This window comes from Mycobacterium sp. 5-140-3-2 (genome assembly GCF_035666375.1).
Classification (GTDB): domain Bacteria; phylum Actinomycetota; class Actinomycetes; order Mycobacteriales; family Mycobacteriaceae; genus Mycobacterium; species Mycobacterium intracellulare.
In genome coordinates this window covers 5,477,514-5,565,963 of record NZ_CP142025.1, presented here as the reverse complement: position 1 = coordinate 5,565,963, position 88,450 = coordinate 5,477,514, and the positions used below count along the sequence as shown (strand labels likewise).

74 protein-coding genes and 1 pseudogene (1 of these 75 running past the window's edge) are annotated in these 88,450 nt (G+C 67.8%); 37 read left to right on the top strand and 38 right to left on the bottom strand.

All coding sequences use genetic code 11. The annotated features are described in order from the left end of the window. Positions 1-602 precede the first annotated feature (602 nt). The 9 genes from rpmH (at position 603) to P6281_RS26060 (ending at position 6,998) form a co-directional block, all read left to right on the top strand. Positions 603-746 (top strand): 50S ribosomal protein L34, encoded by a 144-nt coding sequence (gene rpmH / locus P6281_RS26100; protein WP_003874369.1) that lies wholly within the window; start codon positions 603-605, stop codon positions 744-746. Between the two features lie 22 nt (positions 747-768). Further along, entirely contained in the window at positions 769-1,128 is a 360-nt protein-coding gene (gene rnpA, locus P6281_RS26095) for a ribonuclease P protein component (RefSeq protein ID WP_201359370.1), read from the top strand. Continuing rightward, positions 1,125-1,475, top strand: a complete 351-nt coding sequence (gene yidD / locus P6281_RS26090) for a membrane protein insertion efficiency factor YidD (protein ID WP_238964087.1) — start codon at positions 1,125-1,127, stop codon at positions 1,473-1,475. Before rnpA ends, yidD begins: the two co-directional genes overlap by 4 nt. Further along, entirely contained in the window at positions 1,456-2,553 is a 1,098-nt protein-coding gene (gene yidC / locus P6281_RS26085) for a membrane protein insertase YidC (protein ID WP_014381554.1), read from the top strand. Before yidD ends, yidC begins: the two co-directional genes overlap by 20 nt. A gap of 81 nt (positions 2,554-2,634) precedes the next feature. Further along, positions 2,635-3,201 carry a Jag family protein gene (locus P6281_RS26080; protein ID WP_009952226.1) on the top strand — a complete coding sequence of 189 codons (567 nt, stop codon included), beginning with the start codon at positions 2,635-2,637 and terminating at the stop codon, positions 3,199-3,201. A 77-nt stretch (positions 3,202-3,278) separates the two neighbouring features. Further along, positions 3,279-3,974, top strand: coding sequence for a 16S rRNA (guanine(527)-N(7))-methyltransferase RsmG (gene rsmG / locus P6281_RS26075; protein ID WP_324738559.1), 696 nt, complete (start codon positions 3,279-3,281; stop codon positions 3,972-3,974). Further along, positions 3,971-4,963, top strand: a complete 993-nt coding sequence (locus P6281_RS26070; RefSeq protein WP_263645948.1) for a ParA family protein — start codon at positions 3,971-3,973, stop codon at positions 4,961-4,963. The genes rsmG and P6281_RS26070 overlap by 4 nt, the downstream gene beginning before the upstream one ends. A gap of 23 nt (positions 4,964-4,986) precedes the next feature. Then, positions 4,987-5,982 carry a ParB/RepB/Spo0J family partition protein gene (locus P6281_RS26065; protein WP_041785343.1) on the top strand — a complete coding sequence of 332 codons (996 nt, stop codon included), beginning with the start codon at positions 4,987-4,989 and terminating at the stop codon, positions 5,980-5,982. A 263-nt stretch (positions 5,983-6,245) separates the two neighbouring features. After that, positions 6,246-6,998, top strand: a complete 753-nt coding sequence (locus P6281_RS26060) for a hypothetical protein (RefSeq protein ID WP_014381551.1) — start codon at positions 6,246-6,248, stop codon at positions 6,996-6,998. A gap of 4 nt (positions 6,999-7,002) precedes the next feature. Here the strand turns inward: P6281_RS26060 and P6281_RS26055 are convergent, their stop codons facing one another. The 9 genes from P6281_RS26055 to P6281_RS26015 all read right to left on the bottom strand — a co-directional run bounded on the left by P6281_RS26055 (position 7,003) and on the right by P6281_RS26015 (position 18,720). After that, on the bottom strand, positions 7,003-8,226 hold the full coding sequence (locus P6281_RS26055) for an N-acetylmuramoyl-L-alanine amidase (protein ID WP_008262474.1): 1,224 nt from the start codon (positions 8,224-8,226) through the stop codon (positions 7,003-7,005). Positions 8,227-8,356: 130 nt separating this feature from the next. After that, entirely contained in the window at positions 8,357-8,710 is a 354-nt protein-coding gene (gene trxA, locus P6281_RS26050) for a thioredoxin (RefSeq protein WP_008262471.1), read from the bottom strand. Beyond that, positions 8,707-9,717: a thioredoxin-disulfide reductase gene (gene trxB, locus P6281_RS26045; RefSeq protein ID WP_238964085.1), complete on the bottom strand. Its 1,011-nt coding sequence runs from the start codon at positions 9,715-9,717 to the stop codon at positions 8,707-8,709. The genes trxA and trxB overlap by 4 nt, the downstream gene beginning before the upstream one ends. Positions 9,718-9,820: 103 nt before the next feature. Further along, the gene (locus tag P6281_RS26040; RefSeq protein ID WP_014386141.1) at positions 9,821-10,591 is read right to left on the bottom strand and encodes a hypothetical protein; all 771 of its coding nucleotides are present in this window, start codon (positions 10,589-10,591) and stop codon (positions 9,821-9,823) included. A gap of 59 nt (positions 10,592-10,650) precedes the next feature. Beyond that, positions 10,651-11,238 (bottom strand): RNA polymerase sigma factor SigM, encoded by a 588-nt coding sequence (gene sigM / locus P6281_RS26035; RefSeq protein ID WP_009957433.1) that lies wholly within the window; start codon positions 11,236-11,238, stop codon positions 10,651-10,653. A 79-nt stretch (positions 11,239-11,317) separates the two neighbouring features. Beyond that, entirely contained in the window at positions 11,318-14,887 is a 3,570-nt protein-coding gene (locus P6281_RS26030) for a murein biosynthesis integral membrane protein MurJ (RefSeq protein ID WP_324738992.1), read from the bottom strand. A 65-nt stretch (positions 14,888-14,952) separates the two neighbouring features. Then, positions 14,953-17,355, bottom strand: a complete 2,403-nt coding sequence (locus P6281_RS26025; RefSeq protein WP_324738558.1) for a hypothetical protein — start codon at positions 17,353-17,355, stop codon at positions 14,953-14,955. Continuing rightward, positions 17,352-18,086: an NUDIX hydrolase gene (locus P6281_RS26020; RefSeq protein ID WP_014386139.1), complete on the bottom strand. Its 735-nt coding sequence runs from the start codon at positions 18,084-18,086 to the stop codon at positions 17,352-17,354. Before P6281_RS26020 ends, P6281_RS26025 begins: the two co-directional genes overlap by 4 nt. 391 nt (positions 18,087-18,477) lie before the next feature. Next, positions 18,478-18,720: a hypothetical protein gene (locus P6281_RS26015; RefSeq protein WP_041785853.1), complete on the bottom strand. Its 243-nt coding sequence runs from the start codon at positions 18,718-18,720 to the stop codon at positions 18,478-18,480. A gap of 220 nt (positions 18,721-18,940) precedes the next feature. Between P6281_RS26015 and P6281_RS26010 the strand changes: the two genes are divergently transcribed. The 11 genes and pseudogenes from P6281_RS26010 to P6281_RS25960 all read left to right on the top strand — a co-directional run bounded on the left by P6281_RS26010 (position 18,941) and on the right by P6281_RS25960 (position 35,729). Then, entirely contained in the window at positions 18,941-20,383 is a 1,443-nt protein-coding gene (locus tag P6281_RS26010; protein ID WP_014386136.1) for a CCA tRNA nucleotidyltransferase, read from the top strand. 24 nt (positions 20,384-20,407) lie between these two features. After that, positions 20,408-20,917 (top strand): hypothetical protein, encoded by a 510-nt coding sequence (locus P6281_RS26005; protein WP_014386135.1) that lies wholly within the window; start codon positions 20,408-20,410, stop codon positions 20,915-20,917. A gap of 39 nt (positions 20,918-20,956) precedes the next feature. Continuing rightward, positions 20,957-22,936 carry a putative alpha/beta hydrolase gene (locus P6281_RS26000; RefSeq protein WP_324738557.1) on the top strand — a complete coding sequence of 660 codons (1,980 nt, stop codon included), beginning with the start codon at positions 20,957-20,959 and terminating at the stop codon, positions 22,934-22,936. 129 nt (positions 22,937-23,065) lie between these two features. Further along, complete coding sequence (locus P6281_RS25995) at positions 23,066-23,395, top strand: DUF2563 family protein (protein ID WP_036454275.1); 330 nt, start codon at positions 23,066-23,068, stop codon at positions 23,393-23,395. A 583-nt stretch (positions 23,396-23,978) separates the two neighbouring features. Next, positions 23,979-24,631: pseudogene (locus P6281_RS26205) on the top strand (hypothetical protein). A 341-nt stretch (positions 24,632-24,972) separates the two neighbouring features. Further along, positions 24,973-25,524 (top strand): hypothetical protein, encoded by a 552-nt coding sequence (locus P6281_RS25985; RefSeq protein ID WP_202284567.1) that lies wholly within the window; start codon positions 24,973-24,975, stop codon positions 25,522-25,524. Between the two features lie 1,507 nt (positions 25,525-27,031). Further along, positions 27,032-27,883 carry a DUF5631 domain-containing protein gene (locus tag P6281_RS25980; RefSeq protein WP_237394145.1) on the top strand — a complete coding sequence of 284 codons (852 nt, stop codon included), beginning with the start codon at positions 27,032-27,034 and terminating at the stop codon, positions 27,881-27,883. 242 nt (positions 27,884-28,125) lie between these two features. After that, positions 28,126-28,911 (top strand): hypothetical protein, encoded by a 786-nt coding sequence (locus P6281_RS25975; RefSeq protein WP_036454271.1) that lies wholly within the window; start codon positions 28,126-28,128, stop codon positions 28,909-28,911. 273 nt (positions 28,912-29,184) lie between these two features. Then, positions 29,185-30,021 (top strand): transglycosylase SLT domain-containing protein, encoded by an 837-nt coding sequence (locus tag P6281_RS25970; protein WP_014943197.1) that lies wholly within the window; start codon positions 29,185-29,187, stop codon positions 30,019-30,021. Positions 30,022-30,023: 2 nt separating this feature from the next. Next, complete coding sequence (eccB, locus tag P6281_RS25965) at positions 30,024-31,511, top strand: type VII secretion protein EccB (RefSeq protein WP_014381539.1); 1,488 nt, start codon at positions 30,024-30,026, stop codon at positions 31,509-31,511. Positions 31,512-31,514: 3 nt separating this feature from the next. Further along, positions 31,515-35,729: a type VII secretion protein EccC gene (locus P6281_RS25960; RefSeq protein ID WP_009953125.1), complete on the top strand. Its 4,215-nt coding sequence runs from the start codon at positions 31,515-31,517 to the stop codon at positions 35,727-35,729. Here P6281_RS25960 and P6281_RS25955 read toward each other — a convergent pair. Together P6281_RS25955 and P6281_RS25950 are read right to left on the bottom strand one after the other, a co-directional pair. Further along, positions 35,710-38,565, bottom strand: coding sequence for an MMPL/RND family transporter (locus P6281_RS25955; protein ID WP_324738556.1), 2,856 nt, complete (start codon positions 38,563-38,565; stop codon positions 35,710-35,712). The two genes, P6281_RS25960 and P6281_RS25955, sit on opposite strands and share 20 nt — an antisense overlap. Continuing rightward, the gene (locus P6281_RS25950; protein WP_324738555.1) at positions 38,558-38,938 is read right to left on the bottom strand and encodes a hypothetical protein; all 381 of its coding nucleotides are present in this window, start codon (positions 38,936-38,938) and stop codon (positions 38,558-38,560) included. Before P6281_RS25950 ends, P6281_RS25955 begins: the two co-directional genes overlap by 8 nt. Before the next feature lie 133 nt (positions 38,939-39,071). On the opposite strand from P6281_RS25950, the gene P6281_RS25945 reads away from it, so the two are divergent. Both P6281_RS25945 and P6281_RS25940 read left to right on the top strand, forming a co-directional pair. Next, on the top strand, positions 39,072-40,289 hold the full coding sequence (locus P6281_RS25945; protein ID WP_324738554.1) for a sensor histidine kinase: 1,218 nt from the start codon (positions 39,072-39,074) through the stop codon (positions 40,287-40,289). Next, entirely contained in the window at positions 40,286-40,942 is a 657-nt protein-coding gene (locus P6281_RS25940; protein WP_008262428.1) for a response regulator, read from the top strand. Before P6281_RS25945 ends, P6281_RS25940 begins: the two co-directional genes overlap by 4 nt. Before the next feature lie 4 nt (positions 40,943-40,946). Here P6281_RS25940 and P6281_RS25935 read toward each other — a convergent pair whose 3' ends face one another. From P6281_RS25935 to P6281_RS25915, 5 genes are all read right to left on the bottom strand, one after another. Continuing rightward, positions 40,947-41,207, bottom strand: a complete 261-nt coding sequence (locus P6281_RS25935) for a hypothetical protein (RefSeq protein ID WP_014381536.1) — start codon at positions 41,205-41,207, stop codon at positions 40,947-40,949. A gap of 184 nt (positions 41,208-41,391) precedes the next feature. Then, positions 41,392-42,735, bottom strand: a complete 1,344-nt coding sequence (locus tag P6281_RS25930) for an aromatic ring-hydroxylating oxygenase subunit alpha (RefSeq protein WP_008262426.1) — start codon at positions 42,733-42,735, stop codon at positions 41,392-41,394. A gap of 12 nt (positions 42,736-42,747) precedes the next feature. Continuing rightward, entirely contained in the window at positions 42,748-44,508 is a 1,761-nt protein-coding gene (locus P6281_RS25925) for an N-acyl-D-amino-acid deacylase family protein (protein WP_014386128.1), read from the bottom strand. 126 nt (positions 44,509-44,634) lie between these two features. After that, on the bottom strand, positions 44,635-45,771 hold the full coding sequence (locus P6281_RS25920) for a phosphotransferase (protein ID WP_179960094.1): 1,137 nt from the start codon (positions 45,769-45,771) through the stop codon (positions 44,635-44,637). Positions 45,772-45,873: 102 nt separating this feature from the next. Then, complete coding sequence (locus P6281_RS25915; RefSeq protein ID WP_014386126.1) at positions 45,874-46,494, bottom strand: TetR/AcrR family transcriptional regulator; 621 nt, start codon at positions 46,492-46,494, stop codon at positions 45,874-45,876. Positions 46,495-46,615: 121 nt separating this feature from the next. Here P6281_RS25915 and P6281_RS25910 point away from each other — a divergent pair, with 121 nt between their 5' ends. Together P6281_RS25910 and P6281_RS25905 are read left to right on the top strand one after the other, a co-directional pair. Beyond that, a complete protein-coding gene (locus P6281_RS25910) occupies positions 46,616-47,752 on the top strand; it encodes a DUF7064 domain-containing protein (RefSeq protein ID WP_324738991.1) in 1,137 nt (378 codons plus the stop codon). After that, entirely contained in the window at positions 47,749-48,828 is a 1,080-nt protein-coding gene (locus P6281_RS25905) for a phosphotransferase family protein (protein ID WP_014712594.1), read from the top strand. The genes P6281_RS25910 and P6281_RS25905 overlap by 4 nt, the downstream gene beginning before the upstream one ends. Before the next feature lie 4 nt (positions 48,829-48,832). On the opposite strand, the gene P6281_RS25900 is transcribed toward P6281_RS25905, so the two are convergent. Continuing rightward, complete coding sequence (locus tag P6281_RS25900) at positions 48,833-49,276, bottom strand: ATP-binding protein (RefSeq protein ID WP_041298298.1); 444 nt, start codon at positions 49,274-49,276, stop codon at positions 48,833-48,835. Between the two features lie 60 nt (positions 49,277-49,336). Continuing rightward, positions 49,337-49,714, bottom strand: a complete 378-nt coding sequence (locus P6281_RS25895) for an STAS domain-containing protein (RefSeq protein WP_014712592.1) — start codon at positions 49,712-49,714, stop codon at positions 49,337-49,339. A gap of 350 nt (positions 49,715-50,064) precedes the next feature. On the opposite strand from P6281_RS25895, the gene P6281_RS25890 reads away from it, so the two are divergent. Beyond that, positions 50,065-50,958 carry a fructose bisphosphate aldolase gene (locus P6281_RS25890; RefSeq protein WP_014712591.1) on the top strand — a complete coding sequence of 298 codons (894 nt, stop codon included), beginning with the start codon at positions 50,065-50,067 and terminating at the stop codon, positions 50,956-50,958. A gap of 27 nt (positions 50,959-50,985) precedes the next feature. On the opposite strand, the gene P6281_RS25885 is transcribed toward P6281_RS25890, so the two are convergent. The 3 genes from P6281_RS25885 to P6281_RS25875 form a co-directional block, all read right to left on the bottom strand. Then, positions 50,986-52,065 carry a DUF190 domain-containing protein gene (locus P6281_RS25885; protein WP_192579428.1) on the bottom strand — a complete coding sequence of 360 codons (1,080 nt, stop codon included), beginning with the start codon at positions 52,063-52,065 and terminating at the stop codon, positions 50,986-50,988. 81 nt (positions 52,066-52,146) lie between these two features. Further along, positions 52,147-53,319, bottom strand: coding sequence for a sulfotransferase family protein (locus tag P6281_RS25880; RefSeq protein ID WP_014712589.1), 1,173 nt, complete (start codon positions 53,317-53,319; stop codon positions 52,147-52,149). Then, a complete protein-coding gene (locus tag P6281_RS25875) occupies positions 53,319-54,413 on the bottom strand; it encodes a DUF1214 domain-containing protein (RefSeq protein ID WP_014712588.1) in 1,095 nt (364 codons plus the stop codon). Before P6281_RS25875 ends, P6281_RS25880 begins: the two co-directional genes overlap by 1 nt. A 147-nt stretch (positions 54,414-54,560) precedes the next feature. Here P6281_RS25875 and P6281_RS25870 point away from each other — a divergent pair, with 147 nt between their 5' ends. Next, positions 54,561-55,958 (top strand): IS1380 family transposase, encoded by a 1,398-nt coding sequence (locus P6281_RS25870; RefSeq protein WP_041320958.1) that lies wholly within the window; start codon positions 54,561-54,563, stop codon positions 55,956-55,958. Between the two features lie 179 nt (positions 55,959-56,137). Then, on the top strand, positions 56,138-56,776 hold the full coding sequence (locus tag P6281_RS25865) for a TetR family transcriptional regulator (protein ID WP_050989404.1): 639 nt from the start codon (positions 56,138-56,140) through the stop codon (positions 56,774-56,776). Here the strand turns inward: P6281_RS25865 and P6281_RS25860 are convergent. Beyond that, entirely contained in the window at positions 56,763-57,359 is a 597-nt protein-coding gene (locus tag P6281_RS25860) for a TetR/AcrR family transcriptional regulator (RefSeq protein ID WP_014712586.1), read from the bottom strand. The two genes, P6281_RS25865 and P6281_RS25860, sit on opposite strands and share 14 nt — an antisense overlap. 157 nt (positions 57,360-57,516) lie before the next feature. Between P6281_RS25860 and P6281_RS25855 the strand changes: the two genes are divergently transcribed. The 3 genes from P6281_RS25855 to P6281_RS25845 are packed head-to-tail and all read left to right on the top strand — an operon-like array spanning position 57,517 to position 61,391. After that, complete coding sequence (locus tag P6281_RS25855; RefSeq protein ID WP_014712585.1) at positions 57,517-59,742, top strand: acyl-CoA dehydrogenase; 2,226 nt, start codon at positions 57,517-57,519, stop codon at positions 59,740-59,742. 8 nt (positions 59,743-59,750) lie between these two features. Then, the gene (locus P6281_RS25850; RefSeq protein WP_014712584.1) at positions 59,751-60,959 is read left to right on the top strand and encodes a thiolase family protein; all 1,209 of its coding nucleotides are present in this window, start codon (positions 59,751-59,753) and stop codon (positions 60,957-60,959) included. A gap of 6 nt (positions 60,960-60,965) precedes the next feature. Beyond that, positions 60,966-61,391 (top strand): Zn-ribbon domain-containing OB-fold protein, encoded by a 426-nt coding sequence (locus tag P6281_RS25845; RefSeq protein WP_014712583.1) that lies wholly within the window; start codon positions 60,966-60,968, stop codon positions 61,389-61,391. Positions 61,392-61,898: 507 nt separating this feature from the next. On the opposite strand, the gene P6281_RS25840 is transcribed toward P6281_RS25845, so the two are convergent. The 3 genes from P6281_RS25840 to P6281_RS25830 all read right to left on the bottom strand — a co-directional run bounded on the left by P6281_RS25840 (position 61,899) and on the right by P6281_RS25830 (position 66,737). After that, positions 61,899-64,451, bottom strand: a complete 2,553-nt coding sequence (locus P6281_RS25840) for a S8 family peptidase (protein WP_081490143.1) — start codon at positions 64,449-64,451, stop codon at positions 61,899-61,901. Between the two features lie 5 nt (positions 64,452-64,456). After that, positions 64,457-65,455 (bottom strand): AAA family ATPase, encoded by a 999-nt coding sequence (locus tag P6281_RS25835; protein ID WP_014712581.1) that lies wholly within the window; start codon positions 65,453-65,455, stop codon positions 64,457-64,459. A 304-nt stretch (positions 65,456-65,759) separates the two neighbouring features. Then, on the bottom strand, positions 65,760-66,737 hold the full coding sequence (locus tag P6281_RS25830) for a LacI family DNA-binding transcriptional regulator (protein ID WP_008262393.1): 978 nt from the start codon (positions 66,735-66,737) through the stop codon (positions 65,760-65,762). Positions 66,738-67,028: 291 nt separating this feature from the next. Between P6281_RS25830 and P6281_RS25825 the strand changes: the two genes are divergently transcribed. Genes P6281_RS25825 through P6281_RS25800 form a run of 6 tightly spaced genes read left to right on the top strand, consistent with a single transcriptional unit; the run spans position 67,029 to position 73,313 of the window. Beyond that, positions 67,029-68,378 (top strand): amidohydrolase family protein, encoded by a 1,350-nt coding sequence (locus P6281_RS25825; RefSeq protein ID WP_009953152.1) that lies wholly within the window; start codon positions 67,029-67,031, stop codon positions 68,376-68,378. Positions 68,379-68,380: 2 nt separating this feature from the next. After that, entirely contained in the window at positions 68,381-70,717 is a 2,337-nt protein-coding gene (locus tag P6281_RS25820) for a CaiB/BaiF CoA-transferase family protein (RefSeq protein WP_014712580.1), read from the top strand. Position 70,718: 1 nt separating this feature from the next. Beyond that, on the top strand, positions 70,719-71,051 hold the full coding sequence (locus P6281_RS25815) for a hypothetical protein (protein WP_014386116.1): 333 nt from the start codon (positions 70,719-70,721) through the stop codon (positions 71,049-71,051). A 26-nt stretch (positions 71,052-71,077) separates the two neighbouring features. Further along, a complete protein-coding gene (locus P6281_RS25810) occupies positions 71,078-72,238 on the top strand; it encodes a thiolase family protein (protein WP_008262386.1) in 1,161 nt (386 codons plus the stop codon). Beyond that, positions 72,235-72,669, top strand: coding sequence for a Zn-ribbon domain-containing OB-fold protein (locus P6281_RS25805; RefSeq protein WP_014712579.1), 435 nt, complete (start codon positions 72,235-72,237; stop codon positions 72,667-72,669). The genes P6281_RS25810 and P6281_RS25805 overlap by 4 nt, the downstream gene beginning before the upstream one ends. Continuing rightward, positions 72,666-73,313 carry a MarR family transcriptional regulator gene (locus tag P6281_RS25800; protein WP_008262381.1) on the top strand — a complete coding sequence of 216 codons (648 nt, stop codon included), beginning with the start codon at positions 72,666-72,668 and terminating at the stop codon, positions 73,311-73,313. Before P6281_RS25805 ends, P6281_RS25800 begins: the two co-directional genes overlap by 4 nt. Here P6281_RS25800 and fadD1 read toward each other — a convergent pair. From fadD1 to P6281_RS25785, 3 genes are all read right to left on the bottom strand, one after another. Further along, on the bottom strand, positions 73,255-74,886 hold the full coding sequence (gene fadD1 / locus P6281_RS25795; protein WP_014386114.1) for a fatty-acid--CoA ligase FadD1: 1,632 nt from the start codon (positions 74,884-74,886) through the stop codon (positions 73,255-73,257). The two genes, P6281_RS25800 and fadD1, sit on opposite strands and share 59 nt — an antisense overlap. Before the next feature lie 85 nt (positions 74,887-74,971). Then, the gene (locus tag P6281_RS25790) at positions 74,972-75,733 is read right to left on the bottom strand and encodes an SDR family NAD(P)-dependent oxidoreductase (protein ID WP_014386113.1); all 762 of its coding nucleotides are present in this window, start codon (positions 75,731-75,733) and stop codon (positions 74,972-74,974) included. A 75-nt stretch (positions 75,734-75,808) separates the two neighbouring features. Beyond that, positions 75,809-76,639: an alpha/beta fold hydrolase gene (locus P6281_RS25785; protein ID WP_014712577.1), complete on the bottom strand. Its 831-nt coding sequence runs from the start codon at positions 76,637-76,639 to the stop codon at positions 75,809-75,811. A gap of 68 nt (positions 76,640-76,707) precedes the next feature. On the opposite strand from P6281_RS25785, the gene P6281_RS25780 reads away from it, so the two are divergent. After that, positions 76,708-77,316: a TetR/AcrR family transcriptional regulator gene (locus P6281_RS25780; protein ID WP_014383532.1), complete on the top strand. Its 609-nt coding sequence runs from the start codon at positions 76,708-76,710 to the stop codon at positions 77,314-77,316. An 8-nt stretch (positions 77,317-77,324) separates the two neighbouring features. Here the strand turns inward: P6281_RS25780 and P6281_RS25775 are convergent, their stop codons facing one another. The 10 genes from P6281_RS25775 to P6281_RS25730 all read right to left on the bottom strand — a co-directional run. Continuing rightward, positions 77,325-77,960, bottom strand: a complete 636-nt coding sequence (locus P6281_RS25775; protein ID WP_255348952.1) for a TetR/AcrR family transcriptional regulator — start codon at positions 77,958-77,960, stop codon at positions 77,325-77,327. A gap of 27 nt (positions 77,961-77,987) precedes the next feature. Then, positions 77,988-79,277 carry a lipase family protein gene (locus P6281_RS25770; RefSeq protein ID WP_026071104.1) on the bottom strand — a complete coding sequence of 430 codons (1,290 nt, stop codon included), beginning with the start codon at positions 79,275-79,277 and terminating at the stop codon, positions 77,988-77,990. A gap of 215 nt (positions 79,278-79,492) precedes the next feature. After that, positions 79,493-80,302 (bottom strand): polysaccharide deacetylase family protein, encoded by an 810-nt coding sequence (locus P6281_RS25765; RefSeq protein WP_008262367.1) that lies wholly within the window; start codon positions 80,300-80,302, stop codon positions 79,493-79,495. A 257-nt stretch (positions 80,303-80,559) separates the two neighbouring features. Next, a complete protein-coding gene (locus tag P6281_RS25760) occupies positions 80,560-81,948 on the bottom strand; it encodes an alpha/beta hydrolase (protein ID WP_009953167.1) in 1,389 nt (462 codons plus the stop codon). Between the two features lie 145 nt (positions 81,949-82,093). Beyond that, the gene (locus tag P6281_RS25755) at positions 82,094-84,364 is read right to left on the bottom strand and encodes a heavy metal translocating P-type ATPase (protein WP_008262364.1); all 2,271 of its coding nucleotides are present in this window, start codon (positions 84,362-84,364) and stop codon (positions 82,094-82,096) included. Continuing rightward, positions 84,361-84,573, bottom strand: coding sequence for a heavy-metal-associated domain-containing protein (locus P6281_RS25750; RefSeq protein ID WP_008262354.1), 213 nt, complete (start codon positions 84,571-84,573; stop codon positions 84,361-84,363). The genes P6281_RS25755 and P6281_RS25750 overlap by 4 nt, the downstream gene beginning before the upstream one ends. Before the next feature lie 63 nt (positions 84,574-84,636). Continuing rightward, a complete protein-coding gene (locus P6281_RS25745) occupies positions 84,637-85,407 on the bottom strand; it encodes an SDR family NAD(P)-dependent oxidoreductase (RefSeq protein ID WP_008262352.1) in 771 nt (256 codons plus the stop codon). Beyond that, positions 85,407-86,228, bottom strand: a complete 822-nt coding sequence (locus P6281_RS25740; RefSeq protein ID WP_008262349.1) for a mycofactocin-coupled SDR family oxidoreductase — start codon at positions 86,226-86,228, stop codon at positions 85,407-85,409. Before P6281_RS25740 ends, P6281_RS25745 begins: the two co-directional genes overlap by 1 nt. Positions 86,229-86,246: 18 nt before the next feature. Then, a complete protein-coding gene (locus tag P6281_RS25735) occupies positions 86,247-87,311 on the bottom strand; it encodes a hypothetical protein (RefSeq protein ID WP_014386111.1) in 1,065 nt (354 codons plus the stop codon). Continuing rightward, positions 87,301-88,450, bottom strand: the 3' portion of a protein-coding gene (locus tag P6281_RS25730; protein ID WP_009954484.1) for a sulfotransferase family protein. It continues 11 nt past the right edge of the window; 1,150 of the gene's 1,161 nt are visible here — the last part of the coding sequence; its start codon lies beyond the right edge, outside the window — the gene reads right to left on this strand; its stop codon occupies positions 87,301-87,303. Before P6281_RS25730 ends, P6281_RS25735 begins: the two co-directional genes overlap by 11 nt.

Genomic DNA, 88,450 nt, shown 5'->3' with positions numbered 1-88,450 from the left:
CGACGCATCTCCCTGGTTCTCGAACGTCCCGGGTCGAAGTACAACTCACGCTTGGCGACGAAACGGCTGTCCACATAGTTATACACAGGTGTGGACAGGGTGGTCGTCTGCAAGCCACAACCTACCGGCGACGGCTCGCGATCTCCGCGCTGGAAGAAAACCCACAAAGGTTGTCTAGGCAGCTAGTCGATCCACCATCCTCGCTTCGTTGTCGAGCGCTGCTTCAGTCTAAAACGACTTTGGCAGAAGCTAACAGTTTTCCGTGCGGCTGCCAACCGTTCCGCTGCATTCCAATCGGGTCGTTTAGGGTGAGTGGGGCCTTGGTTCGGGTCGTTATCGTAGTCACCCCGGAGCCGAGTGTGACCGGAACGGAAAATCTTTCGCCGGGTCCGCGCGGCGGCGTTGCGGCAGGCCAGGTTTGACCAGGCGAGGGCTCGTCAGTACCCTCAAACAGTCGCCCGAAAGTCGGCGATACGGCTGCGACCCGGAACCACCCGGGGACCGCGCCGGCCAGCAGCAGCAAGACCACCTCCGGTCGGACCGCAGACGAGCCCGAAGCGAACCGTCTGATCGGCCGGATGGCAAACAACGAGGAGAACGTCGTGGCCAAGGGCAAGCGGACCTTCCAGCCGAATAACCGGCGCCGAGCCCGCGTGCATGGCTTCCGCTTGCGGATGCGCACTCGTGCCGGACGCGCGATCGTGTCCGGTCGGCGTCGCAAGGGCCGCCGCGCGCTATCTGCCTGATCGCGGGTCAGGTCTTTCGGCGGTGCTTCCCGCACGCAACCGCATGACGCGGTCAATTGAGTTTGACGCGACGGTGAAGCACGGGATCCGCATGGCACAGCCCGACATTGTCGTGCACTTCCGGCGCGAAACCGACGGCGGCGACGCGACGGCGCCCCACGTCGGACTCGTTGTCGGCAAGCCCGTCGGGTCGGCGGTGGAACGTCACCGGGTCGCCCGCCGGCTGCGACATGTGGCCCGCACGATTCTCGGTGACCTTCAGGATTCCGACCGGCTGGTGATCCGGGCGCTGCCCAGTAGCCGGACCGCGTCGTCGGCCCGGTTGGAACAGGAGCTGCGGCGGTGTTTGCGACGGATGCCGGCGACGGTGATCGCACCGTGACCGGACGCTCTGCGGTGGGTGCGTTGACCCACACCGTTGGACGGTCCGTGGCGCGGGGATTGATTTTCCTCATCCAGCTCTATCGGCATATGGTGTCGCCGCTGCGCCCGGCGACCTGTCGCTTCGTTCCGACCTGCAGCCAGTACGCGGTCGATGCGCTGAACGAGTACGGGTTGATCCGGGGGAGCTGGTTGGCTGCGGTCAGGCTCGCCAAGTGCGGACCATGGCACGAGGGCGGATGGGATCCGATACCGGATCGCCCCGGCTGCCAAGGGGATTGCCAAGACGCCAGCGACGCTTGGGTGGTCCGAGCGACGCGAGGGGAGAGTGAGTCTTTTGTCGTTTGACGTTTTCAGCCTCGACTTCGTCTACTACCCGGTGTCGTGGATCATGTGGGTTTGGTACAAGTTGTTCGCCTCCATGCTGGGGCCGTCGAACTTCTTCGCCTGGGCGCTGTCGGTGATGTTCTTGGTCTTCAGCCTGCGCGCGTTGCTCTACAAGCCCTTCGTGCGACAGATCCGGACCACGCGCCAGATGCAGGAGTTGCAACCGCAGATCAAGGCGCTGCAGAAGAAGTACGGCAAGGACCGGCAGCGCATGGCGCTCGAGATGCAGAAGCTGCAGCGCGAACACGGCTTCAACCCGATTCTCGGCTGCCTGCCGATGCTGGCGCAGATCCCGGTGTTCATCGGTCTGTATCACGTGTTGCGCTCGTTCAACCGAACCACCGGTGGGTTCGGGCAGCCGCACCTGTCGGTGGCCGAGAACCGGCTCACCGGAAACTACGTCTTCACCCCGACGGACGTCGCGCATTTCCTGGACGCCAACTTGTTCGGCGCACCGATCGGCGCGTTCATGACGCAGCGCACGGGCCTGGACGCGTTCACCGTTTTCAGCCGGCCGGCCGTGATCGCCGTGGGGCTGCCGGTGATGATCCTGGCCGGGGTGGCGACGTACTTCAACAGTCGGGCGTCGGTGGCGAGGCAGAGCCCGGAGGCGGCGGCCAACCCGCAGACCGCGATGATGAACAAGCTTGCGCTGTATGTGTTTCCGCTCGGCGTGGTGGTCGGTGGGCCGTTCCTTCCGCTGGCGATCATCCTGTACTGGTTCGCCAACAACATCTGGACCTTCGGGCAGCAGCACTACGTCTTCGGGATGATCGAAAAAGAAGACGAAGCCAAGAAGCAGGAAGCGATCGCGCGCCGGGCGGCCAACGCGCCGGCTCCCGGAGCGAAGCCGAAGCGCACACCGAAGGCGGCAGCGCCGGGCGGGAACGGTTCGGCGAAGGCCGGTGGGGATACCGAGGGGTCCGGTTCGGCGGAGGCGGAGTCCGATGACGCCGACGGGCAGGCGCCCGAAGCCACCGACACTCCGAGCAATCGCACCCCGCGGCCGGGCGCGCGACCGAAGAAACGCAAACGCTGATACGGCGGACAAGCTACCGGGGCGACCCTGGGCAGGGCGGCCCCAACCGGGCTCAGACCCATGGATGAGGGAGAGAAAGACATGACAGACGCCGACACCACCGAGCGCGACGTGGACACGGACCTCGAGACCCAAGCGGCGGCCGAGGACACCGTCCAGGGTGACGCCGAGGAGGGCGACGACCTGGAGGAGCGGTTGGTCGCCGAGGGCGAGATCGCCGGCGACTACCTCGAGGAGTTGTTGGACCTCTTGGACTTCGACGGCGACATCGACCTGGACGTCGAGGGGAGCCGCGCCGTGGTGAGCATCGATGGCGGCGACGACTTGAACAAGTTGGTCGGCCGCGGCGGCGAGGTGCTCGACGCGCTTCAGGAGCTCACCCGGTTGGCGGTGCACCAGAAGACCGGCGTGCGGAGTCGATTGATGCTCGACATCGCGAGTTGGCGCCGGCGCCGGCGCGAAGAGTTGGCGGCGCTGGGCGACAAGGTGGCGCGGCGGGTGCTCGAGTCGGGGGAGCGCGAAGAGCTGGCACCGATGACACCTTTCGAACGGAAGATCGTGCACGACGCCGTCGCGGCGGTTCCCGGAGTCCACAGCGAGAGCGAGGGCGTCGAGCCGTCGCGCCGCGTGGTCGTGCTGCACGACTGACGCCCAGAGTTACAGCGGTGTAGTTCGTCTGGTGCGGAGGGCGGCCGAAGGTTGAAAGTGCACGCGCCAACTCGAGGATGTTTCACGTGAAACATGGCAGCGGCGCCGCTCCGGATTCCGCGGTCGACGCCTTCGGCGACCGCGTCGGAATCGCGCAACGGTACGCCACACTCCTCGCGGGTGCGGGCGTGGAGCGCGGGCTGCTGGGGCCGCGGGAAGTCGAACGGATCTGGGACCGCCACATATTGAACAGCGCCGCGGTCGCCGAACTCCTCGGCGCGGGCGAGCGCGTCATCGACATCGGCAGCGGGGCGGGCTTGCCCGGGATACCGCTGGCGATCGCACGGCCCGATCTCGAGGTCGTGTTGCTCGAACCGCTCCTGCGACGCAGCGAATTTCTCAACGAGGTTGTCGACGAACTAGGGTTAGCCGTCGAGGTGGTCCGCGGCCGCGCGGAAGAGCCGGGGGTGCGTGACCGGTTCGGGTCGAGGGATGCGCCGGTATCACGAGCGGTTGCGGCGTTGGACAAACTGACGAAGTGGAGCATGCCGTTGCTACGCCCAGGCGGTCGGATGCTGGCCATCAAGGGGGAGCGGGCGTCCGAGGAAGTTGAACAATTCCGGCGTGTGATGGCAGCATCGGGCGCCGCTGATGTCAGGGTGGTGACATGTGGCGCGAACTATTTGCGTCCCCCCGCAACCGTAGTTTCAGCGCGACGCGGGCAGCCGCCGCACCGCAAGTCGGCACGGACCGGGAAGGCCCGAACGCGATGACTTTTCCAGAAGACAGGCCGGTGACGGCACAGCCAGCCGAGGCCGCCCCGCAGGCGGCTCCTACGCCGGCGCCCCCAGCCGAGCCGGCGGCCGCACCGGCCGCACAGCCGAATGTTTCACGTGAAACAAGCGCCGAATACGACACCCCGATCGGCGCGGCCGCCGAACGGGCGATGCGGGTCCTGCACACGACGTATCCGCCGCTGCGCCGGCCGGCCCGCCGCCGCGTCTTCACCGTCGCGAACCAGAAGGGCGGCGTGGGCAAGACGACCACGGCGGTCAACCTCGCCGCCGCCCTCGCGCTCCAAGGCCTCAAGACCCTCGTCATCGACCTCGACCCCCAGGGCAACGCGAGCACGGCGCTGGGCATCACCGACCGGAAGTCGGGGACGCCGTCGTCGTACGAGGTGTTGTTGGGTGAGGTCTCCGTCCACGATGCCCTGCGGCAGAGCCCGCACAACGACCGGCTGTTCTGCATCCCCGCGACAATCGACCTGGCGGGCGCCGAGATCGAACTGGTGAGCATGGTTGCGCGCGAGAATCGGTTGCGTACCGCTTTGGCCGACCTCGACAGCCTCGACTTCGATTGCGTCTTCATCGATTGCCCGCCGTCGCTCGGCCTGCTGACCATCAACGCGCTCGTCGCGGCACCGGAAGTCATGATCCCGATCCAGTGCGAGTACTACGCCCTCGAGGGCGTCTCGCAGCTGATGCGCAACATCGAGATGGTCAAGGCCCACCTCAACCCGAAGCTCGAGGTGAGCACCGTGGTGCTGACCATGTACGACGGCCGCACCAAGCTGGCGGACCAGGTCGCCGAGGAGGTGCGCCGCTACTTCGGGGCCAAGGTGCTGCGGACGGTGATTCCGCGCAGCGTGAAGGTTTCCGAGGCGCCGGGCTACAGCATGACCATCATCGATTACGACCCCGGTTCCCGCGGGGCGATGAGCTACCTCGACGCGAGCCGCGAACTCGCCGAGCGCGATTGACCACCATCCGTGAAGGGACGACCATGACGCAGCCGTTACGCAAAAAGGGTGGCCTCGGCCGGGGCCTGGCTTCGCTAATTCCGACCGGTCCCGCGGAAGGTGATTCCGGTCCGGCGACCCTCGGCCCCCGGATGGGGGACGCGGCCGCCGACGTCTTGATCGGCGGACCGCCGCCGCAGGACGCGTCGGCCACCGCTTCCATGGGGGCGGTCTACCGCGAGATCGCGCCGGCCGATATCGAGCGCAACCCCCGTCAGCCCCGTCAGGTCTTCGACGAGGAAGCGCTGGCGGAGCTGGTGCACTCCATCCGCGAGTTCGGGCTCTTGCAGCCGATCGTGGTGCGGGCCGTCAAGGATTCGGCCAGCGGTGCGCACTACCAGATCGTGATGGGGGAGCGGCGCTGGCGGGCGGCCCAGGAGGCCGGGCTGGCGACCATCCCCGCGATCGTGCGCGAGACCGGCGACGACGATCTGCTGCGCGACGCCCTGTTGGAAAACATCCACCGCGTGCAGCTGAACCCCTTGGAAGAGGCGGCCGCCTACCAGCAGCTGCTCGACGAGTTCGGGGTCACCCACGATGAACTGGCGGCCCGCATCGGGCGGTCGCGGCCGTTGATCACCAACATGATCCGGTTGCTCAAGCTGCCGATCGCGGTGCAGCGGCGCGTGGCCGCCGGGGTCCTGTCCGCCGGTCATGCCCGCGCACTGCTGTCCCTGGAGGCCGGTCCCGAGGCCCAAGAGGAACTGGCCACCCGCATCGTCGCGGAGGGATTGTCGGTGCGGGCCACGGAGGAGGCGGTCACGCTGGCCAACCGGTCCGGCGCGACCGCGCCGACGCCCCCGCGGCGCAAGCCGATCCAGATGCCCGGCCTGCAAGATGTCGCCGACCGGCTCTCGACCGCCTTCGATACCCGAGTGACGGTCAGCCTGGGCAAACGCAAGGGCAAGATCGTCGTCGAGTTCGGGTCGGTGGACGACCTACAGCGAATCATCGAGGTCATGTCCCCGCCGAAGGCCTGAGCTAGGACACGGTGTAATTACGTCACTGTGACACTGGGGCCGACGCGGCGAGAAATTTCCGCGCCCCGATGCCGCGGTTTGGCGAAACAGCATGGGTAGCAACGACTTTCGATGACCGACCGCCCGCGACCGCGTTATTGCGGCGGTTCGGGCGCCCCGACGCATGTGGCCGGGCTAAAGCTGGCCCGATCACGACCACCTCTCCTATCCTGGAGGGGTTGTCGGTGCAGATGGCTGCCGTACCGCACAGGAGCAGGAGGCTAGTGTCCGCTCGAATCATGCCGCTGCGGCTCGAGGCCTTCGAGCAGCTTCCCAAGCACGCGCGCCGGTGCGTGTTCTGGGAAGTCGATCCGGCGACCCTCGGCAACCAGGATCACCTCACCGACCCCGAATTCGAAAAAGAAGCGTGGCTGTCCATGGTCATGCTGGAGTGGGGCTCGTGCGGTCAGGTGGCGACCGCGATCCCCGACGAGCGAAGCCAGGCCGAGCCGCCGTGCCTGGGCTATGTGTTCTACGCGCCGCCGCGGGCGGTGCCGCGGGCGCAACGATTTCCGACCGGCCCGGTGTCCGCGGACGCGGTGATGCTGACGTCGATGGGCATCGAACCCGGCCCCGCCGCCGACGACCTGCCGCACGGCTTGATCGCCCGGGTCATCGATGAGTTGGTGCGACGCGGCGTACGGGCGCTCGAGGCGTTCGGCCGCACCCCGGCGGCGTCGGAATTACAGGATCCGCGACTGGTGGGTCCCGATGTGCGGGCGGTGTTGGAGGCCGTCGGCGATTGCTCGGTAGAGCGCTGTGTGATGGACGCGGAATTCTTGAAAGACGCGGGATTCGTTGTGGTGGCGCCACATACGTATTTCCCGCGACTGCGGCTCGAGCTCGACAAGGGCCTGGGATGGAAGGCCGAAGTCGAGGCGGCCCTCGAACGTCTGCTGGAAAGCGCGCATCTGGAGCAGCCGGTCGGGGCCGGCTCCACGGCGGGGAATGCGTTGGGAACCACCCTGGGTGGTTGAGGGGCTACGAACCGCCCAGCTGGCTGGTGCGCTCCACCGACAATTCGTGGGCCAGTAGCTCGGCGAAAGTGAATGTGCCCGTGGGCCGGTCGTTCTTGCCCAGCAGGTAGAGCCGCTTGACCGCGGCGAGGATTCCCTCGGCGATGGCATCGCGGGTCTGGGTAGAGACCAGCATGGCGCGGTCGCGCGGGTTGGTGATGTATCCGATGTCGACCTGGACCGTCGGCATGCGGGTCAGACGCAGCAGATCCCACGTCCGGCCGTGCGTGCGGCAATCCCGTAAACCCGTGCGTGCCACCACTTCTCGCTGAATGAAGTCGGCCAGGTTGCGGCCGATGGTGGACACCGAGCCATGGGAGTTGCCGAAGTGAAAGGACGCCACCCCGTTGGCCGCGGCGCTGAGCTGACTTTCGCAGCGCAGGCTGATCATCAGGTCGGCGCCGACATTGTTGGCGGTGGCCGCACGCTCGGCGTCCGAGGGGCTGCTGTTGACCGGACGGGACAGAAAGGTCTCCATCCCGATGGCGGTCATTCGGCCCTCAAGTCGACTCGCCAAGTCCCACAACACATCCGCTTCGCTGACCGGACCGGACGCACCGTGCACGATCAGGCCGTGATCCGCACCGCCGCGGCCCGGATCGATGATGATGCGCTTGCCCGACAGCTTGGGACCCGAACGGCGCACCAGTTCTTCTTCGCGAAGCGCGTGGGGCGACCCGCCGGTGACCCGTGAACTCAGAAAGTACAAGGAGCGCAACGTTTCCGGGCCGCAGATACCGTCGGCCGACAGCCCGTACTCGCGCTGATACGACATCAAAGCGTTGTGTGTCTGCAACCCGAAATAGCCGTCGACCAGGCCGGTGTAAAAACCGAGATCCTGCAGCCGTGCCTGCAGCGTGGCGACGTCGTCACCGAAGAGGGGGGCGCCGAATTGGTGATACAACGTGCGCGCGCCCAGTCGGTAGGACGCCTCCTTGAGCGCGCGGTAGGTGGCCTCGCCGACAATGCCGTCCACGAGCAGGCCGCGATGCTGTTGGAAAGCGCGAACTGCCTGGTCAAGTTCGGCGTCGAAGAGTTCCAGGGCCACGTGCCGGCCGGTAGTGAGATCCTCGTCGTCGGAGCCGTCCAGCATCCCCAATGAGGCGAGGGTGGCCCGGATCTCGGTCACAGCGGCGCTGCGGTCACCACAGCGCAGCGCGTCGCCGTATTCGCGGCGCGGACTCGACATACCAAGGGCCCTCCGGGACAAACTGACACGCTCATAGATGGGCAACAGCTAACCGTATTGTCGCAGACGGTTCGCGAATTCCAGAAAACCCCAGGCTATGCGCCGGGGCGTGGTGCGACGATCGAAACGATCAGCTGAGGCCGGGGACCGCGTCAGAAAGCTCGCGCAGCAGCGCGGCCTTGCCCTTGGCGCCGACGATCCGCTTCACCGGTTGGCCGTCCTTGAACAAGATCATGGTGGGGATGGAGACGACCTGGAAGTTCTGGGCGGTTTCGGGGTTGGCGTCCACGTCGAGCTTGGCGACGGTGAGGTGATCGCTGCGCTCGCCGGCGATCTCCTCGAGGACCGGCGCCACCATTTTGCAGGGTCCGCACCATGTGGCCCAAAAGTCCACTAGCACAGGCTTATTGCTGGACAGCACCTCGGTTGAAAATGATGCGTCCGAGACTTCTATTGTGGCCCCGGCCTTTTCGGCATCGGTCATTGTGGTGCTCCAATCAATGTGTCGGTACTGCCCGGAAATTCGGTTGCGTCGCCCTGGGCGGCGGCGCTGGACTCTTCGTGGTCGGCGAGCCAGCGTTCGGCGTCGATGGCGGCCGAACAGCCGCTGCCGGCGGCGGTGACGGCTTGGCGGTAGGTGCGATCCACCAGATCACCGGCGGCGAACACCCCCTCGATCGAGGTACTGGTGGTGCGGCCACGCACCAACACATACCCATCCGCGTCGGTCTCGAGCACCTCGCGCACCAACTCCGAACGCGGGTCATGCCCGATCGCCACGAACACCCCGCTCACCGCCAACGTCGACTCCGCACCGCTCACCGTGTCACGCAACCGCAACCCCGTCACCGTCTCGGCACCCTCGACCGCCTCGACCGCCTTATTCGTCACAAACGTGATCTTGTCGTTGGCCCGGGCCCGCTCCAGCATGATCCGCGAGGCCCGGAACTCCTCACGGCGATGCACCAACGTCACACTGCGGGCAAAGCGGGTCAAAAACGTGGCCTCTTCCATCGCCGAATCCCCACCACCGATCACCGCGATGTCTTGATCCTTGAAAAAGAACCCATCACAGGTCGCACACGAGCTCACCCCACGCCCCAGCAACTCCTGCTCACCGGGCACCCCCAAATAGCGGGCCGCCGCGCCCATCGCCAAAATCACCGCCCGCCCCCGAACGGTGTCCCCCTCGCTGGTGGTCACCGACTTCACCGCACCCTCCAGCGACACCGATTCGACGTCTTCCATGCGCAGATCAGCACCAAACCGCAACGCCTGCTCACGCATCTGATCCATCAACTCCGGACCCATGATCCCGTCACGAAAACCCGGATAATTCTCCACCTCGGTGGTCGTCATCAACGCCCCACCAAACGACGTCCCCTCAAACACCACCGGCGCCAACTGCGCCCGCGCCGCATACAACGCCGCGGTATACCCAGCAGGACCCGAACCAATAATGATCACGTCATGCACAGTGTCGGCGGTCATGAAAACCTTTCGAGCGATCGTCTCTGGACCCGTATAAACGCCAGCGTGGGTACGGCTGTTCCCGGGAGTTCGCAACAGCGGGGGCACCGCCCATGGCACCACATTAGGGGCGCGGCACCTGGGTATTGGCCAACAGCCCGGTATCGGCGGCGCTGCAATTTGGTGAAACGACGTAGACGGCCAGGACGTGCGGGCTGTCGCCGGGTATCACCAGAACGACGCCGGGGCGCGCGTTGACCTCGACCGGGCGCGCGCCCAGCACCTGTGTGGCCGCCGGATAGCCGAGGCCGGTGAGGCAGGAGGCGCGCCGGGCGGGGTCGCTGAGCGTGCCTCCGGAGGAGCCGAAGTCGGGTGCGCGGTCGAGCAGGCCGACGATTTCGTCCGCGGAGAGCGGGACCTCCATCGGCGGCGTCGACACCGTGATGTGCTGGACGTCGCCCGGGGTGCTCGGGGCGGGTTCGGGAGCGTGCAGGAGCGCGACTGTGCCGAAGCCGATCGCGGCCAGCGCGGCGCACAGACCGGCGACCGTCGCGATGAGGCGCGCCGGCCGTAGACGCGGGCGTGCGGAGTGGGCGGCCCGTCCGGGCGGGGGCTCCGCGGATCGCAGGGCCGCCGAGATCCGGGCGGCGACACCCGGGGGCGGGTCCGGTGCGCAGGCCGGGTCGGCGCCCACGGCGGCGAGATCGCGACGAACCCGGTTCAGCGCGGCGAGCACGCCCGCGGCCTGCGGATCGGCGCGGACCTGCCGGCGGACCCGGGCGGCGGCCTCGTCGTCGAGCGCGCCGGCCTGCAGATCGGCGAGCAGTTCGACGGTCAGCGGCGGGTCCGATTCCGCGCTGCGGTGATCCGCCCCGTCGTTGTCCGCCGCATCCATCGGACCCAGTGTCCGTCATGCGCCGGCGGATGGCCACGGATGGGCCCGCGCGGCGACGGTCAGGCCTGGCCGGTAGCGCCCTCCGGTGTGGCGTGGGCGCCGGCGTTGAGGTAGCCGAGTAGTTCGGCGAGGCGGCCGCGGCCGCGAGCACACCGGCTCTTGATCGTGCCCTCGGCGACGCCGAGCAGCCTGGCGGTGTCGGCCACCGAGTAGCCCTGCATGTCGACGGCCACCACCGCGGCCCGTTGCTCGAGGGGAAGGCGCATCAAGGCGCGCTGCACCGCCATCGTCGTCTCGACCTGGGCGGTCCGATCGGCGACCGGGTAGACGTCCTCCAGCGGAACGGTCGGGTGGGCCTTGGTGCGGCGCAGCCGGTCCAGGCAGGCGTTGACCACGATGCGGTGCAGCCAGCTGCCGACGGCGGCGTCGTGCCGGAACGCGCCGGCGCCGCGGTGCGCGGAGAGCATGGCGTCTTGCAGCGCGTCTTCGGCGTCCTCGGGGGTGCGAGTGGTGAGCCGGGCAAGCCGGTGCAGGTGGCGCTGGTGACGCAGGAACAGCTCGCTGAAGGCGTAGCGGTCACCCGCCACATGGGCTGCCAGCAGCTCGGCGTCACTGCGGTCCCGCTTGACGTCTCCCCCGAAGCCCACGGGGCGGACATTAACTAATCCCGTATCGGGCGGCACTTCACTCGGGAGCGGTGGTGTGAGTGTGTGGAACGCGCGCGGATCAGGACGCGGCCTGGACCGTGATCTCGAAAAAGCCGGCCTGGCTCTTGCCGTTCGTGGTTCCCAGCGTGGAGATCCAGACCAGCAGATTCGACGTCGGCGAACCGGCTCTGACCGGGATGACGTTGTGGCCGGGCTTGAGCGTGAAGGCCTGAGCCAGCAGCTTGGTGTCGTTGAGGGAGGCCGGGGCCGACGAGGAGGCCGCCCGGATCTCGACCTTGGTCCCCGAGCTGGGCGTGTCGATGGTGACCTGGCCGACGACGGTGGGACTGGGCAGCTGCAGGATCAGGCCCTCGCCCTGCTTGAAACTGGGGAAGGGCACGGCGTCGGTGTACACCTCGGTGGCCCAGGCGGTGGAGGGGTCGCCGTCGATCGCCTGTCCGGCCGTGCCCGGGTTGTCGACCTCGCCGTCGGGGGAGTAGACGCTCGCCCGGGTGGGTTTCACGACGCTGCCGGCGGCCGCGGACGGGGTGGTCGACGATGACGCCGACGCGGACGACGAGGGGCCGTTCAGCCCGAGTTCGTCCTTGTTGAGGCCACCGCCGACGTTGCCGAAGATCTTGCTCACCACCGATGCCAGCACCAGCAGGGCCACCACGATGACGGCCAGGCCGGCGCCCGCGCCGATGAGCAGGTTGCGCCGCCGGCGCGCGAAGGTCGCCTGCTCCTGACCGGGCGAGATGAGCGCCGTCGACGGCGAGGGCGAATCGTCGATCGGGCCGAGCACCTCGGTGCGGTCGGCGACCGCGGTGGCTTGTTGAAGGAGGTTCAAAAGCGTTGAGGCGCTGCGTATTCCGCCGTCCTCCTGGACCGCCCGGACGGCGACCGCGGAGATCTGGAACGGGATGTCGCGGTCGACGGCCATGGGTTCGACGGGATTGCCCGAGGAGTCGCGTTCGGCCGGCGCGAGCCCGCTGCGCACCCCGCTCTCCCGCAAGGGCCACCGATTGACCAGGAGGGCATAGAGCGCGGCGCCGATGCCGCGGATGTCGTCTTGGGGGTTGGCGTCGGGCATGGTCGCCGGGTAGGCCAGCACGACGTCGCCTTCGATGCTGACCCGCACCCGGCTGGGGTGGTCGATCGACAGCGCGACGCCGGCGCGGTGGGCCGCGTCGGCGGCGGCGGCCAGCGATTGCATGGCCCGCACCGCGCCCACCGGTGAGGGCGCGGTGTCGGCGACCTCCTGCAGCGAGCCGCCCCGGATCCACTCGGAGACCACGAGGCCGCCGGAGCCGGTGTGCACCACGTCGAGCACGCGGGCGATGCCGGGTTTGTCGATGCGGCTAAGCCGCAGCGTGCGGGACAGGATCTCCTGCAGCACCTCGTCGGGCAGCGCGCCGTCCGGGTCGACGAACGTCAGCGCCACCTGCCGGTCCAGCGCGGTGTCCAGCGCCTGCCAGAACTGCAGCGGCGGCGCGCCGCCGTGGAACACCAGCAACCGGTACCGGCCGCCGGCGATCCGGGCGCCGGGAACCAGGTGGACGTCGTCGCCCGGCGAGTCCGCGGCGCGCTCGCGGGGCGCGTCGAAAGAGGCCGGGCCGCGCCGGGTTTCGCCACCGATGTCGCCGTTGGCGGGTTCGGGCGGGCGGGACGTCGAGCGTTGCGGCTCGTCGGCGGGGATGTCGGGCTGGAAGTCGTCGGCGACCGGCCGCGAAGTCCCTGACCCTGTGCCGGGGCCGGCGCTGGATGCGGGGCTCTCCATCGGTCGGTCGGTCACCTCCGGTCCTTTCGCTAGCCGGGCTCGGTTTGCCCGCTCCGGAGGCCTGCGCCGGATCGGCTCCTGGACCGCATTGACCCCAGGCGGGGACGAATTCCTCTGCTCAGGGTACGTGACCGGGCGCCGGTGAGACGATCGATCCGCTGGCTTCGGTCTGCGGGGCCGCGGCCCCCGGCCGGTGATGCGGAACCGCAGGGCGTCCAACGCGGCCTGCGCTTCGGGGACCTGCGCGCGGAGCATGACCGTGGCCGTGATCGGCAGCATGATGAGCCCCAGCACGAAGAGGCGGACCAGAGAGCCGGCGCCGCCGTGCTCGGTCAGCCCGTCGAGCCCGAACAGCCGATCCGCGACGTGCGCGGTCAGGCCGGCCAGCATGGATGCGGTGAGGGTCACCAGGATCGTGCGCACCTCGGCGACGCCGATCAGGTGGCCGCCCGCGGGCAACAGCGCGCGTCGCAGCAACAGGTAGCCGACGAGAGCGCCGGCGAGAAAGCCGACACCGTTGGCCATCCCCAGGAAACCGGCTACCAGCTTGGGGTCGTCGGTGAGGTGGGGCGCCAGCACCGAGCCGAGGATCTTGACCGCGGTGATGACGAGGATGATCACGATCGGCGTCCAGGGCTGTTCGCGCGCGTAGAACACCCTCAGCTGCAAGAGCACCAGGCCGTAGGGGATGAGCGTGAACGCCGAGAGCGCGATCGCGGCGCCCAGGTATCCGGCGTCGACGTTGCCGAAATGACCGTAGGCGAACAGCGCGCTGCCCATCGCGGGGCCGCCGACGGTCATGAAGGCCACGATCGGGATCAGCGTGATCAACGTCAGCCGGGTGGCCAGCGACAGGTCGGCGAGCACGGCTTTGGTGTCGTCGGCGGCCGCGTTGCGGCTCAGCCGCGGCATCACCACCGTCAGCACCGTCACCCCGATCATGCCGAACGGCAGCATCAGGACCATCCACGTGTAGTTGTAGATCGCGGGCCCGGATGCCGCTGCGGTGCTGGCGATCTGGTTGCCGACCACCAGGCCGAGCTGGCTGATCAGCACGTAGAGCACCATCGCGGCTGCCATGGTGCCGAATCGTTTGAGGCGTGCGTCGATGCCCCACAGCGGGCGCAGGTCGATGCGTTGCCGGCGCAGCGCGACCAGCAGCATCCCGGTTTGCGCGAAGACGCCGAGCGTGGTGCCGATGGCGAGCACCAGCAGCTTGGCGTTGCCCATCCGCACGGGATCGACCGACAGCTCACCGGGGACGGCCGCATAGATCGCCAGGGTGGCCAGCGCCACGACGTTGTTGACGACGGGCGCCCACGCGGTGGGCCCAAACACGTTGCGGGTGTTGAGGATCGCCATGAACACCGAGGTGAGTCCGTAGGCGAGGACCTGGGGGAGAAGCAGGTAGGCGAAGGCGACGGTCAGCGGCTCGTTGACTTGCGGGTCGCGGCCCAGCATCAGCCGCACCAGCAGCGGGGCGGCCAGCACCGAGACCGCGGTGGCGAAGACCAGCAGCGCGGTCGTCAGCGTGACCAGGCGCCGCACGAACGCAGCCCCGCCGTCGGGGTCGCCCTGCTCGGCGCGCGCGAGCACCGGCACGAAGATCGCGGTGAACGTCGCCTCCAGGACGAGCGCCGCCACCAGGTTGGGCAGCTGATTGGCCACCGAGAACGCGCTGGACAAGGCGGCGCCCAGGATCGCGGCGAGCAGCACCACCCGGGCGAAGCCGGTGAGCCGGCTGATCAATGTCGCGAAGGCCATCGCCCAGGACCGCGACACCAGCGCGGCGTCCGACAGTTCCGGGCGTCGGCGATCGATCCCGGCGGGCACGGGCGGCAGCGGCCCGGTCGGCGGCGAGCCCTGCATCGGGGAACGGCGCGGCGGCTGTGGCGGGCGGTGGTGGTGCGAGGGGGCCTGCCGGTAGGCGGGGGTCATACTCGGTGCTCTTGTTCGACCCGTTGGTCGGCGTCGTCGTGCGTGGCGCCGGATTCGGCCGCGTGCCGGGCGTGGGGTGGGTCGGGGCGATCCAGGTCGGCGGGATCGGGCTGGCCGCGGAAGCGGTGCCACAGCCGCCGGCCCGCCAGCAGCACCAGCACCGCCGCAGCCGACAGCGTGATCGCGAACAGGACCTTGCCGTAGGCGTTGGAATGCACGGACAGCCGCACCGGCTCGCCCAGCCGCAGACCGTCCGACGTCCGCAACGTCACGTCGACGGCGACGCGTTGGGTGAAGTTCACCTCGATCGGAATGCGCAGCGGGAGGTAACCGGGCGGCAGTTCGATCTGCCCGACGTCGGTGACGTTCATCCCCGGCGGGGCGTCCACGTGCACCCGCACCCGGATCGGAACACTCAGGCCGTTGTGCAGCGCCAACGGCAGCGGACTGTGCTCGGTGGCCAGCGTGTACGAGCCACCCGGGTTGACGATCGTGACGGCCCCGAACAGGTCGTTGATCGTCTTACCGACCACGGCCAGGCGCTCTTGCGCCAACCCGTTGCGGGAGTCGGGCGGTTCGGACTGGCTCAGCGCGCGCAGCATGTCCTCGCGCAGCGGCGCCGTGTATTGGACGCCGGTCAGTCCGGTGCGGTCGTCGGTCATCAGTGCGGACGTCAATCCCGACAGCCGGCCGACCTGGCCGGCGATCGCGGCGGTGACGTCGTCGTTGAACTGCCCGCGCGCGGAGGCGTAGGCGCCGGCTTCCTCGGGGGCTTCGGTGCGCGCCGAGGCGTCGGCGATTACCGCCGGCAGGGGGCGCGGCACCGCCAGACCGGAGCGGATTGAGGTGCTCAGCGCGGTGAGCATGACCTGCGCGTCGTCGGCCTGCAGGTTCCACGTGGCCGGCGGGACCAGGATCTGGGCGCGCGGCGCGTCGTCGGGCCGGAGCGCGTGCCAGAAGATCGAGCCCAAGGCGTCCTGGCGGCGTGCCGTCACCGAATCGTGCGCCAGCCGGACCGTCAGGGACGGGTCCAGGTAGGTGGGCACCTCGGGGCTGGATCCCGCGCCCGCCAGCGCGGCCCCGACGGCCGGATCGAACGGCGCGACCGCGACCTGTGGGGACAATCGCCGGGGCGCGGTGTCGACGGCGGTCTCCGAGGAGCCCTGCGCGTCGGCGGCCGACAGGTCGGCGGCGGTGATCGCGACCGTGCTCTCGTTGGCGCCGAGCAGCTTGACCGCGCGGGTGGTCAGCGGGGCGTCGGGCACCAGCGTGGCGCCGCGGGTTGAAGAGACGTCCAGGATTTTGTCGACGATGCTGTTGCCGGTGGTGGTGGCCGTGGCGGTGAGGCCGGGATCGTTGACGCGCTGCAACGCGTCCAGGTCGGTTTGTGCGTAGGGCAGCGGGGCCACGCAGGTCCGGTGCGCGAGCGCGCGCAGGCGGTTCAGCCATTCGGTCGCGGCGGCCTGTCCCGTGCCGGCGTGGGTCGGGGTGCCCGGAATTTGACCCGGGCCGTCGGGCGAATTGGACACGATGTAACCCGCGGTCATCGCGTTGACGGTGACCAGCAGGTCGGGGTCGATCGCCAAACACAGCGCGCGGCCGACGGCGCCGTCGGGGTCGACGTCGTGGCTGGTCGCGACCTCGGCCGCCGACAGCAGGATGTCGAGCCGGCCACCGCTGGCCAGTGAGGTCGCCAGGTCGTCGTCGACCAGCCGGACCGGGATGGTTCCCCCTGGCACGCCGGGGGCCAGCCGTGGCCGATCGGCCAGCGGCCACAGCATGGTGATCCCCACGGGTTTGGAGGTATCGGGCGCGACGGCGGAGCCCACGTCGTCGGCGCGGTCGGGCGGCACCCCGACCACCGGCAGCAGGAAGCGCGCGTTGTCCAGCCGGGCTGGAGCGCCGTAGTCGGGCGTGCCGTTGACGTTGACCAAAACCGGATAGATGCCCGGCTTTTCGGCTCCCAGCGACGGTTTGGTCAGCGCGCGCAGCGGGGCCGACAGGGTGAAGCCGACCTTTTGCCCGCGCTGCAGTTCGGGCGCCACGGTGAGGAAATCGGCGGCCGCCTCGTACCGGTCGGTGTCGCCGTCCAGGGTGGTTCGCAAGCCCGCGGACGTGGTGACCGCGCCGGCGTGCTCAAGGCGGACCATCACGTCGCGAACGGGGCGGTCGCCGATGTTGATCACCATGCCGCTGACCGTCACAACGGGTGGACTGGTCGTGGTGACCACGTCCGGGGTGACCTGGTCGATGCGAACCCGCACGAACGGCGTCACCCCCGGCTCGCCCGCGGCCGCGGGTGGAACCACGGGCCCGGCGAGTACCGCGAGTCCGGCCACGATGCCAAGCACGGCCGCGATGCGCAGCAAGCCGGCCCGACGGAGAAGCGGCGCCGTCACGGCCCCGGTCCGTGGCCGTTCTTCCGGCCCGTGGCCGGTTTGTCAGAATGCCGGGTCCGCGAATGCGTCTGCGGGCGGCGCCGCGGCGCGCTGGGCGGCAGCGGGGGAAGCGCGGACGGGCCGTCGCTTTGCAGCTTGTCGATCAGTTCGTCGGCGACCCGGGCCAGGCGGCGTTCGTCGGCGTAGGCCAGCCGTGACGGCAGTTCTTGCATGGGCACCCAGGCCACTTCGGCGACTTCAAGGTCCTCGTCGGAGAGCTCGCCGCCGGAGAAGCGCATTAAGTAGTGATGCACGGTCTTGTGCACGCGGCGGCCGTCGGTGACGAACCAGTAGTCGATGCGCCCAAGCGCGGCCAGCACGCTGCCCTTGATGCCGGTTTCTTCGGCTACTTCTCTAATGGCTGTCTGTTCGGCCGTCTCACCGAGTTCGATGTGGCCCTTGGGCAGCGACCACAACATCCGTCCGCGCCGGTCGATGCGGCCGATCAGGGCGGCGACCTGCGAGTCGCGCGGTCCGTCGAGCCCGTCGATGACCAGCCCGCCCGCGGATGTCTCGTGGACCGTGCGCAACCGCTCCGGCCCGCGGCGGGACCCGCGCGATCGGCGCGGTTTGGTGGCTGTCGAATCGCCGTTTACTTGACCGTTGGTCTGCTTCTCGGACGAAGCCGCAGCGCCACGACCGCGGCGCCGTCCCCGGCGCCGACGTGGTTTGCCTTGTTCGCCGTCCGACACCCAAGCGATAGTAGCTGGCACGGCATGCTCTCCTGGACATACTCGCCGCTGGGTGGGTGCGCGATGGTCATAACGGAATGCGTCTCGTCAGAGCGGGCCTATCGCATGCGCTATTGCGAAGGCCGCGCCGAAAAGGATCAGAGACAGCGGTCCGGACAGGCTGCCGATAACCATCGCGCGGCCTAGCCGGCCGACCACTCCGGAAGGCCACGCCCACGCGAGAAACGCGGCGATGGCCATGTAGACGAGGACCACCGGAAGCACAAAAACTATCGAATAGGGCATCAAGAGCCACGTGGCGAGCTCGACGACGAAGATGTGGACAAGTACTAATGAAAACGTTCGGGGACCATATCGGTCCGCCGACATGTGCGACGTCGCTTGTCGGTCATCAGCGCAGCACCACGAGCGCGAAGCTCGCTCCGCCAATCAGCACCGCGACTGAACAGCTCGCGAGGCTGAAACCGAGGCCGCGGTTGCGCGGCGACCGCGATCTGAGCAGTGCGGCACTGAACAAGAGCGACGTCAGGGTTGTGATGGCGGTGGCGGTCAGCATCCACGCGCGTTCGCCGGCGTACGCACTATGCGTTTCGAACGGCCACTTGCCCAACAGCCACATAGCGATGAGCAACACTGCCAGCACCGCTTGAACCATGAACGGCGCGGACAGCGTCGCCGTGCGCCAAACGGGGGCATCGAAACCTTTCGACCGGACAGACTACGCCATAGCTTCGTGAGACTACTGACGCGCAGTGGCCGGTCAATTCAGGTTTGATGCGCACTTTGGTGCCACGTCGCGGGTGCGAGGCTCCTCACACGGGCTTTTCGTTTCCAGCCGACTAGGCTGATCGAACGTGCCTGACGCCGCCCAGGATGCCGAACTGCTGACCGCCGCCGCGGTCGCGCTCAATCGGCATGCTCCCGTGTTGGCCGAGCTGGGCTCCGCGTTCGAGGGCGCGGGCCACCAGCTCTACCTCGTCGGCGGTTCGGTGCGGGATGCCTTGCTGGGCAGGTTGAGTCCCGACCTCGACTTCACCACCGACGCGCGCCCCGAGCAGGTGCAAAACATCCTGCGGCGATGGGCCGACAACCTGTGGGACACCGGCATCCAATTCGGCACGGTCGGGGTCGGCAAGGGCGACCATCGCTTGGAGATCACCACGTTCCGCGCCGACACCTACGACCAGGTGTCGCGAAACCCCGACGTGCAGTACGGCGATCGCCTCGAGGACGATCTGGTGCGCCGCGACTTCACGGCCAACGCGATGGCCGTGCGCATCACGCCGGAGGGTCCGGGCGAATTCCTCGATCCGCTAGGCGGTTTGGCGGCGCTGCGCGAGCGGGTGCTGGATACCCCGGCCGCACCCGAGGTGTCCTTCGGCGACGATCCGTTGCGGATGCTGAGGGCGGCGCGGTTCGTCTCCCAGCTCGGCTTCACCGTCGCGCCGCGGGTGCGCGCAGCGATCGAACAGATGGCTTCGCAGCTGGGCCGGATCAGCGCCGAACGGGTAGCCGCCGAGTTGGACAAACTGGTGCTCGGCGACGACCCGACGGCCGGGATCGATCTGCTGGTCCAAACCGGCATGGGTGAGGTGGTACTCCCCGAGATCGGTGGCATGCAGATGGCCATCGACGAACACCACCAGCACAAGGACGTCTACCAGCACTCGCTGACCGTGCTGCGCCAGGCGATCGCACTCGAAGACGACGGGCCGGACCTGGTGCTGCGCTGGGCCGCGCTGCTGCACGACATCGGCAAGCCGGCCACCCGGCGCCACGAAGCCAACGGCGGGGTGAGCTTCCACCACCACGAGGTTGTCGGCGCCAAGATGGTCCGAAAGCGGTTGCGCGCCTTGAAGTATTCCAAGCAGATGGTCGAGGACATCTCGCAGCTGGTGTATCTGCATCTGCGGTTCCACGGCTACGGCGATGGGAAGTGGACCGATTCCGCGGTGCGCCGCTACGTCACCGACGCGGGCCCGTTGCTGCCGCGGCTGCACAAACTGGTCCGCGCCGACTGCACGACCCGCAACAAGCGGCGGGCCGCGCGGCTGCAGTCCAGCTACGACCGGCTCGAGACGCGGATCGCCGAGCTGGCCGCCCAGGAGGATTTGGCGCGGGTGCGTCCCGACCTGGACGGCAACCAGATCATGGAACTGCTCGGCATCCCCGCGGGCCCCCAGGTGGGCGAGGCATGGCGGTTCTTGAAGGAGCTGCGCCTCGAGCGCGGCCCGTTGGACACCGACGAGGCCGCCGCGGAACTGTTGGCGTGGTGGCGATCTCGGGGGAACGCTTAGCGGCGGGGTTGCGTCCGACTAGTCGTGGACTACTGCTTGGCTGGTGATAATGGCGCGGCGGCGATCTGGCACGGCCAACCCGACCTCGACCTCGACGGTGACGGCCGCTTCGAATCGATCGGGATGGACTTCGACCATGACGGGTTGCGCGACGACGCGCTCGCCGATCTCGACGGCGACGGCCTCGTCGATCACGCCGTGCTCGACGTCGACAACGACGGCACGCCTGAGGCCTACTTCACCGACGACGGATCCGGGACGTGGGCGGTGGCCATGGACCGCGGTGGGCAACTGCGCTGGTTCGGCCTCGACGGTGTCGAGCACACCGGCGGCCCGCTGGTCGATCTCGACGGCCACGGGCGTCCCGATGATCGGCTCCTCGATACCGACGGCGACGGGCTGGCCGACCGGGTGCTGCGCTCCGACGACACCGGTGTGACCGGATACGTCGACACCGACGGCGACGGCAAGTGGAACGTCCGGCTGACCGACAGCGACGGCGACGGGCTCGCCGACGGTGCGAGTTCCCTATGAGGTTGCTGGCGTAGCGATTTCGCTGCGACGGCCGCTGCGATGGAACTCCGTTACATCAGCATCCCGTTTCTCGTCGCCGAGGCCGGCGGTGATCCGTGGTCGCTCAATGCCGGCCTGCAGGCCGGCCGCCCTGCACGGATCTCCGATCTAGCGCGGGCCTTCCGTGCCGCTGGGACCAGCACTAGCGAGGCCGCCGCCGCGTTCGAGGCAGCCCGCCGGCGGTTCGACGCGGCGTGGAATCACCGGAACGGCGAGCATCCCATCAATGACTCCGATGAAGTGCAACGCGTGTCCCGGTCGCTCGGTCTGCAAGCCGCGCAATTACCGAAGATCGCAATCGATTTGGAGGTGATTGCCGCAACGCTGGCCGAAGTCCAACGGGCGGCTGCGGGGTACATCGTCGCGCTGGAATACGACCTCGAAGACATCGACGACGAGATTTGCGAAGCCCTTACCGATGGGAACCACTGCGGCGTCGACGGTCTGCGCGGGGAAGCCGTCGCCGAGAGCAGGGCGATCGTGTTCGCGCTCGGCCAGATTCGCGATCGGTATGCGGCGGCACTTCGGGCGGCGCTGGACCGACTGCGAACCGACGGCGCCGACCCTGCCGAGGTCAACGGCGTCGACGAGCTGCTGATCCCGCCGTCGGACACCAGCGCGGATCGGGTCAAACGGTGGTGGGACTCGTTGAGCGCTAACCAGAAGCGGCTTTTGACCGATCAGCATCCGCCCGAGTTGGGCAACCTCAACGGGATTCCGGCCGACGTGCGGAACTCGGTGAACCAGACGGCGATGAACGACGATCTGCGCAGGGTCGAAGATGCCGTCCGTCGGCGCGGGGTGGTCCCGGACGCGCTTCGAGACAACGCGCTCAACAACAGGGATGCCGATGTGTTCGCCAACCCCGCAGAGTATGGCCTATGCGTCACCGACATCACCAGATACCAGAATGCGGTGAAGACCAACGATTTCCTCACGCGCGACGAGGGATCCGCGCCCCAGCACGGGCTCCCGATCATGTTGTGGGCCTATGACCCGCTGGCGTTCGGCGGCAAGGGCAGGGCGGCGATTGCAATCGGCAACCCGGACAAGTCCCGGAACACGGCCGTCATGGTTCCGGGGACCAACAGCAGCGTCAGGGGAGGGTGGATGTCCGACGGCCCCGACGACGCCATCAACCTCTACGAGCAGGCGGCGAAGGCCGACCCCTTCCACACCACTGGGGTGTTGGCGTGGATGGGCTATGACGCACCGGAATTCGACCATCCGCATTGGCAGCGAACCCTCACCGAGCCGGCCGAACTGGAGCAGGTCGGCACTCCGTGGAGGGCACGGCAGGCGGGGGCGCTGCTGGCCGCCGATGTCAACGGCCTGGCAGCAACCCATGAAGGGTCGACACCGAGTCATGTCACCGTCCTCGGGCATTCCTACGGATCCACGACCGTGGCCGATGCCTTTGTCAACAGCGGTATGCGCGCCAATGATGCCGTGCTAACCGGTTGCCCGGGAACCGATTTGGCGCACCGCGCCGCGGACTTTCGTCTCGAGGGCGGCAGCTTGTACGTGGGCGCCGCGTCGACCGATGCGATCAGTTGGATCGGGGAGTCAGGTAATGGGCTGCCGAACGGGCTGAACAAGACGCTCGGGGGACCGCTGGGGCCGTGGGCCGGGCTGGGCGCCGACCCGGCCCACGAAGCTTTCGGAGCGGTGCGCTTCCGTGCCGAAGTCGCCGGCTCGCACAGCCTCACGCCATGGTTCACCGACCACGCGCACTATTACGACGTGGGCAGCGAAGCGCTGCACAACATGACGCAAATCGTCACCGGGCACGGCGATCGGTTGGCGGCCGAAGGCATGCTGGCGGCCGATCGAGCCCAGGCGCGGATTGCGATTCCTCGCCAGGTCCACCTGCCGTGGGGGACGGTCTCGCTGCCCCGCGTCGATATTCAGATGCCCATCGCCGTCGACCCGGAATGGGATCGCCCTGGGCGGGCCGTCACCAACGGGCATGGCTTTTAGGGCGATGGAGGCTGCGGTTCGCCGGACCGACACCCGGTGAATTGACCACTGACCAGCCTGCGTTTAGGCTGGTCAAAAGGCCTTTAGGCCATCAGAGGCCGTACCGGTCGAAGTTCGGAAGGAGTGCCAATGTTCGTCAATACGGAGCAGTTGCACTCGGGAGGCAACCAGTCCCACCGCGCTGGTGGACACGCCCAAGAAGGGGCCGATCACCTCGCCGGCGGAACCCTGGAATCGGGGATGTTCGGCGACTTCGAAGCGGCCAACTCCTTCCACAACGCCGTGACCACCGCGCACGGGCAGCACGTCAAAAACCTGCAGGGCCACAGCGAGACGCTCACCAGTGTCGGGACGAAGGCACACCACGCGGCCAACGGGTTCACCAATATGGATCAGCACAACGCTGAAGAGCTGAAGGCGGTGCGGCCGAGTTCGGGCCCGTCGGCGCTGAACGCCTGAGGAAGGCTCGTGGCGGAAGAGCGCCCCTCTAATGCGGTTGCGGGTCCGCCTTTCGGGCAGTGGACGCCGGGCTATCCGCCTCCGCCATCGCAGCGCTCCCGGTTCTCGCCGGCAATCGTGTGGGGGCGTTTGTTATAGCGGCGGCTGCGACGATAGTGGCTGTCGTCGCACTAATTGTGGCTACGGCCCGGTCGCAGGTTATGTGCCTCCGCGACAAACGCTGCGCCGAGATTCACTGCCGCCGAGGACTTCCGCGGCACAGCGACAACTGCGCGATACGTACAACCTAGCCGCACGCGCCGTGCGGTCCATACGAATGGCAGCAATCCTGCACTGGCGCGTATTGCGCTCGTTAATGCTGTCGCGATGCTTGATAGCACGTACGCCGGTCCAGCCCTTGACAACAAGCATCGAGATAGCAGGCGAACTAGGCACGGCGTATCGCACGCTGACCGCGAATGTAGTAGCGATGCCTGCACCGAGCGCGAATACAGAGCAGCTCTGAATGATGTTGGCGCGAAGGACGCCGCGATGAGATAGGTATGCGGGAGCGGGTGACCTACCTCCTCGCAAGCCAGGGTGATTGATCATTAGTCAGTTAGCTGCTCAACTATTGGAGCAGTCTCCGGGAAACGGTCTCGGAGGGAGTGGGGATGAGGAGGACGTATGGCGGGGGATTTGCCTCCAGCTTCGGGTGGGGGGCCAGCCGCGGGCCCGCCACCGAATCCGATGCACTGGCCACCAGCGTTCCCCACCCAGCCGCCACCACGCCCGCGGGCATGGTCAGCGATCATCCTGGCCGCGATTGCCGCACTGCTGGGCACGGCAGCTCTAGTTGTCGCGCTCACGCGGCCAGTGGGAAACTCTTCGACGACCTCCGCTACCACTTCTACGACACCTTCGTACACTGCGGAGCAAACGGTGGCAGCGCACGAGAAGTTATGTGATGCATACAAGTTGGCGTCGCGTGCAGTGCAAATAGAGACGAATGGCACTAACCAGGCATTCGCGGGAATTGCCACAGTGAATGGCGCAGTGATGTTGCAAGAAGCCGTGAATACCAATCCGGGGCTTGCTCCGAGTGAACGTGCCGCCGCGCTCGCCTTAGCTGAGGCCTACAGCAACGTTGCGGCCACATCTAGCTTGGCGGGGGGCCAAGACCCGGCATGGCAATCAGCGTTAAACGATGCCAACACCAAGGACGCCTCGATGAAGAAGATCTGTGGGAGCGGGTGACCTACGTCTGGGAGTGGTAGGGCGGATGGCAGCGCGTCCGTTGCAAAAGCTGCTGGCCGCTATGTGGCGAGCATACGGCGGGAGCCTGCCCCGACATCCTGGTGAGGGCCATTCGCCGACCGATGCAACGCAATGCAATGAGATCTGGTTTTCCTGCACACTCCTAGACCACGCAAATAGCCGCGCTTCCTGTGGACACCCGAGTGGTTAGCAAGGCACGAGGACACGCCACTTCCATAGTGAATTGCTGTCGTCGTGTCGCCTGCCTCACTATTGAAACGTTAAGGGTGCCGGGCACTCGGAAACGCGACGTACGGCGCTGCCGACGAATAGGGGGACGGATGGAGGGCGATCTGCCTTCGAGCCTGAGCCAGGGGCCGGTCGCACAGCCGCCCGCGGGGAACTCTCCACCGGACCCAGTTGGGCAGACCGCGACGGGCTCATACCCACGGCTGGCGATTGCGGTAGCAGCGACGGCTGCGATAGCTGTCGCTGCGCTTGTCGTGGCGCTAACTCGGTCAGCACATCCGAATTCGTCGCTGACCACCACTACGGCGCCGACACATACCGCCACTGAAACTGCGACGGCGCAGCAGCGGCTTTGCGATACCTACAAGTTGGTCGCCAGGGCCGTCCAAGTTGATACGAATGGCAGCGATAAGGCGTTCGCGCGCATCGCCCTTACCAACTCCGCGGTCCTGCTTTACAGCGCATCCAACGACCCTGCCCTGGACGAGCGGCCCCGCAGCGCAGCCCAGGCACTAGCGACGACGTACCTGACGGACACGGCCAAGAGCAGCGAGGGAGTTGCCAGCGATTCAGAATTTCAGGAGGCTGTCGCCGACGTGAACGCAAAGGACGCGGCAATGAAAAAGGTATGTGGTGTGGGTTGACCTCCCGCCAGGCACATGGACAGCGGCGCTGATCGGACCTTGGTGGCCGGCACCGTCGACGGCTCTGCGAGCCGGTGCCGAATATTGGAGCGAAGCGTGTGCGGAGCAGCAACTCTATTCACAGACTTTGCGCACCCAGTGGACGTTATTCGCGGCTCACAACCAGGGTCATACGGCGGATGACCTTATAGATCGATTCCAGCAGGGCGAGAAGTTTCATCTAGACCTCGCTGAGAAGTACCAGACAAAGGCGTCGGCCTTCAATTCGGCTGCTGACGCCACCGACTATGCACGCAGTCGATTGTCCGACATAGCGAACACCGGTAATAACGAAATCAATCAAATCCTTGCCTCGAAAAAACCGCTTCCAGAGAAATTGGCGGAAGTACAAGCTGTGCAGATGCGTTGCAACACCGATGCAGCAAATGCCAGTCGGGACGCAGTAGACAAAATGATGGGAGCAACGCAGAAGATCCTCGATATTGAGGGTATGGGCGGCGACGCCCGTAGCTGGGCGCGCGCAAATGGTTTTAATGCCGGTGATGCATCCCCGCCCAGCCCGATCAGTGAGCATGACCTGAATTCGGCTACACCGCAATCTGGTGGATCGGGTACGCAAGCGCTTGGGCGCGGCGCAGAGCGGGGCGGGGATGCGCCAGCCGCGGCATCAGCGGGGTCAGGTGTAGGCGGAGGACAAGGTCGTGTTGGTTCTTCGCCGGGAGGCGGCGCGCCGGCTCATACGGCAGCTCTCGGTGGCAGCGGGGGCCACGGTGCTGAGATGCAAGGTGGCGGTGGAGCAACGGGACCATCGCAAGCGGTCAGCGGTCTGCAGGGGCATGGCGTACAGACGCCGGGTGGTGCTGGGCCAACAGGACCATCGCCAGCGGTCAGCGGTCTGCAGGGGCATGGCGTACAGACGCCAGGTGGCGGTGTGACGACTGGACCATCATCAGGGGCGCCAGTGGGTGGCCTTCAGGGACACGGCACGCAGTTCCCGGCTTCGTCAACAGGAGCCTCGACAGCTGTGCCGTTGGCCACCGGCGGTGGCGGCACGGTCTCGCCAGGGATGCCAGGCGTACCTGGCGGCGGTGGTATGTCCATGTCGCCAGCCGGCCTCGGCCAGGGCCTCCAGCCCAACCTGGCTCAGTCGTTCACATCCGGATTCGCCACGGGCCAGGCGACAGGCCCTGGGGGGCAAGCGTTTTCAGCGGGGGCCTTTAACGCGTTCGATGGCGGGGCGCCCCAAACTGCCCAGGGTGTACCGGCAGTTACGCCGACCGTGCCCAGCGCGGGAGCGTTCGTCGCGGCAACGCCTCCCGTCGACGCGCCGCCACCCGCGGCGCCCGCGCCAATGACAACTGGCGGAACCACTTCAGTAGCGCCGGCGGTCATGACCGGTAGTTCGTGGTCGTCCGCAGCGAGCGTCGGTGGCGGCCCGTCCATTCCGTCGGGATCGTTGCCTGCCTACGGATCCGACCTCCGTCCACCCGTTGTGGCGCCACCATCGATGCCGTCCGCACCGGCTGGTCCGATCTCGGGCGCGCCGGTAGCACCGTCGCCGGCGTCGTCCCCGTCGGCGGGCGGACCGCTGGTCTCGCCGGTCGAGCGCACGGCACCCGGCGCGGCCGCCGCGCAGGCCGGCACAGGGTCGTCTGCGATGGCCAGCGCGTCGACAGCGTCCGCGGCCGCGGGCGCGACCGCCGGCGCGACATCCGCAAGGGCCGCCGAACAACAGCGCCTCCAGCGGCTCGTTGATGCGGTCGCCCGCCAGGAGCCGCGCCTGTCATGGGCAGCGGGACTCCGCGACGACGGCACCACCACGCTGCTCGTCACCGACCTCGCTGGCGGCTGGATTCCGCCCCACGTCCGGCTGCCCGCCCACGTATCCCTGCTCGAGCCGTCGGCGCGGCGCCATGACGCCAACGTCGTCGACCTGCTCGGCGCCATCACGGTCGCGGCCGCGCACCACGCCAACACCTATGTCGCAGAACCGGGTTCCGACGAACCAGCACTGAGTGGCGACCGTCCGGCGCGCTCGGCCGCGCCCCAAGTCGACGAACTTGGGCCCACCCTGGTCGAAGCGGTGCGCCGTCGCGACGGACTACCGCGGATTGCGCAGGCCGTTGCCGCGCCCGCGGTGCGAAAGACGGGTGTGCTGGAAAGCGAAATCGAGATGTTGCACGAATGCGTCGCCGACATTCAGCACTCGGTCATGAGTGCATATCCCAATCACGATCCAGCGGCGGTCGGCGATTGGATGCTTTTAGCGGCGATTGAGGCGTTGATCGATGGGCACGAGTACCTCACCAATTACCATCTGGCCTGGTTCGAGGCGATCAGCCACCGCAGCGGTTCGTAGCGGCCCTCAATCTCAGGTGAATACCGTTCCGGGCGTCTTATGCCAAAATGACGGTACGAGTAATCGAAACTGCCTGAATAGGCGCCGACGGTTGCGGGTGCTGTGAACGGGGTGGAGGTGAGATCGTGGGCAACGGAATCAGAAGTGATCCGTTCTCAACCAACGTGCTAGTTGGTGGGCCCCCGGCGTCGATCCCGAGGCCGGGTCCTGCTGCGCCGGGCGATCCGTCGCCCGTGGGCGGCATGCAAGGGGCAATCGGAGCAGCCGGCAACGCCGGCGTCCCGCAAGATGCCGCCGATGCCGAAGCGGCCGACGCGGACCGCCGCGCGCACGCCGCCGATGCCGCGGCCAAATTCCCGGCCAACGAGGCAAACGGGCAGCAAGAGATGCAGATGATCCAGCAAATGCTGTCCAGCGTGACCGGCGCCATGGGCGGCGCAATGGGCGGCGTCATGGGGCCGATGACCCAGCTTCCCCAGCAGGCGATGCAGGCCGGCCAGAGCGCGCTCCAGCCGCTGATGAGCGCCGTTCAAGGCGCGCACGGGGCCGCGTCCCTCGCCGACAGCGCGCACCTGGTCGACAGTGTCGGATCCGGCGGCGCCGGACTCGGCGGCGGTTCCGGCGGCGGCGCCGGCCTCGGCGGTGGCGGCACGGTTCCGGCCAGCTCACTGGGCCCGCCGCCAGTGCCGACATCGTCGCCACCGACGACGCCAGCCGGCGCGAAGGCCCCGATAATGCCGGCAACCGGTGGCATGCCCGCCATGCCCGGACAGACGGGAATGACCGGCATGCCGATGATGCCGCCAGGTGCGATGGGCGCCGGTGGCGAAGGCGGCAACAAGGACAAGCCGGTCGAAAAGCGGGTGACCGCCCCGGGCGTGCCCAACGGCCAGCCGGTCAAGGGCCGCCTGACGGTCCCGCCGAGCGCCCCGGGCAGCAAATCCGGCGAGGCTAAGCCGACGGTGGTCACCAACAGGCCCAACCGCCGGATCGTGATCATGCCGTCCGAGGACGAGCCGAAGGACTAGCCCCAACCGACCGACAGGTGAGTGGTTCGGTAGTCCGTCCGGCAGTAGGGTCGCTACGTAATCGCGGCCGGCCGGCCCCAAGTCATATTGGGTTGCCCGTTATTGACAGCACAACTGTCGATACGTGCATGCTATGAGGTACGTCTGCAGCGACCGCGGAATCCGCGGCCAGGAGGGTGTGGGAGTACTAGCTCGAGTGTCCGGCAAGGATGCGGCGCCGTGGCGGCGCACAGGTGGATTGGGGCGGGGACGTCGATGACCGATCCCCTGAGAATGCAAGCGGTCGCGGCATTGGTCCGCGCCCACAACCTGTTCGCGGGCGCCCCGATCAGCCCGCACATCGGTGATGTGGCGGAGCCGACGCACGCGATGGCGCGCCACGCCGCGGCGCTACCGAAAACGGCGTCCGCCCGCTCGGGCGCCTCGATAAAACTGCTGAACCACTCAAGCCACGCCGACCGGACGGTGGGGGACATCATCGCGGCGGCGCGCGCCGATCACGCGCACGCTCGGGCGGCGACGCGCGCGGTGCTCGAAGCCGCCGAATCGGACGTGACCCCGGCCGCCGATACGCCTATGGGCCGGCGGGAAGCCATGGCGCGCACGGCGACACGGCTGCGCACCCAACACCGCCACGTCACCAAAGCACGACGGCGCGCAAAACTGCTCGCGCGGCGACTACGACGCCTGCACTACCCGCAGAGGCGGTCGATGCACGGAAATCACGCGAGCGGGCGCCAGGCGGTCTTGGCGGCCATCCGTAAAGCGCTGGATATCAAAGGCATTCATGATCCGGCGGCGCGCGCCCGCTGGGAACGCGGGATGGACCTGGTCGCCCGCCGCGAGTCCAATTACAACGCAAACGCGATCAACAACTGGGATTCCAACGCGGCGCGGGGAACCCCCAGCAAGGGTGCCTTTCAATTCATCGCGCCCACGTTCGCGGCCTACCACCAGCCAGGGACCTCGCGCGACATTCACAACCTCGTCGCGCAGGCATGCGCGTTCATCAACTACGCGATGGGCCGCTACGGGGTCGCGGTCGACGCGTCGAATCTCGCCGATCGGATTCAGCAGGCCGATCCTCGCCGATCACCCAAGGGGTACTGAGCATGCCGCTGAGTTTGTCTAATCGCGACCAGAACTCCGGGCACCTGTTCTACAACCGGCGGCTGCGGGCGGCGACCACCCGGTTCTCGGTCCGCATGAAACACGACGACCGCAAGCAGACGGCCGCGCTGATGCTGTCCATACTCCTCGTGGCTATCGCCTCGGGCTGGATGCTTCTGCTGAACGTGCTGAAACCCACTGGCATCGTGGGCGATTCGGCGATCATCGGCGACCGCGACTCCGGGGCGCTCTACGCCAAGATCGACGGTCGGCTCTACCCGGCGTTGAATTTGACCTCCGCGCGGCTGGCGACGGGAACGGCGAACCAGCCGACGTGGGTGAAACCCGCTGAGATAGCGAAGTATCCGACCGGGCCGCTGGTCGGTATTCCCGGCGCGCCGGCAGCGATGCCGGTCCATCGGGGCGCCACCTCGGCCTGGGCGGTGTGCGACACCGCGGGACGCCCGCGCAGCCCGGAAAGGCCCGTGGTGACCTCGATCGCCGGCCAGCTCGACGCCTACGATCGCGCCACTCCGCTGCGCGATGACGCCGGGCTGCTGGTCACGTTCGAGGGCAACACCTTTGTCATCTGGGGCGGCAAACGCTCCCAGATCGATCCGGTCAACCGGGCGGTCACGCTGAGCCTGGGGCTCGACCCGGGAGTGACGCTGCCGGTGGAGATTTCGCGGGCCCTGTATGACGCGTTGCCGGCGACCGAGCCGCTCGGCGTCCCGCAAGTGCCCCTGGCGGGGACCCCGTCGACATGGGTCTCGGGATCACAGGTGGGCGCGGTGCTGCAGGCCCAAACCGCCAGCGGGGGCAAGCAGTTCTACGTCCTGCTGCCCGAGGGCGTGCAAAAGATCACCAGCTTCGTGGCCGACCTGTTGCGCAGCGCCAACTCCTACGGGTCGACGGCGCCGCGCGTGGTGACCCCCGACGTGCTGGTCAACATCCCCGAGGTGACGTCGCTGGCCGTCGACTACTACCCGACCAAGCGCCTGAATTTCATTGACACGGCGGCCGATCCGACCACCTGCGTCGGCTGGGAGAAGGCGTCGACGGATCCGCGGGCGCGCGTCGTGGTCTATAACGGGCGCGGCCTGCCGACACCGTCCTACCTGGACAACCGCATCGTCCATTTGGTGCGTGACGACAACGACCCGGCATCGGTGGTCGCCAACCAGGTGCTGGTGTTGCCGGGCGCGGCGAACTTCGTGACATCGACCAGCGGCGTGGTCACCTCGGACTCCCGCGAATCGTTGTTCTGGGTGTCCGACAACGGGGTTCGGTTCGGGATCGCGAACGACGAGACCACGCTGCGAGCCCTCGGGCTCGATCCGGGCTCGGCGGTCCAGGCGCCCTGGCCGCTGCTGCGGACTTTCGCTGCGGGTCCCGCGCTGTCTCGGGAGGCAGCGCTTTTGGCGCGCGACACCGTGCCGGCGCTGGGCAAGGTGGCTGTGGTGACGACATCGGCGAAGCCGGGAGGCTAGAGAATGTCCAAGAAAGCGTTCCCCATCAACCGCGTCAAGATCGAGCCGCCGAAACCGGTTCGGGTAGCCCCCAGCGCGCCGATCGCGCTGCCGGAACGCGAGCCCCGCAACATCTGGGTGATGATCGGCGTGCCGGCGCTGATCGTCGCGCTCATCGGCACCATCGTCATGCTCTATGTCTCCGGCGTCCGCAGCCTGACCACCGGCTTCTTCCCACTGATGGGCATCGGCGCCTTCAGCATGCTGGCGTTCTCCGGACGCTTCGGCCGAGCCCGCAAGATCACCTGGGGCGAAATGGAAAAGGGCCGCCGACGCTACCTTCGCGACCTCGACAGCAACCGCGACGAAATCCAGACCGCCGTGTGCGCGCAACGCGAGTGGCAGAACTCCGTGCACTCCGACCCGCGCGGCCTGGGCGCCATCATCGGCGGCCCACGCATGTGGGAACGCGGCCGCGCCGACGCGGACTTCCTGGAGGTGCGGCTCGGCACGGGGGTCCAGCACGCGCCCGACTCGGTGCTGTCGGTGACCTGGCCCGACATCGCGTCCGACGAGGAGCTCGAACCCGTCACCGGGCAGGCGCTGCGCGATTTCATTTTGGAGCAGCGCAAGATTCGCGACATCGCCAAGGTGGTGAACCTGCGGTCGGCGCCCGGATTCAGCTTCGTGGGCGAGGACCTGGACCGGCTGCGGTCACTGATGCGCTCCGTGTTGTGCTCGCTGGCGGTTTTTCACAACCCGCGCGACGTCAAGCTGATGGTGGTGACCCGCAACCCCGAGGTGTGGTCGTGGATCGTGTGGCTGCCGCACAACCTGCACGACGAACTGTTCGACGCGTGCGGCTTTCGGCGCCTGGTCTTCGCCACGCCGGAGGAACTCGAAGAGACGCTGGGCGCCGAGCTGCACATGAAGGGCAAGCGCGGCGCCTGGACTCCGCTGGCCGCGGCCAGCCCCACCGCCATGGGCTCGGCCCTGGAAACCGCCACGGACACCGTCGATTTGGGACCGCACCTGGTGATCGTCGACGACAACACCGGCAGTCCCGACGCCTGGGAGAGCGTCGTCGGCCAGGTCGGCAAGGCGGGAATCACCCTGCTGCGCATCGCCTCACGCGTCGGCACCGGCGTGGGCTTCGCCACCGACCAGGTGTTCGAGCTCAGCGAGCGGCACAGCTCACCCAATGGCTCGGTCAACGGCGAAGTGGCCCTGCGCCGGAACGGATCGGACTCCGACGGGGAAGACGGCCGCCCCGCGCCCCTGCTGCGCGTGCGCAACAAGTTCTTCGCGCACGCCGACCAGCTTTCGGTGCACCGCGCCTACCGCTACGCGCGCGCGATGGCACGCTGGTCACCGACCAGCCGCAGCGAGATCGCCGATTCCGTCAGCGGCGCAACCGAATTGCTGCGCGCCCTGGGGATCAGCGACCCGCGCGACCTTGACGTCGACCGGCTATGGGCCGAGCGGCGCGGCCGCGGCGACGAGCGCTGGTGCGAGGTTCCCGTCGGCGCCAAACCCAACGGCGAGCTGCAGAACATCACCATCCGCGCCAAGGACTTCGGCGGCTTCGGTTTCCACTCGGTGGTGATCGGCACCAGCGGGTCGGGCAAGTCGGAGTTCTTCTTGTCGCTGGTTTACGGCATCGCGCTGACCCACTCCCCGGAGACGTTCAACGTCATCTTCGTCGACATGAAGTTCGAGTCGGCGGCCCAGGACATCCTGGGCATCCCCCACGTGGTGGCCGCGCTGTCCAACCTCGGCAAGGACGAGCGCCACCTGGCCGAGCGGATGCGCCGGGTCATCGATGGTGAGATCAAACAGCGCTACGAGCTTTTCACCTCGGTGGGCGCCCGCGACGCGAACGACTACGAGGAGATCCGCCTCGCCGGACGCGACCTGCCCCCGGTACCGGTGCTGCTCGTCATCGTCGACGAGTACCTGGAGCTGTTCGCCAACCACGAGAAGTGGATCAACCTCATCATCCACATCGGTCAGGAAGGCCGCGGCGCCAACGTGTTCTTCATGCTGGGCGGCCAGCGCCTGGACCTGTCCTCGCTGCAAAAGGTCAAGTCCAACATCGCCTTCCGCATCGCGCTGCGCGCCGAGTCCGGCGACGACAGCCGCGAGGTGATCGGCTCGGACGCCGCCTACCACCTGCCGTCGAAGGAGAACGGCTTCGGCCTGCTGAAGGTGGGGCCGCGCGATCTGGAGCCGTTCCGCTGCTTCTACCTCTCCGCCCCGTTCGTGGTGCCGAAGACCAAGGAAGTCGCGGAGACGGTCGACATGACGCTGACCAAGCCCCGCCTGTACAACTGGCAGTTCCAGCCGTTGGACGCCGCGGACGCCACGGCGTTGGAAGCCGCCGCCGCCGTGGACGCCGAGCCCGACGAATTCCTGTACTACGACGACGGTTTCAAGCGGAAGAAGATCGTGGACGTGCTGCGGGAGTCGTTGCACAACGTGCCGCACCGCTCGCCGCGCCGGCCGTGGCTGGAGCCCCTGGAGGATCCGGAGCCGATCGACGTTCTGGTCGCGGGCTACCGGGGCAAGCCCTGGCACGTCGACTACGGGCAAAACCCGGGCCTGATGTTCCCGGTCGGTGTCATGGACATCCCCGAAGAGTCCAAGCAGGTGGTGCACGCGGTCGACGCGCTGCGCAGCAACGTGATCGTGGTCGGCGCCAAGCAGCGCGGCAAGACGACCACCTTGATGACGCTGATGTGTTCGGCTGCAACGATGTACAGCCCCGCCCGCGTCACGTTCTTCTGCATCGGCGGGGCGACCCTCGCGCAGGCCGCGTCGCTGCCGCACGTCACCGACATCGTGTCGCCGAAGGACGCCGAGGGCATCGAACGCATTTTGAGCAGCATGGACGCGCTGATCGATGCCCGCGAAGACTCGTTCCGGCGGCTCAAGATCGACCTCGACGGTTTCCGCGAGCGCCGGTTCGCGCCCGGCAGCGACGGGCTGGGCGGCACCGACGCGAACGACCCGTTCGGCGACGTCTTCGTGGTGGTGGACGACTACGACGACCTGTATTCGAAGGACACCGTTCTGGGTGACCGCATCATCTCGTTGAGCAGCCGCGGTCCCGAGTACGGGGTGCACGTCATGTGCAGCGCCGGCGGCTGGATTCACGGGCAACGGCAAAGCCTGCTGCAAAACGCCACGGCGCGAATCCAATTGCGCTTGGCAGATCCGAGCGAAAGCCAGATGGGGCACTCGTCGCTCGAGTCGCGCGACGCGGCCCGCCGGACACTGAACCGCCCCGGCTTCGGTCTGACCGACAGCCTGCACGAGCTGCGCGTCGGCGTGCCGGCCCTGTCCGACCCTGCCACCGGCGCGATGGTCAGCATCGTGGACGTCGGAGCCCGCATCGCGGACGTCGCCGGCGTCACCAAGCACGCAACCCTGCAGCGGTTGCCGCAGCGGGTGGAACTCAAGGCGATCCTGGAATACGAGGCCGCCCACCCGACCGGCGACCATCTGTCGATCTCTTTTGCTATCGGAGAGCGCCACGAACTCGGGCCGGTGCCGATCAAGCTGCGCGAAAGCCCGGGCGTGATGATCCTGGGCCGGCAGGGCTGCGGAAAGACCCTGTCGCTGGTCTCGATTGGCGAGGCGATCATGAACCGCTTCAGCCCCGAGGAAGCGCAGCTGACCCTGATCGACCCCAAGACCGCCCCGCACGGCCTGCGCGATCTGCACGGGCCGGGCTACGTGCGCGCCTACGCGTACGACCAGGACGAGATCGACGAGGTGATCACCGCCTTGGCGCAGCAGGTGCTGCTGCCCCGGCTGCCTCCCAAGGGTCTGAGCCAGGAGGAGCTGCGCGCGCTCAAGCCGTGGGAAGGGCCGCGGCACTTCGTGCTCATCGACGACATCGGAGACCTGCGCCCGGATCAGAGTTACCCGCCCAAACCGCCGGTGGGAGCCGCATTGTGGAAGCTGATGGAACGTGCCCGCCAGATCGGCCTGCACGTGTTCACCACCCGCAACAGCGCGAACTGGGCGACGCTGCAAATGGATCCATGGATCAGGTTCCAGAACTCGGCGAAAGTCGCCCAGCTCTACATGGACAACGACCCGCAGAACCGGATCAACCGCAACGTGCGCGCCCAGGCGCTCCCACCGGGACGCGGCCTGCTGGTGAGCGCCGACGGCGACGTCGAAGGCGTGCTGGTCGGGCTGCCGTCGACGTTCACACCCCCACCGCAGTAAGCAGCTGCGGCTCAGGCGTTTTCACCGCCTCGGCCATGGCGCGGCGGGGCGGACGGCTCGGCCACCAGAACCACCGGCCCAGCAGCGCCACGATGGACGGCACGACGAACGCCCGCACCACCAGGGTGTCGAGCAACAGCCCGACCGCGATCGTCGTGCCGATCTGGGCGATGCTGAGCACGCTGCTGCTCAGCAAGGCCAGCATGGTCAGACCGAAGACGATGCCCGCGACCGTGACCACTCCGCCGGTGCCGCCGAAAGCGCGAATGATGCCGGTGCGCAGGCCCGCCGCCGCCTCTTGCTTGATGCGCAAGGCGAGCAACAGGTTGTAATCCGCGCCGACGGCGATCAGCGCGATGAACGCGATCGGGGCGACGGACCAATGCAGATCCTGATGAAGCAGGTGCTGCCAAATCAGCACGCTGGCACCGACGGCCGAGGCGTAGGACAACACGACGGTGCCGACGACGACGAGTCCGGCGACCGGGCTGCGCAGCATCGCGGTGACGATCAAGAAGATGAGCACCAGCGCGGCGCCGACCAGCAGGGTGGTGTCACTGGCGACGAAGCGCTGCAGATCGGCGGTCACCGGCCCGACGCCGGCGAGGTCGACCTCCAGCGGCGTCAGGGTTCCCTCCTTGGTGGCCTCCTTGATGGCGGCGCGAACCTGGTCCGCCCGGTTGGCGCCATCGGCCCCCCATTCGGAACCGTCGCCATAGACCAACAGGTATGCGCCGCGACCGTTTTCGGAGATGAGGTGGCGAAGCGCGGTGGTGTACCGAGGGTCGGTCAACGCGCGCTGCGGCATGTAGAAGTCCCCCGCGGCGCTGCCCCGAAATTGCGTGGCGATCTCGTTCAGGTAGTCGGTCAGCTGATGCATTTGAGGTCCGAGCGCGTCGGTCAGGCTCAGCAGGTCGCGTGCGGCCGAACGGGCCTGTCCCAACGCGTCTTTCATCGAGGCCACGCTCTGCGGCAGGCCGGCCATCGCGGCAGCGGCCGCGCTCGATCCACTGGTCAGTTTCGCCGCGCCGGCATCGAGCCGAGAGGAGGTCTGCACCAGGCTGTCGACGGGCTGTAGCACCCGGTCCACCGTCGAGCAGATCGGGCTGGCCGCGCAGTCGGGGGTCCGTACGACGAAGTCGCGCAGTGGGTCGAGGTAGCCTGACACCGTCGTGACGTTGCGCTGCAGCCCGTCCATGCCGGCGCGCATGTCGGTGGCGGCGCCGGACATGTCGGCCAATCCCGCACTGCCGCCGCGCAAGCCGTCGCCGAGGCCGTCGACGGCGGTCTGGGTCTGCGCCAGCGCGCCGTCCAATTCGGAGACCCGCTTCAGACGCTGGGTCAGCGAATCCATCGTGTCGCCGAACTGGCGGCCGAGCACGCCGGCCTGATAGCTCAGCGTCGCCTGTTCGGGAACCTTGCCGTCGGGGCGGCTGGCGGACTGCACCGCACGCACCCCCGGCACGGCCATGATGTGACGCGTGATTCGCTCGATGGCGATCAGGCCGGCGGGGTTGCGCAGGTCGTGGTCGGCCCGGATCCCTACTACGTCGGGCAGCAGCGAGTTCGCCGCGAAATGCCGTCCGGCGCTGGCATAGCCGCGGTTGGAGTCGGTGGACGACGGCGTGGCGGCGGGCTCGTTGAAGCCGACCCGCATGCCGGCCAACGGCAGCGCGACGAGCAGGCACAAGCCCAGTGCGGCGACCAGGATCGGGCCCGGCCAGCGCGCCACCGACGTCCCGACCCGACGCCACCGTCGCGCGGTGGTGGACGGCCGCGGTTCGAGATACCCGTGACGTACCGCCAGGCTCATCAGCGCGGGCGTCAACGTCAGCGCCGCGACCATGGTCGCCAGAATACCGATGGAGCAGGGCAACCCGGCGCTGCGGAACGAACCGACCTTCGCGAACACCAGGCAAGCCAGTGCCACCGACACGGTCAGCGCCGATCCGATCACCACGGGCGCGATGGAACGGTAGGCCTGGGTCAAGGCCTGGGCCGGGGCCACACCGTTGCGGCGGCCTTCGTGATAGCGGCCGACCAGGAAGATCGCGTAGTCGGTACCCGCACCGAGGGTCATGGCGGCCATCAGCGCCACCGAAAACAGCGACACCTCAACAATATTGGCCTGGCCGAGGGCGGCGACGACGGCACGCGCGAGGGCCAGGGCGATTCCGACCGAGATCAGCGGTATCGCGGCGGCCACCGCCGAGCGGTACACCATCAGCAACAACAGCAGGATGAGACCGATGGTGGCGGCGGTGATTCCGAGCATCTGTCGGTCGATCGCGGAGAATTCGTCGACGATCGTCGCGCCGGGGCCTGTGACATGGACTTCCAGGCCCGATGGCGGCGCGAGTTTGTGGATGGTGCCGCGCACGGCGTCCACCGAATCGCGCGCCTGCGCGGTGCCGAGCATTCCGGCGAGCCGCACCATGACGCTGACCGCCTTGCCGTCCGAACTTTGTGCGCCGGCCGCCGTGGCGGGCTGCGACCACAGGTCGGTCACCGCGTATACGTGGCGCTGATCCGAACCCAGCGAGGCCGTCAACGCGTCATAGAACCGGCGGTCGGCCGGCGTCAGCCGCTGATTGTGTTCCAGCACAACGTAAACGAAGTTGTTGCTGGGCGTCTGGTTGAACAACTGGGCGGCCCGCGCGGCCGCCTCGGCGCTCGGCGCGCCGGGCGGCATGAAGGAGCGGGCATGGGAGTCGACGACGCGTTCCAGTTGTGGGACGGCGAGATTGGCCGCGGCGGCGGCCAGGATCCAGAGGCCGATGATGGCGACCGCGTAGCGCGACGTCAGTCGCGCAAGGCTTCCCATTCGGTCATGCAACGGTCTGCCGATCGCCGGTGGGCCCGCCGAAAAGACCCACGGCCACATGTTCGCCCCGCGACAACGCCCGCACCCGCACCGACCGGCGTGACCCGATCCTCACCAACGCGTGCAGGCCCGGCTCGGCGGCCTCAAGATTGGCCCGCACCTGTTCGGCCGACGCGCCCTCGTGGGCCGCCTGGTCCAGCTTGGCCACCAGCATGGTGATCCAGCGCTGGCCGAGCGAAAGCATCAGGCCCTCCGCGTCGCCGAACAGCTCGGGCACCTCGGATGAGTTGTCGATCAACACAAGTGCCGCCTGAGGGTCCGTCTCGGCGGCCTTGATGACTTCGGCCATGAAGGCCATGCGGTCGTGCAGCAGTGTCCATGTCATGACTCGACGTTAGGAAAGCGGCCGCCCGCCGCGCGTCGTGCCGAAGTGCAGTCTTTGTCTCCTACCACGGGCGGAGGCGGGTGCCGTCCGCAGAAGGATGTGACGAAGCACCGGCCTCTTCTAGGATTGGACGATGTTGCGCGCCGCAGCGGGTCACGTGCGGGAACTACTTCGCCGACGAAGCGAGCTGATTCCCGTCGGCATCACCTGGGCGGCGCTGATCTCGGTCGACCTCGCCCTCGTGCTGGGCGGCGTGATCGGGACGCTGCAGCGGCCCGTCTCCGACCTGCCCGTGGCGCTGACCGCGTTCGCCCTGGCGTTGTCACCGTCGTTCGCGTTCTTGATCTTCAACATGAAGATGACCCCGGGCCCGTTGTGGGCCACCTGGTCGGTGTCCAGCGCATTGACGCTGTTTGGAACGTCGACACCCATTCACGCCGATTTCGCCCCGGCGTTGTTGGTCCTGATGGTCTTGGTCGTCGCGACATTGGCGTCGGTCCTCGGCGGCTTGCTGGCCACCGCGTCGGCGGCCGCGATGTTGCTCACCGCGTCCGCGCTGCACCGCCTGGACACGGTCGTGCTGTACCTGGGGTTCATCACGGTGGGCTGGCTGCTCGGCTACCTGATGCGCACCCAGCGGCTGCTGCTGGCCGAACAGATCGCGGCACAAGAGGCACTGGCCGAGCACGCCGCCGCCGACGAACGCCGCCGCATCGCGCGCGAAGTGCACGACGTCATCGCGCATTCGCTCAGCATCACCCTGTTGCACGTGACCGGCGCGCGCCGCGCGCTGCAGCAGGATCGCGACGTCGATGACGCGGTCGATGCGCTGGAGCAGGCCGAGAAGCTCGGCCGGCAGGCGATGGCCGACATCCGCCGCACCGTCGGCCTGCTCGACAACTGGCCGACCAAAACGGCGCAGACCACGCCCGAACCCGGCATCGACGACGTCCCGGCGCTCGTCGCGGGCTTTCAGCAAGCGGGCCTGGCCGTCACGCTGTGCGTCGAAGGGCCCACCGACCACGTCTCGGCCGCGGTGGGCCTCGCGCTCTACCGCATCACCCAGGAGTCGCTGGCCAACATCGCCAAGCACGCGCCGGAGTCGAAAGCCAGTGTGGTGCTCGACATTTCGCCGGTGTCGGCACGGCTCGCGGTCAGCAATCTGCTCCCGGCCGCCGTGGTGGCCGCGAAATCGGCGGAGGGGCGTGGCTTGCGCGGCATGCGCCAGCGCGTCGACCTGCTCGGCGGCGCCCTCGACGTCGGCCCGACCCGGGACGGGTGGTCGGTGCGCGCCGAGATCCCGCTGCACGAAGGCGACACCACCTGGCGCCCGCGATGGTGCAAGCTGTGACCGACCCGGCGCCCGAGATCACCGTCCTCCTCGTGGACGACCAAGACCTGGTGCGTTCGGGTCTGCGCCGAATCCTGCGCCGCAAAGACGGTTTCGTCATCGTCGCGGAGTGCGCCGACGGTGACGAGGTGCCCGCCGCGGTGGCCGAGCATCGACCCGACGTCGTCGTGATGGATCTGCGGATGCGCCGCGTCGACGGCATCGAGGCGACCCGCAGGCTGGGCGGCAGGCCGCCGGTGCTTGCGCTCACCACCTTCAACGAGGACGAGCTGCTGTCGGGGGCGCTGCGCGCCGGGGCGGCCGGTTTCGTGCTCAAAGACTCCTCGGCCGAGGAGTTGATCCGCGCGGTGCGCGCGGTCGCCAGGGGAGACAGTTACCTGGATCCCGCGGTGACCTCGCGGGTGCTCACCACCTACCGCAAGGCGGCTCCCGGCCCGCGCGGCGCGGCGATCGCCGAGCTGACGACCCGCGAGCTCGACGTCCTGACATTGATCGGCCAGGGCCTGTCCAATACCGAAATCGCCGGCAAACTCTGCATTTCCGGCGTCACCGTCAAGAGCCACATCGGGCGGATCTTCGGCAAGCTCGACCTGCGCGATCGCGCGGCCGCGATCGTCTATGCGTACGACAACGGCATCGTCGCCCCGCGCTGAGGAGCTACAGCGGCGCCGTCGGCTCCGCGAGGTTCAGCAGGAGGTAGGCCATGCACACCAGGAAGTTCAGCACCACCATGACCAGGCCCGCGAACATCAGCGATCGGGCGCCGCGTTGCCGGAGCCGCTTGTACCTGGCGGCGCGAGACTCGCGGTCGAGCCGGATCGCGATCAACGCAAAATTCAGGTTGATCATTTCGTGAGCGGCCAGCGGCGCGCCCTCCAGCATTGCCCGCAACCGCTCCGGCGCCGTGCGGACGCCCACCCGCGCGAAACGGTGGCACAGGCGTCGCTCCCGCCTGCGGCGGAGTGTGTGATACGGCAGCCGTAGCTGCCGCGCAAGTTGCCCTCGATCGTCCCCCCAGGGGTAAGACGGGGTCATCACAAGCGGGATTCTAAATCGCTCGAGGGCACTTTCGCCCTGTGTACACGAACTATGTTGCGACAGATCATTTCGCCGCGCCGCCGCTCATTTGCTGGGCGGCCGGCAGGTCGAGGTAGCGCTCCAGGTTGCGGTGCATGTTGATCACGCGGCGTTCCTCGCTGGACAACACCAAGTGAGTGAAGCCGGGTTGGTGCATGCCGCGCTGCAGGCCGGGGAGCACCGCGATGTCCTGGGTGAGCACGACGCCCGGCTCGGCCGCGTCGGCGGCCATGCGCACATCGGCCGGCTTGGCGCGCGGCGCGCCCGGCGGCATCCGGGTCGTCAAGAACATCACCAGCTCGCCCTTATCGGGGTCGGCGCCCGGGCGCGAACACATGACGGTCAGGTGGTCGGCGTTGGCTAACAGGGTCATGTTGGGGAACACGTTGTACTGGTGCAATCGGGTCATTCGGTCGGTGTCGGCCCAGTTGAGATCGACGCCGCGGCCCGCGGCGAAGGCCCGGGTTCGCTCGGCGATCAGTTCGGCCACCGTCTGCCCGGGCCGGCGTTCGTCGGCGGGAAAGGGCGTGCCCTCGGCCGCGCCCATCAGCGCTCCCTGCGTGTAGACGTAGGCGTCCCACACCTCTTCGTCGGTCAGCGCGCCGCCCAGGCGAGGGCTCGGCACGCCGTAGGGCTGATCCGACTTTCCGGTATGGCCCCAAATCCGTTGCGGCGCATGGATGTCGTCGACGCAACGCAGTAGCTCGGGATGCAGGGTCTGGATGTGGTAGGTCTCGCTGTAGCCGTCCGCGATCGTCTTCCAATTGGCGTCGACGTCGACCGTGAGCGTGGCGTAGCAGCGGAAGTCCTCCAGCCGGCACCAGGCGATGTCGTCGGGCACCGCCTCCAGGTATTCGATCAGGGGCATCGCGTCGAGGTCGAGGTTGACGAAGACGAGTCCCGCCCACGTCTCTACCCGGGCCGGTATCAGCGGAAAGTCGGACATGCGCAGCGAGCCGAAGCCCTTGCGGTTCGGCACCCGTTTCAGCGCGCCGGCCAGGTCCCAGGTCCACCCGTGATAGCCGCACTTGAGTTCGCGCAGGCCCGAACCCGAGCCCGTGCACAACGAATTGCCGCGATGCCGGCACACGTTCTGGAACGCGCGGATCTCCCCGTCGTCGTCGCGGACGATCAGCACCCCGTACGGCCCGCAGCGGTACTCGAAATAGTCACCGGGCGCCGCGATGTGGTCGACCATGCACGCGAGCTGCCACACCCTCGGCCACATCCGCTCCACCTCGAGTGCGGCGAAGGCCGGGGAGTAGTACCGCTCGGCCGGCACCAGCGTCGGGTTCTCCGGCGGCGCGCCGATCGCATCCTCCTGGACGTGCGAGCGGGTGCGCGTCGGGTTGCGGGCGGCCGTTGCCATGGTTCGGAGCTCTCAGCGGGCTCCGCGAACCAGGCGTCCGGGGCGGGCCCCGGTGTCGACGTCCTTGCGGCGGGTGACGGTCCCGCTGACGATGGTCGCCGCATAACCGCTGGCGCCCTGCAGGATCCGGTTTCCCCCGGCCGGCAGGTCGAACGCCATCGCCGCCGGGTGCAGCCTCAGCGCGTCCATGTCGATGACGTTGATGTCGGCCTTCTTGCCGGGTTCGATGGTGCCGCGGTCGGTGAGGCCGAACAGATGCGCGGTGTCACGGGACTGTTTGCGGATCACGTATTCCAGCGACAATTTCTCGCCCCGCTTACGGTCCCGCGCCCAGTGCGTCAGCAGGAACGTCGGATAGGAAGCGTCGCAGATCATCCCGCAGTGCGCGCCGCCGTCGGACAGCCCGAGCACGCCGGCGGGGTGCAGCATCATCTCGCGGATCGCGTCGCAGTTTCCGTCGGCGTAGTTGAACAGCGGCAGCATCAGCATGTTGGTCGCGTCGGACTCGAGCATGAGGTCGTACAGCGTGGACAGCGGGTCCTCACCGCGGGCCTGGGCGATCGCGGCGACGGTGCGGTCCGGGGTGGGCTCGTAGTCGGGCGGGTTACCCAGCGAGTAGAGCCGCCCCAGCGAGTGCTGCACCAAAGCGAACATCCCGTCGAACAACAGGGTCGGGTCCACCGGCAGGTCGTCCTCGGACAGGATCGCCGCCTTCACCGCGGGATCGGCGAGCCGCCGTGCGAGCTCCTCGCGGCTGCACTCGGCCTTCAACCGGCGGTACGTGGGCCGGTGGCTGAAGCCGTGGTGGCCCTGGAAACCGATCATCATGCCGAACGGGCGCGCCGCGATCTGCGGATACAGGCGCGCGCCCGCGGCGTGTGCGTCCGCGGACAGGTCCAGCATCTCGCGCCACAGGTTCGGATCGGCGTCCACCTGGATCAGCGCGAACGACACCGGGCGGTCGATCTCGCCGCTCAGCCGTCGCATCCAATCGAGCTCCTTCTTGGGGCCGATGATGTCTTCACCCGCGGCGCCCTGCGGGGCCAGCTCGAACACCGCCTGGCCGCCGGCGGCCATGGCGCGGCCGAGGCCGAACAGTTCTTCCTCGGCGGCGAACGTGCCGGGTACGGGCTCGCCGTCCATCGCGCGGTGCCCCATCGTGCGTGACGTCGAGAAGCCGAGCGCGCCGGCCTCGATCGCCTCGCGGACCAACCGGCCCATCGCCTCGATGTCGTCCGGGGTCGCGGGCTCGTTGCGCGCACCCCGCTCGCCCATCGCGTAGGCGCGGATCGCGCCGTGCGCGACCTGGCTGCCCACGTCGACGGAGAACTTGTGCTTGTCGATCGCGTCGAGGTACTCGGGGTAGGTTTCCCAACCCCACGTGATGCCCTCGGTCAGCGCGGTGCCGGGGATGTCTTCGACGCCCTCCATCAGTTCGATCAGCCACTGCTCGGTGCCGGGCCGCACAGGGGCGAAACCGACGCCGCAGTTGCCGGTCACGATCGTCGTGACGCCGTGGCCGCTGGACGGCTCCAGCAGCCCGTCCCAGGTCACCTGACCGTCGTAGTGGGTGTGGATGTCGACGAAGCCGGGGGCCACCACATGCCCTGAGGCGTCGATGGTTTCGGCCGCCTCCCCGCCCATCTCGGGGCCGTCGGCGGAGCGGCGGACGACGTCGACGATCTTGCCGTCCTTGACGCCGACGTCGGCGCGGTAACGTTCGGCGCCCGTGCCGTCGACGATGGTTCCACCGGTGATCTTCAGGTCGAACATGAGACTCCTCTTCGCCGCCGCGGGCTGTCTCGGAGGGCTGAGCGGAAGGCGCACAGCATTTCGCTACGGTAGGTAGCGTAACTCGTGGCGTGGCGAAGGCAATAGCTTCGGCCGAATTCGCAAGCCCTACAAAGAACTCTTCAGCGCGGCGACGGTTTCCAGATCGTCGAGCGCGGCGACGCCCCGGCGCAGGCCTTCCATGGCGATGTCTTCGACCTGCATGCCGCCCATCCCGGTGGTGATCAGCGGGGCGACATAGGCGTACAGCGCGCCCTGGCGGAACCGCAGCCACAGGTCGTCGCGGTCCAGCTCGGGGCCTCCCGCCGCCACCAGCGCCCGCCGGTAGTCGTCGAGCAGCTCGCGTTGGCTGGCCCGCCGGTCCTCCGGGGTCAGGCTGGTGATCAGGGTGTAGGCGAGCTCGCGGCTGGGGTGCCCGCGTCGCACCGCCTGCCAGTCCAGCAGCCCGGCCTTGCCGCCGTGGAAGTACATGTTGCCGGGATGGGCGTCGCCGTGCATGACGGTGTGCGGGGGAGTGTCGATGAGCGCGGCCACGTCGCGGTAGTTGTCGGCGATGAACGCCGCCTTCTCGACCGGGATCGTGGTCCGCTCGGCAAGGCGCTTGATCGAGGTGTGCATCAGCGAGCCGGTCAACAACGACGTCACGTCGCCGGACGGCGTGTACAGCCAGCCCAGCGGCCCACGCCCGTCGCGCGGCAGCCGGTCCCAGAACGTGGCGTGCAGTTCGGCCAGCAGTTCGACGATGAGGCCGGCCTGGTCGGTCGAGAGCGGGTGCAAGGTGTCGGGGAACTCGCACGACTCTGCCGGGAGATCCTCCAGCACCAGCAGGTACCGGCCCGTCCACGGGTCGAAGGCCGCGCCGTAGCAGTAGGGAACGCCGATGACCTGCGGCGCGAGCTGCCGGTAGAAACGCACCTCGGTGTGCCCGAGCCGGCCGAGCTCACCCATCAGGCGGGTGGCAGCGGTCTGCGCCGCGACCTTGACGAACACCGACTCCGGGACGTTCTTGCCGGTCAGCACCAGCCGCGCGCGCGAGGACGTGCCCGCGTCCCTGCTCAGCACGCGCACCGACCGGACGGTGGTTCCCATGACGCGGGACAGGACCGCGGGATCGATCTCGTCGGCCGACCGAGGCAAGCCGAACCGGCCGCCCACCAGCGCGTCGGTCGCCACCCGGCCCGCGCCCCGGCCCAGGTGCGCGGCCAGGCCGACGAAGGAGAAGGCTTGTCCCACAGGGTTTTTCATGTCCATCCATCCCGGCTCTCAACCCGACGCCGGTGCTGCGCCAGCGACACCGACGCCGTCGGAGAAAACCAATCGAACGTCTGGACATCAGACAATATACCATTATTGTCTGATCTGTGGAACCAGGGCCCTCACCACGAGCTGTTCGACGAATTCGCGTTTGTCGGCCGCGGGGCGGTAGCGCCACGAGGGCGCCAGCAGGAAAAGGGTCGCTGCGTGCAGCCACTGCACGATCGAGCGGAAATCGACGTCCGGGTAGAGCAGCCCGGCCGCCTTCCAACGGTCGAGCAACGGCCCGTAATGCCGCAACAGCAGTTCGACAATCGGTTCGGAACCCTTCTCGAGCGCCGAGGCCACCGCGGTGCTCTCGGCCGCGAACAGCGCTTCGTTCAGCGGGTTGCCGTCCACGGATTCCACCCTTGCCAGCACCATCTCGGGCACCGACCGAACGGGGTCGTCGGGTGCGGGCAGCGAGCGCACCAACTCGCCGAGCGCGGTGTCAATCCGCGCCAGCATCAATCCCAGCAGGACGTCGTCGCGACCGGGAAAGTAGCGGTACACCGTCGAGCGCGACACCCCGGCCTCGTCGGCGACTTCGCCCATGCGGAACTGGGTGTTGCCGCGCCGGACGATGCAGCGCCCGGCGGCAGCCAGGATCCGTCTACGGGCCTCCTCGTCGTCGAGGATCGCGCGGTCGTCGCCCCACCGCCGGCTCGGTTCCATGGCGGCGATGTTACGGGATGCGTTGTGCTGCTTCGGTATCGGATGCCAATTCATCCCGGACGCAGTCCTTCGCCGAAACGCCTTGCGGCGCAACGACGAACCCCGCCAGAAAGGCCGAATGATGGCGTATTCCGCCGCCGACGAGTCGTTCACCCACCAGCTCCCGAGCACGTTCGACCAGGTGCACAACGCCGATCCGACGTGGTCGGATCGCTGCTATTTCTTCGCCGCGTCGCCGGACGGCACCTTGCTGCTGGCCAGCGGCTACGGCAACAACCCGAACACCGGCACCGGGCTGGGCTACGTCAAGGTCAGCCTCGCCGACGGCCGGCACTGGGACCTGCTGTCCGGGCGGCCCGTCACCGGCGACGACCGCGGCGACCTGAGCGCCGGACCGATGCGCTGGACCTGCGTCGAGCCGCTGAAGAAGTGGCGGCTGGACGTCGAGCCCAACAACTCCGGGATCGAGTGGGAGCTCTACTACGAACCCACCGCGCCGATGTGGGAGCTGTTGCCCATGAAGGTGCGTGGCAAAAACGGCGAGTTGCTCGCCGACATGTACCACATGAAAGAACCCGGGCGATGGAGCGGCTGGGTGACGATCGATGGGGAACGCGTCAGCGTCGACGGCTTCCACGGCGGCCGCGACCGCACCTTCGGCGTGCGGGTCTCGGACAAGATCGACTTCTGGTTGTGGCTCGACGCCGGGTTCGACGACCACGCGATCGAAGCGTGGATCATCGAATCGTCCGACGGCACAGTCAATTACGTCGACGGCGGCATCACCTACGCGGATGGGAGGCCGTCGAAACGATTCGTCAAGATCGAGCACGATGTCGAATTCGACGGCGACCGCAAGCGACCCGCCCGCGCGATACTCGTGTTCACCGATGAAGACGGCCAGGCCCATCGCGTGATCGCCGAGGCACCCCACCAGCAAGTCAACGCCTACTACGGCCTGCCGATGGCACACTGCCAATACGAAGACTTGGGTGGGGGCGCCTACTTCATTCATTTCGCTTGGGACAGTAGCCATCCCGACCAGCTGTCCGAGACCGAGAGCAAATCGATGGCGCTCGACCAGCTGATGCGATTCGAGCGGGACGGCGAGACCGGTTGGGGCATCTTCGAATTGCTGCTCGGCGGGCAGGGCTATGCCCGCTACCCCAACTGGACCGCGATGGACATGTCCGCCTTCACCCAGGACAAGACCCCGGTCGATCGCTTGCAGGAGGACAGCGACGGGGTTCGGCGATGACCCTGGACGCCGATCGGGAACGGCGGTTGACCGACTGGGTGCGCACCCAGGTGCCCGACGCCGCCGACGTCCGCCTCGAGGGCATCGACCGGGTGAGCTTCGGGCACTCGGCGGAGATGATGACGCTCAGCGTCGTCACCCGGCGCGCCGGCCGCGACGACCGCCGCGACGTGGTGTTGCGGCTGCGGCCCCGGCCACCCGCGCTGCTGGAGCCCTACGACCTCGCGCGCCAGTTCGCCATCCTGCGCGCCCTGGCCGGCACGCCGGTCCGGGTCCCGCCGGCGCTGTGGCTCGAACCGACCGGCGAGGTCCTCGGCCGGCCGTTCTTCGTGATGGAACACGTCGCCGGCGACGTGTACGAAATGGAGCCACCCGCCGGTGCGGCCGACCACACGGTGGTCCGGATGTGCCAGAGCCTGGTCGAACAACTTGCCGCCATCCACACCGTCGACCTCACCCGGACCGGGCTGGCCACCCTGGACGACGGCGCCGACCACCTGGAGCGCGAACTGGGCCACTGGGCCGCGGAGATGCACCGGGTCAAGCGCGACCGCCTGCCCGCCCTGGAGCGCCTCCATGGGGCCCTGCTCGCCGGCAAGCCGGACCCGTGCCCCACGGTTTCGCTGGTGCACGGCGACGCGAAGCCGGGAAACTTCGCTTTTACCGCCGGCGAGGTGAGCGCCGTCTTCGATTGGGAGATGACGACCGTCGGTGACCCGCTCACCGACATCGGCTGGCTGGAGATGCTGTGGATGCAGCCGGTCGGGATCAACAGCCACCCCGCGGCCCTGTCCATCGACGCCCTGCTGGCGCACTACGAATCGGCCAGCGGGATCAGCGTTGTCAACCGGCCCTGGTACCGGGCGTTCAACGCCTACAAGATGGCCGTCATCTGCCTCATCGGCGCGATGCTCGTCGAGGACGGCCACAGCAACGATCAAAAACTCGTGCTAGCCGCCTACGGCACCTCGCTGCTGACCAGAGCCGGGCTCGCCGACCTCGGAATCGACGAACCCCTCGACGACGGGCCGGTGCTGCCGCGCGACGACCGCATCGCGCAGGTGCTGTCCGGATAGGCGTTCAGGCGGTGCAGGCCGACCGGGTCAGGCCGGTCCAGACCAAGGTGACGCGGGTGCCCCGCGGAGTGCGGGCGATGGCCGCCTCGTCGGCGAGGGCCTCCATCAACGGGATACCGCGGCCACGCATCTGGGCGCTGCGCTGTGCCGGCACCTGCTGCCGCCAACGGCCCCGGTCATCGACGGTCACGGCGAGGGTGTCGGAGTCGGCGTCGTAGGCCGCGCGCACATCCACGGTCCCGCGCTGCGTCGCGTCGACGTACGCGAACTCCGCGGCATTGGCGATCGCTTCGTTCACCGCGAGGAGCAGGTCGCTGAAGCGGTCTGTGCACAGGGAGAAATACCGGTTCAACCAGGCGCCGAACTCGACGCGGGTCCGGGCGGCGCTGCGTGCGTCGGCCGCCACGCCCGTTCGGACGAAAAGAGTGCGGTCATCGAGGTTCGACATGTTATGCGGCCGATCGAACCGACCCATCGCCCCCAGGTGTGTTCGCACTCCCGTCGAGGCTCATTCCCCGGCGATACCGCTCAGCGCGCCGTCCAGGCTGCTGTACAGCGCGAGCACGCTGTCGATCCCCATCAGCTTGATCGGCCTGCTCGTGGCCGAGCCGTTGGCGACGACCGCGAACTTCGTCGGCGGTTCGACCTCGGCCTGCGCGGTCACCAGCACGGTCATCCCGGCCGACGCCAAGAAACCGACGTTCGACAGGTCGACGATCAGCGCCGCGGGCTTGGTGGCCAACGCGGTCTGGATGGCGTCGGCCAGCTGCGGCGAGCTGAGCATGTCCACTTCACCCGAGACGGTCAGCACGACCGCCTGATCTACCTGGTGTTTGCCCACTTCAAAAGCGGTTGGGTCGACGACATCGCCGGATTGTTCGCCCATGGTCTATCACTCACATTCGGTCCCGTGCGGGACACCGCTAGCTCTGGTACAGCCACTGCCATATCCGGGGGCTGCTGATTCAACCCCTCGGGGAACACGCTTGCCTACGCGGGAGATCCACCCCGGTCGATCTGCGCCGCTCAGTGCAGATACAGCTACAAGTGTTTGGTCAATGGTAGGACACGCACCAATCCCGCCTCAAAATGCTGCACGATTCCCGCCGCCCGGCGGTCCCGCGACGGCCTGTCTCTTCCGGTCGGGGCTGGCCGAATATGATCGGCACGATTCAGGCTTGAGCGCGCGCGGCCTCCCCGGCCGGGTGCGCCCATTACGAGGGAGTGAAGAGTTCAATGTCGAACCAGCAGCAAGCGGACCGGATGACGTCGGGCAAGGGATTCATCGCTGCGCTCGACCAGAGCGGCGGCTCGACGCCGAAGGCGCTGCGCCTGTACGGCATCGAGGACAGCGCGTACTCCTCCGACAAGGAGATGTTCGACCTCATCCACGAGATGCGTTCGCGGATCATCACCGCCCCGTCGTTCACCGGTGACCGGGTGCTGGCGGCGATCCTGTTCGAACAGACCATGGACCGGGAGATCGAGGGCAAGCCGTCGACCACCTACCTCTGGGAGACCAAGGGCGTGGTGCCGATCCTCAAGATCGACAAGGGGCTGGCGGACGCCTCCGACGACGTCCAGCTGATGAAGCCGATGCCGGGCCTCGACGAGCTGCTGGAGCGGGCCGTGGGCAAGGGCGTGTTCGGCACCAAGGAGCGGTCGGTGATCGGCGGGGCCAACGCCGAGGGCATCGCCGCCGTGGTCGCCCAGCAGTTCGAGGTCGCCCGTCAGGTGCTCGCGCACGGCCTGGTGCCGATCATCGAGCCCGAGGTCACCATCTCGATCTCGGACAAGGCCGAGGCCGAGCGCATCCTGCGCGACGAGATCACCAAGCAGCTCGACAGCGTGCCCGACGGGCAGCGCGTGATGCTCAAGCTGAGCCTGCCCACCGAGGCCAACTACTACCGTCCGCTGATCGAACACCCGAAGGTCATGCGGGTGGTGGCCCTCTCCGGCGGCTACTCGCGCGAGGAGGCCAACGAGCTGCTCGCCAAGAACACCGGCCTGATCGCCAGCTTCAGCCGCGCGCTCACCGAGGGGCTTTCGGTCGACCAGACCGACGAGCAGTTCAACACCACGCTGGACAAGGCGATCCAGTCGATCTACGACGCCTCGGTCGCCGGCTGACCTGTTGCGCCGCGCTCGCGATCGCCGCTAATAGCGGTGCCGGGCCATGCGCGGCGGCCCCTGCCCGCTGTCGCCTTCGTCGGACACCAACGCGGGCACCATTTCACTGGTGACCAGTCCCTCTTCGCTCGTCAATTCGTCGATGACAGCGAAGGATTCGGCGACGTTGGCCGGGGTGTCGATCACGATGGTCACCACGGGTACCCGGCGAGTCAGCGAGAGCAGCTTGTCGCCGTGGGGCGGGTGATCGCCGTGAAACCCCCACACGCCACGCAGGACGGTGGCGCCGTCCGCGGTCCCGGCCTGGCGTAGCCGCTGGACGATCGCGCGGTGAATCGGCGCGCCGCCGCGCTGCGCCGACTCGGAGGTGTAGATCGTCAGCTTCTGCCACAGCGGCAAGCCGTGTTCGTCCGTTCCGGGCAGGGCGTGCGGTCGTTCCAAAAACTGTCCGTCGCGCTTGCAGACGCGGACCCGTTCGAGGGTGAACAACGGCGTTCGCAGCAGCCCGGCGAGTTCGGGCAACACGCGGCCGATGCGCTCACCGGAGCCGACGACGACGATCATCATCGGAACGTCAGCGTTGCGGCCAAAGAAATTGGCGCGCTGGCGTTCTCCGTGCGCGACACCGTCCACGCCCAACAGCACCGTGGCGCCGGCCAGGCCGCGCCGGTGCATCAAGTCGCAGAGGGCGATGTAGGCCGGCGTCCCGTTCACGCGTTGCTTGCGGCCGACGTAGATCGTCAATTTGACGGCCTCGTGCAAGTCCTCGGGCAGCTGCGGGGATCCGATGTCCTCGTGCAGGAGCCGCGCACGCTCCAAGGTGACCAGGCCGCGTTGTTTGATCGTCAGCACGGGGTCGAGCAGTGCCTCGATCTTCGTTCTGGTGTCGACCGCGACGATCACGACGGGCGGATCTTCCGACAGCGTCAACGACTGATCAGTACGAAAATGGCGCATCGTGCCGAAGCCGCTGATGCCGCGCAGCGCCACGCCGGCAGCGATGCGGTGCCGCTCATAAAGGCCGAGCAGCACATCGGAGACAAAGCCGTCGCCGGTCCGCCGGCGCTCCGCCAGATAGGTGGTGAGCTTCAGACAATCTTCATCCACCGCCGCTCCCATCGCCTTGCGGCGAGCCTACCGCTCGGAGAGGCTATGCACCGCAGGCGCGTTCGATGCCGTCCGGACGCCTCACCGCAGCGGTTCGGCCGGTACCCCGTAGCGGTCCTGATACGCGGTCACCCGCTCGCGGACCTCACCGGCATCGAGCCCCGTGTCCGACCAGGTGTAACGGCCGTGCCCACCGTCGGAGGGATGGGAGGCGAGGAACTCGCGCATCTTCTGCTCGGTGTCGGGCCGCAGCTCGCGGTCCAGCCGCCGGTAGATGTCTTTGATCGTGGTCCACGGGTCGGTCATGAAATCGGCGAACCGCACGTCGATGACGCGCCCCGCGGGCACGGCGCCGCTGTCGCGCAACGCCATCTCCCGGTCCAGGCCGACGACGATCTCCTCGTAGGACTGGGCCGCACACTCGGTGATGCTGGATTCGTCGCTGCACATCCGGCGCAGGTGATGGGTGAGCGCGGCGATCGACGAGATGACGTTGACCGGATCGCGGTGTGTCTGCACGATCAGCGCGTCCGGGTATTCGGCCAGCAGCGCGTCCAGCTGCCACAGGTGCGCTGGCGATTTCAGCAACCACTGGCCGGGCACACCGGACTGCAAGTGCTGCAGGAAGTTTCGATGGAAGCGATACGCCCCCGCGTGGTCGGCTTCATACAGCAGCCAGCGGTAATAGCCCGGTAGCCGATACTGCACCGAGAAGATCATGCTGACGAACTGGGCCGCGGTGATGCGCACGCATTCCTGCCCGACCAGGGCGCCCATCGGATGAAAAGCCAAGAAGCCGGGCATGATCTGTTCGGACATGTCGATGCTGGCCTGAATCTGGGCGATACGCGGATCGTCGCGGTAGGTGTCGGGCTGCGGGACGGGGCAGGGCTCGTCGACCTCCCAGGTCAGTGGGGCGCGCAGCTCGGGATCCTGGGCGAGTAGGTCGTAGAGGATCGTGGTGCCGGTGCGTGGCTGGCCGACGATGAATATCGGCGCGGTGATCTTCTGCGCGGCGACCTCGGGATGTTGCTTGCGCCAAGCGATAACGCCGAGCCGGTTCTTCAGGGCGCGCATGAGGTCGAGGTGAGCGATCTCGACGCCGATATCCGATAGCCGCGCATCGTTGATCAACCCGTCGGTGACGCGGTGCAGCCCGGGACGCCAGCCCTCGGCGCCGAAGTCGTCGCTGCCGACTTCCTCGCAGGCGGCGGCGATCAGCCGTTCGGGGGCGAACCGGTCCTGCAACGTCATCACCGCTGCCGTCCCTGGTGCACCGACACCGTCACGTCGGGTGGGCTCGGGTTGTCCAGCCAGCGCAGGACGATGAACCCGCGCTGCCGGCCGCCGGTGTCGAGCCAATGACCGAGCCCAAAGTCCTCGTCGGAGACCGCGATTCGCACGCGGCCGCCGGCGTCGGGCCGCACACCGCGGTTGGTCACCGAGCTGTGCCGGCGGCGCGGCTCCAGGCATTCGTGCCAGATGCTTTCCAGAGTGACGTTCCAGTACCGCGTGTTGGGTGGTGCGATGTCGAGTACGAGGGCCTGGCCGGGTTCGAGCCGGAAGGTTCCCATCATGTAGAGGTTGTCCGGCGTGGTGTCGGCCGCGCCCAGATCGGCGGCCTGGGCCGTCAGCAAGGTGTTCGGGGTTTCCAGGAGTTCGGGCTTGATGGTGCGGTGCAGGGTCGTGAGCTTCATCAGGGACCACGCCATCGCGGTGAACTGATCGGCGAGTTCGTCGTCGGTCAGCGCCGTCAGCGGGCCCGGGTCCAGCGCTTCGATGCGCAGCGCGGCGAGTTTCTCGGCGGCCCGGTCACCGGTGTACTCCCGCACGACCACCGACGACGCGTCGGCCGGGATCTTCACCCACTGCGCGCCGGCCAGGTCGGGCGGTTCGTCGGCGGACAGGACGAGCGTGAAGTCGCCCTCATTCAGTGCCAGGTCGGTGTCGCTGACGTAGCCCGCCATCCGCCGCGGGGTCAGCCCGGTGCCGGCCAGGATCTGAAAGCCGAGGTAGGCGCTGGTGCCGCGGGAGCCGGTGATCCGGTAGCGGCGGTCCCCGCGGATCATCGCCAGGTAGTAGTTGCCGTCGGGGTTGGGGCCGCCCACCATTCGGTTGTCCGAACACATATCGAAGAACGACGGCCGGTCCGGGTCGGCCTCGACCGACATTTGCGCGCACAGCGAGGACACCCGCGCCACCACCCGCAACCCTTCGGCGAGTTCGCGTTCGGACTCGGCGTCCTCGGCCACGATCTTGCTGACGTCGGTGAGCATCTGCTGGAAGAACTCCAGCGCGGCGCGGGCCTTCGGGGCGGCCGGGACGGACGGAACACCAGTCTGAGACATCGTCTCATGCTAAGACTATGTCTTAGCCTTGATCCACCGATAAACGGGCTGGTTGTCGGGGTGTCGGAATGATGAAAGTGCCCTCTGAGCTGGAAAGATTGGTGTTCTCTACGCAACGATCTAACCGGTTCAAGAAAGGCACTTCCAGTGCAAGTGTCCCACAGGTTCGGCCCTGACTCTGCTGTGTTCGACGAGGACAATCTCGTGTCCTGCGCGGGCCTGGTCCCGGTGATGGCCCTGGCCGAGCAAGCAGGCCTGACACGGTTGTTGGACAACAAGATTCACATCGAGTCGACGCGGGTCAAGTCCGGGGCAGCCAACCCGGCCCCGAAACTGGCCACCCTGATCGCGGGCATGTGCGCCGGCGCGGACTACATCGACGATGTCGACTTGGTCCGCGCCGGCGGCATGAAGACCCTCTTCGGGCCGGTGTATGCCCCCTCCACCGTGGGAACCCTGCTGCGCGAGTTCACCTTCGGTCACGCCCGCCAACTTGACGCGGTACTGGCCGAGCATCTGGCCGGCCTGTGCGAGCAGGTGAGTCTGCTGCCCGGATCAGACGTGCGCGCCTTTGTCGACATCGATTCGCTGGTACGCCCGGTCTACGGACACGCCAAACAGGGCGCCTCCTACGGACACACCAAGATCGCCGGCAAACAGGTTCTCCGCAAAGGACTGTCCCCGCTGGTCACCACGCTGAGCACCGACACCACCGCACCGGTGATCACCGGCATCCGGCTACGAGCCGGCAAGGCTAACTCCGGTAAAGGGGCCGCCCGCATGGTCGCCCAAGCGCTGAGCACCGCGCGCGCGGCCGGAGTCAGCGGACAGATCATCGTCCGTGGTGACAGCGCCTACGGATCACGGGCGGTGATCCGGGTGTGCCGCCGCTACGGTGCGGTGTTCTCCCTGGTACTGACCCGCAACGCGGCGGTGCAACGCGCCATCGATGCCATCGACGAGCACGCCTGGACCCCCGTGCGCTACCCGGGTGCAGTCCGTGACCCCGAGACTGGGGCCTGGATCTCTGATGCCGAGGTCGCCGAAATCACCTACACCATCGCCGAATCCGGCACCCACCAGGCGCTCACCGCCCGCTTGATCGTGCGCCGCGTCAAAGACGCCACCCAACCCGAAGACGGCCTGTTCCCGATCTGGCGGTATCACCCGTTCTTCACCAACTCCACCGAGTCGGCCACCGACGCCGATATCACCCACCGCCGCCACGCCATCATCGAAACCACCTTCGCCGATCTCATCGACGGCCCCCTGGCCCACATACCTTCAGGACGCTTCGGCGCCAACAGCGCCTGGGCCGTCTGCGCGGCCATCGCCCACAATCTGCTGCGCGCCGCCGCAACGCTGGCCGGCGCCCGTCACCGCACCGCCCGAGGAGCCACCCTGCGCCGACACCTCGTCAACGTCCCGGCCCGCCTGGCCCGACCCCAACGCAAACCGATCCTGCACCTACCCACCCACTGGCCCTGGGAACCAGCATGGAACACCCTGTGGCACAACATCATCGGCTACCAATCCAGCGCCTGAACCACCATCCACCCGCCCCGCCAACCAGGACCCAACAGGAAACGCTGGGCAGACCAGCGGCCCTGCCACGCCCACCACCAGCCCAAATCAAGATCAACAGCTCAACCGCCGACCGCAGGGTCTATCGGTGGAATCAGGCTTAGGCTTGTGGTGTCGATTCGGGAGAACAGGGTGGGGGCATGTCTGCTACGTCCGCTTGTGCGCCGGCTTCGGTGCCGGTGACGTCGCTGGCCGAACGGAAGCGAGCGGCCATGCGTCAGCGCATCGCCACCGCCGCCGCCCGGCTGGTCGCCAGTCGGGGTCTGGCGGGGGCGACCGTGGACCGCATCGCCGACGCCGCCGACATCGGCCGCGCGACCTTCTTCCGGTACTTCAACTCCAAGGAAGACGCCGTGGCCGAGGGCATGAATGGCCATTGGCTCGACCGGATCACCGCCGCCCTCGCGGGCCAGCCGCCGGAGCTCGGCGCGATCGAGGCGGTCATCGGCGCGTTCGGCGAACTCGCCCGCGACTTCGCCGAGATCGAGAACCAGGTGCGCGAATTGGCCACGCTGACAAGGTCATCCGAGACGCTGGACGCGTGGACGCTGCACGTCTATGTCCGCTACGAGGTGGCGATCGCCGAGCTCGTCGCGCCGCGGATGGCCGGGCTGGCCGCCCACGATCCGCGGCCGCGCCTGATCGGCGCGCTGGCGATGGCGGCGGTGCGCATCGCCCTCGACGACTGGCTCAGCCACGGCGGCTCGTTGCCCGACCGGGTGAGCCGGGGGCTGGCCGCAATCTCGGTCGACCGCGCGGCGGCGGTCAGCCCCGGCTGAGTGCGTCCACGATGAGCCGGGTGGTCCGTTCCGCCCGCCGTCGGGAGTAGGGCTGCGCGCCGGACAGGATCGGATACACCACGCCGCCGACGATGGCGTCCGCGGCCGATTCGGCGACCGCCTCGTCGATGCCGTCGGCGAGCAACCGGGCCCGCACGCTATCGTGCAGCGGCGCACTGAATCCCGCGCGCAACTTGACGGCGGTGTCCTCGTGTTCCATGCAGGCGACGGTCAGGGTGCGCAGCATGGCCGAACCCCGCGGCGTCGTCAGGCTGGCGAACAGCTTGCCGACCCACCTCACCAGATCGGCTGCCAGATCGCCGCTGTGGTTGACCGACGCGAGCAGCGTGTCGGCGTCTTCCAGCATGACGTCGGCGACCAGCGCGGGTCGGGTGGGCCACCAGCGGTAGATGGTCTGCTTGCCCACGCCGGCGCGGGCGGCGACGGCCTCGATGGACAGGCCGTCGAACCCGCGCTCGAGGAGCAGTTCGCGCGTCGCCGTGACGATCGCCGTGCGGGACTTCTCGCTGCGACGCCGGGGCGTGTTCGCCGGCGTGCCCACCTCGGTGAGATCGCTTGGCATCTGGTGGTCCTCACTGCGGCGCTGGCCCGCTTTACATATCTTGACTACCCCCGGTAGTCTGCCACAAGACGAGACGGTCCGTCTTGTCAGACTCGCATCCGGAGCCGAAAGGGTAGCAATCAGTGCGGCCATCGTCAGTCACTATGCGGCCGCCCGCATGACCCTGGGGCTGAGCCCGGAACAACAGGAGCTCTGCGACGCCGTCGGGCAGTTCGCTGCCCGCAACGCCCCGATCGCCACGACACGCGCCAGCTTCGACGAGCTCGCGGCGGGCCGCCCACCAGGATGGTGGGATGCGCTGGTCGGCAACGGGTTTCATGCCGTGCACCTGCCGGAGGACCTCGGCGGCCAGGGCGGACGGCTGATCGACGCCGCGTGCGTGCTGGAGGCGGCGGGCAAGTCGCTGTTGCCCGGCCCGCTACTGCCGACGGTGGCCGCGGGTGCGGTCGCCTTGCTCGCCGATCCGACACCGAGCGCGCAATCACTGGTGCGTGACCTCGCGGCCGGCGTCACCGCCGCCGTCGTGCTTCCGGGCGACGGGGATCTGCACGCCCGGGCCGTGGACGGGCGGTGGGCCCTCAGCGGGGCGTCGGAGGTAACACCGGGCGTGTGCGCGGCGCGGATCATCCTGGTCGGCGCGCCGACCCGGGAAGGCGACGTCGTCTGGGTGCCGGTCGACACCCAAAAGCGCGCGGTGACAGTCGAACCCGTCCGCGGCACCGACCTCGTCGCCGATGCCGGGATCATGCGTCTGGACGACTACACGGCGACGGACGACGAGGCACTCACCGGGATCGACGCGGAACGCGCGCGTTGTGTGCTGTTGGGTCTCGTCGCCGCCACGACGTCCGGCATCGTCCAGTGGTGCCTGCAGGCCGTCACCGCCCACCTGCGCAGCCGCGAACAATTCGGCAAGGTGATCGGCACGTTCCAGGCGTTGCAACACAGCGCGGCAATGCTATTGGTCAACAGCGAATTGGCCACCGCGGCGGCCTGGGACGCGGTGCGCGCCGTCGACGAATCACTCGATCAGCACAGGATGGCCGCCGCCGGGGCGGCCGTGATCGCGATCTCGCCCACCCCGGACCTGGTGCTCGACGCGTTGACGATGCTCGGCGCCATCGGTTTCACCTGGGAGCACGACGTGCACCTGTACTGGCGGCGGGCCATCAGCCTGGCGGGATCCATCGGCCCGGCGAACCGCTGGGCGCGGCGGCTGGGGGAGCTCACCTGCACCCAGACGCGCGACATGTCGGTGAACCTCGGCGACGCCGAGCCCGAATTCCGTTCCTGGGTGGCCGAGAGGCTCGATGCGGCTCTGCAGTTGCGCAACGACAAACCCGCGCCGCACGGCGACTATGAGCACCTCGCCACCGGGCCGCAACGCACGCTGATCGCCGACGCCGGCCTCATGGCGCCGCACTGGCCGGCGCCGTGGGGCGTCGATGCGGATCCGTTGAAACAGCTCATCATCGACGAGGAGTTCGCCAAGCGACCCGGCCTGGTTCGGCCCTCGCTGAACATCGCCGAATGGATCCTGCCCTCGGTGTTGGCTGCCGCGCCAAAAGACTTGCAGGAGCGGCTGATCCCGGCGACCCAACGCGGCGACATCCTGTGGTGTCAGCTGTTCAGCGAACCGGGAGCCGGCTCCGACCTCGCGTCGCTGACCACCCGCGCGACCAAGGTCGATGGCGGCTGGCGGATCAACGGCCACAAGATCTGGACGTCGTTGGCCCAATACGCCGACCTGGGTGCGCTCCTTGCGCGCACCGACCCCGAAGCCAGCAAGCACCGCGGCATCGGCTACTTCATTCTCGATATGCGTTCCCCCGGGGTGGAGATCCAGCCGATCAAGACGGCGACCGGGCAGGCGCATTTCAACGAGGTGTTCCTCAACGACGTGTTCATTCCCGACGAGATGCTGCTGGGTGGCCCCACCGATGGTTGGAGCCTGGCGATCGCGACGATGGCCGAAGAGCGTTCGGCCATCAGCGGATACGTCAAGTTCGACCGGGCCGTCGCGCTGCGCCGGCTCGCCGCTCAACCCGGACCGGACCGTGACGACGCGTTGCGTGAGCTCGGCGAGCTCGACGCCTACACCAACGCGATCAGGGCACTCGGGGTGCGCGAAACCATTCGGCTGCTCGACGGTCAGGCGTCCGGCCCGGCGTCCAGCATCGCCAAGGTCGCGATGAATGTGTTGCTGCGGCGCACATTCCAGGCCACGCTGCAGCTCACCGGGCAGGTCGCGATGGTCGACGACCCCGACACCGCGGTGGTGGAGCCCTATCTGCATCTGCCGGCCGAGCTGATCGGCGGGGGAACCAGGGAGATTCAGCTCAACATCATCGCGCAGATGATCCTCGGACTACCCCGAAAGTAGGACGGCTCATGGGTTTACGTGGCGAGGCCGCGATCGTCGGGTACGTCGAACTGCCACCCGAACGCATGACCAAGGCGTCGCCCGCCCCCTTCGTCATCGAGCAATGGGCCGAACTCGGCGCCGCCGCGCTCGCCGATGCGGGACTGCCCTTCGAGGTTGTCGACGGCATCGTGGCGTCACATCTGGCCGAGTCGGAGATCTTCGTCCCCTCCACCATCGCCGAATACCTCGGAGTGGGGGCGAGGTTCGCCGAACACGTGGACCTGGGTGGCGCCAGCGCCGCGGCCATGGTGTGGCGGGCCGCCGCCGCCGTCGAACTCGGCATCTGCGACGCCGTCTTGTGCGCGCTGCCCGCCCGGTACATCACCCCGATGTCGCCGAAGAAACCCAGATCGCTCGGCGACGCATTGTATTTCGGGTCGTCGAGCAACCAATACGGCTCGCCCCAGGCCGAATTCGAGATCCCCTACGGAAATCTCGGCCAGAACGGACCGTATGGCCAGGTCGCCCAACGCTACGCGGCGATCTACGGCTACGACGAGCGGGCGATGGCCAAGATCGTCGTCGACCAGCGCACCAACGCCAACCACACCGAGGGCGCGATCTGGAAGGACAAGCCACTGACCGTCGATGACGTCCTGGCCAGCCCGGTCATCGCCGACCCGCTGCACATGCTGGAGATCGTGATGCCGTGTGTGGGGGGCGCCGCCGTCGTGGTCGCGAACGCCGACGTCGCCAGGCGCTCCCGCAATCGGCCGGTGTGGGTCAAGGGATTTGGCGAGCATGTGCCGTTCAAGACGCCGACCTACGCCCAGGACCTGCTGCAGACCCCGATCGCCGCAGCCGCCGACACGGCCTTCGCCATGACGGACCTGACCCGGGGGCAGATGGACATGGTTTCGATCTACGACTGCTACACCATCACCGTGCTGCTCTCCCTCGAAGACGCCGGGTTCTGTGAGAAGGGCAAGGGGATGGAGTTCGTCGCCGGCCACGACCTCACGTTCCGCGGCGATTTCCCGCTCAACACCGCCGGCGGCCAATTGGGCTTCGGCCAGGCGGGTCTGGCCGGCGGCATGCACCACGTCTGCGACGCCACCCGCCAGATCATGGGCCGCGCCGGGGCGGCGCAGGTCGCCGACTGCCACCGCGCCTTCGTGTCCGGCAACGGCGGGATCCTGTCCGAGCAGACCACGCTCATCCTCGAGGGAGACTGATCACCGATGACCACCTTCGAGCGGCCGATGCCCGTCAAAACCCCTACCAGCGCGCCGTTTTGGGACGCGCTCGCGCAGCACCGCATCGTCATCCAGTATTCGCCGTCGCTGCAGGCGTATGTGTTCTATCCGCGGGTGCGCGCGCCGCGCACCCTGGCCGACGACCTGGAATGGCGCGAGATCTCCGGGATGGGGACGCTGTACTCCTACACCGTGGCCCACCGGCCGGTCAGCCCGCACTTCGCCGATGCCGTGCCCCAGCTACTCGCCATCGTCGAATGGGACGAGGGCCCAAGGTTTTCCACCGAGATGGTCTTGCCCAGCGATCGGGTCGACCCGGCCCGCCTGCGGGTGGGGATGCGGGTGAAGCCGGTGTTCTGCGACTACCCGGAACACGACGTCACGCTCCTGCGTTACGAGCCCGCCGACTGACGCTTGGAGCATGGAAGGATCTCACAGTGACTGCTGATACCTTTCCTCCGCAACATAAAGCGCGCGGGTCACCGACCAAGCAGAATTTTGCATACTATGCCGACGCCCCGGCCACACCAATGTGGGCCAGGCGATGTGCAATCCACGCCGAAGAGGTACAGCGGACTGGTGCTCTTTTTGGGCTTCAGCCGGCATTCCATGTGCTCCTGGACGGAGATGCCGATGGCCGTGGCGTGGGCGGTCAATAGAGCGCAATCTATTAACATGTCGTTAGTAGCGCTGCGATAAAACCGTCTGCCTCACGACGTTCATTCAGTAGAAGCTCAAACATATTTGGAGATCAGGCAATTCGGAGTAAGTGACTCTTATACGGGCCGGACACGGGAGTTCACCAACATGGGCTTGCGAAGGTGAAGCAGATGCTTAGGTCCTTAGGTTTCCGGCGATGGGCCGGCGCTGATGCGGACAGGATACTTAAGGAGACGCGGAGGCTGCAGTTCGCTCCTCTTACGTCTCAATCTGGACTTCAGCTGCGATCTGCTGCATTACCGGTGTCCACAAATCGATTTCGACTTCACGTGATTCGATGCTGACGATCAGTGAGTAGTCAACGCCTTCATTGCTCTGGTCATAGCTGCGGCGATTTTTCCACCAGCCCGCTACTGGATATACGGCGATCGCGCCCTTGCTGGCCAGGTCAATGGCTGACCCTGACCAGATATCGGTGTGAATTGATCCGGGGCTCTGTTGCTGGTTGGCGCCGAACAGCCAGCCGGTTTCGGTTTCGAGGGACGGCGGTGTCTGACCTTCAGCGCGCGCTCGCGTGTTGATCCGCTGACGGAACGTTTCGATACTGTCCTCCGGGCGTCGAGTCGCGAACCTCAAACCATGTGAGGGGTACACGTACCTGCCCGTCCAGCCACGGCTGGAGGGATTCGGCTCGATGAAGTAGGAAAGTGTGACCCGTAGGTGAACGGTAACGTCGCCCAACGACTCTAACGCTGCGGTTGGCCATGGGAGCTGGTGCACGTTCATCTCGCGAACTTTTGCGGCGCTCGAGGCTCCTTGCTCGTACGGGTGTATGCGTGCCTCTGCAACAAGAGTGAGCGCGTCAATTGCACTTTGGCATGCCCGCGCGAGGTCGGGCACACCCATGCCGTATCGGCGTAGCAAGCTGCCACGTCGTGTCTTATTGGACTCTGCCGCGAAGCGATTTTCCATCGCTTCCGTCCATTGTGCGGAATGGACTACAAGTCCACGCACCGTCTCGGGCTTGAGATCTGGGTAAGCGGCACAAATATCAGCGGCGATCGCTGCAACCTGGGCAGTGGCAGCGGAAGTATCGCGTGTAGTCGTGAAAAGACCCTGTCCTAATCCTTGAAGTCGCGTTGTGAGCAATGCGAGGTTCGGAGGCGTATCGACCCCGGTGCCGTCCGGCGAAGCGGCGACGTTCCCGCCGTCTGCGACCACATCTGGTTTGAAGGGCCACTTCTTCCTGTCAAACACAACAGAGGTGCGACTTACAGGCGCGAGTTCGCCACGCGGCGCTATTGGTACGTAGTCTTCGAATCCCGTTGGTGCGTTAGCCATGTCGTCGTGTGCTGAGTATGCGCCCACTGTAAGGGCATTCCAAGCCTGGGCGGGGTCTTCGATCGGTTCTAGATCGCTGCGGGCGAGATGGTCGTCGTCGGCGTTGAGATCTCTGATGTTCCCGGCGGAGACGACGAAAAGTCGGGGCCGACGGGGTTCGTCGCGGTCTAGGTAGGTGAACTTGAGGTCCGTGTCATCGATAGCGCGGCCGAAGGCTAGCGCGTCAATCGCCGCTGACCAGGATGTTGGCCGGCCCGCCTCATAGTTTTCGGCCGGCTCGGTTTCGCCATCGATGGGGTTGGGCCTGGGCGCGGTCACCGCGAGCATGAAAACGCGGGGACGGTCGGGTGCCTGGATCTCGGGTCGGTCGATTGAGCGGGCAGTAATGGCACCGTAGAGATCGCGATCAGTGCCGCCCGTGTCGGGTAAGAACTTCACGGATTCCAGGCGGTGCAGGAGTTCGACAGTGTGGGCGCCGGTGATGGCGTTTTGAAGATCTCTGTATAGGGCCAGACCTGCCATTTCTGTTCCGTGTGGATGGACCGGCTGAACCTGCCAGCTAGCGTCAGCTCGATGGACATCGAGCGCATCGAGTGACGCAGTCAGCAGAGGATGGCTGTCCTGAACGCCGGTGTCCAGGACGCACACCACTGGTGCATCGCCGTCGGCGGCTTGCAGACGGTTCAACAGATCATCTGCCCAGGGCATCTGTTCGGAGGCAGGAAGCTCGGCGAGGAAACTTGCTACATCATGCGGTCGCCGTAGTTCCGCGATGTCATCCAGCGATTCGAAGGTCTGCGAAAGCTGGTCGGCAGTGGCGCGCAGTAGAACGACCGTCCGATCCCCGAAGCCGAGGTAATGCTGACTTGTACGTAGCCGTCGCTCAGATGCGAATGCGGTGAACCGCTGGAGCTCGTGACTATCACGGTTTCGTAACCACACCTCCCACCATCGTAATTCGGTGTGGTCATCCGGGAATTGCTCATCCGGGTCGGTCCATAGCTCACGAATAGTTGCCCGACGGATGGACTGTATGCATTCAACCAGCGCGGCATGACGCGCCTTATCGTTCGACGCAGTCTCAACATAGGCGGACAGTCGCTTGAAAAAGTACTGCTTCTTACCGTCAGGTATAAATACGGTTGCCATCTGAATGTCACCGTCATCGGTTGCGATCCGGCGCACAGCGAGCAGCTCAGGCTGTTCGCCAGAGGACTGCGGGTCAAGACTCTCCAACGCGAGTTCTAGCCCAGGAAATGACACGAAAGTTACGTAGGCTCCGGCGGTCTCGGCTTCATCAGTCGGCGGAGAAATTGCATCTTGAAGCTCACGGGTGAGCCGCCGGCCGTGACTCGGTCGGTCTCCGGCGAAGGGCTCCTTTTCGATTCCGCCGCCAGCGCTCGCGAGGGTGAACGGCTCGGATGTGGGGAGGTTTCGCACAACGATGTGCGGTCTATCGCGTTCAGCCATGCTGCCTAGGCGGGCGACTCACGATGCGCAATCGTGCGAGGTCGCTCCTTGAGAGCCGCAATCAGATCGCCGGTCAGGATTCGCTTACGCTTCGATAGAACGGTGCGCTTCGCGGCGTTCTCAGCGGCGGTCGTAATCTCGGCATGGCTTAAACCACGGGCAGCAGCAATTACCCGAGTCCAGCTCAAATTCCCGGTCTGAAAGGCAACAAGCCGGTTACGGATGACTGCTTTAACAGCGTCGTCGTCCGGTAACGCGAAGTCCATGACCGTGTCGAAGCGGCGGAAAATGGCCTTGTCTAGTAGCTGTGGATGATTCGTCGCTGCGACCACGAGACTTCCGGATTGTTCTTCCTCTAGGAACTGTAGAAACGAGTTCAGGACACGGCGGATCTCGCCGACGTCATTCGGGGTCGCGCGATCGCCTGCAAGCGCATCGACCTCATCGAATAGGTACACACCTCTCGTTTCGACGAGCGCATCGAAGATCAGACGCAGTTTCGCTGCCGTTTCGCCCATGTACTTCGTGATAATCATGTCGAGTCGGATAGCGAACAACGGCAGACCGAGTTCGCCTGCAATGACCCGCGCCGTCGAGGTCTTTCCGGTCCCTGGAGGACCTATCAGTAGGACCTGGCTCGCGGGATGAAGTCCATGGCGCCGCAAGACATCACGCTGACGCTGCTCAAGCAAGACTTGCCGTAACTGCTCGTCTAGCTTGCGTGATAGGACAAGGTCCCCAACACGAGCATCCGGATAACTTACAGTCAGCAATGAGCCGAGTTCGCCACGAGGCTGCGCGACGGGCACGACTGACGCGACTTTTGACTGCGTTGCGCCCTTCTCGCGTAATTCGTCAACGAGGTCGCGGAGCTCCTGTGCAAACTTCGCCTGTCCAGCTCGGGCTGCTTTCGCCGCCACCTGCATAGCAACGGAATAGAATTGGGGATCGTCGCGATCAGCGTGGCTCTTGACCAGTGCCTTGAGTTGGTCGTTCGTCGCCATCGCTGACCTCCCTCCAGTTCGTCGACGCCCCAACCGGGTCGGCAGATCGTAGAGCGAGTGTACCTATCGGCGGTACACCTATCAGCGAAACCACGCTCGCGGAACCGAGTTCAACGTCCCTGGGCTCATGACAGGTGACCACCCACCAATAGGATGCAGCCCACCACCGACAAGAACCACCAAATCTGGATCGCGTCGGAGGGTCCAGCATCTTCCTCGGTCCGCACACTGGACATCGACAATGTCTGTCGAAGGATTCCACCAGGCGGTGCGCTCCAGCTGAACTTTCATCAGGTTGACAATGCTAAGTCGACGCCCGCACCACCAGGTGGGCGATGTCCGTCAGCTCGGGGGAGGGCGGGGCGGGTTGCCCCAGCCGCTCGAAGACGGCGGCGAGGGCGGCGTCGGCGACCGCGCAGGGGTCGAACTGAACGGTGGTCAGCGGTGGGGTGCTGACCATGCCCATGGGACTCGCGTCGACACCCATCACCGCGAGGTCGCTCGGACAGCGCAGCCGCGCCCGATGGATGCCGTAGAGGACGAGGCAGGCGATCTCGTCGCTTTGGGCGCAGACGGCGGTGACCCCGTCGCCCACCCATCCGGTGACCACGTCGGCGGCGTTGTCCAGGGTGACCTGGTCGACTCGCACGGGTGGCAGGTCGCGCGCCCGCGCGGCCCGCGACACGCCTTCGAACCAGTAGTCGCCCAGCGGCCTCCAGCGGTCAACCCCGGTGTACGCGAAGGCGATTCGACGATGGCCGCGCTCGACGAGGTGCTCGACTCGCATCTCGCCGACCGAAAGATGCGGGTTGTTGAGTGCGGGCAGCGTCCCGATCTCGATGTGCGGGATGCCGGCCTTGGCCACCGCCTCGCGGGCGGCCGCGCTCAGCGGGAACAGGCTGGTGATCGCGACCGGGTCCAGGTTCTCGATCGCATCGACGACATGATGATCGTCGTCGGTCTCGAAAACCTGGACCTGAAGCAGACCCTGGCGGGCCAGCGCCGTGGTCATGCGGCTGCCCGCCTGCATCGGCATCTCGCCCACGGCCACGTGCGGCACCACGTAGAGCACCACACCGCTTTTGCCGCGCGCGAGGTTGCGGGCGGCGAGGTTGGGCCGATAACCGAGGAGTTTGGCGGCGCGGTAGACGGCGTCGCGGGTTTCGGGGGAGATCCGCCGGCCCTGCGCGTTGTTCAGCACGTAGCTGACCGTGGCGGTCGACACGCTGGCCAACCGGGCCACGTCCGCGGTGGTCGGACGCGCCGCCTTATTGCTGCTCAACTTCCGTCACCTTCCGGGCCCGGTCATGCCCCATGGTGGCATGCGAGACCCACCGGCACCGCAGGATGTCGTGTGGTGGAGCCGCATCACGTGGACTATTAGTCCACATGTGCCGGGAACGTCGTGCCCGAGCCGCCAGGAACAGGACGCGAAGCCCGCCAGCGCCTTGTCTCGTTGCGATGCAGCGGAAGACACAAGGGCGCCGCGCTGTGTCCAACGCACCGCGCGTCGTTGACACTGTGATCGGCACCATTATCTACTAGTCACTATAAATTGACCGAGGAGCCCGGCATGAACAAGGACGATCTGATCCTGATCAGCGTGGATGATCACATCGCCGAGCCGGCCGACATGTTCGACGCCCACGTTCCCGCCAAGTACAAGGACCGCGCCCCGCGGGTGGTCCTCGAACCCGACGGCGTCCAGCAGTGGTACTACGGCGAGGTCCGCGGCCGAAACATGGGCCTGAACGCCGTGGCCGGCAAGCCCCGCGAGATGTACAACATCGACGCCTCGCGCTACGACGAGATGCGGCCGGGCTGCTTCAACGTCGATGAGCGGGTCCGCGACATGAACGCCGGCGGGCAGCTGGCGGGGTTGAACTTTCCGAACTTCACCGGATTCTCCGGCCAGGTCCTCAACCAGGGCCCCGACCGCGAGGTCAACCTGGTGATGATCAAGGCCTACAACGACTGGCACGTCGACGAATGGTGCGGGGCGTACCCGGGCCGGTTCATCCCGTGCGGCATCCTGCCGCTGTTCGATGTGGCCGAGGCCGCCAAGGAAGTCAAACGCCTGGCCGACAAGGGTTGTCACGCGGTGACGTTCTCGGAGAATCCGGAAGCGTTGCAGATGCCCAGCATTCACACCAAGTACTGGTATCCGCTGTTCGAGGCCGCGTGCGAGAACAAGACGGTGCTGTGCACGCACGTCGGCTCTGCCTCCCGCTCCCCGCAGGTGTCGACCGACGCGCCGCCCAGCGTGCAGATGACGGCGTCGTCGATGATGAGCATGTTCACCTTCACCGAACTGATCTGGGCGGAGTTCTGGGCGGACTTCCCGCAATTGAAGTTCTCGCTCACCGAGGGCGACGTCGGCTGGATACCATACTTCCTCTGGCGCGCCGAGCATGTGTACAACCGTCACTCGGGGTGGACGCTGGCGACGTTCCCGCCCGGCTACAGTGGTCCCACCGATGTGTTCAAGCGGCATTTCTACACCTGCTTCATCAGTGACAAGGTCGGCGTCCACAACATGGAGTGGTTCAACGAGGACATGCTGTGCTGGGAGTCCGACTTCCCGCACTCCGACAGCAACTGGCCGTTCGCGCCGGAGGACATCATCGCCACCATGGGCCACCTCGACGACCGGGTCATCGACAAGATCACCCACGAAAACGCCATGGCCGCGTACTCATTCGACCCCTTCCAACACATCCCGAAGGAACAGGCGAGGGCCGGCCGGCTGCGCGCGCAGGCCACCGATGTCGACGTCGTCACCCACGTCGGCCGCCGAGCCAGCCAGCGCGACCGGGACGCGTGGACCCGGATGACGCAGTTCGCCCTGCAGGCCGGAGCGGCCGCGCCCGTGACGGCCGAGGCGGCCGGCATCGCCGGACGCGCCACCACCCTGGGTAACTGAACGTGGCGGGTGCGGCGCCGTTCGCGGGTTGGCGCGTGCTGGAGTTGTGCAACGGACTGGCGGTGTCCTACTGCGGCAAGATGTTCGCCGACGCCGGGGCCGAGGTGGTGAAAATCGAATCCCCGCAGGGCGATTCGCTGCGCGCCTGGTCGGCGGCGGGCGGGCCACCGGGGGCGCTGTTCGGATATCTCGCCGCGGGCAAGAAGTCGGTGATCAACCGCGGCCAGGCAGAGGTCGCGTCGCTGCTGGCCGGCGCCGACCTCGTGCTCACCGACCTGACCGACGGATGGACGCTCGACGGCATCACCGCGCACACCGCCGCGTCGGCGGTGGTGGTGGCCGTGACACCGTTCGGCACCACCGGCCCCTACGCCGAAAACCAGGTCGCGGCCAACGAATTCATCCTGCAGGCACTGTGCGGATCGATCGCCGGGCGGGGCTGGCCGGACGACGAACCGGTGCAAGCCGGCGGGCGGCTCGGGGAATGGCTAGCGGGCACGTTCGCCGCGGCGGCCGCCGCGGCCACGGCGCGGCACGCCTCCCGAAGCGGCCGCGGCCGGGTCATCGACGTCTCGACGTACGAGGCCATGGTGATCGCCATGGGCGGCCTGTCGGCGATGTCGGCGAGCGTGCTGGGCCCCGATTCGCTGCTACACGAACGCAGTTTGGAGCTGCCGTCGATCGTTCCCACCGCCGACGGCATGGTCGGCTTCTGCACCATCACCGCGCAGCAGTTCCAGGACTTCCTGGTGATGATCGACCGCGCCGATCTCGTCGGCGACGCCGAGCTGGCGTCCTTCGCCGGACGGGTCGCGCGCCGCGACGAGTTCCTGGACATGGTCACCGCCTGGACCAGAAGCCGCACCACCCAGGAGATCGTCGACGTCGCCGTGGCCTTCCGGATCCCGGTCGCCCCCATAGCGTCTCCCGAGATGCTGCCCAAACTGGACCATTTCGTGGAACGCGGCGTGTTCGTCGAATCGCGGGACGGGGTGCTGGCGCCGCGGGTGCCGTATCGCAGCGAGGCGATGGCGACCAGGCCGCCCAGGCAGCCCCCGGCGCTCGGCGCCGACAACGCACGCCTGCACTGGCCGCCGCGACCCGAGCCGCCCCGCACCGACGAGGCCGACGCGCTTCCGCTGTCCGACGTGCGGATCACCGATTTCACCGCGTTCTGGGCCGGCCCGGTCGCCACGCAACTGCTCGGCGCCCTGGGCGCCGACGTGATCAAGGTCGAGGGCGTCCGGCGGCCCGACGGCATGCGGTTCTCCGCGGGCCGCCCTCCCGACTGGGATCAATGGTGGGAGTGTGGCCCGGTCTTCTTATGCAGCAACAACAACAAGCGCGGGGTCAGCGTCGATCTGGGCACCGATGCCGGGCGATCCGTCGCGCTGGAACTCATCGCCGCCAGCGATCTGGTCATCGAGAACTTCTCGCCCCGGGTGATGGCGAACTTCGGCCTGGAATGGGACGCGGTCCGCGCCGCCAACCCACACGCCATCATGGTGCGGATGCCCGCCTTCGGCCTCGATGGCCCGTGGCGCGATCGCGTCGGGTTCGCGCAGACGATGGAGCAGGCGACCGGCATGGCGTGGATGACCGGCCACGCCGACGGTCCGCCCGTGATTCCGCGCGGAGTGTGCGACCCGATCGCCGGCTTGCACGCCGCCTTCGCCGCCGTGGCCGCACTGGCGATCCGCGACCGCGAGGGTGCCGGCATGCAGGTCGAATCGACCATGGTCGAGGCGGCGCTCAACGTGGCCGCCGAAATGCTGGTCGAGTACTCGCGCAACGGAATCGTCCTGCGGCGCAACGGGAACCGCGGCCCCGGCGCGTCCCCCCAGGGCGTGTACCGCTGTCGCGGCGACGACGAATGGGTCGCGCTCGCCGCGCTGGACGCCGCCGCCCGGGGGTCGCTGGCCGGGCTGCTCGACCAGCCGGATCTACACGACACCGCGTGGGACGAACGGGCCGACGACATCGACAAATTGATCTGCGCCTGGGCCGCGACGCGCTCGGTGACCGAAGCGGTCGACGCGCTGCGCGCCGCCGGCGTGGCCGCCGCGCGCGTCACCCCCGCCGCGGCGCTGCTGACCGATCCACACCTGCACGCACGCGGCTTCTGGGAGACGGTCGACCATCCCGTCGCCGGTTCTTTCCTGTGCACCGGAATGCCTTTCGCATTCCTCGACCGGCCGAGACGCTGGATCCGGCGGGTGCCACCGCTCTACGGGCAGCACACCCAAGAGGTACTCACCGACATTCTCGGGCACAGCGAAGCGGACCTGGCCGACCTGCGGCGCTCGGGCACCATCAGCGACCGGCCGGCGGGCCTGTGACATGGCGGTCAGCCTGTGCGTGCCGCCCCGTGCCGGGGAGCTGTGCGCGCCGGTGCGCTTCTTGGTGCGCCGGGATTCGGTGGTGATGGAGCTGACCGCCCGCCACCGCATCACCAGCGTGGAATGGGACGAGGACGAACACGCGGTGGCGATGGTCGTCGAGATCACCGACCCGCAGACGGCGCGACCGGTGGACGTGCGGATCGACGTCGTGGCAGTGGCCGGCACCGATCACAGCCCCGCGCCCGGCACCATCATCGGCACCATCACCCGCGACGGGAGACGATACGAGGTCAGGGGCACCTACCTGGGTGTCGTCGCGGACGAAAACTGAACGGCGGTAACGGGAATGGAACATCGGTGAGCGCGACGAGGCGCACCGCGGCGATCGTCGGGGTGCACAACACCCGGCAGGGACGTCGGTTGGACGGCGAAACGTCGCGCGGCCTGGCGATCAAGGCGATCCTAGGCGCGCTCGACGATGCCGGGCTGACCCTCGACGACGTCGACGGCATCAGCGCGAGCCCGCAGTCGACCTCGTTGATCTACGACCTGCGGATCGGCCCGGCCTGGCAGGGCCTGGCCTTCGGGGTCGGCATGATCACCGAGGCGGTCACCGCGATCGAGCACGGCATGGCGGACGTGGTGGTGCTGGTCGCGGCGCAGGCCGGCGAATACCGCGACCACGAGGCCACCGCGCCGTGGACCCGGCCCGAAAACGAATTCGTCGCGCCCTGGGGCATGTTCACCACCGCCGAATTCGCGCTCATCGCCCGGCGCCACATGCACGTCTACGGCACCACGCGCGAACAACTCTCGCTCGTCGCCGCGACCATCCGCAACAACGGTTCGCGCAACCCAGAAGCCGTCTACTACCAGCGGGGCCCGTTCGCGCCGGAGGACATCACCGCGTCGCGCCCCATCGCGGACCCGTTCCATCTCCTGGACTGCGCGACCACGTCCGAAGGCGGGTGCGCGCTCGTCGTGGCCAACGTCGACGCCATCGACGTCAAGAGTCAACCCATCTACGTCCTGGGCAGCGGCGCGGACTTTCACGGTCCCTCCTACCAGCACCCACCGGCGTACGACCTGGCCGGGCGGCGCGGCGATCACGTGAACGGTGTGGTGGGCCGGCGCGCGGCCGAGTGCGCATTCACCCACGCCGGGCTGCGCCGCGAAGACGTCGACGTGCTGGAACTCTACGACCCGTTCTCCTTCGAAATCATCCGCCAGCTCGAGGCATTCGGCTTCTGCGGCGACGGCGAGGGCGGGCCGTTCGTCGCCGATGGCCACATCGCCATCGACGGCAGCCATCCGATCACCACCGACGGGGGGACCATGTCGTTCAGCCACGCGGGCTCCAACCCGCAGATGATGCAGCGCGCCATCCGAGCGGTTCAGCAGTTGCGCGGCCAGGCCGGCGATCTTCAAGTCCCCGATGCGCATATCGCGTTGTGTAGCAACGGGGGAGCGGGGGCGTTGTTCACGACGGTACTGATTTTGGGAGACGAGCCACGGTGACCTCTGATCCATTGCGACCCCAAACCGGCCCCGTCCCGCACGCGAGCAGCCAGGTCAGCGTGCCGTTCTGGGAGGGCTGCCGGTCGCGGCAGCTGCGTTATCAGCGTTGCGCGGGGTGTGGCCTGGCGAACTTTCCCCCGACCGAGCATTGCCGCCAATGCCTTTCGCAGGTCGTCGACTGGCGGGAGGGCAGCGGTCGCGGCGAGATCTACAGCTGGACGGTGGTTTATCGGCCGGTGACACCCGAGTTCGAACCGCCGTATGCGCCGGCGATCGTCACGCTCGACGAGGGCTATCAGATGCTGACCAACGTCGTCGGTGTGCCGCCGGAGGACATCGAGGTCGGCCTGCGCGTGCGGGTGCGATTCCACGACGTCGGTCCCGGCGTGACGCTTCCGTACTTCACCGCGGAAGGAACCGACAGTTCGTGAGTCCCCGTACCAGCAACGGACTTCCGGTCACCGCCTACCTGGTCCTGGGCGTGCTGGCGGCCAACGACGAGCAACTCACCGCCGGCGAGATCAAGATGCGCGCCGAACTGTCCGTCGGCCACTTCTACTGGTCCCCGTCGGTCAGCCACGTGCGGCGCGAACTGACCAGGCTGCTGGCCCGGGGAATGGTCAGCGAGACCGGCGCCCAGTCCGGCAAGCGCGCCATCACCCTGTACGAGACCACCGAGGCCGGGCTCGACGCGCTGCGCCGCTGGGTGCAGCACTTCCCGGGGCAGGACCAAGTGGTCATCAAACACCCCGTCATCCTCAAAACCTGGCTGGCCCGCGGCGAGGACCCCGAACACGTCCTGGACACCCTGGACCGCCATCTCGACGCGACCCGGGCCCGCCTCGACGAGGCGCTGTGGTCGCGGCAGCGTTCCCGCGAGCTCGGCATCACCGACGACCCCGAACAGCGCTACTCCTTCGCCGTTTTGGACTACGCGATCCGCGGGCTGTACGCGGAGATCTCCAACATCACCCAGCTGCGCGACGAGATCGCCGCCGGCACCACCCGCGATCCGGTCAAACGGGTGCGACGGTCGAAGGGGCAGATCCGCCGTAGGGAGCCCCGGAGCCCGTGACCGCATAGGCTGTCCCGCGGGATTCGCGCTCCCACAACACTTCTCCCTGCCCGATCGCGGTTCCCTGGGCGATCAACTGGCGCTTGAGCACCTTGTGGGTGGCGGTGCTGGGCAGGTCGGCGGCGATGCGGACGTAGCGTGGGCGCGCCTTGGGGGACAGGTCGGGCTGGGCGTCGAGGAACGCTTCGAATTCGTCGGGCGCCAGCGTGTGGCCGTCGTTGAGCACGACGGCTGCCATCACTTGATCGCCGACATGGCCGTCCGCGACGGCGTAGACCGCGACCCGGTTGATCGCGCTGTGGCGCAACAGGATCCGCTCGATGGGCGCGGCGGCCAGGTTCTCGCCGTCGACCCGCATCCAGTCGGCGGTGCGGCCGGCCAGGTAGATCCAGCCGTCGGAGTCGCGGTAGGCGAGGTCTCCGGACCAGTACATGCCGTGGCGCATGCGCTCGGCGTTGGCGTCCGGATCGTTGTAGTAGCCGGTGAAGAAACCCGAGCCGGCCGTGTTCACCAGCTCGCCCACCGCTTCGTCGGCGTTGACGAGTGCCCCGTCGGCGTCGAACCGGGCGACCGCGCATTCGGTGACGGTATCGCTGTGGTAGATGGCCACCCCGTCGGCGCCCCGCCCGATGGAGCCCTTGGGCGTGCCGGGTTCGCGGATCACGATGACGGCGTTCTCGGTCGACCCGAAGCCGTCCTCGACCTGCACACCGAACCGGCGCGCGAACTCCTCGATGTCCTTGTCGTTGGCCTCGTTGCCGAACGCCACCCGCAGCGGATTGTCGGCGTCGTCGTCGCGTTCGGCGGTGGCCAGGATGTAGGCCAGCGGCTTGCCGACGTAGTTCATGTAGGTGGCGCCGTGGCGGCGGATGTCGTCGAGGAAGTTGCTCGCCGAGAACTTCGCCGGCACGATCGCGGCACCCGAGCACACCGCCGGCGCCCATCCCGCGACCACCGCGTTGGAATGAAACAGCGGCATCGACACGTAACAGGTGTCCTGGTCGGTGAGGGTGAATCGCTCGGCCAGGCTGAGCCCGGCGACCGTGGCCATGAAGTGAGATACCTGCACCGCCTTGGGATTTCCGCTCGTTCCCGACGTGAAGATCATCATGAAGGCGTCCATCGCGGTGACCTGCCGATGCGGAGTGAGCTCGCCGGCGGAGTCGATGAGCTCGGCCCACTGCGGCGTCGAGGTGTCGAGGACGCGCGTGTCCGCCAGGTCCAGGCCGTCCAGCAGCGGGCGGTGCTCGGCGTCGGTCACCACGAACTGGCAGTCCGCGCGGCGGATGTCGGCGGCCAGCGCCTCGCCACGGCGGGTGGTGTTCAGGCCGCACAGCACGTAGCCGCCGAGCCCGGCCGCCGCCATCTGGCTCAGCATCTCGGGGGTGTTGCCCAGCAGGGCGCCGACGTGCACCGGCCGGGACGGATCGGCGGCGGCCAGCAGGGCCGCGGCCCGCGCCGTCGAGCCCTCCAGATACTGACGCCAACTCCATTGCGCATCACCGTATTTCACCGCGATCGATGAATCGGATAGGCGCTTGCGCAGCAGCGCTTGAATCGTGTCGTCAGCCATCGGTCCGATTCACCCTCACTCTGCCTACCCTACGAGACGAGACGGTCCGTCTTATAGTAGCGGCCGGCGGCGGGCGGCGTGCCGCCTAGCCACCCACCATCATCAGGCCGCCGTCCACCGCCAGCAGTTGCCCTGTGATGAAGCCCGAGCCGGAACCGGCCAAAAACACCAACATCGGCCCGAGGTCGCGGGTGGGGTCCCCCAGCGTCCCGCCCAGCGGGATCATCATCTTCATCTGCTGATCGATCAGGGCGGCGGCGTCGGGGCCGAGAAAGTCGCGCAGCCGGTCGGCACCCGGCGTCTGCACGGCGGGAGCCAGGGCGTTGACGGTGACGTTGTCGGCGGCCCAGGCCTTGGCGGCCGACCGCGTCCACGCCTGCACCGCGCCCTTGGTCGCGGCGTAGACGGCCGAGATCGGGCTGCCCATAACGGCTTCCGACGAGCCGAAGTTGATGATCCGTCCGCCCTTGGGGTCCTGGTCCCTCATGACGGCGTAGGCGGCCTGGTTGGTGAGGATGGTTGCCTTGACGTTGGTGTCCAACAGGAACGAGATGTCGTCGGCGCCGATATAGCCGGGGATGCCGGCCTGCCAGAGCCCCGCGGCGTTCACCAGCACGTCGAGCCCGCCCAGGTGGTGCGCCGCGTCCGTGACCGTCGCCGAGACGCCGTCGGGATCACGCGCGTCGCACTGAAACCACTTGGCGGCGAGGCCTTCCGGCGGCGGCGTCCGGTGATAGGTCGCGGCCACCTCGGCGCCCGCCTCGATCAGGACCCCTACCGCGGCGGCGCCGATGCCGGTGGCGGCGCCGGTCACCAGGATCCGCCGGCCTTGCAGGACATGTTCCATGCCCGCGAGCGTAACGCCATGGCGAAATCCCGCTCGGATCTCCGCCGTGGCGTTACGACCGCGAAGCAGAACGCGTTACGCGCGCACCGCGACCGTCGACAGCAGATCGGCCAGGCGGTCCGGCTGGTCGACCATGGAGAACGTCCGCGCCCCGGCGATCACCTCGAGGCGGGCGTTGGGGATGGTCGCCGCCAGCCGGGCGCCGTCCTCCTGCTCGAAGAACACGTCGTCGGCCGACCATGCGACGAGCGTCGGCTTGTCGAAGTCGTACAGCCTGGCCGCCACCGTCGTCGTCACCTCGGGGCGCATGGAAAGGGTGAACTGGCGCAGGTCCTCGACGACCGCCGGCAGCGACTGCGCCGGGCGCACCCAGAGCTCGGTGAGGTCGTCGATGTTGCGGTGCGCCAGGCCGTCGAACGCGCGCTTGCGCACCGTGGGCACCCGCATGGCCTGGGCGACGGCCCGGAACGTCGTCTTCGACTTGGCCGCCAGGATCACCGGTTTGAGGATCGGCGGTGGAAAGTGTTCGAACGCATCGCAACTCGTGAGCACCAGCGCACCCAGCCGCTCGCGGTGGTGCACGGCGACCAACTGGGTGACGACGCCGCCGGTGTCGTTGCCGACCAGCACCACGTCCTCGAGGTTGAGCGCGGCGAGTGCCTCGGCGACCATGGCCGCCACGCCGGTGATGGTGCGATCGGCGCCGCGGCGCAGCGGCTCGGGGTGTGCGCCCAGCGGCCAGGTCGGGGCGATGCACCGCAATCCGCGGGCGGCCAGCCGTTCGCTGACCTGGCGCCACAGTTGGCCGCCCATCATGTAACCGTGCACGAAGACCACGGGCCTGCCGTTCTCGGGTCCGGTTGCTTCGTAATGGATGGTTCCGGCACTAATGTCGATCGTCGACATATGAGGACTCCTACGTCAGAGATACACTTACAAACAGGCTGTCTGTTCGTAAGTTAACAACAGGTTGTATGGAAAGCAAGAGACGCACCCAGGAGGAGCGCTCCGCGGCCACCCGCGAGGCGCTGATCGCGGCTGCCCGCAAACTCTGGGGCCTGCGGGGATACGCCGACGTGGGAACGCCCGAAATCGCCTCGGCCGCCGGGGTCACCCGCGGCGCGATGTATCACCAATTCGCCGACAAGGCGGCGCTGTTCCGTGAGGTCGTCGAGGTCGTCGAGCAGGATGTGATGGCGCGGATGGCCGTGGTGGTCGCCGAGTCGGGGGCGGCGACGCCGACGGCCGCGGTCCGGGGCGCGGTCGACGCCTGGCTCGAGGTGTCCGCCGATCCCGAAGTGCGGCAACTGATCCTGCTGGACGCGCCGAGCGTGCTCGGCTGGGCGGGATTCCGCGACGTCGCACAGCGGTACAGCCTGGGCATGACCGAGCAGATGCTCACCGAGGCGATCCGGGCCGGCGAGTTGGCCGAGCAGCCGGTGCGGCCGCTGGCGCACGTGCTCATCGGCGCGCTCGACGAGGCCGCGATGGTCATCGCCACCGCCGATGACCCGGACCGCACGCGCGACGAGACCCGGGAAGTGCTGCACCGGCTCATCGACGGGATGTTCGACGCGCGCTGACGAGGCGGTCAGTCACCGCGCACGTGCGCGACGCCGGCGATGACGCCCTGGATGAGCCGGTCGAGGTGCTCGGGGTCGTCGACGGCCGGCTGGCCCGCGACGAAGGTCAGCATGATCCCGTTGATGAAGGCCAGGGTGGCGGTCGCCTGGTCGTCGACCAATGCCGGATCCGGCGCGCTGCCCTCGGGGTGCCACTGGGTGACGACGTCGCGGGCCAGGGCGTAGAGCCGGTCCGCCGACTCACTAAGGGCCGCGGCCAGTTCCGGGTCCCGGCCGGCCAGCAGCGCCAGCTCGTAGCGGGCCTTGGCGCGGGTGAGCCAGGGTTCGCTGTTGACGTACATGACGATGCGGGCCAGGCCGGCGGTGCCGGTGAACTGGGTGGCGTGATCCTCGGCCAGTTCGGCCATCATCGAAAAGTCGGCGACGTCGAGTTCGGCCAGCCGGGTGGCGATGGCGTGCACCAGCGCCCGGCGGGTCCGGAAATAAAACGATGTGGTGCCGGCCGGCACGCCCGCGTGGTCGTCGACTTTCGGGTGACTGACCCCGTGCACCCCGTTGCTGCCCAGCAATTCGATCGCGGCGTCGGCGAGTTGGCGGCGCCGCTCGGGCGCGTTGTGCTTTCTGCGTGCAGCGATGCGCCCCAGTTTATCGGCGCCGACTTAGCCCGCGCTTTAGAACTGACCGCAGTTCGGCGTGGTGGGCTCGCCGTTGAAGCGGGCGGCGATCCATTGCATCGCCGGTTCGCCGTCGACCAGCATCGGCAGCGCGTGGTTGATGACGAGCTTGTTGAGGAACGGCGGCTCTTCGTTGGTGCGGAATTCGACGTCGGCGTCCTGGGCACACCAGTCGCGCCCGAGCTGGTTGGCCGCGGTCCACGGCACCAGCGGGTCGTAGCGATTGCTGTCGATCATCACCGGCGCGTTCGGTTTGAAGCGGCCGAGCCGTTGCGCCTCGAACAGGCTGTTGAACGGCTCCTCGTTCACCAGCTGATTGATGTCCTCGGTGAAGTAGGGCTGTATGTGACGAAACATGAAGTCCAGCAACGTCTGTCCGACGCATTGGCGTGACACCGATTCCAGCATCGCCAACCCGCGCGGCGTCATCTTGGAGCGAATGATGTCGGCGAACTCGGGATAGGCGGCCATGACGCTGTTGAGCGCGTACCCGACGACGCCGACCAGCGCGCTGCCGTCGGCGTAGGGCAACAGCTCCTTGAGGTCGGCGGGTGGCGCCCCGGCGTAGGTGCCCACGATGTGAAGGTCGGGGGCGTATTGCGAGGCGAGCTCGGCCGCCGACGCGGTCGCGCCGCCGCCCTGCGAATAGCCCCAAAACGCCACGGGCCCATGCGGATCCAGCGACGTGCCGGGTAGGCGCATGGCGGCGCGGGCGGCATCGAGCACCGCCTGTCCCTCGGCCACCCGCCCCACATACGTGTGCATCGGCGCGGTGCCCAGGCCCTCGTAGTCGGTCATCACAATGGCGAAGCCGCGCGCGACCATGGTGGCGACGAACAGTTCCTCGTAGTTGAACATGATGTCCCAGCCACCCGAATAGTGAATGCCCTGGTTGAACATTCGCGACGGCGCACACTGATTGCCCTGCCCCTGGGTACCCGGCGCGTAACTGATCAACGGGCGCGGCCCGGCGCCCGGCCAGTCGTTGTAGGGCTCGAAATAGGTGCCCGTCACCGCGATCGGGTTGCCCCGGGTGTCGGTGCTGCGGTACATGATTCGCGTGCCGGACGCCATGATCGCGCCCAGCTGGCCGGAGGGCTCCAGCACCAGTCGCGACGGTTCGGTGCGGATCAGGTCGCCGGGTTGACCGGGCGGCAGCGGATCCGGCGCGGCATAAAAGTCCGCGTACTGCGGCTCGTCCCCGCCGTCGGCGCGCGCAATTCCGGTGCCCACCAGAGCCGAAGCAATTATCAGCAGTACTGTGAATACTCCCCCGGCCCGATGCATTACGGAACGGTAACAATGGACCGCCCGCCAGCGGAAGAGCAATCTCTAATTTTTTAGAGATCTCGCGGTTAACGGAATTCCGGCCACCTCTTCCGCCCAGGGGCTCGGCTCACCGGAGCGCGGCTTCTGCGCGAGCGCCGACCGGGGGATCCACGCGAGACGTCGAAGACGTTGTCGGCCAACGAGTCCGCACTCGGCGCCGGCGGTAGCCGCCGTCAGGGTGTCTTGAGGAACACGTCGTTGAGCGTGACCGTGCGCAGGTTGCGGTCGCGGATGATGTCGACGAGCTGCGGATAGACGTGCGTCACCGGCAGATGATTGAGGTGCCCGATCACGATGGCCTGCGGCGTGAAGTACTGGTCGGCCATCTGCACGATGTAGTCCTCGGTGATCAACGTCGAATCCGACAGCGAACCCGACCACAAGGTGGGCACCTTGTAACCGAGGTCGGCGGCCACGGCATCCACGGCGGCGTTGCGCTTGGCGTAGGGCGGGCGCCAATAGGGTTTCGCGCCGATGCCGTACGTCTTCTTCAAGAACGTGTCGTTTCGTGTGAGCTGTTCGGCGACTTGCTCTTTGGTCAGTGTGGTCAGGTCCGGGTGTGACCAGGTGTGGTTGCCGAGTTGGATCTGCCCGCTGTCGACCAACGGCCGGAGCAGCTCGGAGTTTTCGGTCCACGAGTCGTAGATCCCGTTCACGAAGTACGTCAGCCGCACGCCGGTGTCCCTGGCAAACTGCGTGTAGGCACGCACCACTTCGCTGTTCACGCCGTCGTCGACGGTCAGCGCGAGCAGGTCGCCTTCGCCCGGGAGCTTCATCAATGCGCCGCCGCCGGGCAGGGGGATGCGGGCGCTGAGCGGCGGGGGCGGCAGCAGGGCCTGCGGCGCGGTCGGGCCCGAAGTCGGTATGTCGACGCCGGGCGTCTGGGCGAACGTGCGCGGCTGCGGGTCGACGATGAGCCGCGCCGTCCCGACGCCGGCAACCACCGACGCGGCGAGCGATCCAAGAAACTGGCGGCGGTTCATGGCTGCGAAGGGGCGACGTCGATCAAAAGGGATGGGCGCAGAAAAGGAGATTTCGGCCCGGTCATTTGGAAACGGATGGCGGCGCGTTGCGTACCGGGCGGGTCCCCGCAGGGACCGCCGTTCGCGCAAAACACCGAGGCCACAGCAGCGAACCGTACCATTCAAAGGCCCAAATAGTCGGCTGCGTTACGGGAGGGTCAGCTGTGAATTCTCTCGGCGGACATCGCGGCCGCTGACGGCGACCCGACCAGCGAGGATCAATGCGGTTCCCCGGCGCCGCGTTGCGGCAATTGCACGGGTTCGGCGGCGGGAGTTCCCAGCGTAAAAGCCAGCCACGGCAGGGCGGTGGCAAACGCCTGGGCGGCAAACGGCCAGTCGTGCTTGCCCTCCTGGGTGACCACCGCACAGGCGATGCCGTGCGCGGTGCCGACCGCACACAGCGACCTCGCGGCGGCGTCCTGGCCCTCTGGGTTGGCGGCGGGATCGCTGGACGCGACGAGGGTCGGACTGGCCTGTTCGGCGACGTTGCCGGGCCCCGAGGAGACGGGCACGTCGAACCATCCGGACAGGCCGGCGTAGTGACCGTGCTTGGTCATCACGGTGACCGGGTCGAAGGCGGCCCATGCGGCCTGATCCCCGCCGAACAGCCGCGCGACGGACTGGTCCTTGGAGCCGACGTTGGGACCGCGGTCGCCCGCGATGTCCACGAACGCGCTGAACAGCTCCGGGTGCATGACGGCCAGGTCGACGGCGCAGGTACCGCCCATCGACCAGCCGGCGACGCCCCAGTTGGCCCGATCGGCGCTGACGCCGAAGTTCGACACCGTGAACGGGATGACGTCTTTGGAAAGGTGGTCGGCGGCGTTGCCGCGGGGGCCGTTGACGCACTCGGTGTCGTTGTCGAACGACCCGGTCGGATCGACGAACACCAGCACCGGCGAGAAACCGTGATGCGCGGCGGCGAAGTTGTCGATGGCGGTGAAGGCGCCGCCCGGACCCAGCCAATCCGCCGGGGTGTTGAAGGCCGAGCTGATCATCATGACGGCCGGCAGCCGGGGCGGGGGATTGCTGTTGAACCATGCCGGTGGCAGATAGACCAATTCCCGCCGGTGGGCGAAATGGGAGGCCGAGGAGTCGATGTCGACCGGCACCACGACGCCCTTGGTGGGCCTCGTTCCCGCGATCTGCATCTCGGTGACGCGCAGGCGGTCGACCTGGTCGGGCAACGGCACCGAGGTCAGCTGGTTCCACGCGGCCAGCGCCGTGGGGAAGTAGCCCACCCAGCCGTTGAGCGCCATGCCCGCGCACAGGACGCACAGCGGTATCGACAGCACGGCCACCCCGCGGCGCCACCAGCGCGCGCCCCGCCAGCCCACCAGGAACACCGCGGCGGCCAGGCCGCTCATCGCGATCCACAACCACAGCGTCGTCGGCGCGGGATCCCCGGCCACCCCGAGCGAGGTGATGTACCAGCGCGACAGCGCGGTCACCGCGACGGCCGCGATCAGCGCCACGGGCAGCACTCGCTTGAGCCAACTTCGCGCGCGCCATTGGATCGCGACGATCAGCACGAGCAACGCGAGGCCCTGAACGGCGGGCGGAAACCAGCCATGCAGCAGGGACAGTTGCCCGAAGAACTGCTCCAACGGTCGTGACCTTTGCTAGATCGATCGCTGCGCGAGGGTGCGGTGATTGTCGTGATCGTCAAGGGGCCGGGCGGCGTCTCGGCGGCCGGTGGCCGGACTCACTATCCCATACGATCGCGGCCCGCCGGCCTACGCTCCGCCGGGTTCACGTGTCCGTGACGACGCTGGTGAATGAGCGCAGCCGCAGGCTGTTGCCGACGACGAGAACGCTGGAGAGCGCCATGGCGGCGCCGGCCAGCATCGGGTTGAGCATGCCGAGCGCGGCGAGGGGGATCGCGGCGAGGTTGTAGCCGAACGCCCACACCAGGTTGGTCTTGATGGTGGCCAGCGTCCGGCGGGAGAGCCGGATCGCGTCCACGGCCGCCCGCAGGTCGTCGCGGATCACGGTGAGGTCGGCCGCCTCGATCGCGACATCGGTGCCCGCGCCCATGGCCAGACCCAGATCGGCGGCGGCCAGCGCGGCGGCGTCGTTGACGCCGTCGCCGACCATGGCGACCACCTTGCCCTCGGCTTGCAGACGCTTGACGGCCGCGACCTTGTCGTCGGGCATCGCCTCGGCGATCACCTCGGCGATGCCGAGTTCGGCGGCGATGCGGGCGGCGACGGTGTGGTTGTCGCCGGTGAGCAGCACCGGGGTCAGGCCGAGTCGCTGCAACTGGCGCACGGCGTCGCCGCTGGACGGCTTGACGGTGTCGGCGAGCACCAGGAGCCCCCGCGCCGCGCCGTCCCAGCCGACGACGACGGCCGTCTTGCCGTCGCCCTCCGCGCGGGATTTGGCCGCGGCGAGCGCGGCGTCGAGGCGCGCACCGCGCTCGTCCATCAGGCTCGCGCGCCCGACGACGACGGCGTGGCCGTCGACCGTGCCGTGCACGCCCATGCCGTGGACACCCGCGAAATCGGCGGGCGTGGGGAGCGCGCCGAGCTGCGCCGCGGCGGCCCGGGCGATGGCCTGCGCGACCGGATGTTCGGAGGCGGCCTCCAGGGCACCGGCGTAGCGCAACAGCGTGGCGCGGTCGGTTCCCGCCCCGACGACCACGTCGACCAGGGCCATTCGGCCGGTGGTGACGGTGCCGGTCTTGTCGAGCACGATCGTGTCGATCCTGCGGGTGGACTCCAGCACTTCGGGCCCCTGGATGAGGACGCCGAGCTGGGCCGCGCGGCCGGTGCCGACCAGTAGGGCGGTCGGAGTCGCGAGGCCCATCGCGCACGGGCAGGCGATGATGAGCACCGCGACGGCGGCCGTCAGCGCGGTGGTGGGCGAGAAGCCCGCCGCGAGCCAGCCGCCCAGGGTCGCCACCGCGAGCGCCAGGACGACGGGAACGAACACGCCGGAGACCCGGTCCGCGAGGCGCTGCACCCGTGCCTTGCCCGATTGGGCCCGTTCGACGAGCTTGGCCATCTGCGCCAGCTGGGTGTCGTCGCCAATCCCGGTGGCCCGGACGACAAGCCGGCCCCCGGCGTTGACGGTGCCGCCGGTGACGGCGTCGCCCGCTCCGACCTCGACGGGCACCGACTCGCCGGTCAGCATCGATGCGTCGACCGCCGAGGAACCCGTGACGACGACCCCGTCGGTCGCGATCCGTTCCCCGGGACGCACCACGAACTGGTCACCCACCGCGAGCCGCTCGATCGGGAGCCGGGTCTCGGTGCCGTCACGCAAGACCCCGACGTCCTTGGCGCCCAGCGCCACCAGCGCGCGCAGCGCGTCGCCGGCGGACCGCTTGGCCCGCTTCTCGAAATAACGGCCGGCCAGGACGAACAGCGTGACGCCGGCGGCCACCTCGAAGTAGACGTGGCACGGGGCGTCATCGCGCCCGACCGTGAGCTCGAAGTCGTGCTGCATGCCCGGCTGGGCGGCGGTCCCGAGGAACAGCGCGTAGAGCGACCACAGGAACGCGGCCAGGGTCCCGATCGAGACCAGGGTGTCCATGGTGGCGACGCCGTGTTTGAGGTTGGCCCAGGCGGCCGCGTGGAAGGGCAGCCCGCACCACAGGACGACCGGCGCCGTCAGCGCCAGCGACGCCCAGTGCCAGTGGTGAAACTGCCACGCGGGAACCATGGCCATGGCGATAACCGGGCCGGCCAGCACGGCGGCGGCGATCAGCCGCCGGCGCAGCGAAGTCAGCTCGGCGTCGCGCACCGGCGAACGTCGCGGCAGGGCGGCCGCGTAACCGGCCTTTTCGACCTCGGCGATCAGGATCCGTGGGTCGTACCCGGCGGGGGCGCTGACGGCGGCCGTCTCGGTCGCATAGTTGACGGTGGCCGAGACGCCGGCGAGCTTGTTGAGCTTTCTTTCGATCCGGGCGGCGCAGGAGGCGCAGGTCATCCCGGTGATCTCGAGCTCGATGGGGGGCGCGGCGGCCGGCGTGTCCTCGGGGAGGGTGCCCTCGTCGATGTTTCGCGGGGGCGTGCTCATGCGACCTGGACGGCCTGGAAGCCCGCCTCGTCGACCGCGGCGAGGACGGCGTCCGCGTCGATGGGCACCGCGCTGGTGACGACGAGCCGGCCGGTGTCGGCGCTGACCGTCACGCCGTCGACGCCGGGAATCCCGGCGACCTCGCCCTGGACGGCGGCCTCGCAGTGCGCGCAGCTCATCCCGCTCACCCGATATTCGCTGGTGGGCATGCCGCTCCTTCTCGATCCCGCCGCGGACTTGACCCCACCATTCTGCCTGCCGGGGGGTTCGGGCTATTGGCGCAGGTGCGACCCGCCGCCGATGTACCACACCTGGCCGGTGATCCACTCGGCCTCGTCGGACAGCAGGAACGCGGTGATCGCCGCGAGGTCGTCCGGCTTGCCCAGCCGGCTGGTCTTGCCGAACGTCAGGAAGGCCTGCTGGAGCGCGACGTCGTTTTGGCGCTCCTGGGTCTCGCCCATCACCAGGCCCGGCATGACCCCGTTGCTGCGGATGTTGTGTTTGCCCCAGTTGACGGCCACGTGCCGGGTCAGGTGGTTCACCGCCGCCTTCGAGGCGCCGTAGGCGACGTGCATGGGGTCGCTGCCCAGCGCGGCGCCCGACGAGGTGTTCACGATGCTGCCCCCACCCCGGGCGAGCAGGTGCGGCAGGACCGCGCGGATCGTGCGGACGTACCCGAGCAGGTTGACGTCGAGCGTGCGCTGCCAGACGTCCATGTCGGTGTCGAGAATCGTGGTGTCGCGTCCCAGGTTTCCCTCGGACAGATCGGCGCCCACGTTGTGCAGGCCGTCGATGGCCCCGAACTCGTCGAGCGTCGTCTCGACGAGGCGCCGCACCGACTGCTCGTCGGCGAGGTCGAACTCGACGGCGATCGCGCGGCCGCCGGCCGACACGATGCGCTGCGCGGTGGCGGCGGCGCCCGCAATGTTGTTGTCGCCGATGGCAACACGGGCGCCTTCGGTGGCGAGGCGTTCGGCGGTGGCCGCGCCGATCCCGGTGGCGCCCCCGGCGACCACAAATGTCTTGCCGGTCAGGCCGCGCATCACACGTACCCGACGCCGATGTCGACCGACACCTGGGTCGCGGTCACCAATCTGGATTGGTCGGAGGCCAGCCAGGCCACGGCGTCGGCGATGTCCTCGGGCTGCGCGATGCCCTCGGGCAGCAGCGGTTTGTGCATGCCCCGCAGGTGTGGGTAGTCGTCGGCGGCGGCCTGTAACGCTTCCCGCATCCGGCCGGTGCCCATCGGGGTGGCGACGGCGCCGGGGTTGAGGCTGTTGACGCGGATGTTGTACCGGCCGAGCTCGGCGGCGAACGCCCGCGCCATCCCCACGACCGCGTGTTTGCTTGCGGTGTAATGGATCATGAACGACTGCATCTTGATGCCGGCCGCCGAACCGATGAGGATGATCGAGCCGCCGCGGCCGCCGTCAATGATGTGCCGCACCCCCGCCATCACGGTGTTCCAGGTGCCGATCACGTTGGTGTCGATGGTGTCTCGGAACGCCTGCGCGGTGATCTGATCCCAGGGCGCGGGGCTGCAGATCCCGGCGTTGGCGACGATGACGTCGAGCCGGCCCAGCTCGCCGACCCCCTTGTCCACGGCGGCGGACAGCGCGTCAAGATCGCGGATGTCGGCCTCGGCGGTGACGACCCGCCGGCCGCCTTCGCTCACCAGCCGTGCGGTTTCGGCCAGATCGTCGGACGTCGGCGAGTCGTAGGGGACGCTCGGCGGCAGCGGCCCGGCGAGATCGACCGCGATGATGTCGGCGCCCTCGGCCGCAAGACGCACGGCGTGTGCCCGGCCCTGCCCGCGCGCGGCGCCGGTGATCAGCGCGACCTTTCCCGAGAGTGACTGGCTCATGTGTGGTCTGGGTTCCTTTCAGTCGCGCGCGAGCTTGTCGAGCGGGTTGGAGCGTTCCAGCATGCCGTACGCTTCTTCGCCGTCCCATCGGTAGCGCACGCCGGCCTGCTGGACGGCGGGGAACTCGGCCATCTCCTCTTTGAGGGCGTGCATGGAGTACATGTCGTCGTCGTGGTGCACGTCGTGCGTGGAAAACACTGTCTCGCCGGCGATTTCGACTAGCCCGTCGGCGGTCTCCAGCACCAGCGAGGCATCCTCGCCGAGTGGCCGCAGGCGTGTCAGCCACGGCGCCCGCACCGCCCGCGCCGGGACCAGGCCGCCGTCGCCGGTGAAGACGAATCCCTCGTTGAAGGTGGGCTGGCCGTCGGGGCGCGGCGGATAGGCGATGTAGCCGAAGGCGCGGCCGCTGCCGAACACGGCCGACTGCCAGCAGTGTCCCCAGAAGCCGGCGAGCTTGCGCACCCCGGTGCGACGGATCCGCAGGCCGCTCCCGGTGAAGGTGTGGCGTTCATCCCCAAATCGGAATTCCCCTGTGGCGGTGAACAATTGCTCGTAGCGGGGCCCGCCCATGATGGCCCCGACAGACGTCGTTTGGAGCTGCGTGCCCGCGTCGGCCTGTAGCGCGCCCTGGACCCACGGGGGCACGGCCATCCTCGCCTCGACGTGGAAGCCGATGTTGGTCGTCGGGCCGTCCTTCCTGCCCGCCACCAGGTCGACCGACGAGGTCTGCACGGCCGGCCCGTCGTAGGACATCGTCCAGGTGTCGAAGGGTTCGAGGCACTGGAATGCCAGGCCGCCGGCGCCGAGCACGGTGGGCCGCCCGTCGGCGCCGCGAGCCGGCAGCGACGGCCCGTTGGTGCGCAGCCGGTAGACGCGCCCGTCGGGAAACGCGGCATTGACCTGAATGTCGTGGGAGTCCCAATTGGCGCCCACCGCCTCGATTCCCACGCGGGGCAGGCCGATCTCGCCGCGGTCGTCGACCACCCAGAAACTGACCGAGTCCCGCATCTCCGGATCCTCGGGGCGCTGCGCCAGCACGTACTCGCGCGACGGGTCGATGCCGCCGGTGAGATCAACCGCCATTGCTTTCCTCGCTCCTTACCTTTGGATGCCGCGTCCACCGCCGCGCGCTGTCCACATAGCGCGCGAACCGGGGCCGAACCTCGTCGAGATCGATGCCGAACTCCACCGGGTCGGCGTGCGAGCTCGGCTCGCGCTGCGCGGCGGCGTGCTCCCACCAACTGTGCATCCGCGCTTCGAACTCGTCGGACACCGGGGCCCCGAGCCAGGCGTACAGCCCGGCGACCTCGCCGACCGGGTCGGCCTGCATGGCCCGAAAGTCGATGTCGTAGAACCGATCGTCGGCACCGGCCGCGCGGAACCGCAGCGCCCGCTCCATGCCCAGCGACCAATGCTCGACGTTGAGCCGGCCGATGTAGCGGCGGTCGATCCGGGTGTTGAACGACCCGATGATGTCGGCGTACAGGTCGGCCACCGACAACAGGACGTCGGTGGGATCGCGATGGGTCATCACGAATCGGGCGTCCGGGAACACCGCGTCCAGCGCGTCGAGCCACAACACATGGGACGGGCACTTCAGCCGCCACGGCCGCTCAGGCTCGCCCCACTGCAGCAGCTGCATCACCCGCCGCTGATAGCGAAACGTCGGGGTGAGGTCGGCGTGGTGCACGAGCCACGTTGAGTACGAGGGGATTTCGGCGAACGACTGAAAGATGTGCGACTTGAAGTCGAGCGCCATCAGCTCGTGGCACTCCATGGGCCCGTGGGTGTCGCCGGGAACGTGGCGGCGGGTGCCGACCATCTCGCCCCGGTCGGCCGGGACGCGGGGATCGACGCCGTGCACCGTCGAGGGCGGGGGGCACGGTTGCGTCGACTCCCACCGGCGCAGGTAGCGCACCTCGGGATCCTGGGCCAGCAGCATGGACAGGGCGGTGGATCCGGTCCGGGGCAATCCCAGGCCGACCAGCGGTTCGCGGATGGGCACGTCGCCGATCTCCGGGTGCCGCCGAAACCAGTCCTCGACCTGCAGCCGTTGCGAGAGATAGCCCGCGATGCGTTGGCGCAGAAAGGCTTCCCCGCGCTCGTTCAGGTGGGCCTCGTCGCGCAACGCCGACAACAGGACGTTCAGGCCCTCGGTGAAGGAGTCGTCGCCGAAGTCGGTGAGCCCGGTCTGCGCCGCGGCCTCCTCCATCAGCTCACCG

Bases quoted from the DNA above. Each gene is read 5' to 3' on its own strand.
- P6281_RS26040 (WP_014386141.1), bottom strand. From the start codon at position 10,591: ATGGATGCGGCGGACAACGACGGGGCGGATCACCGCAGCGCGGAATCG.
- P6281_RS25815 (WP_014386116.1), top strand. From the start codon at position 70,719: ATGGCGGTCAGCCTGTGCGTGCCGCCCCGTGCCGGGGAGCTGTGCGCG.
- P6281_RS26055 (WP_008262474.1), bottom strand. From the start codon at position 8,226: ATGTCGAGTCCGCGCCGCGAATACGGCGACGCGCTGCGCTGTGGTGAC.
- P6281_RS25755 (WP_008262364.1), bottom strand. From the start codon at position 84,364: ATGAGCACGCCCCCGCGAAACATCGACGAGGGCACCCTCCCCGAGGAC.
- P6281_RS25930 (WP_008262426.1), bottom strand. From the start codon at position 42,735: ATGGCAACGGCCGCCCGCAACCCGACGCGCACCCGCTCGCACGTCCAG.
- P6281_RS25970 (WP_014943197.1), top strand. From the start codon at position 29,185: ATGCAAGCGGTCGCGGCATTGGTCCGCGCCCACAACCTGTTCGCGGGC.
- P6281_RS25895 (WP_014712592.1), bottom strand. From the start codon at position 49,714: ATGGGCGAACAATCCGGCGATGTCGTCGACCCAACCGCTTTTGAAGTG.
- P6281_RS25960 (WP_009953125.1), top strand. From the start codon at position 31,515: ATGTCCAAGAAAGCGTTCCCCATCAACCGCGTCAAGATCGAGCCGCCG.
- rsmG (WP_324738559.1), top strand. From the start codon at position 3,279: ATGTTTCACGTGAAACATGGCAGCGGCGCCGCTCCGGATTCCGCGGTC.
- P6281_RS25860 (WP_014712586.1), bottom strand. From the start codon at position 57,359: ATGCCAAGCGATCTCACCGAGGTGGGCACGCCGGCGAACACGCCCCGG.
- P6281_RS25750 (WP_008262354.1), bottom strand. From the start codon at position 84,573: ATGCCCACCAGCGAATATCGGGTGAGCGGGATGAGCTGCGCGCACTGC.
- P6281_RS25780 (WP_014383532.1), top strand. From the start codon at position 76,708: ATGGAAAGCAAGAGACGCACCCAGGAGGAGCGCTCCGCGGCCACCCGC.
- P6281_RS25840 (WP_081490143.1), bottom strand. From the start codon at position 64,451: ATGGCTGAACGCGATAGACCGCACATCGTTGTGCGAAACCTCCCCACA.
- fadD1 (WP_014386114.1), bottom strand. From the start codon at position 74,886: ATGGCTGACGACACGATTCAAGCGCTGCTGCGCAAGCGCCTATCCGAT.
- P6281_RS25825 (WP_009953152.1), top strand. From the start codon at position 67,029: ATGAACAAGGACGATCTGATCCTGATCAGCGTGGATGATCACATCGCC.
- P6281_RS26030 (WP_324738992.1), bottom strand. From the start codon at position 14,887: ATGCAGGGCTCGCCGCCGACCGGGCCGCTGCCGCCCGTGCCCGCCGGG.
- P6281_RS25850 (WP_014712584.1), top strand. From the start codon at position 59,751: ATGGGTTTACGTGGCGAGGCCGCGATCGTCGGGTACGTCGAACTGCCA.
- P6281_RS26065 (WP_041785343.1), top strand. From the start codon at position 4,987: ATGACGCAGCCGTTACGCAAAAAGGGTGGCCTCGGCCGGGGCCTGGCT.
- P6281_RS25735 (WP_014386111.1), bottom strand. From the start codon at position 87,311: ATGGCGGTTGATCTCACCGGCGGCATCGACCCGTCGCGCGAGTACGTG.
- P6281_RS25975 (WP_036454271.1), top strand. From the start codon at position 28,126: ATGCAAGGGGCAATCGGAGCAGCCGGCAACGCCGGCGTCCCGCAAGAT.
- P6281_RS25785 (WP_014712577.1), bottom strand. From the start codon at position 76,639: ATGTCGACGATCGACATTAGTGCCGGAACCATCCATTACGAAGCAACC.
- P6281_RS26080 (WP_009952226.1), top strand. From the start codon at position 2,635: ATGACAGACGCCGACACCACCGAGCGCGACGTGGACACGGACCTCGAG.
- P6281_RS25905 (WP_014712594.1), top strand. From the start codon at position 47,749: ATGACCCTGGACGCCGATCGGGAACGGCGGTTGACCGACTGGGTGCGC.
- P6281_RS25835 (WP_014712581.1), bottom strand. From the start codon at position 65,455: ATGGCGACGAACGACCAACTCAAGGCACTGGTCAAGAGCCACGCTGAT.
- P6281_RS25910 (WP_324738991.1), top strand. From the start codon at position 46,616: ATGGCGTATTCCGCCGCCGACGAGTCGTTCACCCACCAGCTCCCGAGC.
- P6281_RS25995 (WP_036454275.1), top strand. From the start codon at position 23,066: ATGTTCGTCAATACGGAGCAGTTGCACTCGGGAGGCAACCAGTCCCAC.
- P6281_RS26000 (WP_324738557.1), top strand. From the start codon at position 20,957: ATGGAACTCCGTTACATCAGCATCCCGTTTCTCGTCGCCGAGGCCGGC.
- P6281_RS25880 (WP_014712589.1), bottom strand. From the start codon at position 53,319: ATGACGTTGCAGGACCGGTTCGCCCCCGAACGGCTGATCGCCGCCGCC.
- P6281_RS25875 (WP_014712588.1), bottom strand. From the start codon at position 54,413: ATGTCTCAGACTGGTGTTCCGTCCGTCCCGGCCGCCCCGAAGGCCCGC.
- P6281_RS25920 (WP_179960094.1), bottom strand. From the start codon at position 45,771: ATGAAAAACCCTGTGGGACAAGCCTTCTCCTTCGTCGGCCTGGCCGCG.
- P6281_RS25740 (WP_008262349.1), bottom strand. From the start codon at position 86,228: ATGAGCCAGTCACTCTCGGGAAAGGTCGCGCTGATCACCGGCGCCGCG.
- P6281_RS25745 (WP_008262352.1), bottom strand. From the start codon at position 85,407: ATGCGCGGCCTGACCGGCAAGACATTTGTGGTCGCCGGGGGCGCCACC.
- P6281_RS25980 (WP_237394145.1), top strand. From the start codon at position 27,032: ATGCCGTCCGCACCGGCTGGTCCGATCTCGGGCGCGCCGGTAGCACCG.
- P6281_RS26070 (WP_263645948.1), top strand. From the start codon at position 3,971: ATGACTTTTCCAGAAGACAGGCCGGTGACGGCACAGCCAGCCGAGGCC.
- P6281_RS25845 (WP_014712583.1), top strand. From the start codon at position 60,966: ATGACCACCTTCGAGCGGCCGATGCCCGTCAAAACCCCTACCAGCGCG.
- P6281_RS25855 (WP_014712585.1), top strand. From the start codon at position 57,517: ATGACCCTGGGGCTGAGCCCGGAACAACAGGAGCTCTGCGACGCCGTC.
- P6281_RS25790 (WP_014386113.1), bottom strand. From the start codon at position 75,733: ATGGAACATGTCCTGCAAGGCCGGCGGATCCTGGTGACCGGCGCCGCC.
- trxB (WP_238964085.1), bottom strand. From the start codon at position 9,717: ATGACCGCCGACACTGTGCATGACGTGATCATTATTGGTTCGGGTCCT.
- P6281_RS25770 (WP_026071104.1), bottom strand. From the start codon at position 79,277: ATGCATCGGGCCGGGGGAGTATTCACAGTACTGCTGATAATTGCTTCG.
- P6281_RS25945 (WP_324738554.1), top strand. From the start codon at position 39,072: ATGTTGCGCGCCGCAGCGGGTCACGTGCGGGAACTACTTCGCCGACGA.
- P6281_RS25950 (WP_324738555.1), bottom strand. From the start codon at position 38,938: ATGACATGGACACTGCTGCACGACCGCATGGCCTTCATGGCCGAAGTC.
- P6281_RS25925 (WP_014386128.1), bottom strand. From the start codon at position 44,508: ATGTTCGACCTGAAGATCACCGGTGGAACCATCGTCGACGGCACGGGC.
- eccB (WP_014381539.1), top strand. From the start codon at position 30,024: ATGCCGCTGAGTTTGTCTAATCGCGACCAGAACTCCGGGCACCTGTTC.
- P6281_RS25890 (WP_014712591.1), top strand. From the start codon at position 50,065: ATGTCGAACCAGCAGCAAGCGGACCGGATGACGTCGGGCAAGGGATTC.
- trxA (WP_008262471.1), bottom strand. From the start codon at position 8,710: ATGACCGATGCCGAAAAGGCCGGGGCCACAATAGAAGTCTCGGACGCA.
- P6281_RS25985 (WP_202284567.1), top strand. From the start codon at position 24,973: ATGGAGGGCGATCTGCCTTCGAGCCTGAGCCAGGGGCCGGTCGCACAG.
- P6281_RS25915 (WP_014386126.1), bottom strand. From the start codon at position 46,494: ATGGAACCGAGCCGGCGGTGGGGCGACGACCGCGCGATCCTCGACGAC.
- P6281_RS25865 (WP_050989404.1), top strand. From the start codon at position 56,138: ATGTCTGCTACGTCCGCTTGTGCGCCGGCTTCGGTGCCGGTGACGTCG.
- P6281_RS25900 (WP_041298298.1), bottom strand. From the start codon at position 49,276: ATGTCGAACCTCGATGACCGCACTCTTTTCGTCCGAACGGGCGTGGCG.
- P6281_RS25765 (WP_008262367.1), bottom strand. From the start codon at position 80,302: ATGAACCGCCGCCAGTTTCTTGGATCGCTCGCCGCGTCGGTGGTTGCC.